Raw genomic sequence first — 115,343 nt, 5'->3', positions numbered from 1 at the left:
AAAGTCCCAATTCACATCGTTTTTATACCACAATTGTCCTTGAGAAACTTCAAGCGGACAATCAAAATTATTGGTATAAAGCGCTCCAGTTCCTAATCCTTGTGGCATCGAATTGTGTTGTAAAAATGTCCATTGTGCAATCGCATTTAAACCAATATTACTTTCTAAAGCGGAAGTAATCCACCAACCAATTTGGTGCTTTTCAGCAATAGAAATCCATTCTTTTGTACCTCGAAAACCACCAATAAAACTGGGTTTTAAAATGATGTATTGCGGTCGTATTTTTTGTAATAATTCCTCTTTTTCTTGTATTGAAAACACACCTATCAACTCTTCGTCAAGAGCGATAGGAATTGGAGTGATTTTACACAGCTCTGACATAGTGTCAGTATTGTTTTTTTGAACGGGTTGCTCGATACTATGTATTTTAAATTCAGATAATTGTGAAATTTTATCTAAAGCTAAACTTAACCCAAAAGCACCATTAGCATCTACTCTAATCTCCATTTGTTCTGGTGTGAAATGTTGCCTAATAAAACGGAGTAATTGCAGTTCCGCATCAAAATCTATTGCGCCAATTTTGAGCTTGATGCAATGAAACCCATCTGCTATTTTTTCTTCGATTTGTTGCTTCATGAATGCTTCATTTCCCATCCAAACTAAACCATTTATTGGAATTGATTTTATGCCAGCTGTAAAGTGAGATGGAAAGAGCAAAAAGGGGTTTTCGCTAGCCAAAGATTGGAACGCCATTTCGACCCCAAATTGTATCGATGGAAACTCGATTAAGCTTTCCCAAAGTACTGTTTTGCCAAGATGAATATTAGCACAAGTCCATTGTAATTTTTGCTCATAATCCGGTTTGTCATCAATACTCAAACCACGAAGAATTCCGCACTCGCCTATTCCTTTTTTTCCGTCTTGTTCCAAAACAAGAAACCAAGTTTCCTTCTCTGTCATCACACCACGAGAGGTTCCAGAAGGTTGTTTGAAGTTGAGGATGTATTTGTAATAGGTTGCTTTCAAGTAGAAGTTGGGAGTTGGAAGTTAGAAGTTGGAAGTTAATCCCAATGTTTCTTTCCTCGCAATGATTTACAATTCAATACTTTCGCCAATTGCTAATAACATAAGGTCTTTTCCTTTGTCAAAAAACTGGCGAATGGCTTGCTCATGATTAATTTCGATATACCCAAAAGTATCGTAATGCACACCTAGAATTTTATCACAATCCACAAAATCCGAAGCGATAATAGCTTCGTCAATATTCATTGTATATGTATTGCCAATAGGCAGAATTGCTACATCGAGTTTGGTAAACATAGGAATTAATTTCATGTCCATTGTGAGCGCGGTATCACCAGCAATATAAATATTTTTATGTTCACCTTCAATAACAAAACCGCCTGGATTTCCTCCGTAAGTACCATCAGGAAAGGAACTAGAATGTACTGCATTAACGAATTTTACTTTCCCAAAATCAAATTGCCAACTTCCACCGTGATTCATTTGGTGGTATTGAAATCCTTTTTTACCGTAATGCGATGCTATTTCCCAATTGGAAACAATAACTGCATTGGTGTTTTTGGCTATAGCTTCAACATCATGAATATGATCAAAATGTGCGTGTGTAATCAGAATGTAATCGGCTTTTAAAGTTGAAATGTCAATATGCGAAGCTTTCTCGTTACCAGTAATAAAAGGATCTACAAGCAAATGCTTTCTGCCAATTTCGATTCCTAATGTGGAGTGACCGTAAAAAGTGATTTTCATAAATTTTAATTTTAAAAATTATTAAAAAAAATATCCGATATGAAGAAAATCAAACACAACGAAAGTAATATTGATAGCAGAAAAGTACTTAGCGCTAATTTTTTTAATTCAGGATCTAATGTTCTGGAATCTTTGTTTTTATAAACTGTAATTAAATGACTGGTTAAAGGAAAATAGGCTACTACAAAAATATATTGGTCAAAATGAAACTGGTTTAGAAAAGCAAACAACAGTACTAAAATCATTGCTGAAATCACTAAAAAGTAATGATATATTTTAGCTTTCTCGCCACCTATTTTTACCACAATAGTATTCTTTCCCGCTTTACTATCAGAGATTTCGTCACGCATATTGTTTAGATTCAAAACACCCACACTCAAAAACCCAATAGCTGTCGCTGGCAATAGTAGTAAATAACCGTTTTCGAGCGTTTTAGCAAACATAAAATAAATACCCATTGTACTTACTAATCCAAAAAAAATAAACACAAATAAATCGCCGTAACCGCGATAACCATAAGCTAAATTACCAACAGTATACCGAATTGCAGATGCAATTGCTAAAAACCCGAGTAGTAAGAAGAATAAAGAAAAACCCAAGTTATCTTCTTTGAAAGAAAAATAAATCAGCAAAACAGCCGATAACATAGTTAATACCGATGTAAGTATCATGGCGCGTTTCATTTCTTGCGGAGAAATAACACCGCTTTGTATGGCGCGTTTTGGACCAACTCTATCGTCGTTATCTGTTCCTTTTACTCCATCGCCATAATCGTTCGCAAAATTCGAAAGTATTTGTAATCCTAATGTTGTTGAAAGTGCAAAAATTACAATCTTCCAATTGAACAGTGATTGCGACATAGCGTAAAAACTTCCGAGTATAATTCCTGATACCGAAAGTGGTAAAGTGCGCAATCGTGCGGCTTGTATCCAATGTTTCATTTTTGTTGGTTTATTTGGCTATGTGTTTATTCGGTTATTTGATTATTCGAATAACCAAATTACCGAATCCACAAATTTAGGGCAACCATTTATTTTCTCCAAAGTTGGGTTTTCGTTTCTCCAGGAATGCATTCCTACCTTCTTTAGCTTCTTCGGTCATATAGGCTAATCGTGTGGCTTCACCAGCAAAAACTTGTTGACCAACCATGCCATCATCGGTAAGATTCATGGCGAATTTTAGCATTTTAATAGACGTTGGTGATTTTTGCAAAATTTCTTGTGCCCATTCAAAAGCAGTATTTTCTAGAGCTTCGTGTGGAATAACAGCATTGACCATTCCCATATCCATGGCTTCTTGAGCCGAATAATTTCGACCAAGGAAGAAAATTTCTCGCGCTTTTTTCTGTCCTACCATTTTAGCCAAATAAGCCGATCCATAACCGCCATCAAAACTGGTTACATCGGCATCGGTTTGTTTAAAAATTGCGTGTTCTTTACTTGCCAATGTCAAATCGCAAACTACATGCAAACTGTGTCCACCACCAACTGCCCAACCTGGGACAACAGCAATTACAACTTTTGGCATAAATCGGATTAGACGTTGCACTTCGAGAATATTTAAACGATGTTGCCCGTCTTCGCCCACATAACCTTGATGACCACGAGCATTTTGATCGCCACCAGAACAGAAAGAATAAATTCCGTCTTTAGAACTTGGTCCTTCTGCCGAAAGTAAAACGACACCAATAGAAGTGTCTTCTTGCGCATCATAAAACGCCTGGTACAACTCTGATGTGGTTTTTGGACGAAAAGCATTGCGCACATCTGGGCGATTAAAAGCAATTCTGGCAACGCCATTGCATTTTTTATACGTTATATCTTCGTATTCTTTGACGGTAATCCAATTCATTAGATTTGGTTTAAAATTATAATAGTGTAAAAATAAATCATTTTTCACACATTATACTAATCTATTTTGGCTAAGCCAAAAGTAATTGGCTTTATTTTAATTTCATAAAAAAAGGAAAGCTAAATGCCTTCCTTAATTTATATATTTTTTAAAAAATTAAACTGTGAACTAATAAATAAATTCTTTTTTTAAGCCAAAGATTTATAAGATTTTCACAGATTTAAAAAAAACAGAAAGTTCAAATCCTTTTAATCTTTTTAATCTGTGGCAAAACATCTAACTAGTCTTTTACTCTTTTACCAAATAAATTCCGTCTTCCTTTATTTCGATTAGTTTTTCACGATACAAAGCACCAATAGCTTTCTTGAAGGTTTTTTTACTCATTTTTAAGACTGTTTTTATGTCTTCGGGATGCGAATTATCAGTCAATCGCAAGAAACCACGACTGGCTCTTAATTCGTCTAGAATTTTATCCGCATTGGGCTCAATGCTTTGATAGCCTTGAATTTGTAACGCAACATCAATTTTATTATCAGGACGAATGGTTTTGATATAACCACGCATTCTATCGCCTGTTCGAATCGAATCATCATAAACCTCATCTTTGTACAACAATCCTTTGTGTTGCTCGTTGATAATGACATTGATTCCCAGTTCCGTAATATGCGAAACGATTAAGTCCACTTCTTCTCCTTTTTCGACGGTTAGAGTATCATTTTTCAAAAACTGATTGGTTTTACTCGAAGCTACTAAACGATTGGTTTTTTCGTCCATATAAAGATACACCAAGTAACGCTTGCCTTTTTCCATTGGTCTCGCTTGTTCTTTGAACGGAACGAGAATGTCTTTCTCCATTCCCCAATCCATAAAAGCACCAACTTGGTTGACATAATTCACACGCAAAAGCGCAAATTCATTCAACAAAATATACGGTTCGAGTGTTGTAGCAACTGGACGTTCTTCGTGGTCTAGATAGACAAAAACAATAACTTCCTCTCCTATTTCCCATTCGTTTGGAACGTATTTATTGGGCAACAGTATATCGTGAATTCCTTCGGGATCTTTCTCGGGATTTCCCAAAAACAAACCTACTTTAGTATCACGTAATATGGTAAGTGTATTGTATTTTCCTATTTCAATCATTAGTTCTTGTATTTTCTAAAGCGCAAAGGTACGAAGATTGAAAATAGGAAATTAGGAAACAATTTAGAAAATACAAAGTACTAAAATAGCTTTAAGAATCACTAACGGCTATTTCTAAATTAAATATAATTCAAAAAAAACGTGCCTATTTGTAATCTTTTTATTATTTTTTAAATAAAACACATACTTTTGTACTTTAAATAAATGAATTACATTATATGAGGAAGATTATTTTTCTTACCACAACTTTTTTATTTATAATTACGACTTCAGTTTATGGATTAAGCAATAAAAGCAATCATACTAAACAAATAATCACTGATTCTAAAACCCTTGTTTTACCGCTCACCGTTGACTTTAATTTCAATAATGATGGAACTTGTTCAGGAACATCCATGACTTTTACACCTATTGTAACTGGCGATGCTCCTTTTACTTATCAATGGAATTTTGGAGATGGAAACGCTTCAACAAGTAGTAATCCAACTCATACTTTTACTGCGGTTGGCTGTGGTTTTCAAAGTTTTAGTGTAAAATTAACCATAACTGATACAAATGGAGTAATAAACTCTATAACAAAAATAATTTCGGTACAACAAAAACCAGATTTAAAATTTGTAAACCTAAATGCACCTTCAGGTTCAAGTAGTCCTTTTGAAAAATGCGGTGACAATAATTCTGATCTTATTTACACCATTAAAGTAGGCAATAGTTCTAATTCAGCAGCTTGTATCACATCTTATAACATCGATTGGGGAGATGGCACTATAGAAACAAACATCACATTTCCTAAAACGCATAGCTATTTGAAATTAGGTTCTTTTAATATGGTTGTAACAGGAATAGGAAATAGTGGCTGTAATAATGCAATAACCTATGTAGTTAAGAATTCTAATAATCCAATTGGCGCTCTTATTTCTCCAGGTAACACAACAAATTTTTGCGTTCCAGTTGCTCCTATGAATTTTGCAATTGGATCATGGGCACTCAATCCATCGGATACAAATTATCAAGTTAGTTATGGTGATGGGACAGTTCAAAACTATACCCAAGCTCAATTAGAAAGTTCCCCATTTTATAATGCTACAAATCCACCAGCTTCCTTAAATTTTCCTATACCCCATACTTTTACAAGATTTAACTGTCCTTCGGGCAATACTGTGAGCTTAACGATAAGCACATCGTGTGGGAGCACTTTTCTTACGGCCGGTCCAATTGTTATTTTAGATATACCTATTGTAAGTTTTTATGTAAATAGTATAGTATGTGCAAATACAAATACTTATTTCAACAATACAACTATTGCTGGTTACACTAATGATTGTAGCACTTTTAATGTATATACTTGGGATTTTGGTGACGGAAGTCCAGTTTCAAGAGCCGTTAGTCCAAGTCATGTCTATACATTACCCGGCACTTATAAAATTACATTAAATGCACAAACACCATGCGGAATTGGGAATACTTTTACTAGGACGATTTGTGTTGAACCCATATTGCAACCCAAATTTACTTATGGAAATGCCTGTGCTTCAACAAATTTTCAAATTACAAATACTACAGATACGAGTTTGGGTTGTGGTGCGGAAAGCTATTTTTGGGAAGTGCTGAATTATTTTGATGGATTTTGTGGAAAAGGACCAGCGCAATGGAATTTTGCAAACGGCACAAATTCATCATCTAAAAATCCAGTTTTTAATTTTATAACTCCCGGCACTTATTATATTAGATTAAGAACACGAAATTCATGTGACATATACAATTACTCGAATGTAGAAGCAATTCAAGTAAAAAAACCTCCAGTTACAACTTTAAGTCCCATTTCGGATTTTTGCAAATCAGCGACAATAAACCCAGTAGGAACTGTGGTGGAAAGTTGTTCACCAAGTACAGAAATTTCTTATCTATGGAGTTTTCCCGGAGGTACGCCTTCAACGTCAACATTACTTAACCCAGGTTCGATCAATTATACAACGAGTGGGAATTATCAAGCAATATTTAGTGTTACTAATAGTTGTGAAACAACTACAAAAACAGCTAATTTTTCGGTTGATGTTGTTCTTTCACCTATAATAACCTCTAAATTATTAAAAATTTGTAGCGGTGATACTTTTCAAGTTACGCCAATAAACAACGGAATAGACAATGTACCCGCAGGAACAACTTACATCTGGTCAACACCAACCGTTATCCCCGCAGGAGCATTGAGTGGTGCAACGGCTCAAACAACGCCTAGAACATCCATTAGCCAAACATTAACAAATAATACTACAAGCCCAGCTACTGTAATTTATACTGTTTCTCCTATTTCAAGTGTTTGCCCTGGCCCAAATTTTACAATTACCGTAGTAGTTAACCCATTGATAAATGCTATTGATATCATAAAGAATAGCACTTGTTTTGGTTCCAATGATGGTTCGATTAACCTAACTGTAACTGGTGGAATTCCTTTTGCAACCGGAAAACCATATACATTCACTTGGACTGGTCCAAACGGATTTACGAGTACTAATGAAGATATTTCTAATCTAGAACCCGGAAATTATAATTTAATAATTAACGATAATGGGGATTGCCCTTTTTCGAGAAACTATTATGTTGGCGAACCGGGTTTGTTTCAATTTTCAGGATACAAAAATGACATATCTTGTTTTGGGTTAAATGATGGAAAAGTTACATTAAACATTTCTGGAGGAACATTACCGTATAATTATGTTTGGACAAAAAATGGAAATCCCTATGCAACTTCCGGAAATATTGCTAATTTATTACCCGGAGTTTATGAAGTGACCATTACCGAAGCTAACAACTGTAATACCCTTAAAGAAACGTTCACAATTATAGAGCCGCCTTTATTAGAAGTGAATCTCATAAATCAAGTTGATATTCTTTGCTACGGATATTATACAGGACAGATTTTTATAAGTACCATTGGTGGTAGAGCCACTGAAATTTCACCGGGTGTTTTTAATTATAATTATAATTGGACAGGACCAAATGGATTCAATAGTTCTAGTAAAAATCTAACAAATGTAGCCGCGGGAATTTATAATTTGACAGTTACCGATAATTCTGGCTGTACTGCTACATTGGAAGTGGAGCTTTATCAAAATGACGAAATAAAATTAGAGTATTCCAAAACGGAAATTTCATGTTATAACTATGCAAGTGCTTCTATTATTATAAATAAAATTACTGGTGGAATACCTTTTGCAACAGGCAATCCTTATATTGTAGAATGGAGCAATCTAGGTACAGGTCTTGTTCAGAATAACTTATCTACTGGAACTTATAAAATCACAATCACAGATTCATTGGGTTGTCCAAAAGAATTTACCATAATCATAGATAACGCTCCTGTTTTTACTATAAATCCAGATGTAAAACAGATTTCCTGTTTTGGTGAAAAAGATGGCTATATTCGATTAAACCTTGTAGGTGGTAAATCGCCTGTAACTTTAGTTTGGGACGATAACTCAACTGCAGGAATTGAAAGAAATAATTTAGGTCCAGGAAAATATTCCGTAACAATTACAGATGCAAAGTTGTGCAAAATAAAAGAAACTTTCATCATTGTTGAACCAATACTTTTAGAATTACGTGCAGATGTCACAAACCTTTTAAGTTGTTTTAATGCTAATACTGGAGTTATCAATTTAGTTGTAACAGGCGGAACTGCTCCGTTTAAATACGCTTGGTCAAACGGTGCGATAACCGAAGATTTAAGTAACCTTACACCCGATAATTACACCGTAACAGTAACCGATGCTAATGGGTGTAAAAAATCAGAAACATGGAAAATAACACGTTTTGATCAACTTACACCTACTGTTAAGGTTCTAACTGATTTTAATTGTAGTACTAAATATGTGCGTCAAACATTTGTTGGAAATGTCAAAGGTGGCATTCCACCCTATACTTTAAGCTGGTCAGATGGAGTCATCAGTGGAGTTAATAATGAGTTTATGAATACCGAAAATAACGGATTAATTATTTTTAGCGTAACAGACAGTTTTGGTTGTAAAGCAGATTATTCCTTTAATGTCAAAACACCTGTTTTAGGCAAAGCCAATTTTACAACAAGTTCTTATGGGAATGACGTTTACGGACTATATTCAATTTACGACCCCATTTTATTTACAAATTTAGCCACAGGAGATTTTACAACAATCTCTTGGGATTTTGGAGATGGAAATTTTTCAGATGAAGAAAACCCAAAACATATTTATTCAAAACCAGGTACGTATACAATTAAACAAATAGTTAAATATCCTTTTGCATGCCAATATGAATATACGGTTACATTAATTATAGAAAAAGGATATAGCTTAATGATGCCAAATGCGTTTACACCAAATGATGATGGCATCAATGATACATTTGCACCCGTATTCTTGGGACTTACAAAAATGACTTTAGACGTTTTCGACACTTGGGGAAGTTTAGTTTATAGCGAAACAGGAGAAACCATAAGTGGATGGAATGGAAAAGTAAAGGATTTAGAAGCCGAAAATGGCAATTATCATTTTAAACTTACTTCCAAAACATTTTATAACCAGACCATAGTTGAAGATGGTGCATTCACATTAATTAAATAAAAGTAACCTCTAACTAATGAGAATTAAACTATTTATTACAATTATTTTCTGTTTCTTTTATTCAAAAATAAGGGCTCAAGATCCTGTTTTTACACAATATTTTTTAATTCCAGAAACCCTAAATCCAGGTTTTTCTGGCTTTATGGAAACCACATATACTGGAGTCATACACAGAGAACAATGGCCCGATTTAGATTTAAAAATTGATACTGACTACGTTTTTGTAAACACTTGGAACGAAAACATGAATAGTGGTTTTGGAGTTAGTATTTTAAACCAAAGAGAGAATATAACCAACTATAATTATTCACAAATCAATGCAAATTATACTTACAAGGTAAGGATTAGTGATAATTGGGATTTTAGACCCGCTATAGAAGCTGGTTTTGGATTAAAATCATTCGCGTTTCAAAATTTATTATTAGAAGATCAAATTAATATTAGAACTGGCATCATCAACACAAGTTCGATTGATCCGCTGTTGAGAAACGATAAAATAAGTTTTTTTGATGTATCCGCAGGCATGGTTTTTAATACCGAAAATATGTGGATTGGTTTATCTATGAAACACCTTAATAAACCTAACATTGCTTTTACCCAAAACGGAAATGTACCTTTAAACACCTTCTTTTCCTTAAGTGCAGGTTATGAATTTCTTTTGGCAGACTATATAGATGTTACATTATTTCCGTATGAGACCAAAATGTTTATTACCTCAAATTATATGCAACAAGGACGTTATAACCGTCTAGATATTGGTGCTTCGATTTTATTCGAGAAAATGTTTTTTGGAGCAACTGCGATTACAAATCCTTCAAAAAACGGAAATAACGGTCATTTACTCACTTCTGTTAATCTTTTTACAGGATTGCAATATGACAATTTACGCTTCGGACTTTCGTATGATTTAAACACCTCAAAAATTGGAAAAACAGGAGGCATATATGAATTGTCACTAACGTATCAATTCAATTTAGATGTTAAATGCTTTGGTTGTCCTAATTATACTGGACGATAAATCAATATAACTCCTTAAAATACTGTAACAAAACCCTATCATTCTCCCTCGTAGGCGTGAAAATTTCTAGAATACTAGGTTTGTCGTTTTGCGCATACAAAGCAGTTAAATTTTTTGTTAAACTTATTTCATCACTAGCTGTACTATATTCAAAACCAAACATCTTTGCCAATTGTTCGGCAGTGTAACAATGTGAAGTTTCGAAAAATTTATTAAAAACTGGCGTTTCTTCATGTCCAGGCAAAATCCTAAAAATACCGCCGCCGCCATTATTGATTAAGATAATTTTGAAATTCTTTGGTATATATTCGTTCCACAAGGCATTACAATCATACAAAAATCCTATATCACCTGTAATTAAAATTGTTGGTTTTTGACTCGCAACAGCCGCACCAATAGCAGTAGAAGTACTTCCATCAATTCCGCTGGTTCCTCGATTACAAAAAACTTCTATAGAAGAATTTATGTCAAATAATTGTGCGTATCTAATGGCCGAACTATTACTAATTTGCAACTGACTATTTTCTGGTAAACGCTGAAGAATCGTTTCGAAAGCTTTGAAATCTGAAAAAGGAATTTTGGTTAAATATTTCTGGTGTTTTTTTTCTCTTAAATCTGCAATTTCCTGAAAAACAGAACGATAATCACTTTGTATTGCAATAGTAAAACGCAAAAATTGATTGAAAAATTGATTGGGATGGACTTTAAAATGTTTAGTCAAACTGCCAAAAGTATCATACGCTCTCAAAGTATCAATGTGCCAATGATGTTTCGGTTTATAATTACGTAAGTTCGCTTTTATTCTTTTGGAAACCACCATTCCGCCAAAAGTAATCAGTATATCCGGTTGAAAACTCTTAAATTCTTTGTTTGAAAATGGGGTGATTATAGTGTCAATATGATTCAAAAACGAAGGATGATGCAGGTTTGAGGTAGTTTCTGTCATTACTACGACTGAATCATCATTAGCCAAAAATTCTATGATTTCATTGTCTATTTCGTTGGGTTTATTTTCACCAATTAGAATTAATTTCTTTTTGGATTGATTCCAAATATTGGTAAACTCAATGATTTCATCGATTGCTATTTTCTTGTTAGGCGCTTTGGCCAAAGCCAAAATCATTGCATCAACTGATTGTTTAGAAACCGTTTGGTACAAAGGCTCTTCGAATGGAGCGTTGATGTGAACTGGCCCTTTTTTTGTAATCGCTTTATGGATTGCTTTATTTATTTTAATATCATTTTCGACCGAAGTTGCTTCGGATAAATTAGCGTTATAAAGCGAATGATTTTTAAACACATTTTCTTGACGTATGGTTTGCCCATCGCCAATATCAATCTTGCTTTGAGGTCTATCCGCAGAAATCACGATTAGTGGAATCTGGCTATAAAAAGCTTCGGCAAAAGCAGGATAATAATTCAACAAAGCAGAACCCGAAGTACAAACAACTGCTACTGGTTTCTGGGTTTGTTGTGCAATTCCAAGTGCAAAAAAAGCAGCACAACGCTCATCTGCAATGCTGTAGCATCTGAATTCAGGATTGTTCACAAAACCTATGGTCAAAGGCGCATTTCTAGAACCCGGAGAAATTACAATGTTTTTGATTCCTTTGGCTAAACAAATTTGAATGATGCTTTGCGCTAAAGGTATTTTGGGGTAAACCATTATTTAAAGTTAGAGGTTAGAGGTTACCTGCCTACCGGCAGGCAGGGAAGTTAGAAGTTAGAAGTTTATGCAACTCCAAACTTGTAGCAAAGTTACAAACTTGCAAGTCGAATTCATTCTATTTGAAGAACTTTTTCTTACTTTTGAGAAGAAATATTTTATTAAATGGAAATCAAAATTAGACCCTACAAAATCGATGACACTCAAGAAATATTGGCTATTATCAATCACAATATTTTGCATTCGACTGCTTTATATGATTACAACATTAGAAGCTACGAACAACAAAAAAATATTTTAAAAGAGAAAATAAACAAAAATTTTCCAGTCATTGTTGCAACACTAGATGACAAAGTAGTAGGTTTTGGAATGTATAGCGAGTTTCGTTTTCGGGAAGCGTATAAATTCACAGTGGAACATTCAGTTTATGTGAACGAAGATTTGCAAGGAAAAGGTATCGGAAAATTATTACTCGAAGAATTAATTGATTTAGCCCAAAAACAAAAACTCCACACTATGATTGCCGTTATCGATGCCGAGAATCAAAGTAGTATTGAATTTCACGAAAAATTTGGTTTCAAAACCGTAGGAATCATCAAGGAATCGGGTTATAAATTTGACCGTTGGTTGCACTCGGTATTTATGCAATTGATTTTAGAGTAAAGAAATCTATGCCAATAAAGAATCCTATATTTGCAGCTTTACAACTAGTATGAGTTTTACACTGCTTTCTTCTCCTTTGCAAGGTTTTACCGATTTTCGTTTTCGAAATGCCCAAAATAAACTTTTTGGTGGAATCGACACCTTCTATTCTCCCTACATACGGCTGAACGGAAAACTTGCCATTAAACCTTCGTACGAAAGGGATTTGCTTCCTGAAAACAATATGGATTTAGAAGTGATTCCGCAAGTAATTACAAATGATGCCAACGAGTTTTTATTTGTAGCCAAATATGTTCAACAATTAGGGTACAAAGAATTGAATTGGAATTTAGGTTGTCCGTATCCAATGGTCACTAAATCTGGAATGGGTTCTGGTTTGATTAAAAACACAGCGCAAATCAATCATATTCTAGATCGAGCACATTCCGAAACTGATATAATTGTGTCAATGAAAATGCGTTTGGGCTACGAAACTACCAAAGAAATTCTGGATGTTTTACCCATTTTAGATACTTATCCTATTAAAAACATTGCTATTCACGCTCGCATTGGTAAACAATTGTACAAAGGCGGAGTCAATCTGGATGCTTTTCAACTTTGCGTCGACAATACAAAGCACAAACTATATTATAACGGCGATATAACTTCGGTGGCTAAATTTCACGAAATGCAAGAACGATTTCCTTCTATTGACCATTGGATGATTGGGAGAGGATTGATTTCGGATCCATTTTTGCCTAGTATGATAAAAAACAATTCGAATGAATATCCTATAAACAAAATGGATTTATTCCATGATTTTCACGACACTTTATATGCAATCTACAGTGAGTCATTATCAGGTCAAACTCATATTCTATTGAAGATGTATCATTTATGGGAGTATTTTTCGGCAACATTTTCTAACCCGCACAAAGTGTTGAAACAAATTAAAAAAGCACAGAGTATCCGAAATTATGAAGCAGCAGTTACAAGTATTTTCAAAAACGAAAAATAAAATTAACCATATAAGTCATATAAGTTTATTTAAGAGTAACACTTAAATAAACTTATATGACTTATATGGTAAAAAAATTATACTAAAGCAACTAACCTTTAATCCAATTTACAACCTCAGGGTCAGTTGGCAAAGTTCTTGGCGAAATCACTTTTTCTAATTCCCCTTTTTCATTCAAAAGATATTTCTGGAAATTCCATCCTACTTCGCTGTCTTCCAATCCATTTTTGGATTTTTGAGTCAAAAATTGGTAAACCGCACACATATCATCTCCTTTTACTGAAACTTTATCCATCATAGGAAACGTTACTCCATAATTTAATTGACAAAAAGTAGCAATTTCTGCATTTGTTCCTGGCTCTTGCGACATAAAATTATTAGCTGGAAAGCCTACAATCACAAAATTTGAATCTTTATATTGTTTGTAAATTGCTTCTAAATCCTTGTATTGTGGCGTTAATCCACATTTTGAAGCCGTGTTTACAATCATGATTTTCTTGCCTTTTAAGGTCGAGAAATCAAATGTTTTCCCTGATAAATCTTCGACTTTAAATTGATAAATGCTTTGCTTTTCCATAACTACTTCGGTTTTACTTTGCTTGTTTTGACCTTGACAACTCCATAGAAGGAATATTCCAAAAGTACAAATAAATAGATTTTTCATAATAATTAATTTTTTATAAAATTAATAAAAATGGCTTTTGAACTACTACTACAAATACTAAAGTTTTATTAATGTTTAACCCATTGGGTGTAATTCAATTAATAATTTTTTAACACATAGAAACATAGTTTTTAATTCATTTTATTGAGACGTTTCACTTTTTGATAGTGAAACATAGCTTTGTTAAATCAAGACCCGAGCGATAGCGAACTGGCGAAGCAATTGGTCTATCAAACTCTTTTTTCTATATTTCTGTGCGTTTAAATTTTTATATTTTGTTAATAATTGAGTTTTCTATTAATTACACCCAACGGGTTAATATTTAAAAAAAAGAAGCCCAATGATATAAAACCATTGAGCTTCACAACAAAAACAATAGTTACATCAACTATCAAATGATGCATCTATCATCGAACAAAACAAACAAACCAAACTGTATTAAAACCTGTAGGTTACTTTTCCTTTTATATAAAATGGAATACCGGGTGTAAAATGAATTTCATCAACACTATTTGTTTCATTTTGTAATCGAGATTGGGTAGCAAATTGCGTTTCATTCCATTTTGTATTAAAAATATTTTCAGCGGTAATGCCAAATGTGGTGTTTTTATATTCATAATTAAGGTTCACATCCGAAACCATATAACCATTTGCAACTATCGAATTGTCCTCGTTTGCAGGACGTGATTTTAAATAACGGTAATGAAATCCACCCGAAAATCCTTTGTATTTACTACTATTTAAACCCGCTTTTGCAGTCAAATCTGGTGCTAGCGGAATATAATCTTGTCCTTTTGCTGCATCAATGCTTCTGGCATAAGTATAATTTACATCGGTGTCAAAAAAGACATAATCAGACAGTTGATAGCGTAATCCAAAATCAAAACCCAAACGTTTAGTTCTACCCGAAATTTCTACCGTTGCAGCATCGCCTACATAAACTAGCTCTTCTTGTAAATTCAAAATCCAAAGCGCACTGTTAATCAATAATTTAGGGAATGGTTTGACAATTATCCCTAAATCTGTTCCAAACGCGGTTGGTAAAACTTTCTTTCCATCGCTTGCAACCACTACTCTAGTATCGTTAGAATGAAATCCAAAACCCGATTTTAGATAAAATTGTAAATTGTTATTTTGAGTAAAAATAAAATTCAATTTTGGCGAAAATTTTGCTTTATTTTCAGTTTGTGTTTTATAATTTGCTGCTAATTTATCTTGATATTCAAACTTAAAATAATCAAATCGCAGCGCAGGATTTATTTTTAATTTCCCTAAATCGAATTCCCCATTGGCATACAAAAAAATATTAGTTTGATCTATATTCCCTAATTTCAAAGTATTTAATGTAGTATAACGCTGCAATGTATGAGACAATTCGGTATTTTGTGTGGCATCATTTCGCAAACCAAAACCCAATTGAAAATTAGCATTTGTTGCTTTTTTATTCCATTCTGTATTTAATCCAAAAATACCACGTCTTTCTCTCTGAAGGATTTGATCCCCATTTATTGGGTCTTCCAGAAAAAAAGTGAAATTGGAATACAACTCAAAATCATAGTTAGAATAAAAAGCATTTGCTTTCATAAAAGTGGATTCGTTTATTGGTTTAACCAATGAAACATTTACATTCGACCTCGATGTTTTTCCGCCTTCGGTATCATCAACAGCACCAAATCTTGAAATCATTCCACTGTCAATTAATCGTTGCGGAACTTGACCCGAAGCATCCCATTTGCTTGTAAAATGAGAAATATTTACCGAAAATTTTGTGTTATCAGCTGAAACATTCGTGTATTTTCCGAATAAGTTGATGCGTTTAAAATTTTGTGGTGAATCAAATGGTCCATCTGTCAATATGTATTCTGTTGCAAAATAGGCGTTTTGATTTTTTGGTTTATCTAATAAATTAAAAAGCCCAACGGTTTTGAATGTATTGAATTGTCCCATTTCAACACTGATATAATTGTTGTCTAATTTATCTTTTGTAATAAAGGAAACATAACCTGCAGTGGCAAAATCACCTTTGTTAGCATAATATGTTCCTTTACCAAAATCAATTTTTTGTATCGTTTCTGGAATCACAAAATGCAAATCGGCGTAGCCTTGACCATGTGCGTGAGAGACGATATTTACTGGCATTCCGTCAACAGAAACGGCTAAATCTGTTCCGTGATCGATATCAAATCCACGCAAAAAGAGTTGCTCTGCTTTGCCTCCACCAGCATGTTGACCTATGAATAATCCCGGTACTTTTCGCAAAATTTCTTGTGATGAATTTACAGGTGCTGTTAGTAAATCAATTTTGGCGATAACATTCATTGCACTTAATTTTGGCTGGATCACAACTTGGTCCAAGCTATAAACTTCTTCTTCTAAAACAATTTTGAAGTCATTAAATTCAAAAATAAAATTTGCTTTTTTATAACCTAAAGAGGCTATTTTTAACACATCATTTTTGTTGGTTTTGTCAATAGTAAAAACTCCAAACTCATTAGTGTGAGCGTGACTTTGCGAATTGGTATTAATAATGTAGGCGTTTTCTATTGGATTTCCAATATAATCTTTGACCACGCCTTTTTGAATTTGGCTTTGCGCAAACACGAAGAAAAGTAATCCAAAAAGTGAATATAGATTCTTCATTATAAATTGATTATTTTTTTCTCCAAATTTGGACCTAACTCGAACGTGCTTTTTAAGAGTTCCTCTTTTATTGGAGCAACTTTTTTAATCCTATTATTGGCTTTATATATCGTTGCTAAATGATAATTTAATTTAGGTTCAAACGATTTACCAACTACAAATTTCTCTGCAATTTCTAATGCTTTTTTGCTCTCGCCCAAATTATAATACGACCAAGACAATAAATCGTATGAATCAGGAGTTGGTCTTTGTTCAACTTCTATTTTGGCAATTTCCAATGCTTTAGTAGCTGTATTTTTATCATCAGCATAAATCAAAGTATTGTATTTGTTGTACATAGCTCCGTAATTTATGGTGCTTAACATATTAAAATAGGCTGCTAAATTTTCGTTTTTTAAAGCTTGATTATTTTCATATTCAGCAATTTGTGCTTTAAGCAAATAAAAATCGGGAGTGTTGTGTGTTTTTGAAATAATGTCAATAATTCGGGTTGCTTCAATGGTGTTTTTTTCGTGCGAAAACGCAATCCAAGCAATTCCTTTTAAAGCGTATGAATTATTAGGTTCCAATTCTAAGGTTTTCAGATAATAATCATAGGATTTTTGAATATTCCCTGCGTGACCATTCATATCACCAAGATTAGAATAACTCCAGACTTTGAGGTATTTACTATCATTTACTATTGCAATATCCTTCGCTTTTTCCATAAATGAAATCGCTGTATTGATATCGCCTAGATGATCGTTCCATTTTGAAACCCGAATCAAATAATCAAAATCATTTTTATCTGTAATTGCCTTTAAATTTTTATTGGCTGTAGCATAGTTTCCTAATTCCATATTGACATCAAAAAGTAATTTTTGGGTTTCTTTCATTCCTTCACCAATAGCCAAAGCCTTGTTTGCTAGGACTAAAGCTTCTTTAAAACGGTGTTGCGAAATATAATTTCTCGCCAATGAGCGAATTGGACCAACCTCATTATGATTATATTCTTGATTGACTTGCAATAATAATTCCTCCACTTTATACAAGTATTTTACATTTCCTGTGTTTTCAAAAAGGTTCGAATAATTAGAAGCTAATAAGCTTAAAAAAGAAGTTTGATTGGGTGCTTTGTCGTATTTTTTTTGCCAAAAATTGATTTCATTTAGCGTAAAATCTTTCGATTTATTATCTTTAATTTCTAGATATTTATTGTAATCATTTGGAGCAATAATCTTGTTAGTTTTTTGATTGCAACTTAGCATTAGCAAAGCTGTAAAAAATATGATTGATAGTGTTTTTGTTGTTTTCATTTTGTTGTTGATTAAAAACAGAGCGCATTAAACAACACGCTCTGTATTATTACTTTTACCAGGCAGTTGCCAAGTATGGAAATGAAGCAGTAAAGGGTTTGTCATTTGCATTAACATGATCCGAAGTTAATGCCGCATTTGAAGTTCCGGCTGGTCCACCAAAAATCAAGAGTAATTCAACATCAATAACATCATCGGCAAGAGCACGACCTGTTAAAATATTTGTGCCGTCAAAAAAAGTGGTTGTTCCAGTTTTCTTTACATTCAAAACATCGGTTGCTAACAAACCGGTAAGTTGAGCTGCGGTTTGACCCAATGCATTTGTTGTATAACCTGCATTTAAAGCTAACAATCTTGATTGAAAAACAGATTGATATGCAGTTCCCATTGCCGATGGTATTGCAGTGTTAAAAGCGTCTTTTGGTGCGCCTGAGCCAATAAAAACAGTATTTATTGCAGGTCGAGCCATTTGATCTTGTTGCACATAACTACCCACAAAATCAGGTGATTTAGAAGAATTATCATTATCATCACAACTTGCAAATAGCGCTGTTGCAAAAACAAATGACATGGTTATTATTTTATATTTATTCATTTTTATAGTGTTATATTATTTATAAAGAATTAAATCAGAGCGCAGTAAACCAACGCTCTGATTACTTTTTTTTACCAAGCCGAAGCTAAATAGGGAAATGATGTCATAAATGTTTTGTCATTTGAATTGACATGATCCGATGTTAGAGCAGCATTTGAAGCTCCTGTTGGTCCACCAAAAATCAATAACAATTCCACATCAATTACATCATCGGCAAGAGCACGACCTGTAAGTACATTGGTTCCATCAAAGAAAGTTGTTGGTGCAGTTTTACTCACATTCAATACGTCTGTTGCTAATACTCCTGTAAATTGTGAAGCAGTTAATCCAAGTGCATTAGTGGTATAACCTGGGTTTAATGCTAACAATCGCGATTGAAAAATACCTTGATAAGTTGCACCCATTGCAGACGGAATTGCTGTGTTAAAAGCATCTTTTGGTGCTCCAGATCCAATAAAAACTGTGTTTATTGCAGGTCGAGCCATTTGATCTTGCAATACAAATGTTCCTGAAAAATTAACTCCAAATTTGTTTGCATCTAAACCACTTGTTTCATTTGTCGTGTTTTCGTCATTACTGCAGCTTACGAATAGTGCAGAAACAGTAAAGAGAGACAATACTAATATTCTAAATTTATTTGTTCTCATGATTTTAAAATTTAAAAATTAAATTATTGTTTTTGTTTTGTTTCAGCCCAAACATTAATTGAGGTAGAAGAACCTAATAATGATTTTGGAACTTCGATAATAGTTGCCAATACGTTTGTTCCAGCAAATGAATCTGTTCCAGGATTATTAAATCCAGAAGCATTTCCAGCAAGAATTGATTTAAATTGTCCTAAATCAAAAAAGAAAGGATCATCTCTTAGTCCAGCAAAAAATTTCATCCCATTTGATGTACTCACAATTGGCGCGTTTCCGTATTTAGAAATTTCAACATTTCCAGCCGTTGCAGTTGTTTTGACTGTACTAGTAACTCCTGTTGTTCCAGGAGCAACTGGTCCAAAAAAGTACATTTTGTCATTTTTTCTAATGGCTTGAATTACTAGATCTTCAACATTATCCGCATTGGTGTCAATGTTAAGTTCAATTAGTGTGTTTTCGTTAAACATAGCTGTAGCACTTGCTCCAGGTGTTAACAATCCTTGCGTATTTATTACAAATACCATATTGTTTGTGTCTTGCCCTTGAAAAGCATACACATCGGTAATGTCATTTGCATTACCTGTTACAGCTGGAGCATCTGCGTGATCCGCTGCCATAAATACTAGACCTGAAACCGCTACCAGCGATAGACCTAAAACAATTTTAATTTTTTTCATTTTTTTAAATTTTAATGGTTAAGTAAGGATTTACGAGAAAAGGTTTCATGTGGATTTAAAAAAAGTAAAGAAATTTAAAAATATTTTTTATATATTTGATTTTCAGATATTTACATCGTTATTTTTTTACAATTATTTTTATTTAGAAATTGAAATAAAATAGCTTTCAAAAAAAAATTACTTTTATAAAACCAAACATAGAATTCATACGTATATGTTAATAACAACAAAAACACAAAACAATGACACAAGAAGAATTAATTCCGTTAATCCTCAAAAAGGATGAACGTGCTTTTACGATCATGTATGACATGTATTCAAAAAGTTTATTCTCGGTAATATCGAATCTTTTAAAAGAGACTGAAGATGCCGAAGACACTTTGCAAGAAGTATTTGTGAAAATCTGGAAAAGCATTGATGGTTATTCCGAAAGCAAAGGAAGGTTTTACACTTGGATCTTAAATATTGCACGTAACACAGCAATTGATAAATTGAGATCCAAAGGATATAACAACAGTCAAAAAAACCTATCATCAGATAATTTCGTACATCTATTGGACGACAGTAACAAACTCATCAATAGAATTGATACTATTGGTATTCGAGAATTTGTAAAAAAATTAAAGCCAAAGTGCATTCAAATCATTGAATTATTATTCTTTCAAGGATACACACAACAAGAAGCTTCGGATGAACTCGCAATTCCTCTTGGTACTGTCAAAACACAAAATAGAAATTGTATTAACGATTTAAGAACTTATTTAAAAGTAGTATGAATATAGAAAACCTATTAAATTCAGGAGATTTAGAACTTTATGTTTATGGCATATTAAACGAAAGTGAAACCAATCAAATTGCGCAAATATCAAGTACAGACAGCGCAATTAAAACCGAGATTATTGCTATAGAAAATAGCATTATTAATTTATCGAGTAGTTTTTCGCCTGTAATTTCAGCAGATGTTTATGAAAAAATTAAACAGAAACTATTCTTAAAAAATAGAGACGTGATAAAAATGAAACCTAAAAATAATTGGCCACAATATATGGGTTGGGCAGCAGCAGTTCTTGTTATGATTGGCGCTGGATATCAATATACTCAATTATCCGAAACTAAAAATAGTGTTGCAATAGTCGAAAAAGAAAAAACGAATCTGCAAGAAACAGTAATTGATTTGCGTTTAAAAAACAAAGAATCTTTAACTGCTTTGACTGTAGTTCGAGATACAAAAAATACTGTAATAAACCTTGCAGGCCAAGCCGTTTCTCCAAAATCGTATTCAAAAATATATTGGAACAAAGAAACCGAAGTGGTTTATGTAGACGCAACTGGATTACCAGAACCACCAGATGGAATGGTGTATCAAATATGGTCACTAAAATTATTACCTCAACTTACACCTACTAGCATAGGTTTATTAACAGACTTTAATAGCAATAACCAAAAACTATTTAAAGTAAGCAAAACTGGTGATGCAGAAGCTTTTGGAATTACACTCGAACCAGCTGGTGGAAGCAAATCGCCAACAATGGAACAATTGTATACTTTAGGGAAAGTATAAATTTTATTTTTCAAATAATAAGAAAAGCTTCCAGCCTTCTGAAGGCTGGAAGCTTTATAAACTTACTCCTAAATGAATAAAAAAATGATTTCAACCATCAAAAGGCTGGAATCTTTTTTATTTCTTGTAATACTTTCTATATTTTGGATAAGAAATAGCACCAAATAATGTAATTCCAGCTAACGAATAATAAATCCAATCCAATGATTTTGCCTCACCACTTGCGTACGAATGCAATCCTACCAAGTGAAAATTTACTCCGTAGTACGTAAATAAAATGGAGATAAAAGCAAACATGCTCATTAAATTAAAAACCCATTTTCCTCTTAAAGAAGGCACAAAACGAGCGTGAATCACGAAGGCATACACCATAATGCTTATCAATGCCCAAGTTTCTTTTGGATCCCAACCCCAATAACGACCCCAACTTTCGTTTGCCCATTGTCCGCCAAGGAAGTTTCCAATAGTTAACATTATCAATCCAATAGTCAATGCCATTTCATTGATATAAGTGATTTCTTGAATGTTTAAATCCATTTTGGCTTTGTTTTTTTCATTGGTAAACAAAATCAACAATAACGAAACTGCACCTAAAATCATTCCTAATGCAAACGGTCCATAACTGGCAACAATCACTGCTACGTGAATCATTAGCCAATACGAATTAAGTACCGGTTGCAAATTTGCAATTTCTGGATCAATCCAGTTCATATAAGCTGCCATCAAAATCATTGCGGTAACAAAAGCAGATGAAGCCACAGTAAGCTTGGATTTTCTATCGAAAGCCAGCCCAAAAAACATGGTTGCCCAAGCTACATAGATAATAGATTCATAAGCATTACTCCACGGCGCATGCCCCGAAATAAACCATCGAGCGATTAATCCCAATGTGTGCAAACTAAATAACAATCCTATAATAACATGCATGAAGTTGACCAAATAATTCAATACTTTTCGTTCTTTGAAAATAGTAAGAATCGTAAACAACAACATCAAAATCGAAGCTGTAATATACCAATACGGTAATTTCTTGAACACATCGTATTTATTATAGAGAATTTCCAAAGATATTTTATCATCACTTGGGCGTACTTTACTTCCAAATTTTTTCTGAAAACCATTGATACTTTCTATTAATTCATCAGCGGTTTTGTAATCCTTAGTTTCAATTGCATTTCTTAAAGCTCCAAAATATAAAGGCAAAATGCTTTTGGTATAGGTCGAATCCATTCCTTTCATACCTGATTCGTTCAATTCTAGATACGAAATCCATTTGTTATTTGCATTATTAGGAATCGGGAAAATCTTAAGAATTCGACCACTCAATGCGGATTCCATTAAGTTCACTTTTTTGTCGGTTTCGATAAAGTCTTTTTCGAATTGATTAGGGTTTGCAGTTTTGAATGCGTCCTCAAGGTATTTTGATAATTTATAATTTCCTTCTTTATCAAAAAAGGCGATGAATGGAGCATATTTTGCTTTGGAATCTATCCCAATAATTTTACGAATACTATCGTTTCCTGATTTTATATAAATCAAAGGAACTTGTATCCAAGTATTACCATCATGCGTCATTGACAAGAATACTTGATCAGAATTCATGCCTTTGTAGGTTTCAGAATGACTTACTTTTCGCAACAATTCCGATGAAAAAGTATTAATGGGTTTCATTCTTCCGCCAGCATCTTGAATAATTAAACGTCCAAACTTTGCTGCATGCACTTCTGAAGCTTTGCTTTTATTCAACGCTACTTCTAATTCCGCTTCGGTTGGTGTAGGTCTTTCGATAATTGATTTTGCAGAATGATTTTCGCCTTCAGCATGATTATGACCATCATGGTTTTGGGCAAAACTATTAAAACTGAATAATAAAATAAGGATTGATAGCAATTTTACTTTCTTGTTTTTGACAATTTCTAATTTTCGTTTCAAATCTGCAAAGCGAGAATGTTTTGTAAACATAATAGACATCATTGCAAAAAACAACATAAAGTAACCACCATAAGTAATGCATGTTCCCCAGAAATCATGATTTACTGATAAAATAGTTCCTTTTTCGTCGGGATCAAATCCCGATTGAAAAAAACGAAACCCTTTAAAATCCAGCACATTATTCATATAAATTCTCGCATCGAACGGTTTCGTCGAATCTTGCACGGTAACTTGACTTTCAAACGAGGAATAACTTTTCTCAGTTCCTGGATATTTTGTTGCAATGAAATCGTTTAATTTAATCTTAAATGGCAAAACATACGCTTTACTACCGTAGAAAAAAGTGTAGTCCAGTTTGCCAATTTTAACCGTTTGTGATTCTCCAATTTTTCCTTCCGAACCTAAAAGTGTTACCTCTTTTTGTTGTCCTTCTGCAGTGATTTTTATGGTTACCGCATCTTCATTATTTTTAGCTTTAAAATCATTTTTAGATTCGTAAGCAACGATTCCTTTTACCGCAGGATCAGGAAATACGAACCTCATTTCGCCAATGCTGTATAACGAACGCATCATCAAAGGTTGCACATTATCTTTGGTAACCTTACCTTGGAACTTATCAGCCATGCGCATAAAATTTCCTTCAAATGGTGTTTGGATCGTATAACTTTCGCCGGTAGTGTTTATATTTATGGCTCCAGCAGTAGGTTTGTTTAAAGCAAAAAGTACATTGTGAATGTTTTGAACTTCGCCTTCTTTTAAAAAATGTTCTTCACGTCCGCCTTCTCCAGCCTCGACTAATTTTAGATACAAAATACCTTTACCATCAGCTTTGATATACTGTTTTGCGCCCATGATAAAATTGGCATAATTTACCTCAAATTGAGTATCTGCAAAATTATCAGCAATCGAAAAATTATTATTGGTAACTGGCGAAAGCAGGACTTGTTTTTCGAAAACTCTACGTTTCATTTCGCCTTTGTATTCTCCGTCAACAAATAGTGTGAGATAGGTTTTATCTGAAAAAATTTCATTTGCAGCTGCGCCTTCGCGAATGGGCATCATGCCTTCGTAACTGATATAACGGGTTACAAATGCGCCCAAGAGTATAAAAATAAAAGATAAGTGAAGTAATAAAGTAGCCCATTTTTCTCTTTTCAATAATTGATATCGCTTGATATTACCAATAAAATTCATCAAGAAAAACAAGTGAATTGCCTCAAACCACCACGCATTGTAGATCCATATTTTTGCAGTATCAGTATTGTATTTACTTTCGATAAAAGTTCCTGTAGCCATTGCAACTGCATATGCAATAAATAAAAAGGCCATTAACCGTGTAGAAAATAAAAAGGAGTAATATTTCTTATCCATTTATAAAAATTGTTGTGTAAAAAAGTGCCACAAAAATACTCAAAAATCTTGACTTGTTTCTGTGTACAATTGTTAATTTAATCTAAAATTAAGTTGACGCTATTTTAATTAAAACTTTATATTTTGCCGTTTACTTAATCCTGAAACTTCGGGATTAATAGAATTGTTTTTATGTTACTTTGTCATTCTGACGCAGGAAGAATCTCAAAAAATGAAACAACTCGAAGAGATTCTTCCTGCGACAGAATGACAAATAACAGACTATTTATAGTAGTAAATTCAAAAAAAATAAGATTTTAGGTTCTAAATTCCATTTAAAATACAAGTAGTACACTTCGTTTTTTTTATTAGTTTTGTCTCATGATTAAAGTAATTGTTATTGGTTCAGGAAATGTGGCGCAACACTTGATTTTGGCTTTCGCCAAAAGTACTACGGCAACACTCATTCAAATCTATTCCAGGCAAAAAGAAACGTTAACTCACCTACTCGATTCTAGCAAAATCACTACCAGTTTTAATGAATTACTAGAAGCTGATTTGTATATAATTGCTGTATCAGATGATGCAATTGATAGTGTTTCTGCTCAATTACCTTTCATAAATAGGTTGGTTGTGCATACGTCCGGAAGTGTCGCATTGAATGCTTTAGACAACAAAAACCGAAAAGGTGTTTTGTATCCGTTGCAAACTTTTTCGAAAGGTAAACCTATGGATTTTAGTACTGTTCCCATTTGCATTGAAAGCGAAAATTCAAATGATTTTCAGTTATTGGATAAAGCAGCAAAAAGTATTTCGGATGCTGTTTTTGCAGTCAATACTGACCAACGAAAAGCTTTGCATGTTGCCGCCGTTTTTGTGAATAATTTTGTAAATAATTTGTACCAAATAGGTAAAGAAATTTGTGAGGAACATCAAGTTCCTTTTGATATTTTAAAACCTTTAATACTAGAAACAGCAAATAAAATCATGACGCTTTCGCCAGAAGATGCTCAAACTGGTCCAGCAAAACGGAATGATTTAGAAACAATAGCATCGCATTTATCACTGCTGTCAAACAAAAATCAAGCAACTATTTATAAAATACTAACGCAATCCATACAAGATAATGGCACAAAGTTATAAAGAAATAATGAACGATATCACCACGTTTATTTTTGATGTTGATGGTGTACTTACTGATAGTTCTGTATTTGTAACCAACGAAGGTGAAATTCTTCGAACCATGAATATTCGTGATGGTTATGCCATGAAAGCTGCCGTAGAAAGTGGTTATAATGTTTGCATCATTTCGGGCGGAAGTAACGAAGGTGTTCGGGTACGATTGCGAAATCTTGGAATAACCGACATTCACCTTGGCACACCTGATAAAGTCGAAACGTATAAAGAATATATCGAATTATACAGTATAAATCCAGAACAGGTTTTGTATATGGGCGATGATATTCCAGATTATCACGTCATGCAACTCGTGGGATTACCTACTTGTCCGCAAGATGCCAGTCCAGAAATAAAAACCATTTCAAGTTATATTTCGCACAAAAATGGTGGGAAAGGTGCTGCACGTGATGTGATAGAACAAGTCATGAAAGTACAAGGAAAATGGACTACACATTTTGATGGAAAATTAGATTAATTATTATTAATGTCTGTTACTAATCCAAAAAGAAAAATTTGCATTGATTCAAGTTAAGGATAGTCATGTAAACGATTAAAAACAAATGAAATACCTAAAACTCATTCGGTATCAAAACTTATTAATGCTGGCTTTTATGCAGCTTATTTTTAGATATGGGTTCTTGAAATTACAAGATATTACTTTGGCTTTAGCCTATTGGCACTACTTGCTTTTAGTTGTATCGACTGTTAGTATTGCTGCTGGTGGTTACATTATTAATAACATTTTTGACGTAGCAACAGACCATGAAAACAAACCCCAAAATGTAATTATTGGTAAACATATTTCGGAATCTAAAGCCTATACTTTTTATTTTATTTTTACTGTTATTGGCGTATTCATAGGTTTTTATTTATCGAATGTAATTGGCAAACCTGGCTTTGCTGCATTATTTATTATTATTGCCGCAACACTTTATTTATATGCCACAAGTTTAAAACAAAGCTTACTCATAGGAAATATAATTGTAGCGTTATTGCTTTCGTTAAGTATTCTAATTATTGGATTATTTGACTTGTACCCAGTAACTAATCCCGAAAACAGATCCGTAATGGGATTACTGTTCATGATACTTTTGGATTATGCTATTTTTGCTTTTATGATTAATTTTATTCGCGAAATCGTAAAAGATTTAGAAGATATTGATGGTGATAAAAGTCAAGGAATGAATACTTTGCCTATTGTATTAGGAATTAGTAAAACTACAAAACTGGTTTTAGGATTGAGTTTGATTCCAATATTCTGTATCCTGCATTATTTAAATTCTTATTTATTTGCCAATGATTTACAAATAAGTACACTTTATGGAATCGTTTTTATACTAGCACCACTTATTTATTTCACAACAAAAATAGGTTTTGCAAAAAGTCAAAATGATTTTCATCATTTGAGTATTGTGCTCAAATGGATACTTTTTTTCGGGATAATTTCAATAACAATCATCACATTCAACATGAAAAATCATGCTTAAAAATAAATTACAACAATACAATATTATACTGGCTTCGGGTTCGCCAAGACGGCAACAGTTTTTTAAAGATTTAGATCTGGATTTCGAAATTAGATTAAAAGATACCGAAGAAATTTATCCTTCTGAACTGAAAGCGATCGAAATCACCAATTTTCTTGCAGCATTGAAAGCCAACGCTTTTGAAGGTGAATTGCAAACCAATGATATTCTCATAACAAGTGATACCATCGTTTGGCATAACAATAAAGCTTTGGGTAAGCCAAAAGATAAGCAAGATGCGTTCGAAATTTTGAAATCTCTATCGAATACTACTCATGATGTGATAACATCGGTTTGTTTTAAAACCATTTCTAAAACAACACTTATTCACGAAATCACCAAAGTAACTTTCAACGAATTAAGCGATGAAGCCATTTATTATTACCTAGAAAATTACAAACCTTACGACAAAGCTGGTGCTTATGGCATTCAGGAATGGATAGGATTCATTGGCGTTTCAAAAATTGAAGGTTCGTATGCCAACGTCATGGGAATGCCCACTGATAAGGTTTATGACTATTTGTTAAATTTATAATATTATTTGTCTTCAAATATTTGTGGCACAGTTGTTGGTTTTTGATAAAAGAGATAATCTTTTAAGAATAAAAAACAATTAAATTCCAGAAATCATGAAAAACTTACAAATTATTTTAGCAGCGTTTATCATAATTTTCACTTTAGAAAGTAACGCACAAATTTCGGTAAGTGTTAATTTAGGTTCACGACCACAATATCACGATCGATATGAAAACCAAGTGAGGTATTATTTTCTTCCTGAAATTGAGGCCTATTTCGATATTCAAGCTGGAATCTATATTTTTAATGGTTCAAGAGGATGGGTTCGTTCCAGTTACTTACCTGAATATTGCAGTAATTATGACGTAAATAGAGGCTACAGAGTGGCTTTGACGTACATTGGAAACACACCTTATTCAGATTTTAATTTTCACAAACAAAAATACTATCGTGAAAATCATAGAAATTATAGAGAAGAGTATTACCATCCTAGAAATAATTATGCATCAATTTCTAATCAAAAATATCATAAAAACAAAGGAAATCGAGGAAACAAATACGGCAACAAACACCATAAATACAATGATTGTGACTAATTAAATAGTTTAAATAAATTTAAAGAGGAGAGAACTTATTGAGTTTCTCTCCTTTTTTTGTTAAAGAAAATAAAAAAGAAATTTCAAAAATAAATTTATGCTTACATTTGAAGTTGTACCAAATTCAAATCCAAAATGCATATAAAATTCCAAAAATACTTATTTTTATTCTTTTTTATATCCCAAATTCTTAACGCTCAACAACCTGCAAAACATAATACTGTAGAGATTTACAACCAAATTCAGAAATTAAATTTTCTGGGTTCTGTACTCTACATTGCGGCACATCCTGATGATGAAAACACACGGTTAATATCGTATTTATCAAATGAAACCAAAGCTAGAACGGGCTATTTATCTCTGACTCGTGGCGATGGTGGTCAAAATTTGATTGGTCCTCAATTGCGTGAATTATTAGGCGTAATAAGAACTCAAGAACTAATTGAAGCTAGAAAAATCGATGGTGGTGAACAGTTTTTTTCACGTGCCAATGATTTTGGATATTCTAAAAATCCAACCGAAACATTAGAAATTTGGAATAAAGAAAAAGTTTTAGCCGATGTAGTCTGGGCAATACGAAAATTTCAGCCCGATGTAATCATCAATCGATTTGATCATCGTTCGCCAGGGACAACTCACGGACATCACACTTCCTCGGCAATGTTGAGTGTCGAAAGCTTTGATTTAACAAATAGTCCAACCGTTTATCCGGAGCAATTAAAATTAGTTCAACCATGGCAAGCCAAAAGACAGTTTTTCAATACTTCGTGGTGGTTTTATGGTAGTAGAGAAAAATTTGACGCAGCGGATAAAACCAATTTAATTTCGTTACAAACTGGTGTTTATTATCAATCTACAGGTAAATCAAATCAGGAAATAGCAGCTTTGAGTCGCAGTCGTCATCAATCTCAAGGATTTGGCAGCACCGGAAATCGTGGTCTAGAAACGGAATATTTGGAGTTTATAAATGGTGTAAAACCACAAAACAACACTACAATTTTTGACGGAATTGACACTTCATGGAACCGCGTAAAAGACGGAAAACCTATTGGAGAATTCATTTCAACTGTACTTTCGCAATTTGATTTTAAAAACCCGTCGGCGAGTATACCAAATTTAGTGAAAGCCTATTCCATGATCCAAGCATTGGATGAAAATCATTGGAAAACCATAAAATCCGATGAACTCAAAAAAATTATTGCAGCCTGTTCTGGATTGTATCTTGAAGCTGTAGCTCAAAATCAAGAAGCAAATCCTGGTAGTTTAATAAAACTGAAGCTTGAAGCCATAAATAGAAGCCCAATTGCAATGCAACTACTAAGTGTTACTGCTTTACCAGAACAAAAAAATACAGTGCAAAACTTTGATTTAAAAAATAATATTGTTCAAAATATAACTCTCGATTTACAGTTGCCACAAACCATAGAATACACCCAGCCTTATTGGCTTAAAGAAAACGGAACAATAGGAATGTATACTGTAAACGAACAAAAAAATAGAGGCATACCTGATGTAATTCGGGAAGTAAAAGTAGTTTTTAATGTTAAAATTGAAGGTATTGAAATCCCTTTTGAGCGAACCGTAATTTATAAATACACCGATGATGTTAAAGGCGAAATGTATAATTATCTTGACATTGTTCCAGTAGTTACTTCAACAATTTTAGACAAAGTTATCTTGTTTAGTAGCAAAAAAAGTAACTATGTTGGAATTAAAATAAAATCAGGAAAGGATGCCATCAAAGGGGATTTACAACTTGAAATACCTAATAACTGGAAAGTTATTCCTAAAAGTATTCCTTTTAATTTAGAAAAAAAAGGTACTGAACAAACGGTCTATTTTGAAGTAACACCACCCAATAATCCAGAAGAAGTTACTGTAAAAAGTAGTATCTTAATTGACGGCGAAAAATATGAAAGCAACCAAATCATAGTCGATTACAGTCACATTACGAAACAACAAGTTTTAAAACCAGCCGAATCAAAATTCATACGGCTTGATTTAAATACAAATGGAGAAAAAATAGGTTATATAATGGGAGCTGGAGATGAAGTTCCTAACAGTTTGACACAAATGGGTTATAAAGTTACGCTACTCAAACCCGAAGAAATAAGTCCCGAAAAACTCGCTACCTTTGATGTAGTAATGACTGGCGTTCGAGCATACAATACTTTACAAACAATCGTAAATAAACAAAACCTACTTTTTGATTTTGTAAAAGAAGGAAAAACCATGATTGTGCAATACAACACTGATGATGTTTTAACTCAAAATATTGCACCCTATCCTTTAAAAATTTCAAGAGATCGTGTAACCGAAGAAAATGCCGAAGTTCGGTTTCTAGTACCAAATCATCCCATACTAAATTACCCTAACAAAATTACTTCAAAAGATTTTGAAGGTTGGAAACAAGAACAAGGATTGTATTATCCTAATGAATTTGACAAAGCTTTCACACCTATTTTATCTTCAAATGACAAAGGAGAAACGCCAAAAAACGGAGCTTTATTAGTTGCACCATTTGGAAAAGGGCAATATATTTACACGGGATTAAGTCTTTTTAGAGAATTGCCAGAAGGTGTTTCGGGAGCTTTTAAACTTATTGCCAATATGATTTCATTAAAATCAACGGTAACGATTCCTGTTAAAACATTAAAACAATAAATCAACCCTATGGAAACAAAAAAAGGGAATACTTGGAAAAAAAGCTATACGTTGGTGCTAGTTGCAAATGCAATTTACATTTTGTTTTTTTACATAATAATGAAATTATACTCTTAAGTTATGCAGTTATTTGATTGGATTGTACTTATCGTAACCCTATTGTTTATAGTAATATATGGTGTTTGGAAAACCAAAGGAAGCAAAAATGTAGAAGAATACATTCTTGGCAATAACGAAACGCCTTGGTTCACTGTAGGACTTTCGGTTATGGCGACTCAAGCTAGTGCCATAACTTTTCTTTCTACTCCGGGACAAGCGTATCATGACGGAATGGGGTTTTTACAGTTCTACTTTGGATTACCTATAGCAATGGTAGTTATTTGCCTGACTTTTATACCCATATACCACAAGTATAAAGTTTTTACAGCTTATGAATATCTAGAGAAACGATTTGATTTACAAACACGTTCTCTTGCAGCAATTCTGTTTTTGGTACAAAGAGGATTAGGAACCGGCATCACAATTTATGCTCCAGCAATAATCTTGTCGGCTTTACTTGGTTGGAATCTAACTGCAACGATAATTGCAATAGGTGTACTAGTTATTGCTTATACTTTTTCTGGTGGAACAAAAGCCGTAAATGTTACACAAAAACAACAAATGTTTGTAATAATTTCAGGAATGGTTATTACTTTTTTACTCATTTTACACTACTTGCCTAATGATATGACCTTTGCAAATGCCATACATATTGCAGGAGCAAATGACAAAATGGATATTGTAGATTTCTCCTTTAATCCCGAGGAAAAATACACTTTTTGGAGCGGAATCACAGGTGGTTTTTTCCTTGCATTAGCTTATTTTGGTACGGACCAATCACAAGTTGGCCGTTATTTATCTGGAAAATCGGTAAAAGAAAGCCAAATGGGATTGATCATGAATGGGCTTTTAAAAGTGCCAATGCAATTCCTAATATTACTTACAGGAGTTATGGTTTTTGTGTTTTTCCAATTCAACCCAGTTCCTTTGAATTTTAATCCAAATAATAAAATATTAATAGAAAAATCAGAGTACAAAAATGAATATCTCGCTTTAGAAAAAAAGCTAAACGCTTTGTCCGAAGATAAAAAAGTAATTAATCTATTATATATAGATCAATTGAATCAGGATTATGATAATCCTATTTTAAGAAAAGAGTTGGTTGCATTATCAAATAAAGAAAAAGATTTAAGAGACAGCGCCAAAGAAATTATTCTGAAAGCGGATTCAAATAGTGAAACAAATGATAAAGATTACGTGTTTTTTCATTTCATATTGCACTATTTACCCAAAGGACTTATAGGTTTGTTGCTTGCTGTAATTTTATCAGCGGCTATGTCTTCAACTGCATCTGGACTCAACGCATTAGCCTCCACAACTGCCATCGATATCTATAAACGGAATCTAAAAGTAGAAAAATCAGAAAAGCATTATGTAAATGCTACTAAATTTTTCACGCTATTCTGGGGAATTATTGCCATACTTTTTGCCAGTATTGGAACGCTGTTTGAGAACTTAATCCAACTTGTAAATATCGTTGGATCGATTTTTTATGGAACTGTTTTAGGGATTTTCTTAGTAGGTTTTTATATCAAACAAGTTCAGGCAAAAGCTATTTTTTATAGTGCAATCATAAGCCAAATAACTATTTTTATTATTTATTACTATGCCATTTTCATTTATCCAAGCGGTGAAGAAAAATTAGGCTATTTGTGGCTGAATTTCATTGGAGCGATGTTAACGATTGTACTTTCAATCTTTTTTCAGGCGAGTATTTTTAGAAAAAAACTAGTAGCTTAAAACAAAAAAGCTGCCCGAAAAATATTTTGGACAGCTTTTAATAATATTCAAAAAAAGAATTATTTCTTACTCCACTCCGCTATACTGTCCTTATTCATTTTTACATAATCTTGATTTTTAGCAATTTCAGCGGAAGCGAGAGATAACTTGGCAGTTTCGATTGCTCCTGTTTTATCTCCTTGTTTTGCTTGAATCAATGATTTTAAACGGTTGTACCAGAATGGTTTGTCCTTGTTCATATCTAAAGCTTTGTTGATATAAGTCATCGCTTTTGTCATATCACCATTGGATTGGAAATAATATTGAGCTGATGAAAAATAGTCTCCCGCAGTTGGTCCCGCCAATGCTTTATCAATGCTTGCCATTGCAGCTTTTTGGGTTGGAACTTCAAATTTTATAGCTACAAGCGTTTTTTCCCATGACAATTCTAAATGAGCATAATTATTATCTATGTTATTAATTCCTATAGTAAAACTTTCTACGTTTCGGTTCAAATTTTCTGGTTTAACATTAGTTTTTAGAGCCACTTTAGTTTCGTCCCAAGTTTCTGGAGTTCCCCAATTATCAGTATCTGAATAGAAAACTACTTCCCAAGTATCAGCTCTTGGAGTTGTGAAAATTGCATATTTCCCTTTTGCTAATTTTTTCCCGTCAATAATAACATCCTCGCTAAAGGAAACTGTTGAATTTGCATTGGCTCCAGTTCTCCATAATTTACCATAAGGAACTAGATTATTAAAAACATCTCTTCCTTTTGAACTTGGTCTAGAGTAAACGATTTCAACATCGGTTAAACCAACAACTTGAGTTACTGTTGACTTTGGACTTGGAGCTGGTGTTTTTACTTGAGCTTCAATAGCATAATTTGCAATCATCATTGCAAAAACAAAGATTATTTTTTTCATGTTTTTAAAATTTAGTTTATTCAAAATTAGTAATTCAAGTTTCTAAAAATGTTAATTATAACTTAATTTGAGGAAGCCTATTGGAAATTTTTTCAAAACTCAATTCATCAAAATGATTTATTAATAAATCTGCGGTGGACAAATCTTGATCTTTCGAATGAAAACTTTGGTAACCAATACAAAAAATTCCAGCTGCATTTGCCGCTTTCACTCCATTGCAACTGTCTTCAATAACGATGCAGTTTTCATTTGGAGTGCCAGATAAAAACACTGCATGCTCAAAAATTGCGGGATGTGGTTTTGAATTTGGGAAATCTTCACCGCTAACAATGTGTGAAAAATAGTGATGCAAATTAAATCGGGTAAAAACACGGTCAATCGTAACTTTTGAGGCCGATGATGCCACTATAAGCTGCATTCCGTTATGATGTAAATCCTTTATTAATTTAGCAACGCCTTCTAATAGTTCCAAATCCTTTTTTGTATCGAAAGCATCATTAAAAATAGTCCGTTTTCGTTGAATTAAATCTTCAACATCATCTTCAATAATTGGAAATAATTTCTTTAACTTTTGAAATGTATTTCGAGTAGAATTTCCGGTAAACGAAGTGTACATTTCTTCGGTAACAGCAATGTTTAATTCCTTAAATTGTTGATAATAAGCAAATCGATGTACGGGTTCTGTATCAACAATTACGCCATCCATGTCGAAAATTACGGTTTGTATCATTAATGGTTATGGGTTATGGGTTATGAATTACTTAAATTCAAGTAATAAAACTTTGAAATAAAGCATAAAATCAGTCGTAATTTTTAGCTTTTAATTAATTTCAAAAGATACCGAATCACGGTTTCTGCAGCGTATAAACCAAACAATCCAGGCATATAGCTATTTGTTCCATAAAATGATTTTTTAAAATTAGAACCATCGGTCATTTTTAAACTGGATTCGTCCTGAATTTCTGATGATGAAACCACTTTTAGCTTATCAATTTTTTCGGCTTTCAATCGCTTGCGAATGGTTTTTGCCAACATGCAATTGGTAGCTTTTGAAATACAAGAAACATGCACTTTTGCAGCTTCCATTTTTCCTCCTGCACCCATACTGCTTATGATTTTTACTCTTTTTCGTTTGGCCGCAATAATCAAATTTAGTTTTGGGGTAACACTATCAATACAATCTAAAACATAATCGTATTCGCTGGAAACAATTTCGAAAGCACGTTCTGGAGATAAAAACTCTTGCACTCGAGTGAGTTTCAATTCTGGATTTATATCCATTAATCGATCGCCAACGACTGTGATTTTTGGTTTTCCTACAGTAGAATGCAAAGCTGGCAATTGTCGGTTTATGTTTGTAATATCCACAACATCGCCATCTACAATTGTCATTTTGCCTACACCAGCTCTGGCTAAAAATTCTGCAGCAAAAGAGCCTACACCGCCAAGTCCAACGACTAAAACTGTAGCGTTTTTTAAATTTGTCAATCCTTCGGTTTTAAATAAAAGTTCCGCTCTTTCGGTCCATTCTGCCATGATTAAAGTGTATTCGTTAATTTGGTTGTTTGTTTAAAAACAGCATTAAAATTACTATTTACCTGTTTTTGAATTGCTTCAATCGTAATTCCTTTATAATTTGCTGCTAGCGCATAAACAGCTTGAATTCCTTCTTCAACCGTATCTGTTTCCAAGAAAAATTTATCATTTGGCATGTTTTTAAAAACAGTTTCTAATTCGGGATTTTGCAACAAATATTTTCCAAACGAAATGTAAAATCCATTTCTGATTAATTGATTTGCTATTTGCTCATTTTTTGAAAATCCATGAAGAATCATTGGAACTGTTATTTTTAATTTTTTCTTGATTGCAATAACTTCCTGAAAAGCGCCAACGCAATGTATCACAACTGGTTTTTGATATTTTTGGGCTAAAGCCAATTGCTTTTCAAAAACGTTTTGCTGTAAATCAAATGCAATTGCAATGCGTTTATCTAATCCACATTCTCAAACGGCAAGACAATTTTTTTCTTGTAATTTACTTTCAATACTTTGTAAATCTAATGTCAACCTGTTTTCATCGATATACCAAGGATGAATTCCTATGGAGTAAAACGGAATGGAATCATCAAATTCGTGCGGATATTGATTGACTAATTCCAATACATCCAATTGATTTGTAGCATTATGTGTATGTAAATTGAAAAAATCCATTAGTCGTGAAATTTCATAACTCCTGCTTTTATTGCTATATTCAAATCGTTTTCCAAAGGTACTTTTGGACAGGAAAACTTATGATTATAAGCACAATACGGATTGTATGATGTGTTGAAATCTATGCAAATCGAATCACCTTTTGGGATTCTTAAATCAATATATTTTCCGCCAATATAACTTTCTTTACCAGATGTTAAATCAGAAAAAGGTAAAAACAAATAGTCTTTGTACTCGTTATTTTTAGAAAGTTCAATGTTCCGATAAATATTTAATTTGAACTTTAAACCATCAATCATAAAATGAGCTTCGCCATATTTTACATACAGTGGTTTTCTATCTGTAGAGGTTTTCATCTCGAAAGGCTTTTCCTTTTTTGTCCTTACAAATTTAGCTGTAACAAAGAATTTTTCACTTATTGGATAAAAATCTAACGCTTTAAAAGTAGCCAAATCTTCTGGAGTCAAAGGACTTGATTTAGAATCTGCATATTCAGTATTCAATTCTTTTTGAAATTTTTCGACAACAGCAACATCAAATTTTTCTTGGCTAAAGCCAAAATTAAATAAGCCGAAAATTGCTAAAAACAGAATATTTTTCATTTTAAAATTTTATACAAAAATAGCTTAAAGTTATAACGTCACAAGGTACGGACCAATAAAATTTTTACCTTTGTACAAACATAATTACACTACATGTTCCAAACGGCACTTCGACGCTACATCAATAATTTTAGAGGGTTTAGGCGCGAAGTATGGATTCTGACTCTGATTACTTTTATCAATAGAGCAGGCACTATGGTTTTGCCATTTTTATCTAAATATTTAAAAGAAAATCTTCATTTTACATACACCCAAGTGGGTTGGATTATGGTTGCATTCGGAATTGGTTCCATGCTGGGTTCGTGGTTGGGTGGCAAATTATCCGATAAAATTGGATTTTATAGGATAATGGTTTTTAGCCTTTTTACTAGTGGAATTTTGTTTTTTGTGTTGCAATTTATCACCACTTTTTGGGGTTTATGTTTTGGAATGTTTTTACTAATGACCATTGCCGATATGTTCAGACCTGCAATGTTTGTTTCATTGAGCGTGTATGCAAAACCCGAGAATAGAGTTCGAGCATTGTCTTTAGTACGATTAGCAATAAATCTTGGATTCGCTGCAGGACCAATGCTTGGCGGATTAATTATATTGGGAATTGGCTACCAAGGCTTGTTTTGGGTCGATGGTAGTACGTGTATAATTGCCATTTTAATCTTTGCGTTTTTTGTAAAAGAAAAGAAAAAAATACCGGAACTTCTTGATGAACAAAATCTTGTCCTAGAAAAAAAATCGGTTTTTAAGGACAAATCTTTTTGGGTTTTCTTATTTATAAGTTTTACAACTGCCATGCTCTTTTTTCAAATTTTCACTACTTTACCCCTATTTCATCATGAACAATTTGGATTATCTGAATTTGAAACAGGATTGATAATCTCATTAAATGGACTTTTGATTTTTATGTTTGAGATGCCTATTGTAAGTTTATTCGAAAGAAAAAAAATCAACAGAATTAAAAGTATTCTTTTGGGAACGGTTCTTATGGCTATAAGTTTCTATATTTTATTGTTTGATGCTTGGGTAGGAATTTTAATAATTAGTATCATTATAATAACTTTTGGCGAAATTTTTATTTTTCCGTTTGCCAATGGATTTGCTATGAGTAGAGCTCCAAAAGATCAGGTTGGCAGATACATGGCTTTGTACACCATGAGTTTTAGCCTAGCACATATTATAAGTTCTAAACTAGGTCTCGAAATTATTTCCCGTTTTGGTTATACTACAAACTGGATTGTTATGGGAAGTTTTGGAATTGCAGCCATGCTTTTTTGTCTAAAACTAAAACAAATGATAAAAAATAATCCTAGTTAAACCAACTAATTTTATTTTAAAACTTAAATTTTAGTTAAATAACTGTTATTATAGTTTTATAACTACAAATATAGTTGTAAGTTTGTTCAACTCTTTATTGAGTTTACAAAATTTATACAACTATGCAAAAACTCACCAACAAAGAAGAAGAAATAATGCAAATTTTATGGAAGCTTAAAAAAGCTTTTGTAAAAGAAGTAATGGCAGAAATCACTGAAGATCAACCTCATTACAACACGCTTTCAACGATTATTAGAAACCTAGAAGAAAAAGGTTTTGTATCCTATAATGCGTATGGAAACACCCATCAATATTATCCAATTGTAAAAATAGAAGACTATAGAAAGCGTTTTATGACAACTGCAATTGATACTTATTTTGACAGTTCGTATAAAAATATGGTGTCCTTTTTTGCCAAAGAAGAAAAAATTTCTGCCGAAGAGTTACGTGAAATACTAGCCATGATTGAAAAAAAACAATAGTATGGAAACACTATTTATATACTTCATCAAATCCAGTGGATTAATAGCCCTATTTTATTTATCCTATTATTTTATGCTGCGAAAAGAAACATTTTTCAATAGCAATCGTTCGTTTTTAGTATCAGGATTACTAATTTCGGTAGTGTTACCGTTTGTGACATTTACCAAAACCATTTGGGTAAAACCAAGTACAGAAAATATAGATTGGTCAAAATTTCCTGCTTCAACTCCAATCGAAAACGAGGTTTTTGAAATCAATTGGTATTTGGTTTTTGGAATTATTTACGCCACAGGAATGGTTTTATTTCTAATGAAATTTGCTTTCGATTTTTTCAGTTTATCCAAAGTTTTAAAAGGCAAAACTATACAGCAACAAGCTGATTTTAAATTTGTTGATGTAACCGAAAACATTTCACCTTTCTCTTATTTTAATTATATAGTTTACAATTCTAGATTATACACCACAACCGAATTAGAAAACATCTTGGAACACGAAAAAGTCCACAGCGCTCAAAATCATACTATTGATGTGCTGATTTCCAGATTATTTTGCATTCTGTTTTGGTACAATCCCTTTGTTTGGTTGTACAAAAAAGCAATTATTCAAAACCTCGAATACATTGCTGACAACGAAGCATCAAAAAACATATCCGACAAAAAAGCTTATCAATTCACGCTTTTAAAAATAACAACACAGGAAAATTGTGTTGAAATTACCAATCATTTTTATCAATCATTAATCAAAAAACGAATCGTTATGTTAAACAAAAATCAATCAAACAAAAGAAATTCTTGGAAGTACGCAACAGTAATTCCTGCATTAATTGCCTTTGTCTTTTTATTTCAAGTAAAAATTGTTGCACAAGAGAAAGAAACAACAGTGATACAAGAAAAAAATTCAAATATTACAGCAGTTTTCATTGACAAAAATGCTACTGAAGCAGAAATGAAAAATGATGCAAAAACCTTAAAGGAACAGCACGGAATTACACTTAAATTTTCGAATGTAAAGAGAAACAATAGTGGAGAAATTACTGGAATTAAAGTCCAATATAAAGATAAAGAAGGAAACTCAGGTGTGAATCAATTTAATGGAAAAGATCCTATAAAACCAATACACTTTTATAAAACCAACACTACTATTGGATTTGGCGAACCAAATGAAGTTAGTATGATTTCGGTAAACAAAAATTCAAATGGTTCAAACGAATACTCCTATTCTATTCACAATGATAATGAAAATGGAGAAGAAATAAAGGTAGAAGTTAATGCACCTGAAGCTCCAGAACGTCCAGAATTTAATGAAAATCAAGAAGTTCCTGAAGCACCAGAATTTCCTGGTCATAAAATAGATAAAAAAATTATTGTTAAACGTATCACAAACGGTAACGCAAAACCCATAATTATACTCAATGGAAAAAGAGTTGACAGTGATGTTGACATTTCAGACATTGATCCAGAAGATATAAGTTCCGTAGATGTTTTGAAAGGAAATCATGCTATAAAAAGGTATGGCTCAAATGGTAAAAACGGAGCCATAGTAATTACTACGAAAGAAATCAATAAAATAAGAAATGAAGCGATGAAAAACGCTCATAAAGATATGGAAATGGCCCGAGTTGAAATGGAGAAAGCAAGACCTGAAATGGAATTAGCTAAAATCGAAATGGAGAAAGCGATGCAAAACATGCGCCCAGAAATGGAGAAAGCAAGAGCCGAAATGCTTCAAATGAAAGAGGAGATGATCAAGGCAAAAGCCGAGATGGAGAAAGCAAAAGCAGAATTAGAAAAAGAAAGAGCAAAGATCAAAAAAGAATAAAAAATCAATTAGTTTATAAAAAGACGGTTCCTAATCAAGACCGTCTTTTTTTATATCTTTGATAAAAAATAGAAATGTACAAAATTCTAGCCCAAATAAATAAACTTATTCTGCCGAGTTTCACAAAAAAAAGATTGGATTTGGCCAAAGCCAAGAAATGGCAAATGGCAATCATTGGTTATCGCTATTATGTAACTACAAGAGCACTAGATTGTTGATTTCAAATTTTTGATTGTAGTTCAGTAAGCTTTCGGGTAGATTTAAAAAAATGATTTAATTTTGATTTTCAGTTTGTAAGATTGTCAAAATAACCTATATTTGCACCCACAAAATAGGCCTTGTGGCGCAACTGAATAGCGCACTTGATTACGGCTCAAGAGGTTACTGGTTTGAATCCAGTCAAGGTCACGAATAAAAAGAAATAGTCTAAAAATAATCAAGCTCGCTTGAAATTATTTTTAGACTATTTCTTTTTTCAAAGCGGAGCTTTGTTGGATGTTGCGAAGCAAAATCCATTACAAGAACCATTATTAAGTCTACAATGCTCGCTTGAGCGTTTTTTTGTTAATAGTATTATCAAAGCGGAGTTTTGTTGGATGTTGCGAAGCAAAATCCTTTTCAAAAAAAGTTGTTATACCTTTTTATTTTAGTCCGGAAGCGTCGGGATTAATGGAATAACTTTGTCATTCTGACGCAGGAATAATCTCAACAAACTTGAGTATAAAGATGAGATTCTTCCTGCGTCAGAATGACAAAACGCCGACTAATTTTTGTCGGTAAATTCAAAATTAAGCTGGTATTAATCAACAAAACGCGCTGGAGCGTTTTGTTGTTAATAGCATTTTCAATCCCGATACTTTGGGCATGGTTTTTTAGATATTGCGAAGCAAAACCCTTTTAAAATAAATGAGATTGATTATTTTATTTTGAAGTTCTAAATTTAATGATTCTATTATTTGGATTAAATAAGTCTTTTCCAATAAATATAAATCATTCGCAATTTTACTATAATTTTACACCATCAAACAAAACTTATGCTACCTGATTACATCATCGACACCGAATTCAAAAATGTTATTTTTAATGAAAATGAAATTAAATTTAAAGATTTCGAAAACTGTACTTTCCTAAATTGTGATTTTAGAAACTGCGAATTTAAAACCGTTACTTTTATTGACAGTAATTTTGTTGATTGTAATTTTCAAGACACCAAAATAAATTATGTTTCTTTACGTGGCGTATTTTTTACGAAATGCAATTTCACAAGCGTTAATTTTGCCATGACAGATCAGGTAATTTATGAATTTAATTTTACGGATTGCTTATTGGATTATGCCCAGTTTTATGCATTAAAACTCAAAAAAATGCAGTTCATTAATTGCAGCATGATTGCTGTAGATTTTATGGCAAGCGATCTTACCGAAGTGGTTTTTGATAATTGCAACCTAAGAAGAGCCGTATTTATTGATACTATTGCAAACAAGGCTAACTTTACAACCAGTTACGATTATATTATTGATCCTGAAAAAAATAAATTAAAAAAAGCACAATTTTCTGTCGAAGGTTTAAAAGGACTTTTGATGAAATATGATATTGTAGTTCGCTAATTATTTAATTCCATTTACGAAATACATTTTCAACATTCCTCTGTTTTTTACTTCGATTTCTCCTCGATAATCACATTTAATAATATCCTTTACCAGATGATACGTGTTTTCGGAAATATTTATTTTACCAGGTTCAGAGTTGGATTCCATTCGTGATGCAATATTCACCGTATCGCCCCAAATGTCGTAGGCAAATTTCTTTGTACCTACTACTCCTGCTACAACTGGACCGGTATTTATCCCGATGCGTATGTTAAAACGGGTTTGGTTTTCGGTAGCATTATTTTTGGAATCCTGAACAAATTGAGCAATTTCAATAGCTGCAAGTGCCATTTTACTAGCATGATCTTCAGTCTCAAAAGGCAAACCTCCAGCACACATATAGGAATCACCCACTGTTTTAATTTTTTCTAAATCATATTTTTCAATTATTGAGTCAAATTTCGAAAAATAAAAATCCACACTTTCTACTAACTGTTCTGGAGATAACTTCTCGGCATAGTTAGTAAATCCTTCAAAATCTGTAAATAATACGGTAACTGATTCAAATTTTTTGGCTCGAACTTTACCACTTTGCTTTAATTCGCGAGCAGTTTCTTCAGGCAAAATATTTAGCAATAAACGGTCTGATCGATTTCTTTCTTCTTCAATAATGGCTTTGGTTTTTTGAATGAATTTGTTGCGTCTGTACAATCCAAAAGCTACTATTATGATAAATAAGAGTGTACTTATAGTGGCATATATTAGATTGCGTTGTCTTTTGACTTTGAGCTGTTGAATTTCTTTGTCTTTCTTTAATAAATTGACTTGAATTTGTTTTTGCGAAACTTCGTAATTGGTTCGTAAATCTGCAATTTGCTGAACAGATTTGAGGTTTGTAACACTATCTCTATACGCAATGTGATCTTTGTAATGTTGTAGAGATTTTGCTTGATTTCCCGCTTTTTCATACAATTGAAACAACTTGCGATTTGATCTGCTGGCTTGCTCTTTTAGACCATATTTTTCGGCTAGGTTCAAACTTCTTTTGGCATAACTCAAAGCGGTTTCCCAATCGTTTTGTTTCAAATAAATATCCGACATGTGAATGAGATAATCTGAAATGGCATAATAATCCTTTAGTTCTTCGAGAATGGCAACTGCTTTTTTAATATATTCCATTGCCAAAACATCTTTTTCTTGCTCGGCATAAACCATACCTATATTACCCAAATTATAAGCTGTACCAATTAAATAATTAGACTTCTTGAAAAGGATGCCTGATTCTTCAAAATATTTTAAAGCAATTCCGTATTTTTTATTTTTATAATATTCCTCACCTACATTTAATAATACAGAGGCCAAGCCAATAACATTATCCGTTTTTCTTAATATTGCGATTGCTTTATTATAATAAACTTCAGCGTTTTTTGAATTGCCCATGACAGAATAGACATCAGCAATAGACGAATAGGCTGTTCCTTGACCTACAAGATAGTGTCCGGTTATCGCTGCTTCTTCACTTTTGATAAAAGCGTCTAATGCTTTATCTAAATCTCCAGAAAGCCTGTGTTTATTCCCTTTTTGAAAGTATCCTCGGTGAAGATATAAATAGTTTTTTTCTAATTTTGAAAGCGCAATAAGCTCTTCGGCATATTGCAATCCTAATGCAGAATTGTTTACTTCATTAAAAGATAAATTTCTAAGCAATTCTAATTGCTCAGAACTGCTTAGAGTTTTACCATTTTTATAGATTTTTGCCAAACTATCTGCCACTTTTTGCTCTTGAGTAAAAGCGGTCGTATTCAGAAAAAACAAAAAACCTATAGTAGTAGAGACTTTAAAATAATATTTTAAAAATCTCAATTCCATTTATTGATTTATCGCTAGTTTTGGATCAATACTATAAGTTTTAAAATCTGTGCCAGAACTATAAACTCTGAAAAAAATAGTATACACATCATGCTGATTAAGCAAGTTATTATCATTTCTAACATTTGCGTTTACATTTCCAGATCTTCCGCCAGAACCGTTAAGTGTTTGCCAATCAAAAAAATTAACGTCCGTAGAATCTGGTTCATAAACAATACTTGTAATTGCAACAGTGTATCCGCTATCATTAGTAGCACCAACCCACTTAACATTATTATTGATATACACTATAGAAGTGAAACTTTCGATAGTTCCATTGGGAGAATTGCCATTATTGTCATCATTTAGCGAACAACAATTATCAACATCCGATTGAGTCGGATTTTGAATACCATAAAGCCTATTGGCTTGTACATTCAAAGTAATTACTACAGGTTTTGCCATAATTAAAATATTTAAAGGTTAATAAATACATATTTATAAAGACCATTTATATAATTTGGCGGGGCAACCAATGAGGTTAATTTACTTGTAATGAAATAATTGGGACATCAAATATAGATAATTTATTTACAATTAACAGAATTTATTTACTAAATTAGTACTTTATTGGACGTCTAAATCTAAATATACAATTATGCACACAAACCATAACTCTATAAATTGGAAAGAAATATTTCATCTAAAAAATGTTTTACTTAATCTAATAGGCGTTGCATTTATAACTCTAGCTTTGAAGGGTTTTATGCTACCAAATAATTTTCTAGATGGTGGAGTAATTGGAATTTCTATTCTAATTCATGAAATTACACATTTACCATTTGGCATTTTAGTTCTTGTTCTAAACCTTCCGTTTTTGTTTTTAGGAAATAAATTACTCGGTAAAACTTTTGCTTTGCAAAGCTTACTCACTTTTTTATTAATTGCTGCCAGTATGACTTTTATTCATATTGATGCTGTTACATCGGACCGGCTTTTAATTGCTTTATTTGGTGGTTGTCTCATTGGTATTGGAATGGGATTTTGCATTAGAAGTGGCGCTGCAGCAGATGGTTTCGAAATTTTGGCATTATTAACTACACGCAAAATTGGTCTCAATGTATCCGAAGTAATTTTTGCAATGAATACCTTACTGTTTCTTGCTGCTGCATGTTTTTTTGGAATATCGACTGCTTTATATTCAATTGTAACTTATTTTTCGGCAATTAAATCGCTAGATTATGTTGTTCATGGATTGGAACAGTACACCGCTTTACACATCATTTCCTCTCAAAGTGAATTGATTAAGGCATTGATTGTAAAAAAATTCAAAAAAGGAATAACAGTAATTAAAGGAGAACGTGGCTATTTACCAGATAATTTCGATTTAAAATCAGATTGTGACATCATTGTAACAGTGGTAACCAGACTCGAATTACTAAAAATTAAAGAGGCAATTAGTCTAATCGATCCCGATGCATTTACTTACATTCAATACATAAAGGAAGCTAAAGGTGGAATTTTAAGAAATAGAAGCAAACATTAGACTCGCATGAATTACAGCTTTTTCTCCATTTTATAATCATCCATTATATAACCCTTCCCAATTTCTATAACTTCGTCAGCTACAATTTCAAAACCATTTTTTTGATAAAAAGCGACTGCGTTATTGTATTTATTTACGTTCAAGGACAATGTTTTTAAGTTATTTTCGATAGCTAATGATGCCGCTTTATCCAATAATAATTTACCAACGCCTTTGCCTTGAGCTTCGGGCAAAATATAAATTTTATGAATTTTGGTCCATAATTCATTTTTATAATAATGCTCAATGGCTATAAATCCTAATGCATGAGTTCCTTCTGAAGCAATAAAAAATTGCTGTTGATTTTGAAACTGCTCTAACAATGCATTTTCGGAATACATTAACTTTAACATATAATCCAGTTGCTCTTGTGATATAATTTCTCCGTAAGCAACAGGCCAAGTTTGGTGTGCAATTTCTTGTATTATAGCAATATCCGTTGTTGTTGCTTGGGTAATTGTAATCATTTTGTGGTTAGAAGTTATTCGTTAAAAGTTAGAGGTTAGAAGTTAACACAGAACCGAGTATTCTGAACTGAACACTAAATAACTGAACACTGATCACTTAAATTATCCATGAATAGTTTCGCCTTTGCCATAATTAGCAATGACTGATTCTTCGAATTCTAACCATTCTCTCCACCGTTTTTCTACATCTATTCCTTGTCCATATTTTCGAGCATAGGTAATAAAAGTGGTGTAATGTCCAGCTTCGCTTTCCATTAATTCGCGATAAAATTGCGATAATTCTTCGTCTTGAATATTTTCTGAAAGGACTTTAAATCGTTCGCAACTTCTGGCTTCAATCATTGCTGAAAACAACAATCGTTCTACAAAACCAGAAACTCGACTTCCGGTATTGCTCCGCTTCATATATTGTGCTAATTCGCCAACATATTCGTCCTTGCGTTCTCTACCCAATGTCAAACCACGTTTTCTGATAATGTCATGCACCATCTGAAAATGTTCTATTTCTTCTTTGGCCAAAGCCAACATATCACTCACTAAATCAGGATATTCAGAATTGATGGTAATAATTGTAATCGCATTCGAAGCTGCTTTTTGTTCACACCAAGCGTGATCAGTCAAGATTTCTTCGATGTTTTTTTCTACAATATTTACCCAACGTGGATCAGTTGGTAATTTTAATCTGAATGTGGACATGAGTTGGGAGTTAGAAGTTGGGAGTTGGGAGTTGGGAGTTATAAGTTATGCGTTTAAACGTAAAACCCATAACCCATAACTCATAACATTTTTTTTAATAAACAAACATGGCGCGTTCGCTCATCATTTCGTTTACTTCATTGGCTACTTCTTCGATAATGGCTTCATCTGTGTGATTCATCAACACTTTATCGATTAAAGCAACAATAGTTTCCATATCTTCTTCGAGCAAACCACGAGTAGTAATTGCTGGTGTTCCTACACGAATTCCTGATGTTACAAATGGGGATTTATCATCAAATGGAACCATGTTTTTGTTTACAGTAATTTCTGCTTTTACCAAAGCGTTTTCGGCATCTTTACCCGAAATATTTTTGTTTCTCAAATCAATCAACATCATGTGATTGTCAGTTCCGCCAGAAATAATATTGTACCCTCTTTTTACAAAAGCATCAGCCATAGCGTTTGCGTTTTTTTGCAATTGCATCGCATACGTAAAAAATTCATCTTTTAATGCTTCACCAAAAGCGACTGCTTTGGCAGCAATAATATGCATCAAAGGTCCACCTTGATTTCCTGGAAAAACAGCTAAATCTAATAAGGAAGACATCATTCTAATTTCTCCTTTTGGAGTCGTTAATCCCCATGGATTTTCGAAATCTTTTCCCATCAAAATCAATCCACCACGCGGACCACGCAAGGTTTTGTGCGTAGTTGTTGAAACAATATGACAATGCGGAATTGGGTCATTCAACAAACCTTTAGCAATTAATCCTGCAGGATGTGAAATATCAGCAAATAAAATGGCACCAACTGAATCTGCAATGACTCTAAAACGCTCAAAATCCATATCTCGAGAATAAGCCGAAGCGCCAGCGATGATTAATTTTGGTTGTTCTCTTGTGGCAATTTCTTGAATTTGGTCGTAATCCAATCGTCCTGTTGCTGCGTCTACACCATAAAAAACTGGCGTATATAATTTACCCGAAAAGTTTACTGGTGAACCATGCGTTAAATGTCCGCCATGTGATAAATCAAAACCTAAAATTTTGTCTCCAGGTTTCAAACAAGCGTGATAAACCGCTGTATTTGCTTGTGAACCCGAGTGTGGTTGCACATTGGCGTATGCGGCACCAAATAATTCTTTGGCTCTATCAATAGCAATTTGCTCCACAACATCAACCACTTCGCAACCGCCATAATATCTTTTTCCAGGATATCCTTCAGCATATTTATTGGTCAAACACGAACCTGCAGCTTCCATGACTTCATCGCTTACAAAATTCTCCGAAGCTATAAGTTCTAATCCGTGTATTTGTCTGTCTTGTTCTTCTAAAATAAGGTCGAAAATTTGTGAGTCGCGTAGCATTTGTGTGTTTTTAGTTAATTTGTGGCAAAAATACAAAAAAACGTTTGGTAAATTGTCAGATTATAATATATTTGATGAGTAATTTTCAACAAAATAATTAACAAAAATATGCCAATATCTGCCAATAATACTAATAGAAAATCATGGTTAGAAGTTCCTGTTAACAGCGATTTTCCGATTCAGAATATTCCGTTTGGCGTTTTTTTAACCAAAGAAAATGTAGTAACAGTAGGAACTCGAATTGGTGATTTCGCCATCGATTTAGGCGCTTTGCAACAATTAAATTACTTTGAAGGTATCGAATTGACTGATGATATGTTCATGCAAGATACTTTGAATGATTTCATTTCTGATGGAAAAAAAACATGGCGATTGGTACGAAATAGAATTGCCGAAATTTTCGATGCTGTAAATCCACTTTTGCGGGATAATGCAAAAGATAAAGACATTGTAATCTTTAGAATGGAAGATGTAGAAATGCAATTGCCTGTTTTAATTGGTGATTACACTGATTTTTATTCCAGTAAAGAACATGCTACGAATGTAGGAAAAATGTTTCGTGATCCCGAAAATGCCTTGTTGCCCAATTGGCTACACATTCCGGTAGGCTATCATGGACGCAGTTCTACTATTGTTCCATCGGGAATTCCGGTGCATCGCCCAATGGGACAAACTTTGCCTAACGGCGAAACATCTCCTGTTTTTGGGCCATCACGATTAGTAGATTTCGAATTAGAAACCGCTTTTATCACAACCGATGTTAATATTATGGGCGAAAATATTCCTGTAAACGAAGCCGAAGATTATATTTTCGGGATGGTTTTATTGAATGATTGGAGCGCACGCGATATTCAAAAATGGGAATATGTGCCACTTGGACCTTTTTTGGCAAAAAACTTTGCTTCGTCAATTTCGCCTTGGATTGTTACCATGGATGCTTTGGAACCTTTTAGAACCAAAGGACCAAAACAAGAACCAACACCTTTACCCTATTTGCAACAAAAAGGAAAACATTCGTTTGACATTAATTTAGAAGTTGCCATTCAGCCCGAAAATGCGAATGCAACAGTAATTTCTCGTTCTAATTTTAAGTACATGTATTGGACAATGAGCCAGCAATTAGCGCACCACACTTCGAACGGTTGTCGAGTAAATTCTGGCGACATGATGGGTTCAGGTACTATTTCTGGACCAACAGCGGACAGCTTTGGATCTATGCTAGAATTAACTTGGGGCGGAAAAAATCCAATTGTATTAAATGATGGTTCAACCCGAAAATTTATCAATGATAATGATACGGTTATCATGAAAGGTTTTTGTCAAAACGGACAAGTTCGACTAGGTTTTGGCGAAGTTTCGAGTAAACTTTTACCCACTTTTGTAAGGAAATAAAAGAGCAAGTTATGAGAAAATTTTTCTTTTTTTTGAGTATGCTATTGGTGAGCAATTCCATTTTTGGACAAAAACCATGTGATAAAAACCCAAAATATGCTGAATTTGATTTCTGGGTTGGCGAGTGGGAAGTCTATGATTTAAAAGGAAAAATTGCTGGACACAGTACCATTACTAAAATCTTAGACAATTGTGTAATTCTCGAAGAATGGACATCAGCAAGTGTGCAACAAGGGCTAACTTATAGTGGCAAAAGTTATAATTCGTACAATGCCGCTACCCAACAATGGCAACAAAACTGGGTCGATAATACTGGCGGAAGCAACGAATATCTCACTGGGCGTTTTGAAAATGATGCCATGCAATTTTTGAGTAGACCTTTTGCGCTCGACAAAAATACAACTGCCATACGAAGACTTACTTTTTATAAACTGAAAGAGAATAAAGTACGCCAATTTGGAGAAATTTCTAAAGATGATGGCAAAACTTGGACAAGTGAATACGACTTAGAATACCGCCCAAAACAAAAATAATTAAAAACCAACATTAAACTAACTCGGGGCAGAACCCTAGAGGTTTTGAAGAAGTTAACACAAATTTACAAACAAAAAAATCTGTGAAAATCAGTGTAATCTGTGGAAAAAAACAAATCGAAGCAGAGCTTCAAGGAATTTAACCTAAAGTGATTCAATATTTACTATGAAAAAAATTATTCTTTTTTTGACTTTTATCGCTCTAAGTTCTTGCGGTGTAAAACAAACGCAAAATTTATTAAGCTCTGGAAACTATGACGAAGCTATTGCTAATGCCGTTGCTAATTTGCAAAACAACAAAGACAAAAAAGGGAAACAAGATTATATTTATCTCCTCGAAGAAGCGTTTACAAAAGCGAAGGAACGTGATTTAAATACTTTAAATCTTTTGGCCAAAGACGCTAATCCTGCACAATTAGAACAAATGTACAACACCTATCTGCAGTTGAACAACCGTCAAGAAAAAATAAAACCATTGCTTCCATTAAAACTATTAAACGAAAATCGCAATGCCCAGTTCCCTTTTGATGATTATAATGAGCAAATCGTATCAAGCAAAAACGCATTAGCAAGTTATTTATATACCAACACCAAAAATTTAATGCGCACTGCCAATAAAATGGATTTCCGAAAAGCGTATGATGATTTGACTTATCTCAATCAAATAAACCCCAATTATAAAGATGTTTTAAAGCTAATGGATGAAGCGCAATTCAAAGGAACCGATTTTGTAAACGTCTATACTAAAAACGAAACCCGAATGATTATTCCAGCTCGTTTACAAAATGATTTACTCGATTTCAGCACGTATGGATTGAATGACAAATGGACTGTTTATCACAGTTCTAAACAAAAAGATATCGATTATGAATATGGATTAATGGTTAATTTTAGAGAAATCTACATTTCGCCAGAGCAAATAAAAGAAAGAGAGTTTATAAAAGAGCGATTAGTAAAAGATGGGGTGAAAAAACTTATTGATGCCAACGGGAAAGTGGTTGTAGACGATAAAGGAAAAGAAGTTTATGTTGATAATCTCGTATCTGCAACTGTAAAGATTTATGAATTCAGACAGTTTAAATCCTGCCAAATTATAGCCAAAGTAGATTATGTAAATCTTAAAACCAATCAATTAATACAATCCTTTCCGGTAACAAGCGATTATATTTTCGAGAATATTTACGCCACTTATAAAGGTGATCGTCGTGCTTCTGACGATAATTATTATTCCTATTTTGATCGTAGAGCTGTTGCTTTTCCTTCAAGTGAGCAAATGATTTACGACACAGGCGAAGATTTAAAAAAGAAACTCAAAGACATCATCAGCCGAAATAGATTTAGAAATTAATCCAATTCATAACTCCTTGAAAATTTACTTTTAAGGAGTTTTTTTTTAATAATAAAAAAAACATTACGCTCCAATTTTGTTACAAATCAAAGAATTTCTTTTATGTTTCAAAATTTATTGTATTATTGCACCCATGAATAAATCAAGTTTACATATAACTTCAACCTCACGGACAAACCGACCTGTAACTTCTCCCGAAGTACGGATGCTATTAGTATAGTTTCCACAGCGAGTTTCGTTTTATTTTTATTCATTTTTCATTTTTACGTTTTGAAATTACCAACCCATTTTATTGGATTATCATATCCTAAAAACACTATTCTATTTTCATTGTTCTCAATTAATTTTTTTGAGATTTTAATGAAGAATAAAAACAGTATTGGCATTTCAAAACAAATACATTTCTCTTTTTTTAATTTAAAATTTAGCTTTTAAAATGAAGATTACTATAGTCATAACACAAGAAGAGCATTATAAATATTCGCAAGAAATATGCGACACAATTGAGTTGTCTGCCCAATTAAGAGGCACAGGAATTGCAAAAAGAACGCCTGCTTACATTCAGAAAAAAATGGAAAATAAAGATGCCGTTATCGCATTAGACAATGGCAAATTTGCAGGGTTTTGTTATATCGAAAGTTGGCAACACCATAAATTTGTAGCACATTCTGGTTTAATTGTTCATCCCGATTATAGAAATCACGGTTTAGCCAAAAAAATAAAATCATTTGTCTTTGATTATTCCTTAAAAAAATATCCAGATGCCAAAGTTTTCGGGATCACCACAGGATTAGCAGTAATGAAAATCAATTCGGATTTGGGCTACAAACCAGTTCCGTTTTCAGAGCTCACAACAGATCCAAGCTTTTGGTCAGGTTGCAAAACCTGCACCAATTATGAAATTCTAAAGAGCAAAGACAACAAGATGTGCCTTTGTACAGGAATGTTATACGACCCAAAAGAAAAACAAAAAGAACCACCAAAACATCCCTTTAATGTCCGGATTTGGAACAGATTGAAAGAAATAAAACAAGCACTGTTCTTAAAAAAATAAACAAAAATGAAAAAAGTAGTATTAGCATACAGCGGCGGATTAGACACATCGTATTGTCTAAAATATTTAAAAAACGAACAAGGATACGAAGTTCATACTGTATTAATCAACACAGGAGGATTTGACGATGCTGAACTAAAAGCTATCGAAGACAGAGCTTATGAATTAGGTTCTGCAAAACACGCAAACCTAACTATTGTTGATAAATATTACGACAAAGCCATCAAGTATTTGATTTTTGGAAATGTGTTAAAAAACAATACCTATCCATTATCAGTAAGTGCAGAGCGTGTTTTTCAAGCCATTGAAGCGATTAAATACGCCAAATCTGTTGGTGCAACTGCCATCGCTCACGGAAGTACTGGTGCAGGAAACGACCAAATTCGTTTTGATTTGATTTTCCAAACCATCGCTCCCGAAATCGAAATCATCACTCCTATTCGAGACTTGAAATTATCCCGTCAAGAAGAAGTCGATTATTTAGCTAAAAATGGCGTGAATTATTCTTGGGAAAAAGCGCAATATTCTATCAACAAAGGACTTTGGGGAACTAGTGTTGGAGGAAAAGAAACCTTGACTTCAAGCAAACCACTTCCTAGCGAAGCGTATCCTTCTCAATTGACAAAAGAAGGTGAAGAGAAAGTAACTTTAGAATTCTTGAAAGGAGAATTAGTTGCTGTAAATGGTGTAGCTGACAAACCTTCAAACAACATTGTAGTTCTTGAAAAACTGGCTAATGCTTATGCTATTGGTAGAGATATTCACGTTGGAGATACGATTATCGGAATCAAAGGAAGAGTTGGTTTTGAAGCTGCTGCACCTTTAATTATCATCAAAGCGCACCATTTGTTAGAGAAACATACTCTCGGCAAATGGCAACAATACTGGAAAGAACAACTAGGAAACTGGTACGGAATGTTGTTTCACGAAGGGCAGTTTTTGGATCCTGTGATGCGAAACATCGAAACTTTCCTGGAATCAACTCAAGAAACGGTAAATGGAACCGTAACCGTTTCTTTGAAACCGTATCACTTTTCGCTTGACGGAATCGAATCTAAAAATGATTTGATGAATACCGGTTTTGGACAATATGGCGAAATGAACAACGCTTGGACATCCGACGATGCCAAAGGATTTATCAAGATTTTAGGAAATGCGCAGAATATATTTTCATCGGTAAACGACTTGAAATACGATTAAAAATATTTTACCACAAAGTTCACAAAGAAGGCACAAAGTATACGAAGCTTTCTGAACTTCGCGCCTTCTTTGTGAACTTTGTGGTTAATTTTGAATTTACTATCTAAGGGAATTTCTAAAAAGTTTTTTAAAAAATTAAATTATGATTACTATCGGAATAATTGGCGGTTCAGGTTACACGGCTGGAGAACTCTTCAGAATATTGATGTTTCACCCCAACGCAAAATTGGATTTTGTTTACAGCACAACCAATGCAGGAAAACCTCTTGCTGTAGCGCACCACGATTTGCTGGGCGACATCGATATGAATTTTACCAACACCGTAAATCCTAATGTAGATGTCGTTTTCTTGTGTTTAGGACACGGAAAATCAATTTCTTTTTTAGAAAGCAATCAGTTTTCAAACCAAACCAAAATCATCGATTTAGGAAATGATTTCCGTTTAATAGAAGACAACAATTTCAATGGAAAATCTTTTGTTTACGGGTTACCTGAGTTGAACAAAACGGCTATCAAAAGTGCACAATATATCGCCAATCCGGGTTGTTTTGCAACAGCAATTCAATTAGCATTATTGCCATTAGCATCCCACGGATTATTGAATGATGATGTGCATATCAACGCCACAACCGGAAGTACCGGAGCAGGAGTTACACCTTCGGAAACGACGCATTTCAGTTGGAGAAACAACAATATGTCACATTACAAAGCGTTCAATCACCAACATTTGGGCGAAATAAACCAAAGCGTGAATCAATTGCAATCGGCTTATAAAAACGAATTGATTTTTGTTCCGAACAGAGGTGATTTTGCAAGAGGAATTTTTGCTACACTTTACACAACAATCGAAGAAAGTTTGGAAGATGTACTGGCAAAATATCAAGATTTTTATAAAGATCAACCCTTCGTAACCGTTACTACTACAGACATCAATATGAAACAAGTGGTGCAAACGAACAAATGCATCATCAGTTTAATGAAAAAAGGAAACCGGATTTTGATAACTTCGGTAATCGATAATTTAACAAAAGGCGCTTCGGGACAAGCCATTCAGAATATGAATTTAATGTTTGGTTTGGACGAAAGCACGGGATTACATTTGAAACCAAGCGGATTTTAGTTTCTCAACAACCCTTTCAGGGTTTAAAACCCTGAAAGGGTTAAATAATTTAAAATAAATATTATGAACTTATTTGACGTTTATCCATTATACAACATCACGCCTGTAAAAGCATTAGGTTGCAAAATTATAGACAACAACGGTGTGGAATACTTAGATTTATACTCTGGTCACGGCGTAATTTCTATTGGTCATACTCAACCGGATTATGTAACCAAATTAAAAAATCAATTGGACAACATTGGATTCTATTCTAATGCAATTCAAAACCCATTGCAGGTGGAATTAGCTGAAAAACTAGGTAAACTTTCTAGATATGAAGATTACACCTTATTCTTATGCAGTTCTGGTGCCGAAGCCAATGAAAATGCTTTGAAATTGGCCTCTTTTCACAACGGAAAATCTCGTGTTATTTCGTTTGAAAATGCATTTCACGGAAGAACATCAGCGGCAGTTGCAACAACCGATAACAAGAAAATTGTTGCGCCAATTAACGCCCAACAAATCGTTACTTTCTTGCCTTTGAATCAAATCGATTTGGTAGAAGCCGAATTAAAAAAAGGCGATGTTTGTACTGTAATTATCGAAGGAATTCAAGGTGTTGGCGGATTAGACGAAGGTACAACTGAATTTTTTCAGGCTTTAGAAATAGTTTGCAAACAATACGAAGTAGTTTTGATACTCGACGAAGTACAATCAGGTTATGGTAGAAGCGGAAAGTTTTTCGCTCATCAATATCATAACATTAAAGCCGATATCATTTGTCTTGCCAAAGGAATGGGGAATGGTTTCCCGATAGGTGGAATTATGATTTCACCAAAATTCAAAGCCAGTTACGGATTATTAGGCACCACTTTTGGCGGAAGCCATCTCGCTTGTGCCGCAGGAATTGCAGTTTTGGATGTTATTGAAGATCAAAAATTAATGGACAACGTGAATGACGTTTATACTTATTTCTTGGAAGCTATCAAACAAGTTCCCGAAGTGATTAAAGTAAAAGGTAAAGGATTGATGTTGGGGGTTGAATTTGATTTTGATGTCTCGGAATTGCGCAAAAAAATGATTATCGACAAACATATTTTTACAGGAAATGCCAATAATAAGAATTTGTTAAGAATCTTACCTCCATTGACTATTAAAAAGGCTGATATTGATACCTTTATAGTCGCTTTGAAAGAAACATTGACAGAATTAAAATTATAATTAAAACATTTACAATATAAGTTTTTTAACCATATAAGGTATTTAAGGACATATAAATTCTTATTCCAATTTGCTTAAATGAAATTATATACCTTACATGGTTGAAATTTTAAATTTATATTTTTACCCATAATTAAATCCTAAAAATGAACACATTATTATCCATAGAAAAAAGAAATGCTGTTTTAAGCCGAATGGCAGAACTTTTGGAACAGGAACGAGCCAATCTTAAAAGTATCAATCAACAGGATATGAGCAATTATTCTGGTGATGATTTGGCTATGGAAAAGCGTCTGTTAGTTGATGATTCCAAAATCGACGGAATGATTTTGTCAATGCATCAATTGGCAAGTCAGAATGATCCTGTTGGACAAGTTCGTTTTAATTTTACTCACGACAACGGAATGAAAGTCATCAATAAAACAGCAGCTTTTGGAACAATAATGATTATTTATGAATCACGTCCTGACGTAACGGTGGAGGCTGGAGGAATTGCTTTCAAGTCTGGAAACAAAATTTTGCTGAAAGGCGGAAAAGAATCTTTGCTGTCCAATTTGAAAATTGTTTCTCTTTGGCATCAATCCTTGGAAGAGAATAAAATTTCTAAAGATTGTGTTGAATATTTGAATTACAACCGCGAAGAAACGCAAGCTTTCCTGGAAAATCCAACACAAAAAGTTGATTTAATCGTACCTCGTGGTGGCGAACAATTGATTGCTTTTACCAAGAAACACGCGACTTGCCCAGTAATCGTTAGTGGTCGCGGGAATAATTTTGTGTATGTAAACCAAGAAGCCGATTTAAAAAAAGCCCTTGATATTATCATCAACGGAAAAACAACAAATATTGGCGTTTGTAATGCTTTGGATAAGGTTTTGATTGATTCAAAATTGCCAAATTGGGAAGTTTTTGCAAAACAATTAGTTGATGAATTGAAAAAATACAAGGTTGAAATTTTAGGCGATACTGCTTTCGCAAATGCAACTCAAGTGCCTACTATTACAAACGAGGAAATTTGGTACGAAGAGTTTTTGAATTACAAAATTGTTGTTGGAATCGTAAATTCGGATGAAGAAGCGATTGCTAAAATTAATCAATATTCCGGAGGACATTCGGCTTCGATTATTACAGAAAACAACGCTATCGCCCAACAATTTATGGAAAAAGTAGATTGCGCTGCGGTGTATCAAAATGCTTCAACACGTTTTACCGATGGCGGACAATTTGGTCTTGGAGGAGAATTGGCGATAAGCACAGATAAATTGCACCAACGCGGCCCAATAGGATTACAACATTTGGTTACTAATAAATGGTATATTTACGGAGAAGGACAGGTTAGATGACAGATTTTATATTACAGATTAACGATTTTTGATTTCAGATTGGAAAAATAAGTAAAACAAAACGCTTTGTGAACTTTGTGTTTTAAGCGTTTCAATTATAAAAAACTTTGTGCCCTTTGTGGTTAAAATTATGGCAAAAAAAAGAATCTTATTAAAACTCGGAAGCAACACACTTACCAAGGAAACTAATCATATTTCGAGAGGAAAGATTGAGGATATTGGTATGCAAATCGCGGCTTTGAAAGATGATTACGAGTTTATAATTGTAAGTTCAGGGGCAATTGCTGCAGCAAAACAATTTGTAAAACTAGACAATCAAGACGAAGATGTTTTTATGAAACAAGCTCTAGCTTCCATAGGTCAGCCGCATTTGATGCGAATTTACCAAGAAAATTTTAGTGATTTAGGATTATTCACTTCCCAATGTTTACTCTCTTATTCTGATTTCGAAAAAAAGCAAACCAAACTCAATATCGTAAACACAATAAATGTGTTGGTCAAAAACAATTACATTCCAATCATCAACGAAAATGACACGGTTGCCACGGACGAAATCCAGTTTGGCGATAATGATAAATTAGCTGCATTAACAGCTGTTTTGTTAAACGTTGATATTCTGATTATAGCTACTAATACCAATGGAATTTATACTAAAGCTTCAATCAAAGATGAATTTCCAAAGACTATCGAATTAGTTACTGATTTAGAGCTTTTACAAAAAGAAATTGGCGATTCAAAATCGTCTCACGGAACAGGTGGAATGCAGTCCAAAATTGATTCGGCGGCAATTGCCAAAGCGGCGAACATCGAAACCTGGATTATCAATGGTTTGGAAGACAACTTTATTTTGAAAGCCTTAAAAAAAGAAATTGCGTTTACGAAGATTGTATAAATTGAGACACGGATGACACGGATTCGCTATCGCGAAGACACAGATGAAAACGGATTTTTTAAAGTTATTAAAGAAATAAGATAATTTTAATGAAGTTATAAATGGAATTATTACACGAAGAATTAACAAACGCAATTATTAAAACTTTTTACGAAGTTTATAATGAGTTGGGTTATGGTTTTTTAGAAAAAGTGTATCAAAATTCTTTGTATTTAGAATTAAAAAATAAAGGTTACAAAGTTGAAGCCCAAAAGAAAATATCGGTTTATTATAAAGAAACTGAAGTTGGAGAATATTATGCAGATTTGCTAGTTGAAGATTTAATTATACTTGAATTGAAAGCCGCCGAATGTATTGTGAAAGATTTTGAAAATCAAATTCTAAATTATTTAAGAGGAACCGATTGTGAAGTGGGTTTACTACTCAACTTTGGGAAGAAACCCGAATTTAAAAGAAAAATATTTGAAAATTACAGAAAATAAAAAATTGAACGCAGATAATACTGATGCTTCGCAAACACAGATAAAAACTGATTTTTTTATTGATATTAAAATTAATTAGAAAAAATTCGCTTGTATAAGCGTACAAATAATAAAACAAAAAACACAAGTGAAAATCCGTTCTTATCCGTGTCTTCGCTTTAGCGAATCCGTTTAATCAGCGTACAAATAGCAAATAACAAAACAACAAAAATCCGCTCTTATCCGCGTTTTCGCTTTAGCGAATCCGTTTAATCAGTGTACAAATTATTTACAACTATGAACTTTATATCTATACAAAACATAGATTCACTCGATAAATGGGTGAAACAAGCGTTAAAAATCAAAAAAAATCCGCTCAAGAATAAAAAACTGGGGAAGAACAAAACCTTAGGAATGTTGTTTTTCAACTCTAGTTTAAGAACTCGTTTGAGTACGCAAAAAGCAGCCTTGAATTTGGGGATGAACGTCATAGTAATGAATTTTAACAGCGAAGGCTGGACACTCGAGTTCGAAGATGGAGCTATTATGAATCAAGGTGCTTCGGAACACATCAAAGAAGCGGCAGCAGTGGTTTCGCAATATTGCGATATCATTGCCATCAGAGCTTTTGCAGAATTAATTGATAAAGAAAAAGATAATGCCGAAACCGTAATTTCTGGCTTTTTGAAATATGCTACTGTTCCAATAGTGAATATGGAAAGTGCTACTGGACATCCAATGCAATCTCTTGCCGATGCGATTACAATAGAAGAACACAAAACTCCTCACAGAGCCAAAGTGGTGCTGACTTGGGCGCCACATCCAAGAGCTTTGCCTCAAGCAGTTCCCAATTCCTTCGTGGAAATGATGCAAAAACAACCAACTATGGACTTTGTGATTACACATCCAGAAGGTTACGAATTGAATCCTGAAATCACCAAAGATTCCAAAATCGAATACGATCAAAACAAGGCTTTCGAAAATGCCGATTTTATTTATGCCAAAAACTGGAGCAATTACAAGGAATACGGAAAAATTACGAATTCTGACCCGAATTGGACAGTAACTGCCGATAAAATGAAACTAACTAACAATGCCAAATTTATGCATTGCTTGCCTGTTCGTAGAAATATGATTGTAAGCGATGAGGTGATTGACAGCGAAAATTCAGTGGTTATCGAACAAGCCAATAACAGAACTTATTCAGCTCAATTAGTGTTGCAGAAGATTTTAGAAAATAGGAAATAGAAGATTTGACAACTTTCTAAAGAAGATTTGACAACTTTCTAAAAGTTGTCAAATCTAAACTTTTCAAAACTATCAAATCTAAAAAAATAAAAATGTCAAATAAGAAACCCTTATCCATCATAAAAATTGGTGGCAACATCATCGATAACCCAACGGAATTGTCGCAATTCTTGGAAGATTTTTCCAAGATTGAAGGCAACAAGATTCTCGTTCACGGTGGCGGAAAATCGGCTACCAGAATGGCACAAAGTATTGGCTTGATTCCTCAAATGATCGACGGAAGACGAATTACCGATAAACCAATGCTGGATGTAGTCGTGATGATTTATGCCGGCGAAATCAACAAAAATATCGTGGCCCAATTGCAAGCCAACAACACGAATGCAATGGGTTTTTCTGGTGCTGATGGAAATTTGATTCAATCCACCAAAAGAAACCATCCAACCATTGATTACGGTTTTGTGGGCGATGTTCAAAAAGTGAATACACCATTATTGGAAACTTTAATCAATAGCGGAATTGTCCCCGTTTTCTGTGCGATTACACACGATAAAAACGGGCAATTATTAAATACGAATGCGGATACAATCGCCAGTGAATTGGCCATTGCCGCATCGGAAGTTTATGAAGTAACCTTGAATTATTGCTTCGAAAAAGCGGGAGTTCTTACTGATGTTGATGACGAAAATTCGGTAATCGAACAAATCAATTCGGCTCTTTATTCTAAATTAAAAGAAGAAGGAGCGATTCATTCCGGAATGATTCCGAAATTGGACAACTGTTTCAATAGTTTGTCCAAAGGAGTCCAAAAAATAAAAATTGGTCATCATAACATGTTGAAAAACAACAAGACTATTTGTACGAGCATAGAATTATAAATACTAACAACTCTGACAGGGTTTTGAACCCTGTCAGAGTTAAATCGATAATTTTGAAAAACATAGAAACCCTTATACAAGAAGCCATTGCGCTATTAAAATCGCTAATTGAAACGCCTTCCTATTCGAGTGAAGAAGATCTAACAGCACTTTTAATCGAAAATTGGTTTACCCAGAACAACATTCCTTTCGAAAGAGAAAACAATAACATTTGGGCTTTCAATAAACATTTTGAGAAATCCAAACCCACGCTTTTACTCAATTCGCATCACGATACCGTAAAACCGAATCAAGGTTACACGAAAAATCCATTTGAGGCGATTGTCGAGGATGGCAAATTATTTGGTCTGGGAAGTAATGATGCAGGCGGATGTTTAGTTTCATTAATAGCAACATTTACTCATTTTTATGCCGTTGAAAACCTGCCATACAATATAGTAATCGTGGCTTCGGCAGAAGAAGAAAGCAGCGGGAAAAACGGATTAAACAGCGTTTTGAAACATCTTCCAGAATTGGATTGTGCCATCGTTGGCGAACCAACATTAATGCAATTGGCTGTAGCCGAAAAAGGATTATTGGTATTGGATATTGTGGTAAAAGGCACTGCAAGTCACGCTGCACATAACAATCCAGACAATCCAATTTACAATGCAATGGCCGTGATTGAATGGTTCAAAACCTATCAATTCGAGAAAATATCCGAGGTTTTAGGTCCGGTAAAAATGACCGTAACTCAAATTTCCGCAGGAAAACAACACAATGTAGTTCCAGCCGAATGCCATTTGGTTATTGATATTCGGGTGAATGATTGCTACAACAATACCGATATTTTGGAAACGGTAAGAGCAAACGTGAACGCGGAAGTAACGCCACGTTCGATGCACTTAAACGCATCGGCAATTCCTGTGAATCATGGATTAGTTCAAGCAGGAATCGCTTTGGGAAGAACGACTTACGGCTCGCCTACCCTTTCGGATCAATCAGTTTTGTATTGCAAATCTTTGAAGTTGGGACCAGGAGAAAGCTTGCGGTCACACTCGGCGGACGAATTTATATATATCAACGAAATAGAAGAAGGAATCGATTTATATATCAAAATACTGACTGATTTTTTCAAAATTAAATAGTACGGACAGGTCGCGAGCTGTCCCAACAAAATAAAAAATACGCTTATGAAACTTTGGGAAAAAGGAATACCAACAGATAAACAAATAGAACATTTCACCGTTGGAAACGACCGAGAATTAGATTTGATTTTGGCCAAATACGATGCTTTGGGTTCTATTGCTCACGCCAAAATGTTGTTCAAAATAGGACTTTTAACGGAAGAAGAAACGGATTCTTTGGTTTTGGCTTTAGAAGACATAATTATCGAAATTAAAAAAGGCGAATTCGAAATCGAAGACAGTTTTGAAGACGTACATTCCAAAATCGAATACCTTCTAACCATAAAATTAGGCGATGCCGGAAAGAAAATACACACGGCTCGTTCTCGTAACGATCAGGTTTTAGTTGACGTAAATTTGTATTTAAAAGATGTCGTAACCGAGTTCAAATCTCAAGTTAAAACGCTTTTTGACTTGTTAATGGAATCGGCAGAAAAACACCAAAACGTGTTGTTGCCGGGTTACACCCATTTGCAGATAGCGATGCCTTCCTCTTTCGGTCTGTGGTTTTCTGCTTATGCCGAAACCTTGATTGACGACATCACGATGTTGAATGCAGCCTTGAAAATCGTAGATCAAAATCCATTGGGTTCAGCTGCGGGTTACGGAAGTTCATTTCCTATCAATAGAACTTTCACAACCAAAGAATTAGGTTTTGAAACTTTGAAATACAACTCGATTGCCGCGCAAATGAGCAGAGGAAAATCAGAGAAAACCGTTGCTTTCGCAATGAGTAGCGTTGCTGCGACTTTGGCAAAATTCTCTATGGACGTTTGTTTGTATATGAGCCAAAATTTTGATTTTATCAGTTTGCCAGCTCATTTGACGACAGGTTCCAGTATTATGCCGCACAAGAAAAATCCAGATGTTTTCGAGTTGATTCGTGGAAAATGCAACAAGATTCAAGCCTTGCCTTATGAAATTACCTTAATCACCAACAACTTGCCAAGCGGTTATCACAGGGATTTACAATTGTTGAAAGAAGGGTTGTTTCCTGCGATTCAAAACTTGAAAGCCTGTTTGGATATTGCCATTTTCTCTATTAAGGACATCAAAGTGAAAGACAATATTCTTGCCGATAAAAAATACGATTACCTGTTCACCGTGGATACTTTAAACGAAATGGTAGTAGCAGGAATGCCATTTAGAGATGCCTATAAAGCCGTTGCGGAACAATTGGAAAATGGGACTTTTCAATCTCCAAAAGAAACCAAACACACCCACGAAGGAAGCATCAACAACCTTTGTTTAGAGGAGATTAAAAAGAAAATGAAATTGGCTTTTTAAGCTAGTTAAAAATAAATTAAAGCCACGAATTCACGAATTAAACTAATATAATTCGTGAATTCGTGGCTTTTTATAAATTCAAAAATCCGTTTGAATCCGAGGCCTAAAAATTTACAACTTCCCCTTCAATTCCTCAGCATCAATATCGCTGTGGGAAACATCATAAACCGATTTCCCTTCCTTGATCAACAACAATTGTGGCGATTGATGATGCACTCCAAAACGATTTGCAATTTCATTTGAAATATCTCGATGCTCTAATAAATCCAAAAAATACATAGAGACGTTGCAATCCAACGTCGCTACATCGAATTCGTTTTCAAATTGTTTCAACACCATTCTGCTCACACTGCAACGAGTACTGTGTTTAAAAATTACTACAGGCTTCTCGGCAGAACGTGATACCATTTCATCCAATTGTCCCAAATTTGTTAGCGAAATCCAATTGATTTTACTCACTATTTCATTTTGATTATCGGAACTCCCAAATATATTTTTTAAAAAACTCATTTTATCTTGTTTAAACTATTTTGAGGTATTTAATTCCGCTATAGAATCTTCTACAAAGTTAACTATTAAACGTAAAACTACCAACCATAAAAAACTCGAAAAATGAATCTATAAATGTATTGATATTCAAATTGTTACCTTAAAAAATATTAAAAACGCCCTATTCTTTTAGAAATTTAGAAATAGATTCTTTACCATCAATAATCGTTTTAACAATATAAACGCCTTTTTGAAGTCCGTTAGTTTGAAGAGTTGCCGTATTGCTACTTGGACTTTTTGTTAAAAATTCTTGACCTATCAGGTTGTAAATCGATACTTTTTGAATTACTCCTATTGCTTCAATCGACAATTGGTTTAATACAGGGTTTGGATACAAAGTAATCTCAGGTTTTGCAAAAGTTGGAGTTGATAAATTACCCGTAGAGAAAGCAATATCGTCAAAATAATACGTAGAATTCAAACCTCCATCACCTTGTGTACCGAAGTCGAAGAAAAAAACAATTTTATTATCATTATTATTTACTGGAGGAAATAAGGTAGGAGAATTATAATCGAAAGTTAATTCTTCCCATTCATTTGCTTTTGTAATGATTGCATCGGTTTCAAAAGCACCATAATCGTAATCAGTTGGACTTCCCTCAAATTTCAATAAAAGTTTCTTTCCTGCAACAGGCGACCAAACTTTTACTTTTACTATTTTATTTGTCGAAAAATCAATTGGACCAGCCATTTGAATAACACTACCACCATAGGTTTCACCTGGATTTTTTATCATCCTTACCACCTTAGAACTTGTGTTAATTCCAGATGGGAATGGGTTAGCTAATAATGTAGTTGCTCCACCAGCAAAATCAAGAAATGGATATGCCAAAGTGGTAGATTCGAAATTTAAAGGCAAAACGGGTAACTCTAAAATAGGTCCTGGTCCAACTGATAGCGATACATCGTCAAATAAATAGGTTGAATTTGGACCACCATCGCCTTGTGTACCATTATCAAAAATAAATACAATTTGATTGTTTAAATTATTTACAGCATCTGCCGAAAAATCAAAAGATAATTCCTCCCAAACATTTGCTGTTACTATAGGTACGGATAGTTTTTGAAAAGTAAAACCGGCACCTTCAAACTTTAACAAAAGCCTTTTTCCTGCTACTGGCGAAAATACTTTGACTTTAAATAACCTTTGAGTTGTTAAATTAATTGGGGAAGCCATTGTAATTTTACTTCCTGCCCAAACTGCTCCTGCTCCTTTAACCATTTGCATTACAGTAGCACTATTATTAATACCTGAGATTTGTTGATTTGCAATTTTTGTGGCAACACCACCATCAAAATTTATAAATGGGTAAGGTGTTGTTGTAGATTCAAAATCTAAAGGTAAACTTTGTGCAAACGAAAACGAATAAATAATCAAAAATGCAGTTGTAACACTATTTTTCATAAACTATTTTTTTCCAAATTTACTTCTGATTAATTTAAATAAAATAAAATGGAAGTATATAAAAACTATACATAATCGAGATTGATTAAACTATTTTGTGTTTTAAAAAGCCAAATTATTGAAATTCTTAATTAAATTTGAAATCAGAGTGAGTTGGCAAACCAAATATTTGATTATTTTTAGAGTACTAAAACAAAAACAAACACTATGAAGCCTAAATACTTTGGAGAAAAATAGTTCCAATAATAATCTGCACCCATTATAATATGAATTAAAAATATCCTATGTCAAAACAAGACGAACTACATCAATTGCCCTTGTATCAAAAGGCAGAACAAATTTTTAAAATCACACAAGGATTAGTCGAAATTATTCCTGTCGACAATGAATTTCTTCAAGAAACAACCGTTCGGTTTATGTTAGAAAATGCAATGATAATACCTGCTAAAATTTCAGGAGCCCAAGCAGTTGAGTTGTATGATTTAAAAATGGAAAATGCTACTATTATTAGGAAATCAGCCCGTGAACTTAGTGTTTATGCGGGCAGTTTGCGCTTTGAAGAAGAAATTAAAGACCATGATTACATCCTTTTATTGCGAAAAGAAATTGATGAATTCCGACTTTTATTTATTGATTGGGTCGCTGGTTTTGATGAGTGGAATTATATCAAAGATGATTGGGGATTGTTCAATCCTCCTGGTGTCAATGCTCACGATAAAGATCCCGATGACGACATTCCTTTCAATCCTGACGATTTTTTTGATTTTGAGAATGAAGATGAGGATTAATAATTTTATAAATAAAATTCAACCAAAAATTAGTAGATTCGCATTCATAAATAATCAAAAACTCGTTGATTCAATTTGGAAAATTAATTCTAAAATCAAACTAGTTCTAAAAAAATAAAAATGGCATCAGGTTTTTTCGCACTATTAGATGATATCGCAGCAATTATGGATGATGTTGCTGTAATGAGTAAAGTTGCTGCCAAAAAAACAGCTGGAATATTGGGTGATGATTTGGCGGTTAATGCCGAAAAAGCATCTGGATTCATTTCTTCAAGAGAACTCCCTGTTTTATGGGCTATTGCTAAAGGTTCTTTTATCAATAAAGTAATTATTTTACCAGTAGCGTTTTTGTTAAGTGCCCTTTATCCATTGGCAATTATTATCATATTGGTTCTTGGCGGACTTTTTTTAGCTTACGAAGGTGCAGAAAAAATTTACGAGTACTTCTTTCCTCATAAACACACTAAAACTGAAATTACCCTTCAAGAATTTTCCGAAGCCGAAATTTTGGCTTTTGAAAAAGACAAAATAAAATCAGCCATCGTAACCGACTTTATTCTATCGGTTGAGATTGTAATCATTGCACTAGGCACCGTAATTAAGGAGTCACTTACATCACAAATTATTGTTGTTTCTATAATTGCAATAATAGCTACAGTTGGAGTTTATGGAATTGTTGCCTTGATTGTACGAATGGACGAACTGGGTTACAAACTTATTGGGTTGAGTTCTAATGACAATAGTTTTTCCAAAACAGTTGGAAATATACTCGTAAAAGCTTTGCCAAAAGTGATCAAAAGTTTATCCGTTATTGGTACAATCGCTTTGATCCTTGTGGCTGGGGGAATTTTTGTACATAATATTAATTTTCTACATCATATATTACCACAATTGCCTTCTATTTTGAAAGAATTTTGTATTGGACTCATCATTGGATTATTGGTTTTAGGAATAGTTAACATATTCAAAAAGGGGATTAAAAAAAAGTAAATTTTTAATAAATACTTGCTATAAATCGTCTGAATCCAGCTGTGTGAAGTCTCCCAACTTTCATCTACTAAAATATGCCGTTAAAACCCAAATTTTAATTATTATAAATTCGCTAAAATTAAAAAAAAGTTTTTTCACACAATTCAAAACCAGACAACGGCATAAATAATTCATTATCTTTGAATTACAAATCAAAAAACTATAATTATGAAAAATAGTATCCTTAAAAACGGAATTTTTGGCGGAATAATCGTAAGCATTGTTATGATTGCGATGACCCTTTATATGAAAACTTACCCCGATCGTGAACCCAGTATGATCATTGGTTTTGGCAGTATGATTCTTGCTTTTATCTTTGTAATTCTTGGGATAAAACAAGAGCGTGAAACCCATATTGGCGTAATTACTTTTGGAAAAGCATTCCTAACTGGCTTGAGTATTTCATTAGTAATTTCAACCATTTACGTTATTGTTTGGCTTATTATTTATTATAATTTTTTTCCAAATTTTATGGAACAATACAGTGAAATGATACTTAAGAAAACCAATCCAGAAGAACTTGCTGCAAAAACTGCCGAAATGAATCAAATGAAGGAATGGTATAAAAATCCAATAATGATAATTTTACTCACACTTATGGAAGTTTTACCAATTGGGATTGTCGTTTCGTTGATTGGAGCATTAATTTTAAAGAAAAAATAGCCTTCTTTTCAAAGTTAAAAAGGGATAAATAACTATTTTTGCACTCTAAATTTTTGTTTTATGCCAAATAAGAAATACAAAATAGCGGTTATTCAATTGAATCTGAATGATGTTGCCGAAAACAACTTAAAAAAATGTTTGAGCTGGGTTCGTGATGCTGCCAATCAAGGTGCCGAAGTGATTTCGTTACCCGAATTATACAGCTGCCATTATTTTTGTCAGAGTGAAGATGTAGCTAATTTTGCTTTGGCAGAACCATTGTACAGCACTTCTTTTGTAGCTTTTAGCGCGTTGGCAAAAGAACTTGGAGTGGTAATTATCGTTCCTTTCTTCGAAAAAAGAATGACAGGAATTTACCATAACAGTGCTTACATTATTGACACCGATGGTTCCGAAGCAGGTTTATACCGCAAAATGCACATTCCGGATGATCCGCATTTTTACGAAAAATTCTATTTTACTCCTGGTGATTTAGGTTTCAAAACCATTCCGACTCAAAAAGGAAAAATAGGAACATTAATTTGTTGGGATCAATGGTTTCCAGAAGCAGCTCGTTTGACTGCTTTGCAAGGTGCGGAAGTTTTGTTTTATCCAACTGCAATTGGTTGGCATCCTCAAGAGAAAGAGCAATATGGCGAGAACCAACACAACGCTTGGATGAGCGTAATGAAAGGCCATGCAGTGGCAAATGGTGTTTATGTTGCAGCCGCAAACAGAATTGGATTAGAACAATATATTGAAGGAACTGCAGGAATTCAGTTTTGGGGATCTTCGTTTATTGCTGGACCACAAGGCGAAATTTTGGCGCAAGCCTCGCACGACAAAGAAGAAATTTTGATAGCCGATGTTGACCTTGATTTACAAGAAAATGTACGTCAAAACTGGCCTTTCTTCAGAGATAGAAGAATTGATGCTTTTGGTGGTATTACTAAAAGAGCAATAGATTAGTTTTTGTGAAATCAATTGTGAATTAAAGCTTAAATAAAAAATCTACCAATAGTATCAAATTACTTTTGGTAGATTTTTTTTCTTTAAAAAATAAAATTTTTAATTCAAATCCGGTTGAAATATTTTAACCGTTCCGTCTCCTTCGCTACTCACCACAACTAAACTTCTTTTTGTAGGACTTTTATATGCAGGTATAAATAGCAATCCTTCTGGCGCATCTCCAGTTTTTAAAATTTGCAAAAATTTTGGAGCCGATGGATTACTTACATCATATATCATTAAAGCATCTGCTCTTTCTAATCCAACAAATAGAATACTTTTATCGCCCATTTTAGCCACAACTACAGATTCAGGCTCTACGGATTTATCATCACTTCGATTGTCATCATATACTCCAAATTCTAGTGCCTTACTATCTAATTCATTTTTACTATCAAAAACGATTTGACCCGTATTTCCGTTCCATATAGAAAAAGATCTGGCTCCAAATGAAACTAATTCGTCAAAGTCACCATCGCCATCAGTATCTCCCATCTTTGTATTAATATTCAATCTTCCCATGCTGGTCTCTGCTTTTAAAATAGCAGCATTAGGAAATATTAGTGGATCAAGAATAACCGATGAACTACTTATCCTTTTTACATCCACAAAACCAGAATATTCTCTGGCATCACCTTCATTTGCGGTAACAAAATAAGGAATATTGTTTATTTTAAAATTACTGATTGCATCCGGTTGAAACATTCCTTTTAAGTTCCATGTATTCTTAGAAATTCCTCCATCTTTATCGCTGATATCAATAGCGTTTTCGGTTAGACTATAATCTTTAAATCCCAATGGAAAAAGATTGGTAATAGTTTTTGATGCCAAATCAATTTTAGCCACTCCATTATTTTCCTGTAATGTTACCCAAGCTGTTTTAGAATCCGAAGAAATTGTAATGTATTCTGGCTCTATATCTGCAGTAAAATTGTTTGTTGGACTTGCAATTCTAAATCCTTTGGCTCTTAAACCACTAATCTGATTACTAAACGCAGCAAAATTTATAGTCGAAACGGTATAGTCGCTATTAACATCAATAATCGAAACTGAACCATCGGGATCAATAGAATAATCATCGTTAGGTTCTCCTTCGTTTGCAGTTAATATATATTTTCCGTTTGGTGAAAAAGCAATCATATCCGGCAAAGCTCCAACGGTAATTTGCTTAATTACTTCATAATTTGAGGTGCTAAAAATCACTACTTTCCCAGCATCTTGTTTATTGGGTTTTGATTCTAAAGCAACAGCTAACTTACCATCATAAGTTGCTACACTATTTGAAGAACCATTAAATGGTGTTAAATCGATACTTGCAATTAGAACTGGAAGTGAAGGATTAGATAAATCAATAACATCAATCCTATTCGTACTGTTGTTATTAACGGTAAATAATTTTTTAGAAACTTCATCATAAGCACTTATTTCTGCAGCGCCAGTACCACCAATCTTGATAGTACTAATTTCTTTAAAAGAACTAGGGTTTTCGTTTTTACCGATTTTTGAATTTTCATCTTCTAAATTAATTTCATTTTCACAAGCTGATAGTAAAAATAAAACGCCTAACAATAAACCAAACTTTTTCATAATTTATATTTTTTTTCCAAAAATAATTATCAAAAAGTAAGATTGTATTAATTAAATATTATTTAATGTTTAAGATAACTATTAGTGCTGAGTTAAATATTTTATGAAAAATTGGACTAGTCTATACCATTTGTAAATCCACCTGAATGTTTATATTTGTACTTTTTCTAATTAGAAACGCTGAATGACTACAAATAATAGAAGATTTCCTGCCGAATGGGAAAAACAACAAGGAATTTTACTTTGTTTTCCGCATAATGGAAAAGATTGGCCCGGAAAATACGAAGCCATTCAATGGGCTTTTGTAGAATTTATAAAAAAAGTATCCGCTTTCGAAACTGTTTTTTTGATTGTTACCAATGATAAATTAAAGGAAAAAGTTACAGAAATGCTGGAAACTGGCGCGGTTCAAATGAATAATATTTCTTTCCTAATTTATAAAACCAACCGCAGTTGGATGCGTGATTCGGGTCCGATTATTGTTAAAAACGGAAATCAAAGAGAAGCTTTGAACTTCAATTTTAATGGCTGGGCAAAATATAAAAACATTCAACTCGACAAATTAGTTCCTGCAAAAGTGGGCGAATTTTTGAACATTCCAATAACCCAAGTTTTATACAAAGGAAAACCCGTAATTGTTGAAGGTGGAGCGATTGACACCAATGGCAAAGGCACTTTACTAACTTCCGAAGAATGTTTATTGCATCCTGACATTCAGGTTAGAAATCCAAATTTTACCAAATCAGATTATGAAGCGGTTTTTAAAGAATATCTCGGAATTACAAACGTAATTTGGTTAGGAAACGGAATCGAAGGCGACGATACGCACGGACATATTGATGATTTGTGCCGATTTGTAACCGAAGATACCATTGTTACCATTATTGAATCTGACTCAAAAGACAACAATTACAAACCGTTGCAAGACAATTTAAAACGATTGCAAAATGCAAAGCTTGAAAACGGAAAATCTCCCAAAATAATTACATTGCCAATGACTAAACGCATTGATTTTGATGGTGTCCGATTGCCAAGCAGTTATGCAAATTTCTTGATTTTGAATAAATGCGTTTTAGTTCCTACTTTTAACGATTCTAACGACAGAATTGCCCTGAATATTCTAGCAGATTGTTTCCCTGATAGAGAAATTATTGGAATTAGTGCGATAGATTTAATATGGGGTTTTGGTACTTTACACTGTTTGAGTCAACAAATTCCTGAATAAAATTTCGTTTTAAATTATTTAGTCGGTGTCCAAGTATTATTCGCTTCATTTGAATCTGGAAAGACATGATCCGGGTCCAAAGTAACACTTTCAATTTCTTCAATTGTATTTAATTTAAAAGTCCAATCAACATTTCTTTGCCAAATTTCTACCGGTAATTTAATTCTTGAAACTGTACCGCTTTTTGTTTTTACGTCTAAAATAACCGGCAAAACCATTTTTTCAAAGTTCTCAATTGTAATTAAAGCTCCTAATTTTGGATTATCATCTACATATTTAACTTTATTGATACCTTGATCTAATTTCCAATTATTTAATATCCAACCTCTCCAAAACCAATTTAAATTTTCGCCAGCAACATTCTCAATTGTTCTAAAAAAATCATCAGGTTCAGGATGCTTAAAAGCCCAGCGGTCAATGTAGGATTTGAATGCAAAATCAAACCTTTGTGGACCTAATATGTGTTCTCTTAAAATAATTAATGCTCTACTCGGTTTTGAATAATTTAATTTTCCTGTATTTCGCTCTTTCATATTATCCGAAGAACTCATTACAGGTTCAAGAATAGGATTTGTAAAAGAATCTACATTTTTATGAAGATCAACATCGGCTTTTTTAAATTCACCTTTATTAAATTCATTAGTACTCAAAGTGTTGATAAAAGTATTGAATCCTTCATCCATCCATGCAAAAAGACGCTCATTAGAACCAACTATCATCGGGAACCAATTATGACCAAACTCATGGTCAACAACATTCCATAAACGCAGTCCTTTGCTTTTGTAATTGCAAAAAACAATTCCAGGATATTCCATTCCGCCTACTATTCCTGCAACACTTGTTGCTGTAGCATACGGATATTCAAACCATTTATTTGAATAATTCTCGACACTAGCTTTTGTAAATTCTGTAGCCCGACTCCAAGCATCAATCCCTTCACTTTCAATTGGATATGCAGATAGAGCCATTGCTTTTTTTCCACTTGGCAAATTAATTTTTGCAGCATCTAAAATAAAGGCTGCAGAAGATGCCCAAGAAAAATCACGCGAATTCTTAATTTTAAAATGCCATGTTTTATTCGTTTTTGAAACAGCAGTTGCAGTTGCAGCAACTTCATTACTCGTTCTAATAAAAACTGTTTTATCACTCAGTTTTGCTTGAATTAAACGATTTTGTTGTTCTCTCGAATATACCTCAGCCGTATTAATTAATTCACCTGAACTCACTACAAAATGATTAGAAGGAACTGAAATACTTACATCAAAATCTCCGTACTCAAAATAAAATTCTGATGCGCCTAAATACGGAATGGTATTCCATCCGTTTAAATCATCGTAAACACACATCGTAGGATACCATTGGGCAATTGTGAAAATTTTTCCGTTTTTGGTTTCTAAAACTCCCATTCTATCAGATCCTTTTGTTGGAGATATGAATGAAAATTCAATCTTTACTTTCACTTTTCCGCCTTTTGATTTTAGAGTTTGTGGCAAAAAAACTTGCATTCTAGTATCATTAATTATGAATTTTACCTCAGTCGCAATAGATTTGGATTTTGATACCGAAATTACTTTTACTGATTTTATTTTATGTCCGCCATCAAAAACCTGACCTTGAGCACCATTTCTACTTCCAGTAATTGGAACAACAGCGTTACCTCTTGAATCTGATTTAAATAAATTTTGATCTAAATTCATCCATAAAAAACTCATTTGATCTGGACTATTATTAGTATAAGTTATAATTTCCGTTCCAGATATTTCGTTTGTTACATCGTTAAGTTTTAATTTTAATTTATAATCAGCTCTATTTTGCCAATATTCAGCACCAGGTTGACCACTAACTGAACGTGTACTTGAACTGTTTTTTTTGTAAAAAAATGGTGCAAAAGCATCGTGATAATCGTATTTCGATATTTGAGAAATTGGTGCAACAGTCTCATTATTTTGGGCACATAATGATGAAAACCCTATTAATAATGTGAAACGAAGCATGCATAGGAACTTAGTATTTTTCATTAATAAATTATTAAATTTTTGCAAATAAAATGTAAATAATCAACATAAAAATAAAACAAATGTTAAAAAAAAATCAAAACAAATTATTAAGTGATAGTGGCACAAAACAAATTTTATAAATACATTTACGTTTAAATCTAATTCATTAATAATCAGAACAATTTTGACAATAACAATTTCTAACGGCAATTTAACAGCACAAATAAATCCTGTAGGAGCTGAATTACAATCCTTGAAAAGCAACACGAATGTTGAATATATATGGGAAGGAAATCCTGAATTTTGGGGCAAACACAGTCCTGTTTTATTCCCAATTGTTGGCACTTTAAAAAAAAATACCTATCAATACAATGCAATTGATTATCATTTGACTCGCCATGGTTTTGCTCGAGATTTGAGTTTTGAAATTATGGAACTAAAGGAAGACTGTGTTATTTTTTCTTTACAAGCATCAAAAGAAACTTTAAAAAATTATCCGTTTGATTTTGAATTACAACTAATTTATACTCTTGTAGAAAATAGTTTAAACATTCAATACAAAGTTTTAAATAATGGAATAAATCAAATGCCCTTTTCTATTGGAGCACATCCTGCATTTGCTTTATCAAGGGATTTTGAAAATTATGCGATTGAATTTGAACAAGACGAAACGTTAAACTATTTTTTATTAGAAAATGATTTGATTTCTAACAAAACAAAGAATATAACTTTGGTAGACAAAAAAATTCCTTTGACTTATCGATTATTCGAAAACGACGCTTTGATTTTCAAAAAGTTGCAATCAAATACATTGACTATAATCCATAATTTAAAGCCTTTTTTAAGAGTAAATTTTCATGATTTTCCAAATCTAGGAATTTGGACAAAAATAAATGCTCCTTTTGTATGCATTGAACCATGGCATGGTTACTCTGATGTTTTAAATAGTAATGGGAACCTTTTTGAAAAAGAAGGAATGCAAATTTTAAATCCTAATGAAGTTTTTTTAACACAATATTCTATTGATGTTTTGTAATATTGTCCTAAATATTTTATAATGTTAAAAATCAATTTTGAACCCTTTCCAATACTCGAAACTACACGATTAATTTTACGTCGTATAACCATTGATGATGTAAATGAAGTTTTTGAATTACGCAGTAATCCAGAAACTATGAAATATATCCCAAGACCACTGGTAAAAAAAAATGAAGAAGCTCTCAACCATATTGCATTAATAGATTCTAAAATAGTAAATAACGAAGGAATAAACTGGGCAATTACCTTGAAAGGAAGCCCGAAATTTATAGGTATAATAGGGCATTATTGTATAAAACCAGAACATTTTAGAGCAGAAATAGGTTATATGATACTTCCTCAATATCACGGAAAAGGAATTGCTACTGAAGCAATTAAATGTGCTGTTGATTATGGTTTCAACCAAATGGGATTGCATTCGATTGAAGCAGTTATTGACCCGAGAAATTTTGCGTCAGAAAAAGTATTACAAAAAAATGGTTTTAGAAAGGAAGCCCATTTAATAGAAAACGAATATTATGAGGGTACTTTTTTAGACACTGCAATCTATTCGCTTTTAAAAATAAATTTTAAGAAATAAAAGTTATAATGAAATTTTTAATCACTGTATTGGTCCAATTTATATTTTTTTATGGTTTTTCTCAAACTCAAATTGATTCCACAAAATCAATAATTTTAGATGAAATAGTAGTAAGCTCACAACGATTTGCAAAATCTAAAAGAAAAATAACCCAACAAGTCGAAAGCATTTCTAAAAAAGAAATCGAGCTACAAAATTTTCAAAACAGTGCTGATGCGCTTGCAAACACAGGTACTTTATCCGTACAAAAATCACAACAAGGTGGCGGAAGTCCCGTAATTAGAGGGTTTGAGTCCAGTAGAATACTATTACTCGTAGATGGGATTAGAATGAATAATTTAATTTATAGATCCGGACATTTGCAAAATATTGTTACCGTTGATAAAAACATGCTTGAAAAAATAGATGTTCTTTTTGGTCCATCATCCACAATTTATGGAAGTGATGCGCTTGGAGGTGCTATTTATTTACAAACTAAAAATGCCAAATTACTTTCGGAAACAGAGAATAGGTTTCTTACTGGCAACATTATTTCAAATTACAATTCTATAAACAACGGCAAATCTACACATCTTGATTTTAATCTAGCAGGACAAAAATGGGCTTCGCTAACATCGATTTCGTTTAATGATTATGGTGATTTAAAAATGGGCAAACAAAAAAATGGTTCAAATGATTTTTTTGGTGAAAGACCATTTTATAGTGTAACTGTAAATGGAATTGATACTCGGGTTGCAAATGACAATAAATATATACAAAAATTTTCTGGATACAAGCAATATGATTTTATGCAAAAAATTGTTTATCAACAAAATAGTGATACCAAACACAGTTTAAATCTGCAGTATTCGACTTCCTCAGATATTCCTCGTTATGACAGATTAACTGACCTAAATTCTGATGGAGAATTAAAATCGGCAGTATGGAATTATGGTCCTCAAAAACGCTTGCTTACGGCTTATAAAGTATCAAAAGAAAAAGTATTTTTTGATAGTAATATGAACTTGGTTTTAAGTTATCAAAATATAGAGGAAAGTAGAATTACTCGAAATTTTGGAAGTAACAATCTAACTTCAAGAATCGAAAAAGTAACTATTTTTGGGATTAATACTGATTTTAAAACTAAAATAGGAAACGGTGATTTAATTTATGGTGCAGATATTTATTATGATAATCTAAACTCAACTGGAATCAAAAAAAACATACTTACAAATATAGAATCAACAACAGATTCACGATATCCAGACGGAAAAAATAATACTCTAAGAGCTGAAGGCTTTCTTGCTTTTAACAATAATTTAAGCAGGACAATTTCGTATAATGCTAGTGCAAGAGCTGGTTACACATCATTAAATAGTGAAATTGCTACTAATTTTTTAAGCTTACCCTATTCAACTGTCCAACAAAAAAACTTTACTTATAGTGGAGCAATTGGAATTGTAAATAATGCAAGCGAGAAAACAAAAGTTGCATTCAATTTAGCCTCTGCGTTTCGAGTACCTAACATTGATGATTTATCCAAAATATTTGAATCTGCAGCTGGAAGACTTATTGTTCCTAATAAAAATTTAAAACCAGAAAAATCATTAACTGCTGATGTAAGTATTATTTTTTGGGAAGGAAAACACTTTCAATTTGAAAATACTTTCTATTACACGAGACTTTTTGATGCCATTGTAACTAACACATTTACACTAAATGGACAATCAAGTATTATTTACGAAGGAGAAAACAGTCAAATTTTTGCGAATCAAAATCAAGGAAGCGCAAACATAATTGGTGTGTTTTCAAGTTTAAAAACATACCTAACAAAATCATTATTATTTTACGGTACATTCAATTTTACACATGGTCGAGTACAAAACACATCCGGAGAATTTCCTCTAGATCATATCGCACCAATTTACGGAAAAACAGGTTTTAAATATGAAAGCAAACTAATAAATCTTGATTTTAATATGCTTTATAACAGCAAAAAAGAATTACGAAATTACGCTCCAAGTGGTGAAGATAATTTGCAATATGCACCAAAAAATGGTTCGCCAGCTTGGAAAACTTATAATTTAAAAGGCTCATTGAGTGTGTTAAATTCCTTAACCGTTTTTATGGGTATTGAAAACATTCTTGATACACAATACAGAACATTTGCTTCTGGAATAAACGCAGGAGGAAGAAATTTTTATCTAGGCGGGAAATATAATTTTTAAGTCTAAAAGAGCTTGAAAAGGAATTGAAAAGCAATTTTTATTGTAATCTAGGAAGCGTTTTAAGATACAATTCTTCAACTTTTTTTCTTGCCCAATCTGTTTTTCTTAAAAAAATAAGGCTGGATTTTATACTCGGATTATCCGTAAAACATTTAATCTTAATTAACGCTCCTAAAGTATCAAATCCATAATAAGTCACGAGTTGTTCCATAATATTTTGAAGCGTTAATCCGTGAAGTGGGTCTTTTGATTTATTATTTTCCATACTGTAAAGATACAAAAACTGAAATTACTTATTTTTGAATAAATTAATACAAATGAAAAGCCACATAACACTATTCGTTCTCTTATTCACTCTTTTTTCATTTTCGCAAAATAAAATTACAACGTACTATTTTATAAGACATGCGGAAAAAGTAGATGATTCAAAAAACCCAGATTTATCTTCAAAAGGGTTAGAAAGAGCATTACTTTGGAGTAAAATATTTTCTGATATTAATTTTGATGCAATTTACAGTACTGATTTTAAAAGAACACTCCAAACTGCAACTCCAATTGCAGCAAATAGGAATTTAGAAATTATAAAATACGACCCTAAAATAGTTGATATTCAAGAATTTAAAACAAAAACTCTTGGACAAACGGTTTTAATTGTTGGGCATAGCAACACAACTCCAGAATTTGTAAATAAAATTATTGATAAAATAATTTATGCAAGTATAGAGGATTCCATTTTTGGAAATTTATACATTGTAACTCTGAATGGTACTTTAATTTCATACCAATTATTGAAATTACCATAGAGAGTTGCCTATTACTCAATTTGTACATACATTTGCAATCCAATGCTAAAAACAATCAACATACTTAATAAAAGAGCCCGTTTTGATTACGAAATCATCGAAAAATTTACGGCAGGTATTGTTTTGGCTGGAACCGAAATAAAATCCATCCGATTAGGGAAAGCAAATATTACCGAAAGTTTTTGCGAATTTAGTGGGACTGAGCTTTTTGCAATTAACACTTATATAGAAGAATATGCTTTTGGAAACCAATTCAACCATAAAGCAAGAAGCGAACGCAAACTTTTGTTGAACAAACGAGAATTAAAAGGTTTGGCAAAAAGTGTCCAAGCCAAAGGATTGACTATTGTCCCTTTAAAATTATTTACTAATGAAAAAGGAATGGCAAAACTTGAAATCGGACTGTGCAAAGGGAAAAAGACCTACGATAAGCGAGAATCTCTCAAAGAACAAGACACTAAGCGCGAACTTGACAGAATAAAAAAATCATTTTAATTTAAAAATATTCAAAAAGACAGAATAGTTTTTATTATTAAAAAATTATGACTAAATTTGTCAAGACAATTTAAAACATAAAAAGTTGAAAACACTACTTAAAAATGCAAGAGAACTAAAAGGGTTAAAAACCAGAGAAGTGGCACAAACTTTAGGAATCGATCAAGCCCTAATCAGTAAGTTCGAAAATGGATTAAGAAAACCCACCAAAGAGCAAGTTGCAAAACTAGCTTCATTATTAGAAATAGATTTTGAAACACTAATGGTTGCGTGGCTTAAAGAAAAAATTCTATATGAAATAGGTCAGGATGAATTTGCCATGAAAGCAATGAATATGGTACGTGAAGAAATGGAGAACAGCTATGTTACTCTCAAAAAATCACTTTCTAAAAACTTATTGTCTATTCTTAATGAAATTGATGGTTTGAAATCAAAACTAGATAAATTTCGCAAGTTTGATAGCTTTAGAATTGCTCAAGCATTAGAGCTCGAATATACATTTGAAAGCAACCGCATCGAAGGCAACACGCTCACTCTTCGCGAAACTGATTTAGTAATCAATGAAGGTTTGACTGTTTCGGGAAAAAGTATGCGAGAACATCTTGAAGCAATCAATCATCAAGAAGCCATTGGTTATATCAAGAATTTGATAGAGAAAAACACCTCCTTAAACGAGCGAGAAGTTTTATCCATTCACAACTTAATTTTGCGCGGAATTATTCCCGAAGATGCGGGTCGCTATCGTAGAGTTCAAGTAATGATAAAAGGCAGCTCACACATGCCACCGCAACCTTTTATGGTTAGTAAGGAAATGGAAGATTTTTTCATTTGGTATGAAACCAATAAAAATGCCATACACCCAATAGTTTTGGCAGCAGAGCTTCACGAACGTTTGGTTACTATCCATCCTTTTATAGATGGTAATGGTAGAACTTCTCGTTTGGTGATGAATCTAATTTTATTACAAAACGGTTATGTAATTGCTAACATAAAAGGTGATTATGATACACGAATGCAATATTACAATGCACTTGAAACTGCTCAAACAAAAAACAACAAAGAAGATTTTCTATTGTTTATTGCTCAAACCGAGAAAGAAAGTTTAGAGCGTTATCTTGAAATTATTGGACAATAAAAAATCCTGTCTAGTCAAAAAAGCTAGACGGGATTATAATTTAATTCTTATTTTCCAACAACGGCACGAATTTAAAATCACCAAACTCGTGTTTCTCAAACTGGGTTTCATTTTTTCGAATTAACAAAGTCATGATTTGATTTTCTTCTCCAAGCGGTATGACTAGCTTTCCCCCTATTTTTAGTTGTGCCATCAAAGCTTGTGGGATTATTGGCGCACCAGCTGTAACAATAATACTATCAAAAGGAGCGTGATTTGGCAATCCTTTGTAACCATCTCCAAACGATAAATGTTTTGGACGAATACCTAATTTTGGCAATAAAGCTGATGTTTGTTTGAAGAGCTCATTTTGCCTTTCGATACTATAAACTTTTGCTCCCATCAAACACAAAACTGCGGTTTGATAACCTGAACCAGTTCCTATTTCGAGAATTTTATCCTCTTTTTTTACTTCTAATAATTGTGTTTGAAAAGCCACCGTATAAGGTTGAGAGATAGTTTGTCCTGCACCTATTGGGAAAGCTTTGTCCTGATAAGCATAATCTGCAAAACTTGAATTCAAAAAAAGATGTCTTGGAATTTTCTTAATGGCTTCCAAAACATTCTTATCCGTAATTCCTTTATCTTTCAAAAGGGCAGCTAATTGATTGCGAAGTCCTTGATGTTTAGAAGTGTCTTTCAAAATTTGGGTAAATTTATTTTGGTAAAAATAAACTTTAAAATCCCAAAAATCAAATAACAATTTCCAAAACTTTAAACGCCATTCTTTAGACAATAAACAAATAAATTATACATTTGTTAAAAATCATTTTTATGTTAAAAGTAGGCGTTTTAGGTGCGGGTCATCTCGGAAAAATACATTTACGATTATTACAGCAATCAGAAAAATATGAATTGGTTGGTTTTTATGACGAAAACCAAGAAAACGGTGAGAAAGTTGCCAATGAATTTGGATACAAACAATTTCATACTATTGCAACACTCATTCATGCTGTAGATGTTATCGATATTGTAACGCCCACACTTTCGCATTATAAATGTGCTAAAGTTTCCATCAAATCCGGAAAACATGTTTTTATCGAAAAACCCATTTCTAATACTGTTGCCGAAGCCGAAGAAATCATCGCTTTAGCCAATGAATACAATGTAAAAGGACAAGTTGGCCATGTCGAAAGATTCAATCCTGCGTTCATCGCTACCAAAGATATGATTGAAAATCCTATGTTTATTGAAACCCATCGTTTGGCCGAATTCAATCCTCGTGGCACTGATGTTCCGGTGGTTCTTGACTTGATGATTCATGATATTGACGCAATTTTAAGCGTGGTGAATTCGAAAGTAAAATTGATTAATGCCAGTGGAGTTTCGGTGATTAGTGACACGCCAGATATTGCCAATGCTCGAATTGAGTTCGAAAATGGTTGTGTTGCTAATTTAACTGCTAGTAGAATTTCAATGAAAAATATGCGTAAATCTCGCTTTTTTCAGAAAGACGCTTATATCTCTGTTGACTTTTTGGAGAAAAAATGTGAGGTCGTAAAAATGAAAGATGCTCCAGAAATCCCTGGAGATTTTGATATTATTCTACAAAATGCCGAAGGCGTAAAAAAACAAATCTACTTTTCGAATCCTGATGTGGAGCAAAACAATGCCATCTTGGACGAATTAGAATCCTTTGCTGATGCTATTAACAACGACACAACTCCTGTTGTAACATTGGAACAAGCGACAGAAGCTTTAAGAGTGGCGTACCAAATTATTGATTGTTTTAAGAAGTAATTCCGTTAATGAAAAACAAATTAGAAATAAAATTAAAAAATCAAAAACAATCATTTGAGATTTTAGAAGATTCTTTATTCGTTTATTTGAATACATTAAAGCATCAATTAGAATATAAAATTCCATTTGAAGAAATTAAGAACGACATTTATACTATCCGAAGTAAAAGCGATAAGAAAGAAGCTTTTCTTTATGCTTCTATCTTTTTTAATATAGTTCTATCATTATTTATTCTTCTTGAAAATTATAAAATTGATTTGATTTATGTTTATTCATTAATATTTCCATTAACACTGGTTTTAACATTTGTCTTTAATGAAATCAACAAAGGATTTGAAGAAAAACATATTGAATCCAGCAAAATTTTATATTTTATTTGTACCAAGAAAAACACAAATGAGGTAGATGTTTTCATTAAATTTCTTTTTGAAAAAAGAAATGCTTATTTTAAAAATAAATACTTTTTGATTGATCCAGTCTTACCATACAATGTTCAATATGAAAGATATATTTGGCTTTATACCAACAAATATATCAGCGAAAATGAATATGAAGTAATAAAAGAAGATTTGGATAAATACTTCAATTTTAATCCAAACAATATAGTATGAAAACAATAGCCGTAATCGGAGCAGGAACAATGGGCAACGGGATTGCGCATACTTTTGCTCAAAGTGGTTTTACTGTAAAACTTATCGATGTTTCCGAAAAATCATTGGACAAAGGAATGGCGACTATTGCAGCAAATCTGGACCGAATGGTTGCAAAAGGAACCATTACAATCGAAGATAAAGCAAGAACAATTACCAACATTATCGCTTACACTGAAATTAAAGATGGAGTTGTTGGAGTTGATTTAGTTGTTGAAGCCGCCACTGAAAATGTAGATTTAAAACTCAATATTTTCAAGCAATTGAACGAAGCTTGTTCGCATAATACAATTTTAGCAACGAATACTTCTTCTATTTCTATTACGCAAATTGGTGCTGTTGTAGCTCATCCAGAACGAGTTATCGGAATGCACTTTATGAATCCGGTACCCATTATGAAATTGGTAGAAATCATTCGGGGTTACAATACGAGTGATGAAGTGACGAAAACCATTATGACTTTATCCGAAAAACTGGGTAAAACTCCCGTTGAAGTCAATGATTATCCTGGTTTTGTAGCTAATAGAATTTTGATGCCAATGATAAACGAAGCGATCGAAACGCTTTACAACAAAGTAGCTGGAGTTTATGAAATAGACACTGTGATGAAACTCGGAATGGGACATCCAATGGGACCTTTACAATTAGCTGATTTTATTGGACTTGATGTATGTTTAGCAATTCTTAACGTAATGTACGACGGTTTCAAAAATCCAAAATATGCACCTTGTCCATTATTAGTCAATATGGTCCGCGCCGGAAAACTAGGCGTGAAATCGGGCGAAGGCTTTTATGATTATAGCGAAAGTAAGAAAGCAGAAAAAATCTCGAAACAGTTTATTTAATAATTAAAAATAGATAATTGATAATTGATAATTTTTTTTAATTGTTAATTATCAATTGTTAATTATCAATTGAAATATGTCAATCTCACAAAACCTCCTCAAAATAAAATCATCATTACCTTCAACCGTAACCCTTGTTGCCGTTTCTAAAACCAAACCCATTCCTGATTTAATGAAAGCTTATGATGCGGGTCAACGCATTTTTGGCGAAAACAAAATCCAGGAAATGACCGAGAAATGGGAAGCAATGCCAAAAGATATCGAATGGCACATGATTGGTCATGTTCAAACGAACAAAGTCAAATTTATGGCGCCATTTGTGAGCTTGATTCACGGCGTAGACAGCTTGAAATTACTAGAAGAAATCAACAAACAGGCACAAAAAAACAATAGAATTATTGATTGTTTATTGCAAATGTATATCGCCGAAGAGGAAACCAAGTTTGGTCTTGATAAGAAAGAACTCAACAAGATTCTTCACTTCGTTCAGAATGACAAAGAAGGAATGAAAAACATTCGAATTGTTGGGTTAATGGGAATGGCTACTTTTACGGAGAAGCAAACCCAAATCAAGAAAGAATTCACGCATTTGAAATCCATTTTTGATAAACTACAACCTCTAAAAACTAAAAACTGCCAACTGAACACTATTTCTATGGGCATGTCTGGCGATTATCAACTCGCAATTGAATCAGGAAGTACCATGGTTCGAATAGGAAGTAGTATCTTTGGAGGACGATAAATACAAACTCGTCATTGCGAGGAACGAAGCAATCTCACTTGCTTGATTTGATTGCTTCGTTCCTCGCAATGACACTGAACACCGAACACTTATTTTGTACGCAATACTCGACATAGAAACTACCGGAGGACAATTCAACGAAGAAGGAATTACCGAAATTGCTATCTACAAATTTGACGGTCACGAAATCGTGGATCAATTCATCAGTTTAGTCAATCCCGAAATCCCAATTCAGCCTTTTGTAGTTAAACTTACTGGCATAAATAACGAAATGTTAAGAGCTGCGCCAAAATTTTTTGAAGTGGCTAAACGCATTATCGAAATGACAAATGATGCCGTTATTGTAGCACATAACGCCTCTTTCGATTATCGGATTTTGAGAACTGAATTTAGAAGATTAGGCTATGATTTTCAAGCAAAAACGCTTTGCACTGTCGAATTAGCTAAAAAACTGATGCCTGAACAACCTTCCCATAGTTTAGGAAAACTGGTTCGCGCACTAGGAATTCCCATGGCTGACAGACACAGAGCAAATGGAGATGCAATGGCCACAGTAAAGTTATTCAAAATGCTTTTGGATAAAGACTTAGAAAAAACAATTGTCAAAGATTTTATAAAACTTGAAGTCGAAAAAGGAATTGCTCCAAAATTACTAGGCATCATACAAAGTTTGCCCTCAAGAACGGGCGTTTATTACATTCATAACGAAAAAGGGAAACTCATTTATATTGGCAAAAGTAGAAACATAAAAAAACGACTCAATCAGCATTTTACAGGAACAACAAACAAATGCAAAAAAATTCAAACCGAAGTTTTTACGGTAACTTATGATGAAACTGGTAGCGAACTCGTTGCCTTACTAAAAGAAAGTGAGGCAATAAAAATCAACAAACCAATGTATAATCGTGCGCAAAGAAAAAGTATTTTTCAGTTTGCGCTGTATGATGAGAAAGATGAAAATGGCTATTTGAATTTAAAATTACAAAAAGCCGATGGTCGAAAAAAAGAAATTACTTCCTTTGCTTCCACCCAAGAGGCCAAAAATGCCTTGTTCAGAATCACTGCACACTATCAATTATGCCAAAAATATACGGGATTGTATCAGACAAAAAAAGAGTGCTTTCAATATAAAATAAAAGAATGTGATGGTGCTTGTATTGGCAAAATTTTACCGGAAGAATACAACAAAAGAGTTCACGAATTTATCACTAAAAACAGCTTCGAAAACCACAACATGATTCTTATTGACAGAGGCAGAAACAGCGGCGAACACAGTGCTGTTTTGATAGAAAACGGGATTTACAAAGGTTTCGCTTTTTATGATTTGAATTATCAAATTACCAATATCGAAATCCTAAAAAACATTCTTATTCCGATGCAAAACAATCGCGATACTCGAAATATTATTCAAGCTTATATCCGAAAAAGCAAAACGTTGAAAGTACTAAAATTTTGATTTTTTTGAAACAAAAAAAACTCATAGTAATTGTTGGTCCAACAGCCATAGGGAAAACTTCCTTGAGTATCGCATTGGCACAACACTTCAAATGTGATATTCTTTCTTGTGACAGCCGACAATTTTTTAAAGAAATGACTGTTGGAACTGCAGTTCCCAATCAAGAAGAATTAGCTCAAGCCACACATCATTTTATCCAAAACAAATCTATTTTTGAGAATTATACTGTGGGCGATTTCGAAAAAGAAGCCATTTCAAAACTCGATGAATTGTATTTGACAAATGATTTTGTGATTCTCGTTGGCGGTTCCGGTTTGTATGTAGATGCCATTCTAAAAGGCTTTGACGAATTTCCAGAAATTGATGCTTCGGTTCGTGAGGAAGTAAATTCTAATTATAAAAAATCAGGAATCGATTATTTGCAACGACAATTAGAAACCTTAGATTTAGAATATTATAACGAATTAACATTAAGAAATCCACAAACTTTGCAAAACCCGCAGCGCATGATGCGGTTTGTGGAAGTTTGCATTGGAACCAGAAAACCGTATTCTTCTTTTTTGAATTTAAAGAAAAACAACCGCAACTTCACTCCTATTCTCATTGGATTGGAAGCCGAAAGAAGCGTAATTTACGAACGAATAAACCAGCGGGTTGAGATCATGATAACCGAAGGTTTATTGGCAGAAGCCGCAGCATTGTTTCCTAATAAAAATTTAAACGCTTTGCAAACTGTGGGTTACAGAGAATTGTTTAGCTACTTTGATGGTGAGTTTACTTTAGCATTTGCTATTGAAGAAATCAAGAAAAACACAAGACGATTTGCCAAAAGACAACTCACTTGGTTCAAAAGAAACGAAGAAACAAAGTGGTTTGATTATTTGACGAATAGAAAAGAAATCATTAAAAATATCAATGGCAATGGCAATGGCAATATCATAATCTAAAAGTTAAAAGTAAAACTCATATAAATAATTCACAAGTATAACTTTTAACATCTAACTTATAACAACTAACTTCAACTATGCCAATATCTAAAGACTTCACATCAATATTCAGTAAAGATTGGGAAATCAATTTTACGCAGTGTATGCCAAACGGATTTTTAAAACACACGGATTTGTGCAATATTTTGCAATTGACTGCCGCATCTCACTCTGAAATTGGTGGAATCAGTTTTTCAGATATGCAGCAATTCCATCAAGCTTGGGTTTTGAGTAGAATGCGTGTCGAAATCTCTGAATTACCAAAATGGAAAGACATCGTAACAGTAAAAACTTGGATTAATACACTCGAAAATTCACGCTCAGTGCGCGCTTTGGAAATGTATGTCAACGGTAATAAAATAGTAGGTTGCGAGACTTTTTGGGCGGTTTTCAATACTAAAATTAGACGCCCAGAAGCCTTGGCTTTGCCGTTTGAACATTTTGAATTGTATCCAGAACATAAAGCAACCCAAACAACTTTTTCCAAAATTAACCTCAATCATGAAACCGAAATGGTCATAGAAAAAACGGTAGCTCTTTCGGATTTAGACATTGTAAATCACGTGAATAATGTGAAATACTTGGAATGGTGTTTAGATCTTGTGGATGAAGATTTGATTTTAAATCAAAAAATAGAAAGTTTTGAAATGAATTTTATGAAGGAATTATCACTAAAAGACAAAGTTGCAATTCACGAAAATTTGACTTCGGATGCAATGATATTTAGCATTACAAAAGAAGACAAAACCTGTTTTGCCTTGCAACTCAATTTAAAATAAAAAAGGTTCCAATTTCTTGGAACCTTTTCTTCTATACTAACACTTTACTTTTTACCACTAATCTAAATCCTTCTCCGTGAATGTTTAGTATTTCTACATTACTATCCGGTTTAAGGTATTTTCTTAATTTGGCAATATAAACATCCATACTTCTAGATGTAAAATAATTATCGTCCCTCCAAATTTTTGTCAAAGCTAATTCCCTTGGCATCAAATCATTTTCGTGAAGAATCAACATCTTTAATAATTCATTCTCCTTTGGAGATAATTTTACAGGTTCCTCTTTGTCAAAAGTCAAAAATCGAAGTTTTGAATTCAAATGGAATTTTCCAATATTAAATTCAAACTGAATAGGTTCCGCTTTTGTTGTTGAAGATTTTCTTAAAATAATAGCTCTAATTTTCATCAGTAAAACTTCTGAATCAAAGGGTTTATTAAGGTAATCATCAGCACCAGCTTTGTATCCTTTCAACACATCTTCTTTCATAGATTTTGCAGTTAGAAAAATAATTGGCACTTCTTGATTTTTCTCTCGAATCTCTTTGGCTAATGTATACCCATCTTTATAAGGCATCATTACATCAAGAATGCATAAGTCATAAGTGTCCTTTTTGAATTTTTCAAAACCCTCCATACCGTTTTTGGCTAAAGTAACATCGAAGTCATTTAGCATTAAATAATCTTTTAGCACTGCACCAAAATTCAGGTCGTCTTCTACTAAAAGGATTCTTTTGTTTACATTTTCCATATCTTAATTTATTAATGGTAATTTTATTATGAAGGTACTTCCTTTTCCCTTTTCACTTTCAACATATACTTGACCATTGTGGTCGTCAACGATTCTTTTTACATAGGCTAATCCTAAACCGTGCCCTTTTACATTATGCAAATCTCCTGTATGCTCTCTATAGAATTTTTCGAATACTCGCTTTTGAGCTACTTTACTCATTCCTATTCCGTTATCTTTAATTTTAATGATAATAATATCCTTAATATTTTCTGTAAAAACTTCAATTACAGGAATATCAGGCGAATATTTTATTGCATTCTCCAAAATATTTACAACTACATTAGTAAAATAAACTTCATTTAATAAAACCGATGTTCTGTTTGCTTGAAAGTGAGTTGTTATTGTTCCCTGTCTATCTTCTAAAATTAAATTTACATGTTCAATTGCATCGTTTATAATTCCCTGAACATCAGTAGATTCCTTACTAATGTTTAATTCTTTTTTTTCTAATTTAGAAATACGCAAAACGTTTTCTACTTGAGCGTGCATGCGTTTATTTTCGTCTTTAATCATTTGAAGATAACGAAATACTTTTTCTTTATCTTCTATAATTTTTGGGTTTTTTATGGCATCCAACGCTAAATTTATGGTAGCAATAGGTGTTTTAAACTCATGTGTCATATTGTTAATAAAATCTGTTTTTATTTCAGAAATATGACGTTGACGTATTAATTGATTCAATGCACTCGAATATGCTATAATAATTATCAGTGTAAAAATGATGGATAAAACTGTAATTCCAATAAGTTCTGACAATAAAAATTTCTTTTTATGAGGAAATGTAACTAACAATTGATATTTATTATTTCCGTCATTATCCGTAAATACAGGAATGGAATACGTTACGTTTTTATCGTATCTAAAACCATCCGATTTTATTTTTGTCGCCAATCCATTGCTATAAATACCAAACTCAAAACGTGTTTTTACACCGTATTCTTCTAATTCCTCTTTCAAAAATTTTCTTAATATTTCTACAGAAACTCTTTCGTCTAAAGGCATAGCAGATGAAATATCTTTGTAGAAAATTTCGAATTGTGCGTTATCTAAAACATCTAAATTTCCAGATTTTTCAATCTTAACATCAGGCATAGAACTTTGTTGTACACTCGAATTATCAATATTGTTATTGTTATAAACTTCGGTTACTCGTTTAGAATTAAAATTCTTAAACTTTACACTATCTAATTTTTTATCAAGGAACGTAGAAGATATATCGTAATCTTCGGATATTATGCTGTTAGAATATATTATTGTCTTATTAGTTCTAGCATTTTTTTGAACATAGTAAAATTCTAATAAATCATTTTTTTGAGGAATTTTACCGGTACTGTCTTTGATATGATTGTATTTATCATAAAAACCATACGCTTCTCGTTTCTGAAGTTTATCAGCCACATTGCCTATAACTTGTTTTACGTGAAACTTAAATTGCTCATCATTGTTTTTGAACGAAGTATTAAACCAATAAACTTGGACTAATATTATCCCTATTAAGGACAAACTCATAAGTAACACCAGCAATTTAAAAAACAATTTATTCATCGAAGCAAAATTAATATTTTAACACTATATTTGATAATACATTAACCAAATATTAACACCAACGACTCAAATTATTGAATCTATAATTTTTTAAGAATTTTATCGATTTCTAATTTTGCTTTTTCTACTGAACTATTCTCAATTATATAATCACTTAATGGGATGCGACGATTATCGTTCCATTGCATACTCATGCGCTGCAAAACAAGTTCTCTAGTGGTTTTGTCTCTTTGAATTACTCTTTGAATCCTATCTTCAATTGGCGCGGTTATGGTAATTATTTTATCACAATCTTTATAACTCCCACTTTCGAATAAAATTGCGGCTTCATAAATAATAAAGGGTGCGTTTTTAAGTTTTGAAATCCAAATCTTAAAATGATTTTTAACAGCCGGATGAATAATAGTATTCAATTGTTTCAGTTTATTTGAATCATTAAAAACAATTTTGGATAATCGTTCTCGATTCAGAATTTCATTATCAAATATTGCTTCGCCAAATGATTTTTTGATTTGAGCAATAATCTCTTCAGATTGCATTATTTTTTTTGCTGCTTCATCAGCTATATAAATGGGAATCCCTTTGGATTGAAAATAATTGGCAATTGTAGTTTTGCCGCTACCAATTCCGCCTGTTAATCCAATGATTTTTGTCATATTATTTTTTGAAAAATAATTCAGGAAAAGCTTCTTGTGGTTTTTGTTTTAAAATTGAAATTTTTATAAACGATTCTAAAAATCCAATTCCATACCCAAAAAACTGTTTCCAAACTGCTATTATTGAAAAATAGCCAATTTTTATACTTTTATTTTGGTAGCTAGACCACAAAAACAATACCAAAAAATAGACAAAATACAATTGCAGTAACAGATCAAAATTAAAAATTAACAATAATAACCCTAAACCAAATCCTATTATAAAAAAAGTGGGGAAAAAGAAAGTCAATTTATTGTGTTCAGGATACCAACAGTTAAGAATTGGTCGTGCTTTGCCAAATTTATTGACTTGCAAAGAAAACTTGTCCCAGTCAATTCTTCGTTTATGATATACAAAAGCATCCGGAAAAAGTTTCGTATCAAAACCCAAATTCCATAATCGTATTGACAAATCTGGATCTTCACCAGGATGAATGTTTCCAAAACCATTTGATGCTTCAAATGCTTTTCGAGATAATCCCATATTAAAACTTCGGGGTTGAAACTTACCTATTTTTTCAGAACCACCACGAATTCCTCCAGTAGTAAGAAACGAAGTCATTGCAAAATTGATGGCTTTCTGAATATCCGAAAAACTGTCTAGCGCTTTGTCTGGACCACCAAAACAATCTACATAATTTAGAGACAAGGCTTTTTTAACTTCTGACAAATAGCTTTTTGGAATAATACAATCCGAATCAAAAATGATAAAATAATCGCCTTTGGCTTTTTTCATTCCGTAATTTCTAGAATCTCCAGGTCCAGAATTTTCTTTAAAATAATAGGAAACACTTAATTTTCCTGCATATTTTTCAACTATCTCATCGCATTTTAATGTAGAACCGTCTTCTACAATTACGATTTCAAAAGTTTCGTTATAATCGGATTGGGACAAACTTTCTAAAAGTTCATCAATTTCATCTGGGCGATTGTAAACAGGTATAATTAAGGAAAATAGCATACTCGTAAATAAAATAGTAAGACATTATTTTTTTGCACAATAATTTTAACAAAGATAAACTTTATCTATAAAAGCAAAGCAACTAATACTATTGTAAAACATGCAATTTAAAAAAATTAAACCATTAAGAAATTAAGTGAATTAAGCATAAATCTTAATGAAACTTAATTCTTTAATGGTTTAAAAAATATTTAGTTTTAAAAAAAAACTAACTAATACTAGAAATTTGTACAAGTTCGTTTGTATCCAAATTGTAATCCACACCTTCAAATCCAAAACCAAAGAGGTTATAAAAATCTTTTCTATAGCCTTCTAAATCACCAATTTCAGATAAATTTTCGGTGGTAGCTTCAAGCCATAACTTAGCCACTTGCGCTTGAACATTGGCATCCATTTCCCAATCATCAACACGAATTCGTCCTTGCTCATCAACAGGAACTGCTCCATTTGTATACAATCGTTCTTGGAACAAACGCTGCATTTGCTCAATACAACCTTCGTGAGATCCTTCGGCTTTCATGATTTTATACAACAACGAAATGTATAAAGGGATTACAGGAATTGCAGAACTTGCTTGCGTTACCAATGCTTTATTTACTGAAACATAGGCTTTCCCGCTAATAGCTTTTAAACTATCTGTAATTTTGAAAGCCGTTGCTTCCATATCATCTTTGGCTCTACCAATTGTTCCTTTTCTGTAAACTGCTTCGGTTAATGAAGAACCAATGTAAGAATACGAAACCGTTGTTGCACCTGGCGCTAATAAATCTGCATTTTTCAAAGCAGTCATCCACATTTCCCAATCTTCGCCACCCATTACGATAACCGTATTTTCGATATCGTCGCCACTGCATGGTTCAATAGAAATTTCGGAAACTTTGCCTGAATGAAAATCTACCGTGTTGTTTGTGAAGGTTTTACCAATAGGTTTCAAAACCGAACGGTGTGTAATTCCTGTAACAGGATGTGTTCTAACTGGCGAAGCCAAACTGTAAATTACCAAATCAATTTGCCCCAAATCAGCTTTTATCAAGTCTAAAGTTTGTTGTTTGATTTCATTAGAGAAAGCATCTCCATTGATACTTTTTGCATATAAACCTGCTTTATTTGCTTCGTTTTCGAAAGCGGCAGAATTGTACCAACCCGGCGAAGCCGTTTTACCTTCGGATGGTGGTTTTTCGAAAAACACACCTATAGTTGCGGCATCGCATCCAAAAGCACTTGTGATTCTAGAAGCCAAACCAAATCCGGTCGATGCGCCAATGACTAAAACTTTTTTGGCACCTTCGATTTTGCCTTTTGATGTAACGTATGCTATTTGGTTTTTTACGTTTTGCTCACATCCTTTTGGGTGAGCTGTCGTACAAATAAATCCTCGCATTCTTGGTTCTATGATCATATTCGGTTATTATTATATTTAGTTATTTGGAGAATATTTTACTTTTTATAAGCAACAAATATAATTCAAAATATTAGTTCAGCAAGGCTTTTGCGTGGTTTAATGCGGAGTCAGAAACCACAATTCCGGACAGCATTTGAGCGATTTCGATTACTCGTTCTTCACTGTTTAATAATTTCAATTCGGATTGTGTATCGTTTCCATTAGTTGTTTTAAAGACTTTGAAATGAGCAGTTCCTCTTGCGGCAATTTGTGGTAAATGAGTGATGGCAAAAATTTGCATTTCTTGACTCATTTCTTTCATGATTTCACCCATTTTTATAGCAATTTCTCCTGAAACTCCGGTATCTATTTCATCAAAAATTAATGTTGGTAATTTTGAGTATTGTGCCAAAATTGCTTTAACGGCTAGCATTATCCTGGACATTTCGCCACCAGAAGCAACTTTTTTCAACAACCCAAAATCAGTTCCTTTGTTTGCGGAAAACAAAAACTGCAGCTCGTCTTTTCCGTTAGAGAAATAAGTTTCAGTTCCTGTAATATTTATTTTGAAACGTACATTTGGCATTCCTAAAGTTTCCAAAATAGATATCAGTTTTTGGGATAAAACTGGAATAGCTTCTATTCTTCGCTGGTGAATAGCATTTGAAAGTAGATCTAATTTTAAAGTTTTTTCTTGAATTGCATCGGTCAAAGCCAAAATCTCTTCCCCAAGATTTCCTATTTCTAAAACTCCCTGTTCTAATTTGGTTTGAATAGCTATTAATTCATCAACGGTCGAAACTTGGTGTTTCTTTTGCAAATTGTATATAACTTGCAGTTTCTGACTAATGAAATCCAATTGTTCTGGGTCATTAATTAGCTTTTCAGCACAACGGTTCAACTCATCGGAAATATCATCAAACTCAATTGTTAAGCTCGTAATTCTCTCAAATAAAGTGTGATAATCCAGTGAAAAGGAAATAATTTTTTGTAAAGACGCTTTGATTTCATTCAAATTATGTAAAACACCTATTTGTTCTTCATTGGCTACAGCCAAAGATTTATCTATCGCCTCTTTGATGACTTCAACATTATTTAAATTTTCAAAATCAGACTCTAAAGTTTCTTGCTCACCAGATTTTAATTGCGCATTGACTAATTCGTCTAATAAAAAAGTGTAGTAATCTTGCTCTTTTGCGGCTTCGCTTTGTTTATTTAGAAGTGAATTCAAGTTTGATTTGTCCTGTTTATAACTTTTCAAGAGTGCTTGATATTCCAGAATAGCGGCTTGATTGGTAGCAATGGCATCAATAATTTGAAACTGAACCTGCTCATCCGAAAGTTCTTGGGTCTGATGTTGCGAATGAATATCGATTAAATACAAACTCAATTCCTGCAATTCCTGAAGGTTTACTGGGCTATCGTTTATAAATGCTCTCGATTTTCCAGAAGGTAGAATTTCGCGACGAATTATGGTTTCGTCTTCGTAATCTAAATCATTTGTTTCGAAAAAAGGGCGTAATTTGTATTTTGATATTTCAAAATAAGCTTCGATTACACATTTTTCTTCCTTGTTTTTAAGCGAAGTCAAATCGGCTCTTTTTCCTAAAACCAAGCCCAAAGCACCTAAAATTATTGATTTTCCTGCACCTGTTTCTCCTGTAATTATTGAAAATCCTTTCGAGAAATCGATAGACAATTTTTCAATCAGTGCATAATTTTTTATTGTAAGTGAAGTAATCATTTATAATAGTTTTTATAAATAAAAATAATTAAGAATTGAAAATAGGATCAATTTTTAATCGAAGCCCATTTACTGGCGTTTAATGGGGAAATTTTATTCAAACTATCAACTAAATCTGAAATAGTAATACTTGGTCCACCCGAAAAAACAGAAACAATTTCATCAGATTTAGCATCAAAAAACACGCGTGCTAAAAAAGCATTTGGTCTGGAGGCACTTAATTTACTGAGATTTATTAATGCTGTTTTTACTTTCTCTTTTGATTTTTTTAAATCAACGTTCATAGTATCTAAACCTTCGTGGTAACTAAATAATGCTTGTCTCATATTTATAAAAATTGGCGAAAGTAAATCGTTAATTAAAAAGTACCTGTTTTGATTTCCATCTGCTTGTCCCCATCCTTTATTTCCACTTTGCTGGGCTAAATTAGCTATATTCTGTGCAGTTTGGTAGTAATCGTTACCCGATTCGTTCTCAAAACTATCGGCATCCATTCCTAAAATAATATAACTGTAAAATGAAATCACCGAAACTAAATTTGATTCAAAATTTGTTGGATTAAAATTCAAAGCTTCAAACTCTGTGTACGAAAAATTAAAATCCTTATCATTGAAATTTAAAACCGGTGAGGAATAGGAAGAGTTAAAAATAGGTCTTGAGGATTGCACTTGAATTGTAGCCGTAAATTGATTTGAATTATTTGCGGTAACATTTATAAACATGGAGCAATTTATTTTTTCGTTTTGCTTGTATACTTGCCCTGTCCAATCCGTTTTGTTTATGAACTCTGAAAGTGATGTTTCTAGTGTTTTGAATATTTGGAGGTTTGCATTACTTAATTGTTTTGCATTAACCGTTACTGTACAATTTAACTCTTGAGCTTGAGTAAAACTGAAAAATAAAACTAAAAATAAACTAAAGATGTTACGCATAATGTGCTACTATTTTGTTTAATATATCATCGGCAACGGCTTCTTTTGATTTTAATTCCATAGGTTCAACCTTGAAATTTTTATCAATAAAAGTAACTTTATTTGTTGGTTTTCCAAAACCTGCTCCTTCATCTTGCAAAGAATTTAGGACAATCAAATCTAGGTTTTTTTTCTGAATTTTCAGCTTAGCATTTTCAATTTCATTTTCGGTTTCTAAAGCAAAGCCAATTAAAAATTGGTTTTTTTTAATTTCTCCCAATGAGGCTAAGATATCTTTCGTTTTTTCGAGTTCAATTACAAAATTAGTTGCTGTTTTTTTTATTTTTTGAACTGCTATATTTGTAGGTTTATAATCTGCCACTGCTGCTGCTGCAATTGCAACATCAACATTGTCAAAATAATGATGACAAGCATCGTACATTTCTTGCGCCGAAATCACTCGAATCAGTTTGACCAAATTATTTTCGATAGAAAAATTTGTAGGTCCAGAAATTAAAATAACTGTAGCACCAAGATTTGCTGCGCATTTTGCAATATCAAACCCCATTTTCCCTGAGGAATGATTTCCTATAAAACGCACAGGATCTATAGATTCGTATGTTGGTCCTGCGGTAATTAATATTTTTTTTCCTTTGAGTGGCAATTTACTTTCTAAATCAGCTTCAAGAAAAGCTACAATATTCTCGGGTTCTGCCATTCTACCTTCGCCAGAAAGACCGCTTGCTAGTTCCCCGTTTTCAGCAGGAATTATACTATTTCCAAAATGATGTAATGCTTTAAAACTGGCTACTGTTGAATGATGTTGGTACATATCTAAATCCATTGCGGGTGCAAAATACACAGGACACTTAGCAGATAAATAAGCTGCAATAAGTAAGTTATCACAATTGCCGTTTACCATTTTTGACATCGTATTAGCAGTTGCGGGTGCAATAACCATTAAATCTGCCCAAAGTGCTAATTCGACATGATTATTCCATTTCTGGTTGACATCATCTTCGTTGAAAAATGAAGAATGAACAGGATTTTTAGATAAGGTAGATAAAGTAAGCGGAGTTATAAAATCCTTAGAAGCAGGTGTCATTATCACTTGGACATGTGCACCTGCTTTTATAAAGAGACGAACTAATGAAGCGGTTTTATAGGCTGCTATTCCACCAGATATTCCTAGCAAAATTTTTTTTCCGTTTAAAACTGACATTATAAAATATTATTTAGTTCCTTCGCTATGGTAGATTTTTCCATCTAGCCATTCTTGAACTGCTAATGCGTGTGGTTTAGGCAATTTTTCGTAAAATTTAGAAACCTCAATTTGCTCCTTATTTTCAAAAACCTCTTCAAGGCTATCGTTATATGTTGCAAATTCTTCAAGCTTTTCGGTCAATTCCTTTTTTATTTCAGAGTTGATTTGATTTGCTCTTTTAGCCATAATTGTTATCGCTTCATATACATTACCAGTTGGTTCTTCAATAATACTTTTGTTGTAAGTAATTGTGTTTACTGGTGCATTCGTCTTTTTTAAATCCATGACTTTTATTTATTTGGAAATTGTTCTAATTTTTTTTCTACTTCAGCATTCATTTCGTTTGCTTTTGTTTTGTATTGATTTTCAGCATTAAACTTAACTAAATTTGCATAAGCAACTTTAGCAATATTTAATCGCTCTTCCATTTTTGCAGGAATACTATTTATTGCCAATTTGTAGGCCGAATCAAATTTATAAAATAACGCATTTTCCTTGAAAGGTGTTCCAGGATAATCAGCGATAAAGTTATCAAAAGCAACTAAAGCTGATTTATAATCTGATATTGTATTATATCCTTTGGCGTTTTCATATACTTTCTTTTCGATTTTTTCACGTAACACTTTTACGGTTGAATTTGCTTCTGACAAATATTCAGAATTTGGATATGCATCAATAAAAGCTTGCAATTTATCGATTGCTTTGAAAGTATCTGTTTGATCTAAACTGAATGATGGCGAAAGCATTGAAAAACTTTTAGCCCCTAAATAGGCTGCTTCTTCTAATTTTTCGCTTTTTGGATACCCTGAAACAAAACTTTCAAACTGATATCCAGCGAGGTAATATTGTTTTGTTTTATAGTACGATTGAGCAAACATATAAAATAATTTTTCTGCTTGCGGTTTGCCTCTGTATGATGTTGCTATTTGTTCAAAAAGGCGAATTGATTTTGAATATTTTCCAGCATCATAGAGTTGAGTTGCCATATTAAATTTTATTGCAACATCTTCATTTTTTAATGCCTTTTGATATTCATTACAGGAATAAAAAAGAGTAACCACAAGTAATAGTAATGCTATTTTTTTAATCACAATTATTATGTTTTCTTTGAGTTAGTTAATCTTAAATTTGATTTTTTTGCTATTGTAACTGAAATATTATTATCAGGCGTTAAAAACCCAACAACATATAGTTGGCAAATTTAGTCATTAATTTAGGGAATACAAAATGTTTTTTTGTTAAAAAGAATCCTTGTTTTTTATGATAATTTATTGCTTTTTTTAACAAATTCATCGATTCTTAGTGCTAATGATTCGTCCACTTTTACTAGCGGTAAACGAACTGTATTTTGTGCTATTCCTAAGGAATGGAATACGTGTTTTATTCCAGCTGGATTTCCTTGCTCAAAAATCATTTCGATGCAATCCATAAAAAAATAATGAATTTTGTTTGCAGCATCTACTTTTCGATTTAGTCCAAGGCGAATCATTTCTGAAAATTCTTTGGGAAAACCTTGTCCAATTACAGAAATAACTCCAGAACCTCCAGCAAAAACCATTGGTAAAGCTATCATATCATCTCCTGAAATTACATGAAAATTTTTAGGTTTATCTTTTATTATTTTCATTGCTTGTTCTAAATCACCCGCTGCTTCTTTGATTGCAACTATATTATTGAATTCGTTAGCTAAACGCAAAACCGTTTTTGGCAATACATTGCTACCCGTTCGACTAGGAACGTTGTACAAAATTATAGGAATTGGAGATGCTAATGAAATTGCTTTAAAATGTTGGTAAATTCCTTCTTGTGTGGGTTTGTTGTAATAAGGTGAAATTGAAAGTATGGCAGCAAAATCTAACAAATTTCTGGTCTTTAACTCATTTACAACTTCTTGAGTGTTGTTTCCGCCCACACCAAGAACTAGTGGCAATCTACCGTTATTTGCACCAATTACGGTTTGTATGACTAATTCTTTTTCATCATGGGTCATCGTTGCATTCTCTGCGGTTGTACCAAGTATTACAAGATATTCAACTCCGCCATCTATCGAGAAATTCACCACCCGTATTAATGCTTCGATATCTACCGAAAGGTCATTTTTAAATGGGGTTGCAAGGGCAACTCCTGTTCCAATTAATGCTTGCATAGTTGATTATAATTTGTTTAATATTTTTAAATATCTGAATAATTCATGAATAAAAACTTTAAAATTTTCGGCATTTGTATTGATCATCAAATGGTTTAATCTCTTGTCAATGGAAGAAAAACCAACTTTAAAATGTGCTTTTGAATTGTGAGTAATCGTTAATAAAATAGCCTTTTCGGTATCGTAATAATTGATCAGTAAATCAAATTTTTCGTTAACAAAGTCTTCGACAATTGGACTCGTTATTTCTGCTCGCCAATTGAGATCTTTAGCACTAAAAGTGGGGTGAGAATAAAACTCATTTTTCTTTAATTTATCTCTGTAAACAATAATTTTTATATTATTTTGCAAAATTCCATTTGCAACTAATTCCTTTATTAATGGCTCTTTTTCAAAAAAATAACTTTCATCTATAAGCAAACCAACTGTTTGAATCGAATAAATTGAAGCACTACTCTTTACATTATGCAAACTGTTTTTTAAAATTTTTTTCGCAAAGAAATCCTTTATATAATTTAAAAACATTTTGATTTTACTTGATTACAAATTTAACTAATTAAGTCACATTAGCGATGGTAAATTTAAAAAAGTAAAATGACGTTTTAAAACTTTTTGTTATATCCTTAACACTTTTAGTGGTTTTGTTCTAAACAAAAAAACGAATGGTTTAAATATCCACTCGCTTTTTCTATTACTAATTTATATTTTATTTAATAAATCATTAAAATTCTTTATTGGTTTCTAATCCAAAAAGTTTTCCTTTTTGCCAAAGTTTCAAATCTTGTTTTAAACATTTAGAATTTCGCTTGGTTAATTCTTTTGAATCTATACTCTCAAGATTTGGTTTTCCTGCATTTACCCATGCGGTGTACCAAAAATTAGAGGTTGTTACAATTGCCTTTTTCATTTGGTTTTCAACCATACTATTCAAAGCTTCATGTAATTTTGCTTTATATTCTGATGAAAAAATTAAATCTCCGTACATACCTTTAGCAATAGTACCTTTTTCATCCATTACAAATATTTTATCTTGGGTAGATGATTCTCTTAATTTTTTATCGGTAGTTAATAAAGGCTGAACTAAACTGTGAGAATCTTGAATCATTGCCCATGTTGCCATTTCGATATTATCAACATATTGCGCTTGTGGTGTATAAAAATTATAATTTTTACCAAACATTTCTGGAATACTTGACTCCCATAAAGCATGAATTCCGGGTTGATTGGTAAGTTGACCTGCATGGTTTGCAGAAGTGTGCAAAGGCATGTTTGCATCAGCAATATAATGCCCCAAATCTGCGGCCAAAAACAAAATTTCTGCTTTGCGCTTTTCCTTAAAAGCCTTGGTTAACTTTGTCATCACATCTTGAATATACCAAGGTAATATTCCATTTTTATCTAAAAATTTGTCGTCGTATTTTTTCTTTGCAACATCAAAAGAACGCGGAATGGAGTCTAAAACTCCAAAATTTTCGACATCAATAAAATGACGTGGATGTTCTGCTTTATCTCGTAAAGCATATTTCCTGGTATCTGGAATAGTAGATTCTTGGGTAATAAAATCAATATGATTATAGAAAAAAACTTGCAAAGGTTTTGGAAGTGCCATAACGGCCGCATTATTAATATGGTTGTGTCCGAAAATCCCCCATGATAGGGTGAAAAAAGCAATACAAATTATAGAAAATGTAATAAATAGCGGTTTAATTTTTATGTTTCTCATTGATATTTTATTATTGAAGTACAAATGTATCTCAATAAATTAGAAATAAAAAATCTAAAATACGTTTTTGACAATGACTAATCAAAATCTCTAAATTGCAACTTTATCGTTGCTTAATTTTCAGAATTTTGAAGTTCTGTTTCAATTACAAATCTATAAAAAACATAGTAAACTGTTGCGTTCAACATCATAGCAATAGGTCGAAAGATAACTGGTGACAAATTGCCGAGATAATATTTTTCAATAAAAACAATAAAGTAAAGCATCACCGTAAGTAAACCAAATATTAGCAATAAGGTGTATTTTTTATTGTCATTCATTATATAATCTGACAAAGAAATTCCTCCAATAATAGACACTAATACATTTTGAAGGATTAAGATGTAAAAACTATTTTTAGGTATCTCAGAAGAAATTGTCATCAAATAGAAAAAAACAAATAGAAACGGAATCGTTGCAATTAATAAAGGAATATAATCCTTAAATTTCGTCAATTTGGCTATGTAATATATAATTAGAAATCTATGAATCAATAAGCTAAGAATTCCTAAAAACAGCATTTTTTCAGTATTGGGTATAAAAAACATATTAGTGAGTAGTGAAAAAAATATCGTTAGAAAAAAAAGCACATTTCTTTGATTTGAGGAATTCCAGTAAAGCACCATTAACACCACTGAAATTGAAGGTTTGAAAACAAATAAAAAGGGTTTATAAGCAAACAACTCTGCAGTAACCTCAACAATTGCAATAGCAAAGTAAAAAGTTGTAATTAGTTTTATTACATTTTTGTTATTGAAATCATTCATTCTTTAAATGTATTTAATTTACATTAATCAACTCCATAAAATCGCTTTCGGTAATAATTAAAATGTTTAGTTTAACCGCTTTTTCGAGTTTTGCTGGTCCCATATTTGCTCCTGCAACCACATAATCAGTTTTTGCAGAAATAGAACTACCCACTTTTCCGCCATTATCTTCGATGGCTTTCTTTAAATCATCTCTCGAAAACTGTTCAAAAACACCTGAAACCACGAAGGTTTTTCCCGAGAGTTTGTTAGTAGCATTTGGGTTTATTTTTTCGATAATTTCAAATTGAACTCCAAACCTTTTTAATCGATCAATTATAGTTTTATTTTCTTGACTTTCAAAAAATTCAATAACGCTATTTGCAATTCTATCTCCTATTTCGTCAACTAAAACTAAATCCAAAATTGATGCTTGACTTAATGCGTCGATGTTTTTGTAATGTTTGGCTAGTTTTTTCGCAACTGTTTCTCCTACAAACCGAATTCCAAGTGCAAATAGGACACTTTCGAAAGGGATGTTTTTAGAATTTTGAACGCCTTTTATTAAATTTTCGGCTGATTTTTGAGCCATTCGCTCCAGTGGTAAAATTTGTTCTACGCTTAACTCATACAAATCGGCATAATTATGTACCAATCCATTATTAAAAAGTAATGCTACCGTTTCGCCACCAAGACCTTCAATATCCATGGCTTTTCTGGAAATATAATGCTGAATTCTGCCAATAATTTGCGGCGGACAACCATAAAAATTAGGACAATAATGATTGGCTTCGCCTTCATTTCGAACCAACAAGGTTTGACATTCTGGACAATGTGAAATATAATGTGTTAGCAAAGTATTCGCTGGTCTTTTGCTCAAATCAACGGCAATGATTTTTGGGATAATTTCGCCTCCTTTTTCAACAAAAACGGTATCATTTATCCTAATATCTAATTTTTCTATTTGGTCCGCATTGTGCAAAGATGCTCTCTTTACAATAGTTCCAGCGAGTTGCACTGGTTCTAAATTAGCAACTGGCGTTATCGCTCCAGTTCGTCCTACTTGATAGGAAATCGAATTTAATAGTGTCGAAACTTGCTCTGATTTAAATTTATAAGCCATTGCCCATCGAGGAGATTTAGCAGTATAACCTAACTCTTCTTGATGGCGAAATGAGTTTACTTTTACCACAACACCATCGGTTTCATAAGGCAAATTGTGTCTGTGAACATCCCAATAATCTATAAACTCGAAAACTTTTTCTAAACTACGGGCTAACTTTGCTTCACTTGGCACTTTGAAACCCCAATCACGAGCAGTTTCTAAACCATTGAATTGCGAATCAAAAGGTAAAGAGTTTCCAATCAAAAAATACAACAAACAATCCAATGGTCTTTTAGCAACCTCGGCACTATCTTGCAATTTCAAACTTCCAGAAGCCGTATTTCTGGGGTTGGAATAGGGTGTTTCGCCAATTTCAATTAAATCTTGATTCATTTTTTCGAAACCCGCAAAAGGTAAAATAATTTCGCCACGAATATCAAATTTATCAGGAAAATTTCCTTTTAATTCAAGTGGAATGGATTTTATGGTTTTAATATTATTAGTCACATCATCTCCTTGAAAACCATCGCCACGAGTAACAGCGCGCTTTAATTTTCCGTTTTCGTAGGTTATAGAAATAGAGGCACCGTCGTATTTTAATTCGCACGAATATTCTAAAATCACATTGCCTAAAACTTTTTGAATTCGGTTTTCCCAATCCCTTAAATCGTCTTTGGAATAGGAATTATCCAGAGAATACATTCTGTAATCGTGAGCTACAGTCTTAAAGTTTTTAGTAATAGTTCCACCAACTCGTTGTGTTGGAGAATTTTCGTCAAAATATTCTGGATGATTGTTTTCTAAATCTTGAAGTTGCTTTAATTTCAAGTCAAATTCAAAATCAGAAATAGTAGCTTTATCCAATACATAATAATTATGATTGTGATTATTTAGTTCTTCTCTTAAATCTTGAATTGTATTATGAATATCCATATTAAATATATTGGCACTTGGAGCATTTTAAATCGTTTACTAAAATAACCTATTTAATGGAAATAGAAGTTAAATTAGGCCTCAATAATTGAATTAATTTGTTTGTATAATTGACCGTCGCTCAAAAATGCGCCTTGCTGAATTAATCCAAAAATGGAACTATTACGTTCCTCAGTAAATTCTTTTGTACCTGTTTTCATTTCTATAGTTTCTGTAAACATATTGTCACTGAGCCATTGCAATCCTTCTTTAGTCAGAAAATCGGTTTCAGTAACTAGTGATTTTAGAACTATGGATTGCACATGTGTATCAAAACACTGAAAAAGAAAAATATGATTTTTAGAAAAATGCTCTAAATATTCAGCTCTTGTGAGTACACCTTCCCAAACTAAATCAGAGAATATGTCTAATTCCTGTTCTGCAACTTCAGGTTTTTCGACTTTTATTGTATCCCATTCTGCTTTATCAATTGCTTGTGTGGCTAAAAATTTACTGAATTCTTGATTTAATTCTTCAAATTGTTCTTTGGTTAATCTGTTGTATTTCATTTTTATGCTAAATTTAAATTCTCTGAATTCATTACAGAGTTTTGGCATCTTGAAACTGCCAAGATGCTCTTATATTATACTTAATTTAAAGAATCTGAAACAAGTTCAGATAAAAAAAAAGCCTTCTCGAATGAGAAGGCTAATTTAAAACTTTTTGGGCAATTAGAAAATATATCTAATACCAAATTGTGCTTGCCATCTTGAAGCTAAACTTGCATCATAACTAAATGTTTTAGTTTGTGCGCCGGTAAAAGTATAAGTTGGTACATTACCAGCAACCGAAACACCAATAGGCTGAACGCTATTAGGAACTTGGACTAATCCCCAATCTGAATTCAATAAATTTCCAACATTTAAAACATCAATACTAAATTGGATTGTGTTAGTTTTATTTGAAGCCGATGATACTTTAAAGTTATAATCTTGCATGATTTTCACATCCCATTTTCCTCTCCAAGGTGATAATGCGCCATATCGCTCAGAATATTGTCCTCTAATATCGCTCAAATAATCATCTTGTTTGATGAACTCATTGTAAGCTGCTGCTTGACCTGGTCCTGAAAAATTCATTAAAAGAACTTGCGCTTCTGTAGGAACATAAATTAAATCATTCACGCCTGAACCATCATTGTTGATATCTCCACCATAAGTATAATTAAATCGTCCACCTTGTGCATACTCAAAGAAAGTAGAGAAAGTAGTTGCCCACTTGTCATTACCATATTTCCATTTTTTTGAAGCTACACCTATAAAACGGTGTTTGTCTCCATACTTAGAATTTGATAATTGATCATTATTTACATTACCTAAAGAAGGATTAAATGCAAATGCATCACCCGTTATTTCGGCTTCGATTGAATTTACATCTAACGATTCCAAATAGTTATAAGCTAAACTAGCGAATAATCCACTTTCAAAAGTTTTTTGCAATTTAACAGAGGAATTAAATGTACTTCCTTTACCAGAATTTGTCATTACATAAGCATTATTAGCTCCTTTATTTGAAGCTAAATAAATCACTCTTGAATCAGCACCGGCTAATGTTGCTGTTGGAGTTTTCAATCCCCAGTTTTGAACATGTACACCGTTTATGTCTTTATTGTAGGACATGTCAAATGTAAAAATATAATCACTTTTAAATTTATGATCAAAACCTAAACTTGTTCTAAATACTTGTGGCCATTTAAAATCTTTGTCCATAATTTGCAAAAATCCATCATCAGCACCACTTACTTGATTTCCTAACCATACAAAAGGAAGTCTTCCTGTAAAAATACCTGTACCACCACGAAGCTGAGAAATTTTAGCACCGTTTATATCCCAATTGAAACCAAATCTTGGCGACCAAAGTAAATCATTACTTGGAAGCGTAGTCGAAATTAATTGTGTGTTTCCGCCTGTTTTTGGATCAAAATATAATTTAGTTATGTCTCTACTGAAAAATGGATCACTTGCTTTATTGACATCAATGTATTTTTGAATTAAATCAGAAGTATTAAAATACAAAGGTTTATCTGCTCTTAATCCTAGCGTCCATTTAAAATTGTCATTTATACTAAATTCGTCCTGAATATAAAATGCTAATTGACCTACATTTAATTCCGATAATTTCCAACCTTTAGCTGCTCCTACTCCAAATGAATTATATCCATCAAACTTATTTTTAGCATTTAATAAATTTTGAGCTACTATACTTGTTGCAAATGGTTGTGCAGCATCAGCTAAAAAGGCTGCAACATTAGAATATGGTGAAAAAAACAATCCTGCATACCCATTAGGATTTCCGAAATTTTCATAAGCTGTTAAATTAAATGAATTTTTAAATTCAAATTTTTCGAATGAAGCTCCAAAAGTTAAATTGTGTTTTCCAACAATATAATTCAAGTTATTAGTAACCTGATACACTTTTTGGTCTAATTTGTTATGAATTGAAAAAGGCTCGTGTCCAGCTATAATGTATGGAGAACCATCTTTTAGAATATTAATTATTGGTGCTGGTGTAGAAAACGGGTTTCTAAAATCGTCAAAATGAGTATAACCAGCTTGCAATTTATTAGAAACTGATTCACTGAATTTTGAATTAATCTCCATCAAAAAGGAATCCAATTTATTATTAATTTCATAACCAGAATTTGCAAATTGTAAAGTATTAACATCTGGTCCACGACGACCTAGAGCTGTTGGGTGAGCTGGTTTTTGTTTTGATGCATCAAGAAAATTATAAATAAAAGCTAATTTATGATTGTCGCTAATATTCCAATCTAGTTTGATAATTCCTTTTCTAGAATCAGATTTATGAGTGTATCCTTGATAAGCACCCGTTTGATAACCTAATGTATTTAAAGCATTTGAAACTGCCATTAAATCCGTCTCTAAAACTCTAGATTCGTTTACACCTGTGGTTGCATTTCCGTCATTTGCAACAACACTAGATCCTAAATCACTTCTGTTGTCCATTTCATAATTACCAAAAAAGAACAATTTGTTTTTAATAATTGGACCTCCAATACTGAAACCAGCTTGTGTTTGTTCTAAAGCAGGAACGAATATTTTTTCTCCTTTTACTTTGCTACCTGTAAAGTCTTGATTTCTAAAAAATCCGTATGCTGTTCCATGAATTTCATTAGTTCCAGATTTTGTAACCGCATTTACTGAAGCACCGGTAAAACCAGAAAGTGTAACATCATAAGGCGCTGTTGCAACTTGAATTTGATCAATCGCATCAAGTGAAATAGGCTGTGCACTGGTTTGTCCTCCGGGAGTTGCAGCATCTAACCCAAAAGGGTTATTAAAAATCGCTCCGTTCAATGAGTAATTGTTGTATTGATCGTTTCTACCTCCAAAAGATCCTCCACTTGCAGATGGCTCTAATCTTGTAAAATCTTCGGCTGATCTAGAAATAGTTGGCAATGCAGATAATTCTCTTCGTCCTATAGTGGTTTCGGCACCGGTTCTTCCACTGCTAAAAACTTTACCTTTTGTAGCAACAACAGTTACTTCGGATAGTTTTTGACTTTCATCTATCAAAACGATGTCTTGACTAAAAACTTTACCTAAATCCAGATAAACATCATTAAATTCTTGAGTTTGATAGCCTACAAAAGTTACTGCAATTTTGTAAGGACCACCAATTCTCATGTTTAGAATACTAAATCTTCCGTCTTCGTTTGATAACGCAGAATATTTAGATCCAGTTGGAGTATGAACTGCCTGAATTGTTGCTCCAGGAAGCGTTTCAGCAGCAGCACTTTTTACAGTTCCTTTGATGCTGGAAGTTGTTGTTTGTCCGATCATGGTATACATACCAAAAACAAAAAACAACAATGTAATTGTCTTTTTCATTTTAAATTATTTTAAAGTTAGTTGTACAAATTTAGCCATAAAAAAAATCACTCCGAAGAGTGATTTATAAATTTTATAAACAAACAATTAACAAAATGTTACTTTTCTGCTATAATTTCATAAGGCAATTCAACTACTACATCTCTGTGTAATCTTATGCTTGCAGCATATTTACCGGTACGTTTTACAATTCCTGAAGTGATGAATTTTCTTTCGATTGCATTTCCAGATTTTTCCAAAGCTTCGGCAATATCAATATTAGTGATTGAACCAAAAAGTTTTTCTCCACCCGCTTTTGCAAAGATTTTAATTTCAAGTGCTTTTAATGTTTCAGCTAAAGCTGTTGCATCATTGACTACTTTTGCTTCTTTGTGCGCTCTTTGTTTAAGATTTTCGGCTAATACTTTCTTTGCAGAAGAAGTTGCTAATTGTCCGTGTCCTTGTGGGATTAAAAAGTTACGACCGTAACCGTTTTTTACAGATACGATATCATCTTTAAATCCTAGATTCTGAACGTCTTTTTTTAATATAATTTCCATGTTGTTGTCCTTAGTATAAAAGTTAGGTTCTCATTAGGAGAGAAACCAACAAATGTTTGTTTTTTATTATTTTAGTAAATCGGCCACGTAAGGCATTAACGCTAAATGTCTTGCTCTTTTAACGGCTACTGACACTTTTCGTTGGTACTTTAATGAAGTTCCTGTTAAACGACGAGGAAGAATTTTTCCTTGTTCGTTTACGAATTTCAATAAGAAATCAGCATCTTTATAATCAATATATTTGATACCTGATTTTTTGAAACGACAATACTTTTTAGTTTTGTTAGTTTCTATGTTCAAAGGCGTAAGATATCTAATATCACCGTCTTTTTTTCCTGAAGCAGATTGTTGTAATGTTGCCATAATGATTACGCTTTTGTAGATTTTAATTTAGTTCTTCTTCTTTCGGCCCAAGAGATAGCGTGTTTATCAAGACTTACAGTCAAGAAACGCATTACTCTTTCGTCACGTCTAAATTCTGTTTCAAAAGCAATAAGAACTTCTCCTGCTACTTTGAATTCGAATAAGTGGTAAAAACCAGATTTTTTGTTTTGGATTTCGTAAGCCATTTTTTTCAAGCCCCAATCCTCTTTCGATACCATTTCTGCTCCTCTAGATGTAAGAAAATCTTCAAATTTGCTTACTGTTTCCTTTACCTGAACTTCAGATAAAACGGGATTTAAAATGAAAACAGTTTCATAATGATTCATAAATATTTTATTTATTTGTTAATTTTTGCAAAAATAGTCTTTTAATTTAAATAAACTAGGAAAAAGTATTTTTATTCGTTTAAACGCAAAAAAAACCGATATAAATTAGTTTCATTAAAAAATAAGTGGTACTTTTACTATCCCGAATCTTAAATAATAATATTATGAAACTAAATTGTGTTGTAGTGGATGACAGTTCCATACAAAGAATGATAATTGCAAAGTTAGTAAATAATCACCCCAATCTACACTTAATTGGTGATTTTTCTAATGCAATTGAAGCAAAAGGTTGCATGTCTATACATAATGTAGACTTAATCTTTCTCGATATTGAGATGCCCGTTATAAGTGGATTTGATTTTCTTGATGGTTTAAAAACAAAACCGCAAATCATTTTTATAACTTCAAAGGCAGATTACGCTATGAAAGCGTTTGATTATGACGCTACGGATTACCTTCAAAAACCTATTGCCATTGATCGATTTAACGCTTCTGTAAAAAGAGCAGTTGATTTGCAATTACTCAGATCCGAAGTTCATGAAGAAGATGGCGAGCACATATTCATTAAGAGCAATCTTAAAAAACTAAAAGTATTTACCTCTAAAATTAAGTGGATTGAAGCTTTTGGTGATTATGTAAAAGTGGTTACCGAGGAGGATAGTAATTTAGTTCTATCTACGATGAAGTCTTTTGAAAAGGATTTATCGAAAGATAAATTCATAAGAGTTCACAAATCCTATATTATAAATATTGACAAAGTAGAACGTTTCAATAGTAGGTTTGCCGAAATAGGAATTACAAAAATTCCGTTGAGCAGACATAAAAAAGAAGATTTAGTTAGAGCATTGTCTTTGACCTAAGATTCAATAAAAATCTACATTCACTGTCACTTTTATTGCTCTAAATTGAGCAACTGCATCAAAACTATTCAGTATTTTCTGAATAGTTTTTTTTGTGCCTTTCAACGACTTGTCTAGCGGGATTTTTATCATTATAGTTCTAATGTATTCGTTTCTAATTCTAGAAATTGCAGGTTCTTCTGGACCAAGAACTGGCATAAATAAGTTTTGTTGCATGACTTGATACAACCAAAATGAGCCTTCTTTGAGTTTGTCAAAATCTTTGTGTTTTAAAGTCAGCTTTATGAGTTTAAAATAAGGCGGATATTTATAAATTTGCCTTTCATATAATTGCTCGATATACATTGCACTATAATTATTATTTATAACTTGCTGAATTGTGTTGTGATTTGGGTTATAGGTTTGTATGATTACCTTTCCTTGTTTTTTTGTTCGACCGGAACGACCTGAAACCTGAGTCATCATTTGGAAACTTCGTTCAAAAGCTCTGAAATCTGGATGATATAACATATTATCCGCATTCATAATTCCTACTAAGGTTACGTTTTCAAAGTCTAAGCCTTTAGCGAGCATTTGTGTTCCTACTAACACCTCTATTTCTTGGTTTTTAAAACTATCAATAATTTTCTCAAAGCCAAATTTTCCTCGTGTAGTGTCTTGATCCATTCGCCCTATTTTTGCATTGGGAAATAAATTTACTAATTCTAACTGTATTTGTTCGGTTCCAAAACCTTTTGTTGTCAAATGAACACTGGAGCAACTATGACAATTTGTAGGATTTGAAATAGCATATCCACAATAATGACAACGCAGCTGGTTTTTGTGTTTATGATAGGTCAAACTCACATCACATTGCTGGCATTGTGGAACATGACCACAAGTCATACATTCTACAACTGGCGAAAACCCCCTACGATTTTGAAATAAAATCACTTGCTCACCTAATGACAAAGCAGTTGCAACTTCCTCGATAAGTGTATCGCTAAAATGACCTGTCATTCTCTTTCGAAAGTATTTGTCTTTCAAATCCACTAATTCGATTTCGGGCATTTTGACATTGCCAAATCGTTCCGCAATTTCGACCAAACCATATTTATTAGATTGAGCATTAAAATAGGTTTCAATACTTGGCGTAGCCGAACCTAAAATCACTTTTGCTTTGTGGCTGTTTGCCAAAACTATTGCTGCATCTCGTGCATGATATCGCGGTGAAGGATCCGTTTGCTTGAAAGTTTGCTCGTGTTCTTCGTCTACAATTACCAATCCTAAATTTGAAAAAGGCAAAAACAAAGCGGACCTTGCTCCTATTACAATTTGTGATTTTGGAGATTGTTCGAGTACTTGTCTCCATACTTCTACTCGTTCGTTGTTGCTGTATTTTGAATGGAAAACGGCTACTTTATTACCAAAATAGTTGCGCAATCTTCCTACTAGCTGTGTTGTTAATGCAATTTCTGGTAATAAATACAATACTTGTTTTCCTGTAGCAATAAATTCTTCAATGAGTTTAGTATAAATTTCGGTTTTGCCACTAGAGGTTACGCCATGCAAAAGGCAAACCTCTTTTTTAAGAAAATTATGTTTTATTTCGTCAAACGCAGTTTGTTGAGCTGCGCTTAGTTGTAGTTTGAACTCTATTCCGTTTTCTTCATAATTTACTCTATCGTGCTGAACATAATATTCTTCGAAAATTTCTTTTTCGATTAAAGCTTTTATGATTGCTGTTGATGATCTTGCTGTTTCAACAAGTTTTTTTACGGTTATTGGATTTTTGTCAACTGCACTTAATTGAAAATAGGTTAGCAAAACTTCTTTTTGTTTGTGAGCGCTTTTGAGGGTTTCGAGTAATTCACTTAATCCTTCATCCGATTCATATTTAGAATTCAAACGAACGTAACGCACCAATTTAGGCTTATAACTGTCTTGTATTTCCTCTTGAAGTACAACTATGTTTTTGTCTATTAAAGTATTAATTATAGGGAAAATATTTTTCTTGTTGAGAATAGCCATTATGTCCTGCACTTTCAGCGAACTTTGCTGTTGTAAGGCTTGATATACTAGAAATTCTTCGTCTGTAAGCTTGTTTTCATCTACAAACGAACCTTGTTTTTGAGCAATCATGGTTTCGCTTTCCAGCAAAAGTGCACTTGGCATTGCCCCACGATACACATCACCAATGGCGCACATATAATAGGACGCAATCCAAAACCAATGGTCGATTTGAATTTGGTTTACAATAGGTTTTTCGTCAAGAATTTGTTCAATTTCTTTGGCTTCGTATAAACTGGGTTTGTTTTGATGTGTTTCTATTGCTAAAGCTGTGAATATTTTATTTTTACCAAAAGGCACTGCGAGACGCATTCCATTTTTGATGAAATCAAATTCACTTTCAGATACACTGTACGTGAACGTTTTTGATAATGATAAAGGTAAAATTACTTCGACGAAATGCATTTTTTGTTAGAAGTTAGGGGTTGGAAGTTAGAAGTTGGAAGTTAGAAGTTAGAAGTTTTGAATATTGCTATTGAAATTGTTATTGCTATTGTTATTGCTATTGTTATTTTACTTTACCCTGTACCAATATTGTGTTCGACCGAAAAGTGAAATTCCAATGTATCCGCGCACTTTTAATTTGTCTTTTGTTTCTAAAGTAATGTAACATTTGTATAGTTTGCCGTTTTTAGGATCTAATATTTTACCCGCACTGTATTCGGTTTTGTCTTTGATTAAGCCTTTGATAATTGTCATGCCCAGTATGGGTTTGTTTTTATCATCGCCAGAACAATTGCTACAGACTTTGTTTTTATGTTCTAGTTCGATTATTTCGATTACTTTCCCATAGATTTTACCTTTAATTTCGTAGATTTCTACTATTGATTTTGGTTGGTTGGTTTCGTCGTCAATGGTTTTCCATTTACCTATTACGGTTTGAGAATGTATTGTTATTGAGAACAATAAAAGTAGTATAAAAATGATAATCTTGTTCATAACTCTATTGTGTTTTAGCCCTGATGGCAGCGGCATCCCACGACATTGCGCGGCACGAAGCAATGTCGTGGATATAGCGTACAGCAGGAAATAGCTCCTGAAAAAATTAATTGACATTATTTATGCCGCAATTTATTGATTGTAGCGTTCAAATCAAATCCTAATAACAATACCATGCAGTTGATCCAGATGTAAAACATGAGTATCAAAAGCGTTCCAATGGAACCATAAAGCTCGTTGTATTTTGAAAATTTAATGACCCAAATTCCAAAAAAGTAGGACGAAATTATGATTAATATTGTAGTAAATACGGAACCTATAGTGATAAATGCTGGTTTATGAGCATGCTTGGTTCCAAACCTAAAAAGGATTGAGGTTGTAAATAATATCATTAAGATTATAAATGCATAACGACCTAATTGTATCAATGGAATACTGTCGCTTAATATGTCTTGTATTTTTGTTTTTTGCAAGAAAACCTCAAAAACTACGATGGTTGCTACGGTTATGATTAACAATAACGAAAGTACTAACGACATACCTAATGAGATGAAATATTGATGAAAAAATCCGCGTTTTATAAGGATGTGTTTTGAGTTCTCGAAGCCACCAAGTATTGCATTTACACCATTTGCCATCAAGAAAATAGACAATATAAATCCTGTTGAGAGCAACCCTGAGTGGCTGTTGTGTAAAATATCGTTTATGATGTTTGAAATGGCATCATAAGTATTTGGCGGCACTCCATCTCTAACAAATTGCAGAAAATCTTCCTGAAACCCATTGATAGGAATAAATGGAATAAGGTTTAAAATAAATAGTGCAAAGGGAAATAAAGCCATGAAAAAACTAAAAGCAATAGCTGCAGCTCGATAGGATAATGCGCCTTCGAATATACCTATGATGTATATTTCTAATAGGTCGTAAAATGATAACCCAGACAGCCATTTCCATTTGATGCTTTTTAAGAAACGTACAAATAGGTTGATTACTGGGATTTTTTCTAAAGAATTTTCTATTTCTGCTGACATTTTTTAAAAAGCTTTTAAACTCAAATCCATGTTGTGAATTGAATGTGTTAATGCCCCGGATGAGATGTAATTTACGCCACAGTTTGCATAGTGCAATAGGGTGTTTTCGTTGATGTTTCCCGAGGATTCTGTGAGGCATTTGTTTTTAATGATGGTCACTGCTTTTCTAGTAGTTTCATAATCAAAGTTATCTAATAAAATTCTATAAACACCTTCACTTTCTAGTATTTCTTTGACTTCGTCGAGGTTTCTGGCTTCGACTATGATTTTTAAGTCGAGGTTGTTTTCAATAAGATACGCTTTAGTTTTGGCTATTGCCAATGTGATTCCGCCAGCAAAATCATTGTGATTGTCCTTGAGCATAATCATGTCGTATAAGGCAAAACGGTGGTTTTCGCCACCACCTATTTTTACGGCCCATTTCTCACAAGCTCTAAAACCTGGCGTAGTTTTGCGAGTATCCAAAATTTTTGTGTTTGTTCCCGCTAATAATTGAACGTATTGATTCGTTTTGGTCGCTATTGCAGACATACGTTGCATGGAATTTAGGACCAATCTTTCGGCTTTTAGAATGGATTGTGAACTTCCTGAAACGTTAAAAACGACATCACCGTTTTTTACAGTTTCGCCATCGTTTATAACTATTTTTAGTTCTAAAGTTGGATCTACTTTTTCGAAAATCATTTTGGCAAAAGCCACACCAGCAATAATTCCGTTGTCTTTTACTAATAATTTTGCTTTTCCTTGAGCAGATTCAGGAATACAAGCTAAGGAACTATAATCACCTGGCCCAATGTCTTCTCGGATTCCGTTTTGTATAATGGTATCGAGTTCGATTAGGAATTGTTGTTCTGAAATCATAAATGCTCAATTTATTGAAGGCTAAAGTAGCATTTTATTTGATGATTTAAAAATTTTATAAAGTATCAATAAGGTTTAACGCTCTTGTTTCAAAAATAAAAAAACAGTCTCTTATCCATATAAAAAAAAATTAAAAAAATTCTAATCCGTTTGAATTAATTATGTAAAAGGGAAGTGTTATTTAGTTATATTAGTCCTACTAATACTCGAAAAAAAATGTTGTGGAACTCTAAAATTGTAAAACACCGAAAGGAAAGCCGAATTGCTGTTTATTTCGAAAAAGATCCCGAAATGATTGCTCGTATAAAAGTGATTGATGGGGCAAGATGGAGTCAATCACTCGTAGCTTGGCATTTGCCTGACACGTTTGAGAACCGAATCCGGTTTAGGATTGAAGCAACTTTGGTTAGAAAACCATCACAAGAAGGAATCTTACAAATAGAGCGGTTCAAACAATGGTTGAGATCCAAGCGCTATAGCGCTAGTACGATTATAACTTATTCTGATGCATTAAAATCATTTTTGGTTTTTTATAAAGAGAAACTGATCGCTGATATCACAAATGAAGATGTGATTGTTTACAATAACGAATACATATTGAAGCATAATTTATCGGCTTCGTATCAAAACCAAATTGTTAATGCTATTAAATTATTCTTTAAAACCATTCGAGAAACTAAAATTGAAATCGATAAAATACATCGGCCAAAACGTGCAAAAGTGCTACCGAATGTTTTGAGTAAAGAGGAAGTAAAAGCAATTTTAGAAGCTCATGGAAATGTGAAACACAAAGCTATGCTGTCTATGATTTATAGTTGCGGTTTGCGGCGTAGTGAACTTTTGCATTTAAAATTTTCAGACATTGATTCTAAGAGAGGTATTGTGATTATCAGGCAAAGTAAGGGAAAGAAAGACAGAATTGTTCCATTGTCATTAAAGATATTGACTATTTTGCGAGATTATTACACAGCCTTCAAGCCAAAAGTATGGCTTTTTGAAGGGCACTATTCTGGAGAGCAATATTCTGAAAAAAGTTTACAAAGTGTTTTAAAGCAAGCTTTGAAAAAGGCTGGGATTATCAAGCCCGTTTCATTACACTGGCTGCGACACAGTTATGCTACTCATTTACTTGAAAGCGGAACTGATTTGCGTTACATACAAGAACTTTTGGGCCATAGTAGTAGTAAGACAACCGAGATATACACACATGTAAGCACCAAAAGTTTGCAACAAATAAAAAGTCCTTTTGATGATTTGTAATAAAATATTTATATATTTGAAAAGTGATAAGACTGATTTTTATCAGACCAAGCCACCAAATTTGGTGTGATAGGGATGATTTTATCAGACCTATATACGAGTTG

General features: G+C 33.0%; 105 protein-coding genes, 1 tRNA gene and 1 pseudogene (1 of these 107 running past the window's edge). 54 read left to right on the top strand and 53 right to left on the bottom strand.

The window, feature by feature from the left end:
* The 5 genes from RMO53_RS01830 to RMO53_RS01810 form a co-directional block, all read right to left on the bottom strand.
* Positions 1-1,026 carry the 5' portion of an o-succinylbenzoate synthase gene (locus RMO53_RS01830; protein WP_310377644.1) on the bottom strand. The gene continues 18 nt to the left of window position 1, outside the view, so only the first 1,026 of its 1,044 coding nucleotides appear in the window; the start codon lies at positions 1,024-1,026; the stop codon falls past the left edge of the window.
* 66 nt (positions 1,027-1,092) lie between these two features.
* Positions 1,093-1,770, bottom strand: a complete 678-nt coding sequence (locus RMO53_RS01825) for a metal-dependent hydrolase (RefSeq protein ID WP_310377643.1) — start codon at positions 1,768-1,770, stop codon at positions 1,093-1,095.
* Positions 1,771-1,781: 11 nt separating this feature from the next.
* The gene (menA, locus tag RMO53_RS01820) at positions 1,782-2,711 is read right to left on the bottom strand and encodes a 1,4-dihydroxy-2-naphthoate octaprenyltransferase (RefSeq protein ID WP_310377642.1); all 930 of its coding nucleotides are present in this window, start codon (positions 2,709-2,711) and stop codon (positions 1,782-1,784) included.
* 76 nt (positions 2,712-2,787) lie between these two features.
* The gene (locus RMO53_RS01815) at positions 2,788-3,669 is read right to left on the bottom strand and encodes a 1,4-dihydroxy-2-naphthoyl-CoA synthase (protein ID WP_310377641.1); all 882 of its coding nucleotides are present in this window, start codon (positions 3,667-3,669) and stop codon (positions 2,788-2,790) included.
* 240 nt (positions 3,670-3,909) lie between these two features.
* The gene (locus RMO53_RS01810; protein WP_310377640.1) at positions 3,910-4,764 is read right to left on the bottom strand and encodes a S1-like domain-containing RNA-binding protein; all 855 of its coding nucleotides are present in this window, start codon (positions 4,762-4,764) and stop codon (positions 3,910-3,912) included.
* 218 nt (positions 4,765-4,982) lie between these two features.
* Between RMO53_RS01810 and RMO53_RS01805 the strand changes: the two genes are divergently transcribed.
* Both RMO53_RS01805 and RMO53_RS01800 read left to right on the top strand, forming a co-directional pair.
* A complete protein-coding gene (locus tag RMO53_RS01805) occupies positions 4,983-9,362 on the top strand; it encodes a PKD domain-containing protein (protein ID WP_310377639.1) in 4,380 nt (1,459 codons plus the stop codon).
* 16 nt (positions 9,363-9,378) lie between these two features.
* Positions 9,379-10,380 carry a PorP/SprF family type IX secretion system membrane protein gene (locus RMO53_RS01800; RefSeq protein ID WP_310377638.1) on the top strand — a complete coding sequence of 334 codons (1,002 nt, stop codon included), beginning with the start codon at positions 9,379-9,381 and terminating at the stop codon, positions 10,378-10,380.
* A gap of 1 nt (position 10,381) precedes the next feature.
* Here RMO53_RS01800 and menD read toward each other — a convergent pair whose 3' ends face one another.
* Positions 10,382-12,046 (bottom strand): 2-succinyl-5-enolpyruvyl-6-hydroxy-3-cyclohexene-1-carboxylic-acid synthase, encoded by a 1,665-nt coding sequence (menD, locus tag RMO53_RS01795; protein WP_310377637.1) that lies wholly within the window; start codon positions 12,044-12,046, stop codon positions 10,382-10,384.
* A 165-nt stretch (positions 12,047-12,211) separates the two neighbouring features.
* Here menD and RMO53_RS01790 point away from each other — a divergent pair, with 165 nt between their 5' ends.
* Both RMO53_RS01790 and RMO53_RS01785 read left to right on the top strand, forming a co-directional pair.
* Complete coding sequence (locus RMO53_RS01790; RefSeq protein WP_310377636.1) at positions 12,212-12,709, top strand: N-acetyltransferase family protein; 498 nt, start codon at positions 12,212-12,214, stop codon at positions 12,707-12,709.
* Between the two features lie 49 nt (positions 12,710-12,758).
* The gene (locus RMO53_RS01785) at positions 12,759-13,706 is read left to right on the top strand and encodes a tRNA-dihydrouridine synthase family protein (protein ID WP_310377635.1); all 948 of its coding nucleotides are present in this window, start codon (positions 12,759-12,761) and stop codon (positions 13,704-13,706) included.
* A 91-nt stretch (positions 13,707-13,797) separates the two neighbouring features.
* On the opposite strand, the gene RMO53_RS01780 is transcribed toward RMO53_RS01785, so the two are convergent.
* From RMO53_RS01780 to RMO53_RS01755, 6 genes are all read right to left on the bottom strand, one after another.
* Positions 13,798-14,370 (bottom strand): glutathione peroxidase, encoded by a 573-nt coding sequence (locus RMO53_RS01780; protein ID WP_310377634.1) that lies wholly within the window; start codon positions 14,368-14,370, stop codon positions 13,798-13,800.
* A 438-nt stretch (positions 14,371-14,808) separates the two neighbouring features.
* Positions 14,809-17,010, bottom strand: a complete 2,202-nt coding sequence (locus RMO53_RS01775) for a TonB-dependent receptor plug domain-containing protein (RefSeq protein ID WP_310377633.1) — start codon at positions 17,008-17,010, stop codon at positions 14,809-14,811.
* The gene (locus tag RMO53_RS01770) at positions 17,010-18,305 is read right to left on the bottom strand and encodes a hypothetical protein (protein WP_310377632.1); all 1,296 of its coding nucleotides are present in this window, start codon (positions 18,303-18,305) and stop codon (positions 17,010-17,012) included. The genes RMO53_RS01775 and RMO53_RS01770 overlap by 1 nt, the downstream gene beginning before the upstream one ends.
* A 55-nt stretch (positions 18,306-18,360) precedes the next feature.
* Complete coding sequence (locus RMO53_RS01765) at positions 18,361-18,900, bottom strand: DUF4331 family protein (protein ID WP_310377631.1); 540 nt, start codon at positions 18,898-18,900, stop codon at positions 18,361-18,363.
* A 71-nt stretch (positions 18,901-18,971) separates the two neighbouring features.
* Positions 18,972-19,547 carry a DUF4331 family protein gene (locus RMO53_RS01760; RefSeq protein ID WP_310377630.1) on the bottom strand — a complete coding sequence of 192 codons (576 nt, stop codon included), beginning with the start codon at positions 19,545-19,547 and terminating at the stop codon, positions 18,972-18,974.
* Between the two features lie 23 nt (positions 19,548-19,570).
* Positions 19,571-20,221 (bottom strand): DUF4331 family protein, encoded by a 651-nt coding sequence (locus tag RMO53_RS01755; RefSeq protein ID WP_310377629.1) that lies wholly within the window; start codon positions 20,219-20,221, stop codon positions 19,571-19,573.
* Positions 20,222-20,463: 242 nt separating this feature from the next.
* Here RMO53_RS01755 and RMO53_RS01750 point away from each other — a divergent pair, with 242 nt between their 5' ends.
* Positions 20,464-20,997 (top strand): sigma-70 family RNA polymerase sigma factor, encoded by a 534-nt coding sequence (locus tag RMO53_RS01750; RefSeq protein WP_310377628.1) that lies wholly within the window; start codon positions 20,464-20,466, stop codon positions 20,995-20,997.
* Entirely contained in the window at positions 20,994-21,782 is a 789-nt protein-coding gene (locus RMO53_RS01745) for an anti-sigma factor (protein ID WP_310377627.1), read from the top strand. The genes RMO53_RS01750 and RMO53_RS01745 overlap by 4 nt, the downstream gene beginning before the upstream one ends.
* 117 nt (positions 21,783-21,899) lie before the next feature.
* Here the strand turns inward: RMO53_RS01745 and ccsA are convergent, their stop codons facing one another.
* On the bottom strand, positions 21,900-25,085 hold the full coding sequence (gene ccsA / locus RMO53_RS01740; protein ID WP_310377626.1) for a cytochrome c biogenesis protein CcsA: 3,186 nt from the start codon (positions 25,083-25,085) through the stop codon (positions 21,900-21,902).
* Between the two features lie 360 nt (positions 25,086-25,445).
* Here ccsA and RMO53_RS01735 point away from each other — a divergent pair, with 360 nt between their 5' ends.
* The 7 genes from RMO53_RS01735 (at position 25,446) to RMO53_RS01705 (ending at position 33,384) form a co-directional block, all read left to right on the top strand.
* Entirely contained in the window at positions 25,446-26,207 is a 762-nt protein-coding gene (locus RMO53_RS01735; protein WP_310377625.1) for a DUF2520 domain-containing protein, read from the top strand.
* The gene (locus RMO53_RS01730) at positions 26,191-26,718 is read left to right on the top strand and encodes an HAD-IIIA family hydrolase (protein WP_310377624.1); all 528 of its coding nucleotides are present in this window, start codon (positions 26,191-26,193) and stop codon (positions 26,716-26,718) included. Before RMO53_RS01735 ends, RMO53_RS01730 begins: the two co-directional genes overlap by 17 nt.
* Positions 26,719-26,803: 85 nt before the next feature.
* Positions 26,804-27,730: a geranylgeranylglycerol-phosphate geranylgeranyltransferase gene (locus RMO53_RS01725; protein WP_310377623.1), complete on the top strand. Its 927-nt coding sequence runs from the start codon at positions 26,804-26,806 to the stop codon at positions 27,728-27,730.
* Positions 27,723-28,304, top strand: a complete 582-nt coding sequence (locus tag RMO53_RS01720) for a Maf-like protein (RefSeq protein WP_310377622.1) — start codon at positions 27,723-27,725, stop codon at positions 28,302-28,304. The genes RMO53_RS01725 and RMO53_RS01720 overlap by 8 nt, the downstream gene beginning before the upstream one ends.
* A 94-nt stretch (positions 28,305-28,398) precedes the next feature.
* A complete protein-coding gene (locus RMO53_RS01715) occupies positions 28,399-28,881 on the top strand; it encodes a hypothetical protein (RefSeq protein WP_310377621.1) in 483 nt (160 codons plus the stop codon).
* A gap of 135 nt (positions 28,882-29,016) precedes the next feature.
* Positions 29,017-31,545 (top strand): PIG-L family deacetylase, encoded by a 2,529-nt coding sequence (locus tag RMO53_RS01710; RefSeq protein WP_310377620.1) that lies wholly within the window; start codon positions 29,017-29,019, stop codon positions 31,543-31,545.
* 120 nt (positions 31,546-31,665) lie between these two features.
* Entirely contained in the window at positions 31,666-33,384 is a 1,719-nt protein-coding gene (locus tag RMO53_RS01705) for a sodium:solute symporter family transporter (RefSeq protein ID WP_310377619.1), read from the top strand.
* Positions 33,385-33,443: 59 nt separating this feature from the next.
* Here RMO53_RS01705 and RMO53_RS01700 read toward each other — a convergent pair whose 3' ends face one another.
* The 5 genes and pseudogenes from RMO53_RS01700 to RMO53_RS01680 all read right to left on the bottom strand — a co-directional run bounded on the left by RMO53_RS01700 (position 33,444) and on the right by RMO53_RS01680 (position 37,101).
* Positions 33,444-34,289, bottom strand: coding sequence for a DUF2911 domain-containing protein (locus RMO53_RS01700; RefSeq protein WP_310377618.1), 846 nt, complete (start codon positions 34,287-34,289; stop codon positions 33,444-33,446).
* Positions 34,290-34,344: 55 nt separating this feature from the next.
* Positions 34,345-35,019 carry an HAD family hydrolase gene (locus RMO53_RS01695; protein ID WP_310377617.1) on the bottom strand — a complete coding sequence of 225 codons (675 nt, stop codon included), beginning with the start codon at positions 35,017-35,019 and terminating at the stop codon, positions 34,345-34,347.
* 83 nt (positions 35,020-35,102) lie between these two features.
* The gene (locus tag RMO53_RS01690) at positions 35,103-35,825 is read right to left on the bottom strand and encodes a tRNA threonylcarbamoyladenosine dehydratase (RefSeq protein ID WP_310377616.1); all 723 of its coding nucleotides are present in this window, start codon (positions 35,823-35,825) and stop codon (positions 35,103-35,105) included.
* Positions 35,826-35,827: 2 nt separating this feature from the next.
* Positions 35,828-36,499: pseudogene (locus tag RMO53_RS01685) on the bottom strand (TatD family hydrolase).
* Complete coding sequence (locus RMO53_RS01680) at positions 36,499-37,101, bottom strand: DUF1684 domain-containing protein (protein WP_310377615.1); 603 nt, start codon at positions 37,099-37,101, stop codon at positions 36,499-36,501. Before RMO53_RS01680 ends, RMO53_RS01685 begins: the two are co-directional and overlap by 1 nt.
* A gap of 93 nt (positions 37,102-37,194) precedes the next feature.
* Here RMO53_RS01680 and RMO53_RS01675 point away from each other — a divergent pair, with 93 nt between their 5' ends.
* The 6 genes from RMO53_RS01675 to RMO53_RS01650 all read left to right on the top strand — a co-directional run bounded on the left by RMO53_RS01675 (position 37,195) and on the right by RMO53_RS01650 (position 42,320).
* Positions 37,195-38,412 carry an MFS transporter gene (locus RMO53_RS01675; protein ID WP_310377614.1) on the top strand — a complete coding sequence of 406 codons (1,218 nt, stop codon included), beginning with the start codon at positions 37,195-37,197 and terminating at the stop codon, positions 38,410-38,412.
* 122 nt (positions 38,413-38,534) lie between these two features.
* Entirely contained in the window at positions 38,535-38,894 is a 360-nt protein-coding gene (locus tag RMO53_RS01670) for a BlaI/MecI/CopY family transcriptional regulator (RefSeq protein ID WP_310377613.1), read from the top strand.
* A gap of 1 nt (position 38,895) precedes the next feature.
* Positions 38,896-40,713: a M56 family metallopeptidase gene (locus tag RMO53_RS01665; protein ID WP_310377612.1), complete on the top strand. Its 1,818-nt coding sequence runs from the start codon at positions 38,896-38,898 to the stop codon at positions 40,711-40,713.
* A gap of 74 nt (positions 40,714-40,787) precedes the next feature.
* Complete coding sequence (locus RMO53_RS01660) at positions 40,788-40,931, top strand: SsrA-binding protein (protein ID WP_310377611.1); 144 nt, start codon at positions 40,788-40,790, stop codon at positions 40,929-40,931.
* 116 nt (positions 40,932-41,047) lie between these two features.
* A tRNA-Arg gene (locus RMO53_RS01655) sits at positions 41,048-41,121 on the top strand.
* 626 nt (positions 41,122-41,747) lie between these two features.
* The gene (locus RMO53_RS01650; RefSeq protein WP_310377610.1) at positions 41,748-42,320 is read left to right on the top strand and encodes a pentapeptide repeat-containing protein; all 573 of its coding nucleotides are present in this window, start codon (positions 41,748-41,750) and stop codon (positions 42,318-42,320) included.
* On the opposite strand, the gene RMO53_RS01645 is transcribed toward RMO53_RS01650, so the two are convergent.
* Together RMO53_RS01645 and RMO53_RS01640 are read right to left on the bottom strand one after the other, a co-directional pair.
* A complete protein-coding gene (locus tag RMO53_RS01645; RefSeq protein WP_310377609.1) occupies positions 42,321-44,171 on the bottom strand; it encodes an adenylate/guanylate cyclase domain-containing protein in 1,851 nt (616 codons plus the stop codon). It abuts the gene before it with no gap.
* The gene (locus tag RMO53_RS01640; protein ID WP_310377608.1) at positions 44,172-44,615 is read right to left on the bottom strand and encodes a hypothetical protein; all 444 of its coding nucleotides are present in this window, start codon (positions 44,613-44,615) and stop codon (positions 44,172-44,174) included. It abuts the gene before it with no gap.
* 193 nt (positions 44,616-44,808) lie between these two features.
* Here RMO53_RS01640 and RMO53_RS01635 point away from each other — a divergent pair, with 193 nt between their 5' ends.
* Positions 44,809-45,696 (top strand): YitT family protein, encoded by an 888-nt coding sequence (locus RMO53_RS01635; RefSeq protein ID WP_310377607.1) that lies wholly within the window; start codon positions 44,809-44,811, stop codon positions 45,694-45,696.
* Between the two features lie 11 nt (positions 45,697-45,707).
* Here RMO53_RS01635 and RMO53_RS01630 read toward each other — a convergent pair whose 3' ends face one another.
* From RMO53_RS01630 to glyA, 3 genes are all read right to left on the bottom strand, one after another.
* Positions 45,708-46,202: a GNAT family N-acetyltransferase gene (locus RMO53_RS01630; protein ID WP_310377606.1), complete on the bottom strand. Its 495-nt coding sequence runs from the start codon at positions 46,200-46,202 to the stop codon at positions 45,708-45,710.
* A gap of 102 nt (positions 46,203-46,304) precedes the next feature.
* Positions 46,305-46,898 carry a tRNA-(ms[2]io[6]A)-hydroxylase gene (locus RMO53_RS01625; RefSeq protein ID WP_310377605.1) on the bottom strand — a complete coding sequence of 198 codons (594 nt, stop codon included), beginning with the start codon at positions 46,896-46,898 and terminating at the stop codon, positions 46,305-46,307.
* A 94-nt stretch (positions 46,899-46,992) separates the two neighbouring features.
* The gene (gene glyA / locus RMO53_RS01620; protein WP_310377604.1) at positions 46,993-48,267 is read right to left on the bottom strand and encodes a serine hydroxymethyltransferase; all 1,275 of its coding nucleotides are present in this window, start codon (positions 48,265-48,267) and stop codon (positions 46,993-46,995) included.
* Between the two features lie 108 nt (positions 48,268-48,375).
* Here glyA and fahA point away from each other — a divergent pair, with 108 nt between their 5' ends.
* From fahA to argH, 14 genes are all read left to right on the top strand, one after another.
* Positions 48,376-49,659: a fumarylacetoacetase gene (gene fahA, locus RMO53_RS01615; RefSeq protein ID WP_310377603.1), complete on the top strand. Its 1,284-nt coding sequence runs from the start codon at positions 48,376-48,378 to the stop codon at positions 49,657-49,659.
* Positions 49,660-49,670: 11 nt separating this feature from the next.
* Positions 49,671-50,192: a hypothetical protein gene (locus RMO53_RS01610; protein ID WP_310377602.1), complete on the top strand. Its 522-nt coding sequence runs from the start codon at positions 49,671-49,673 to the stop codon at positions 50,190-50,192.
* 166 nt (positions 50,193-50,358) lie between these two features.
* Positions 50,359-51,540, top strand: coding sequence for a hypothetical protein (locus RMO53_RS01605; protein WP_310377601.1), 1,182 nt, complete (start codon positions 50,359-50,361; stop codon positions 51,538-51,540).
* A 436-nt stretch (positions 51,541-51,976) separates the two neighbouring features.
* Positions 51,977-52,594: a GNAT family N-acetyltransferase gene (locus RMO53_RS01600; RefSeq protein ID WP_310377600.1), complete on the top strand. Its 618-nt coding sequence runs from the start codon at positions 51,977-51,979 to the stop codon at positions 52,592-52,594.
* 6 nt (positions 52,595-52,600) lie between these two features.
* A complete protein-coding gene (locus RMO53_RS01595; RefSeq protein ID WP_310377599.1) occupies positions 52,601-53,794 on the top strand; it encodes an argininosuccinate synthase domain-containing protein in 1,194 nt (397 codons plus the stop codon).
* 142 nt (positions 53,795-53,936) lie between these two features.
* Positions 53,937-54,914 (top strand): N-acetyl-gamma-glutamyl-phosphate reductase, encoded by a 978-nt coding sequence (gene argC / locus RMO53_RS01590; RefSeq protein ID WP_310377598.1) that lies wholly within the window; start codon positions 53,937-53,939, stop codon positions 54,912-54,914.
* Between the two features lie 63 nt (positions 54,915-54,977).
* Positions 54,978-56,117, top strand: coding sequence for an aminotransferase class III-fold pyridoxal phosphate-dependent enzyme (locus tag RMO53_RS01585; protein WP_310377597.1), 1,140 nt, complete (start codon positions 54,978-54,980; stop codon positions 56,115-56,117).
* A 146-nt stretch (positions 56,118-56,263) separates the two neighbouring features.
* Entirely contained in the window at positions 56,264-57,460 is a 1,197-nt protein-coding gene (locus tag RMO53_RS01580) for a glutamate-5-semialdehyde dehydrogenase (protein ID WP_310377596.1), read from the top strand.
* Positions 57,461-57,590: 130 nt separating this feature from the next.
* Positions 57,591-58,352, top strand: coding sequence for a glutamate 5-kinase (proB, locus tag RMO53_RS01575; RefSeq protein ID WP_310377595.1), 762 nt, complete (start codon positions 57,591-57,593; stop codon positions 58,350-58,352).
* Between the two features lie 101 nt (positions 58,353-58,453).
* Entirely contained in the window at positions 58,454-58,834 is a 381-nt protein-coding gene (locus RMO53_RS01570) for a GxxExxY protein (protein WP_310377594.1), read from the top strand.
* Between the two features lie 276 nt (positions 58,835-59,110).
* A complete protein-coding gene (locus RMO53_RS01565) occupies positions 59,111-60,061 on the top strand; it encodes an N-acetylornithine carbamoyltransferase (protein ID WP_310377593.1) in 951 nt (316 codons plus the stop codon).
* Between the two features lie 92 nt (positions 60,062-60,153).
* Positions 60,154-60,939 (top strand): acetylglutamate kinase, encoded by a 786-nt coding sequence (gene argB, locus RMO53_RS01560; protein ID WP_310377592.1) that lies wholly within the window; start codon positions 60,154-60,156, stop codon positions 60,937-60,939.
* Positions 60,940-60,992: 53 nt separating this feature from the next.
* Complete coding sequence (locus RMO53_RS01555) at positions 60,993-62,066, top strand: M20 family metallo-hydrolase (RefSeq protein WP_310377591.1); 1,074 nt, start codon at positions 60,993-60,995, stop codon at positions 62,064-62,066.
* A 45-nt stretch (positions 62,067-62,111) separates the two neighbouring features.
* Complete coding sequence (gene argH, locus RMO53_RS01550; protein ID WP_310377590.1) at positions 62,112-63,392, top strand: argininosuccinate lyase; 1,281 nt, start codon at positions 62,112-62,114, stop codon at positions 63,390-63,392.
* Between the two features lie 111 nt (positions 63,393-63,503).
* On the opposite strand, the gene ytxJ is transcribed toward argH, so the two are convergent.
* Together ytxJ and RMO53_RS01540 are read right to left on the bottom strand one after the other, a co-directional pair.
* Positions 63,504-63,902 carry a bacillithiol system redox-active protein YtxJ gene (gene ytxJ, locus RMO53_RS01545; protein WP_310377589.1) on the bottom strand — a complete coding sequence of 133 codons (399 nt, stop codon included), beginning with the start codon at positions 63,900-63,902 and terminating at the stop codon, positions 63,504-63,506.
* Positions 63,903-64,062: 160 nt separating this feature from the next.
* Positions 64,063-65,346, bottom strand: coding sequence for a T9SS type A sorting domain-containing protein (locus RMO53_RS01540; RefSeq protein WP_310377588.1), 1,284 nt, complete (start codon positions 65,344-65,346; stop codon positions 64,063-64,065).
* 284 nt (positions 65,347-65,630) lie between these two features.
* Between RMO53_RS01540 and RMO53_RS01535 the strand changes: the two genes are divergently transcribed.
* The 4 genes from RMO53_RS01535 (at position 65,631) to RMO53_RS01520 (ending at position 68,774) form a co-directional block, all read left to right on the top strand.
* Positions 65,631-66,134, top strand: a complete 504-nt coding sequence (locus RMO53_RS01535; protein ID WP_310377587.1) for a hypothetical protein — start codon at positions 65,631-65,633, stop codon at positions 66,132-66,134.
* 120 nt (positions 66,135-66,254) lie between these two features.
* On the top strand, positions 66,255-67,124 hold the full coding sequence (locus RMO53_RS01530; RefSeq protein ID WP_310377586.1) for a DUF808 domain-containing protein: 870 nt from the start codon (positions 66,255-66,257) through the stop codon (positions 67,122-67,124).
* Between the two features lie 207 nt (positions 67,125-67,331).
* Positions 67,332-67,826: a DUF4199 domain-containing protein gene (locus RMO53_RS01525; protein WP_310377585.1), complete on the top strand. Its 495-nt coding sequence runs from the start codon at positions 67,332-67,334 to the stop codon at positions 67,824-67,826.
* A gap of 60 nt (positions 67,827-67,886) precedes the next feature.
* On the top strand, positions 67,887-68,774 hold the full coding sequence (locus tag RMO53_RS01520) for a carbon-nitrogen hydrolase (RefSeq protein WP_310377584.1): 888 nt from the start codon (positions 67,887-67,889) through the stop codon (positions 68,772-68,774).
* Between the two features lie 99 nt (positions 68,775-68,873).
* On the opposite strand, the gene RMO53_RS01515 is transcribed toward RMO53_RS01520, so the two are convergent.
* Positions 68,874-70,400 (bottom strand): choice-of-anchor I family protein, encoded by a 1,527-nt coding sequence (locus RMO53_RS01515; RefSeq protein ID WP_310377583.1) that lies wholly within the window; start codon positions 70,398-70,400, stop codon positions 68,874-68,876.
* A gap of 184 nt (positions 70,401-70,584) precedes the next feature.
* Between RMO53_RS01515 and RMO53_RS01510 the strand changes: the two genes are divergently transcribed.
* The gene (locus tag RMO53_RS01510; protein ID WP_310377582.1) at positions 70,585-71,625 is read left to right on the top strand and encodes an agmatine deiminase family protein; all 1,041 of its coding nucleotides are present in this window, start codon (positions 70,585-70,587) and stop codon (positions 71,623-71,625) included.
* Positions 71,626-71,639: 14 nt separating this feature from the next.
* On the opposite strand, the gene RMO53_RS01505 is transcribed toward RMO53_RS01510, so the two are convergent.
* Positions 71,640-73,643, bottom strand: a complete 2,004-nt coding sequence (locus RMO53_RS01505; protein ID WP_310377581.1) for a M1 family metallopeptidase — start codon at positions 73,641-73,643, stop codon at positions 71,640-71,642.
* 163 nt (positions 73,644-73,806) lie between these two features.
* Between RMO53_RS01505 and RMO53_RS01500 the strand changes: the two genes are divergently transcribed.
* Genes RMO53_RS01500 through RMO53_RS01490 form a run of 3 tightly spaced genes read left to right on the top strand, consistent with a single transcriptional unit; the run spans position 73,807 to position 77,447 of the window.
* Positions 73,807-74,658, top strand: a complete 852-nt coding sequence (locus RMO53_RS01500) for an aldose 1-epimerase family protein (RefSeq protein ID WP_310377580.1) — start codon at positions 73,807-73,809, stop codon at positions 74,656-74,658.
* Between the two features lie 21 nt (positions 74,659-74,679).
* Positions 74,680-75,240, top strand: a complete 561-nt coding sequence (locus RMO53_RS01495; RefSeq protein ID WP_310377579.1) for a GNAT family N-acetyltransferase — start codon at positions 74,680-74,682, stop codon at positions 75,238-75,240.
* An 8-nt stretch (positions 75,241-75,248) separates the two neighbouring features.
* Positions 75,249-77,447, top strand: coding sequence for a TonB-dependent receptor domain-containing protein (locus RMO53_RS01490; protein ID WP_310377578.1), 2,199 nt, complete (start codon positions 75,249-75,251; stop codon positions 77,445-77,447).
* 37 nt (positions 77,448-77,484) lie between these two features.
* Here RMO53_RS01490 and RMO53_RS01485 read toward each other — a convergent pair whose 3' ends face one another.
* Positions 77,485-77,712, bottom strand: a complete 228-nt coding sequence (locus tag RMO53_RS01485; protein WP_310377577.1) for a VF530 family protein — start codon at positions 77,710-77,712, stop codon at positions 77,485-77,487.
* A gap of 52 nt (positions 77,713-77,764) precedes the next feature.
* Between RMO53_RS01485 and RMO53_RS01480 the strand changes: the two genes are divergently transcribed.
* The 3 genes from RMO53_RS01480 (at position 77,765) to RMO53_RS01470 (ending at position 79,880) form a co-directional block, all read left to right on the top strand.
* A complete protein-coding gene (locus tag RMO53_RS01480; protein WP_310377576.1) occupies positions 77,765-78,250 on the top strand; it encodes a phosphoglycerate mutase family protein in 486 nt (161 codons plus the stop codon).
* Positions 78,251-78,292: 42 nt separating this feature from the next.
* Entirely contained in the window at positions 78,293-78,745 is a 453-nt protein-coding gene (gene smpB, locus RMO53_RS01475) for an SsrA-binding protein SmpB (protein ID WP_310377575.1), read from the top strand.
* Positions 78,746-78,830: 85 nt separating this feature from the next.
* Positions 78,831-79,880 (top strand): Fic family protein, encoded by a 1,050-nt coding sequence (locus RMO53_RS01470; RefSeq protein ID WP_310377574.1) that lies wholly within the window; start codon positions 78,831-78,833, stop codon positions 79,878-79,880.
* Between the two features lie 40 nt (positions 79,881-79,920).
* Here the strand turns inward: RMO53_RS01470 and RMO53_RS01465 are convergent, their stop codons facing one another.
* Positions 79,921-80,562: a protein-L-isoaspartate(D-aspartate) O-methyltransferase gene (locus RMO53_RS01465; RefSeq protein ID WP_310377573.1), complete on the bottom strand. Its 642-nt coding sequence runs from the start codon at positions 80,560-80,562 to the stop codon at positions 79,921-79,923.
* Between the two features lie 131 nt (positions 80,563-80,693).
* On the opposite strand from RMO53_RS01465, the gene RMO53_RS01460 reads away from it, so the two are divergent.
* The 7 genes from RMO53_RS01460 (at position 80,694) to RMO53_RS01430 (ending at position 87,117) form a co-directional block, all read left to right on the top strand.
* On the top strand, positions 80,694-81,659 hold the full coding sequence (locus RMO53_RS01460; protein WP_310377572.1) for a Gfo/Idh/MocA family oxidoreductase: 966 nt from the start codon (positions 80,694-80,696) through the stop codon (positions 81,657-81,659).
* An 8-nt stretch (positions 81,660-81,667) separates the two neighbouring features.
* Positions 81,668-82,270 carry a hypothetical protein gene (locus tag RMO53_RS01455; protein ID WP_310377571.1) on the top strand — a complete coding sequence of 201 codons (603 nt, stop codon included), beginning with the start codon at positions 81,668-81,670 and terminating at the stop codon, positions 82,268-82,270.
* Positions 82,267-83,154 carry a 3-hydroxybutyryl-CoA dehydrogenase gene (locus RMO53_RS01450; RefSeq protein WP_310377570.1) on the top strand — a complete coding sequence of 296 codons (888 nt, stop codon included), beginning with the start codon at positions 82,267-82,269 and terminating at the stop codon, positions 83,152-83,154. Before RMO53_RS01455 ends, RMO53_RS01450 begins: the two co-directional genes overlap by 4 nt.
* A gap of 76 nt (positions 83,155-83,230) precedes the next feature.
* Positions 83,231-83,896 carry a YggS family pyridoxal phosphate-dependent enzyme gene (locus RMO53_RS01445; RefSeq protein ID WP_310377569.1) on the top strand — a complete coding sequence of 222 codons (666 nt, stop codon included), beginning with the start codon at positions 83,231-83,233 and terminating at the stop codon, positions 83,894-83,896.
* Between the two features lie 94 nt (positions 83,897-83,990).
* Positions 83,991-85,352: an exonuclease domain-containing protein gene (locus tag RMO53_RS01440; protein WP_310377568.1), complete on the top strand. Its 1,362-nt coding sequence runs from the start codon at positions 83,991-83,993 to the stop codon at positions 85,350-85,352.
* Entirely contained in the window at positions 85,349-86,299 is a 951-nt protein-coding gene (miaA, locus tag RMO53_RS01435) for a tRNA (adenosine(37)-N6)-dimethylallyltransferase MiaA (protein WP_409024820.1), read from the top strand. The genes RMO53_RS01440 and miaA overlap by 4 nt, the downstream gene beginning before the upstream one ends.
* A gap of 77 nt (positions 86,300-86,376) precedes the next feature.
* Positions 86,377-87,117, top strand: a complete 741-nt coding sequence (locus tag RMO53_RS01430) for an acyl-ACP thioesterase domain-containing protein (RefSeq protein WP_310377567.1) — start codon at positions 86,377-86,379, stop codon at positions 87,115-87,117.
* Between the two features lie 31 nt (positions 87,118-87,148).
* Here the strand turns inward: RMO53_RS01430 and RMO53_RS01425 are convergent, their stop codons facing one another.
* From RMO53_RS01425 to rpsF, 20 genes are all read right to left on the bottom strand, one after another.
* Entirely contained in the window at positions 87,149-87,865 is a 717-nt protein-coding gene (locus RMO53_RS01425; RefSeq protein ID WP_310377566.1) for a response regulator transcription factor, read from the bottom strand.
* Positions 87,866-87,868: 3 nt separating this feature from the next.
* On the bottom strand, positions 87,869-89,452 hold the full coding sequence (locus tag RMO53_RS01420; protein WP_310377565.1) for a HAMP domain-containing sensor histidine kinase: 1,584 nt from the start codon (positions 89,450-89,452) through the stop codon (positions 87,869-87,871).
* 80 nt (positions 89,453-89,532) lie between these two features.
* The gene (gene coaE, locus RMO53_RS01415; RefSeq protein ID WP_310377564.1) at positions 89,533-90,108 is read right to left on the bottom strand and encodes a dephospho-CoA kinase; all 576 of its coding nucleotides are present in this window, start codon (positions 90,106-90,108) and stop codon (positions 89,533-89,535) included.
* 1 nt (position 90,109) lies between these two features.
* Positions 90,110-91,108 carry a glycosyltransferase gene (locus RMO53_RS01410; RefSeq protein WP_310377563.1) on the bottom strand — a complete coding sequence of 333 codons (999 nt, stop codon included), beginning with the start codon at positions 91,106-91,108 and terminating at the stop codon, positions 90,110-90,112.
* Positions 91,109-91,316: 208 nt separating this feature from the next.
* Positions 91,317-92,507 (bottom strand): enoyl-ACP reductase FabV, encoded by a 1,191-nt coding sequence (gene fabV / locus RMO53_RS01405; RefSeq protein WP_310377562.1) that lies wholly within the window; start codon positions 92,505-92,507, stop codon positions 91,317-91,319.
* 73 nt (positions 92,508-92,580) lie between these two features.
* A complete protein-coding gene (gene recN / locus RMO53_RS01400; RefSeq protein ID WP_310377561.1) occupies positions 92,581-94,233 on the bottom strand; it encodes a DNA repair protein RecN in 1,653 nt (550 codons plus the stop codon).
* 47 nt (positions 94,234-94,280) lie between these two features.
* Positions 94,281-95,165 (bottom strand): DUF4835 family protein, encoded by an 885-nt coding sequence (locus tag RMO53_RS01395; protein ID WP_310377560.1) that lies wholly within the window; start codon positions 95,163-95,165, stop codon positions 94,281-94,283.
* The gene (coaBC, locus tag RMO53_RS01390; protein ID WP_310377559.1) at positions 95,158-96,366 is read right to left on the bottom strand and encodes a bifunctional phosphopantothenoylcysteine decarboxylase/phosphopantothenate--cysteine ligase CoaBC; all 1,209 of its coding nucleotides are present in this window, start codon (positions 96,364-96,366) and stop codon (positions 95,158-95,160) included. The genes RMO53_RS01395 and coaBC overlap by 8 nt, the downstream gene beginning before the upstream one ends.
* A 9-nt stretch (positions 96,367-96,375) precedes the next feature.
* Positions 96,376-96,693, bottom strand: coding sequence for a DNA-directed RNA polymerase subunit omega (locus RMO53_RS01385; RefSeq protein WP_310377558.1), 318 nt, complete (start codon positions 96,691-96,693; stop codon positions 96,376-96,378).
* Between the two features lie 5 nt (positions 96,694-96,698).
* Positions 96,699-97,496 (bottom strand): outer membrane protein assembly factor BamD, encoded by a 798-nt coding sequence (locus RMO53_RS01380; protein ID WP_310377692.1) that lies wholly within the window; start codon positions 97,494-97,496, stop codon positions 96,699-96,701.
* Positions 97,497-97,666: 170 nt separating this feature from the next.
* The gene (dapA, locus tag RMO53_RS01375) at positions 97,667-98,554 is read right to left on the bottom strand and encodes a 4-hydroxy-tetrahydrodipicolinate synthase (protein WP_310377557.1); all 888 of its coding nucleotides are present in this window, start codon (positions 98,552-98,554) and stop codon (positions 97,667-97,669) included.
* A gap of 6 nt (positions 98,555-98,560) precedes the next feature.
* Entirely contained in the window at positions 98,561-99,079 is a 519-nt protein-coding gene (locus RMO53_RS01370; RefSeq protein ID WP_310377556.1) for a DUF6913 domain-containing protein, read from the bottom strand.
* 196 nt (positions 99,080-99,275) lie between these two features.
* Positions 99,276-100,277 carry a zinc dependent phospholipase C family protein gene (locus RMO53_RS01365; RefSeq protein ID WP_310377555.1) on the bottom strand — a complete coding sequence of 334 codons (1,002 nt, stop codon included), beginning with the start codon at positions 100,275-100,277 and terminating at the stop codon, positions 99,276-99,278.
* A gap of 113 nt (positions 100,278-100,390) precedes the next feature.
* Complete coding sequence (locus RMO53_RS01360) at positions 100,391-101,083, bottom strand: hypothetical protein (RefSeq protein ID WP_310377554.1); 693 nt, start codon at positions 101,081-101,083, stop codon at positions 100,391-100,393.
* 13 nt (positions 101,084-101,096) lie between these two features.
* Entirely contained in the window at positions 101,097-103,100 is a 2,004-nt protein-coding gene (gene ligA / locus RMO53_RS01355; RefSeq protein ID WP_310377553.1) for an NAD-dependent DNA ligase LigA, read from the bottom strand.
* Between the two features lie 74 nt (positions 103,101-103,174).
* A complete protein-coding gene (locus tag RMO53_RS01350) occupies positions 103,175-103,648 on the bottom strand; it encodes a DUF6495 family protein (protein WP_310377552.1) in 474 nt (157 codons plus the stop codon).
* Positions 103,649-103,810: 162 nt separating this feature from the next.
* Complete coding sequence (locus tag RMO53_RS01345) at positions 103,811-106,990, bottom strand: TonB-dependent receptor (RefSeq protein WP_310377551.1); 3,180 nt, start codon at positions 106,988-106,990, stop codon at positions 103,811-103,813.
* Between the two features lie 98 nt (positions 106,991-107,088).
* Positions 107,089-107,529, bottom strand: coding sequence for a 50S ribosomal protein L9 (gene rplI / locus RMO53_RS01340; protein ID WP_310377550.1), 441 nt, complete (start codon positions 107,527-107,529; stop codon positions 107,089-107,091).
* Positions 107,530-107,595: 66 nt separating this feature from the next.
* Complete coding sequence (rpsR, locus tag RMO53_RS01335) at positions 107,596-107,892, bottom strand: 30S ribosomal protein S18 (RefSeq protein WP_007138295.1); 297 nt, start codon at positions 107,890-107,892, stop codon at positions 107,596-107,598.
* A 5-nt stretch (positions 107,893-107,897) separates the two neighbouring features.
* A complete protein-coding gene (rpsF, locus tag RMO53_RS01330; protein WP_035671622.1) occupies positions 107,898-108,239 on the bottom strand; it encodes a 30S ribosomal protein S6 in 342 nt (113 codons plus the stop codon).
* Between the two features lie 164 nt (positions 108,240-108,403).
* On the opposite strand from rpsF, the gene RMO53_RS01325 reads away from it, so the two are divergent.
* Positions 108,404-109,099: a LytTR family DNA-binding domain-containing protein gene (locus tag RMO53_RS01325; RefSeq protein WP_310377549.1), complete on the top strand. Its 696-nt coding sequence runs from the start codon at positions 108,404-108,406 to the stop codon at positions 109,097-109,099.
* Between the two features lie 3 nt (positions 109,100-109,102).
* Here the strand turns inward: RMO53_RS01325 and priA are convergent, their stop codons facing one another.
* The 4 genes from priA to nadC all read right to left on the bottom strand — a co-directional run bounded on the left by priA (position 109,103) and on the right by nadC (position 113,979).
* On the bottom strand, positions 109,103-111,553 hold the full coding sequence (gene priA / locus RMO53_RS01320; RefSeq protein WP_310377548.1) for a primosomal protein N': 2,451 nt from the start codon (positions 111,551-111,553) through the stop codon (positions 109,103-109,105).
* A gap of 108 nt (positions 111,554-111,661) precedes the next feature.
* Positions 111,662-112,087 (bottom strand): DUF2147 domain-containing protein, encoded by a 426-nt coding sequence (locus tag RMO53_RS01315; protein WP_310377547.1) that lies wholly within the window; start codon positions 112,085-112,087, stop codon positions 111,662-111,664.
* Positions 112,088-112,203: 116 nt separating this feature from the next.
* Positions 112,204-113,118, bottom strand: coding sequence for a YihY/virulence factor BrkB family protein (locus RMO53_RS01310; protein ID WP_310377546.1), 915 nt, complete (start codon positions 113,116-113,118; stop codon positions 112,204-112,206).
* A gap of 3 nt (positions 113,119-113,121) precedes the next feature.
* Positions 113,122-113,979, bottom strand: coding sequence for a carboxylating nicotinate-nucleotide diphosphorylase (gene nadC, locus RMO53_RS01305; RefSeq protein WP_310377545.1), 858 nt, complete (start codon positions 113,977-113,979; stop codon positions 113,122-113,124).
* Positions 113,980-114,195: 216 nt separating this feature from the next.
* Between nadC and RMO53_RS01300 the strand changes: the two genes are divergently transcribed.
* A complete protein-coding gene (locus tag RMO53_RS01300) occupies positions 114,196-115,239 on the top strand; it encodes a site-specific integrase (protein ID WP_310377544.1) in 1,044 nt (347 codons plus the stop codon).
* Positions 115,240-115,343: the final 104 nt, after the last annotated feature.

This window comes from Flavobacterium sp., from assembly GCF_031409475.1.
GTDB lineage: Bacteria > Bacteroidota > Bacteroidia > Flavobacteriales > Flavobacteriaceae > Flavobacterium.
Note: the sequence above shows the minus strand (reverse complement) of the source record. Positions and strands in the feature narration are given on the sequence as shown.

Excerpts from the sequence above, each read along its gene's own strand:
- RMO53_RS01825 (WP_310377643.1), bottom strand. The coding sequence starts at position 1,770 with ATGAAAATCACTTTTTACGGTCACTCCACATTAGGAATCGAAATTGGC.
- menA (WP_310377642.1), bottom strand. The coding sequence starts at position 2,711 with ATGAAACATTGGATACAAGCCGCACGATTGCGCACTTTACCACTTTCG.
- RMO53_RS01810 (WP_310377640.1), bottom strand. The coding sequence starts at position 4,764 with ATGATTGAAATAGGAAAATACAATACACTTACCATATTACGTGATACT.
- RMO53_RS01805 (WP_310377639.1), top strand. The coding sequence starts at position 4,983 with ATGAGGAAGATTATTTTTCTTACCACAACTTTTTTATTTATAATTACG.
- RMO53_RS01800 (WP_310377638.1), top strand. The coding sequence starts at position 9,379 with ATGAGAATTAAACTATTTATTACAATTATTTTCTGTTTCTTTTATTCA.
- menD (WP_310377637.1), bottom strand. The coding sequence starts at position 12,046 with ATGGTTTACCCCAAAATACCTTTAGCGCAAAGCATCATTCAAATTTGT.
- RMO53_RS01790 (WP_310377636.1), top strand. The coding sequence starts at position 12,212 with ATGGAAATCAAAATTAGACCCTACAAAATCGATGACACTCAAGAAATA.
- RMO53_RS01785 (WP_310377635.1), top strand. The coding sequence starts at position 12,759 with ATGAGTTTTACACTGCTTTCTTCTCCTTTGCAAGGTTTTACCGATTTT.
- RMO53_RS01780 (WP_310377634.1), bottom strand. The coding sequence starts at position 14,370 with ATGAAAAATCTATTTATTTGTACTTTTGGAATATTCCTTCTATGGAGT.
- RMO53_RS01775 (WP_310377633.1), bottom strand. The coding sequence starts at position 17,010 with ATGAAGAATCTATATTCACTTTTTGGATTACTTTTCTTCGTGTTTGCG.
- RMO53_RS01770 (WP_310377632.1), bottom strand. The coding sequence starts at position 18,305 with ATGAAAACAACAAAAACACTATCAATCATATTTTTTACAGCTTTGCTA.
- RMO53_RS01765 (WP_310377631.1), bottom strand. The coding sequence starts at position 18,900 with ATGAATAAATATAAAATAATAACCATGTCATTTGTTTTTGCAACAGCG.
- RMO53_RS01760 (WP_310377630.1), bottom strand. The coding sequence starts at position 19,547 with ATGAGAACAAATAAATTTAGAATATTAGTATTGTCTCTCTTTACTGTT.
- RMO53_RS01755 (WP_310377629.1), bottom strand. The coding sequence starts at position 20,221 with ATGAAAAAAATTAAAATTGTTTTAGGTCTATCGCTGGTAGCGGTTTCA.
- RMO53_RS01750 (WP_310377628.1), top strand. The coding sequence starts at position 20,464 with ATGACACAAGAAGAATTAATTCCGTTAATCCTCAAAAAGGATGAACGT.
- RMO53_RS01745 (WP_310377627.1), top strand. The coding sequence starts at position 20,994 with ATGAATATAGAAAACCTATTAAATTCAGGAGATTTAGAACTTTATGTT.
- ccsA (WP_310377626.1), bottom strand. The coding sequence starts at position 25,085 with ATGGATAAGAAATATTACTCCTTTTTATTTTCTACACGGTTAATGGCC.
- RMO53_RS01735 (WP_310377625.1), top strand. The coding sequence starts at position 25,446 with ATGATTAAAGTAATTGTTATTGGTTCAGGAAATGTGGCGCAACACTTG.
- RMO53_RS01730 (WP_310377624.1), top strand. The coding sequence starts at position 26,191 with ATGGCACAAAGTTATAAAGAAATAATGAACGATATCACCACGTTTATT.
- RMO53_RS01725 (WP_310377623.1), top strand. The coding sequence starts at position 26,804 with ATGAAATACCTAAAACTCATTCGGTATCAAAACTTATTAATGCTGGCT.
- RMO53_RS01720 (WP_310377622.1), top strand. The coding sequence starts at position 27,723 with ATGCTTAAAAATAAATTACAACAATACAATATTATACTGGCTTCGGGT.
- RMO53_RS01715 (WP_310377621.1), top strand. The coding sequence starts at position 28,399 with ATGAAAAACTTACAAATTATTTTAGCAGCGTTTATCATAATTTTCACT.
- RMO53_RS01710 (WP_310377620.1), top strand. The coding sequence starts at position 29,017 with ATGCATATAAAATTCCAAAAATACTTATTTTTATTCTTTTTTATATCC.
- RMO53_RS01705 (WP_310377619.1), top strand. The coding sequence starts at position 31,666 with ATGCAGTTATTTGATTGGATTGTACTTATCGTAACCCTATTGTTTATA.
- RMO53_RS01700 (WP_310377618.1), bottom strand. The coding sequence starts at position 34,289 with ATGAAAAAAATAATCTTTGTTTTTGCAATGATGATTGCAAATTATGCT.
- RMO53_RS01695 (WP_310377617.1), bottom strand. The coding sequence starts at position 35,019 with ATGATACAAACCGTAATTTTCGACATGGATGGCGTAATTGTTGATACA.
- RMO53_RS01690 (WP_310377616.1), bottom strand. The coding sequence starts at position 35,825 with ATGGCAGAATGGACCGAAAGAGCGGAACTTTTATTTAAAACCGAAGGA.
- RMO53_RS01680 (WP_310377615.1), bottom strand. The coding sequence starts at position 37,101 with ATGAAAAATATTCTGTTTTTAGCAATTTTCGGCTTATTTAATTTTGGC.
- RMO53_RS01675 (WP_310377614.1), top strand. The coding sequence starts at position 37,195 with ATGTTCCAAACGGCACTTCGACGCTACATCAATAATTTTAGAGGGTTT.
- RMO53_RS01670 (WP_310377613.1), top strand. The coding sequence starts at position 38,535 with ATGCAAAAACTCACCAACAAAGAAGAAGAAATAATGCAAATTTTATGG.
- RMO53_RS01665 (WP_310377612.1), top strand. The coding sequence starts at position 38,896 with ATGGAAACACTATTTATATACTTCATCAAATCCAGTGGATTAATAGCC.
- RMO53_RS01660 (WP_310377611.1), top strand. The coding sequence starts at position 40,788 with ATGTACAAAATTCTAGCCCAAATAAATAAACTTATTCTGCCGAGTTTC.
- RMO53_RS01650 (WP_310377610.1), top strand. The coding sequence starts at position 41,748 with ATGCTACCTGATTACATCATCGACACCGAATTCAAAAATGTTATTTTT.
- RMO53_RS01645 (WP_310377609.1), bottom strand. The coding sequence starts at position 44,171 with ATGGAATTGAGATTTTTAAAATATTATTTTAAAGTCTCTACTACTATA.
- RMO53_RS01640 (WP_310377608.1), bottom strand. The coding sequence starts at position 44,615 with ATGGCAAAACCTGTAGTAATTACTTTGAATGTACAAGCCAATAGGCTT.
- RMO53_RS01635 (WP_310377607.1), top strand. The coding sequence starts at position 44,809 with ATGCACACAAACCATAACTCTATAAATTGGAAAGAAATATTTCATCTA.
- RMO53_RS01630 (WP_310377606.1), bottom strand. The coding sequence starts at position 46,202 with ATGATTACAATTACCCAAGCAACAACAACGGATATTGCTATAATACAA.
- RMO53_RS01625 (WP_310377605.1), bottom strand. The coding sequence starts at position 46,898 with ATGTCCACATTCAGATTAAAATTACCAACTGATCCACGTTGGGTAAAT.
- glyA (WP_310377604.1), bottom strand. The coding sequence starts at position 48,267 with ATGCTACGCGACTCACAAATTTTCGACCTTATTTTAGAAGAACAAGAC.
- fahA (WP_310377603.1), top strand. The coding sequence starts at position 48,376 with ATGCCAATATCTGCCAATAATACTAATAGAAAATCATGGTTAGAAGTT.
- RMO53_RS01610 (WP_310377602.1), top strand. The coding sequence starts at position 49,671 with ATGAGAAAATTTTTCTTTTTTTTGAGTATGCTATTGGTGAGCAATTCC.
- RMO53_RS01605 (WP_310377601.1), top strand. The coding sequence starts at position 50,359 with ATGAAAAAAATTATTCTTTTTTTGACTTTTATCGCTCTAAGTTCTTGC.
- RMO53_RS01600 (WP_310377600.1), top strand. The coding sequence starts at position 51,977 with ATGAAGATTACTATAGTCATAACACAAGAAGAGCATTATAAATATTCG.
- RMO53_RS01595 (WP_310377599.1), top strand. The coding sequence starts at position 52,601 with ATGAAAAAAGTAGTATTAGCATACAGCGGCGGATTAGACACATCGTAT.
- argC (WP_310377598.1), top strand. The coding sequence starts at position 53,937 with ATGATTACTATCGGAATAATTGGCGGTTCAGGTTACACGGCTGGAGAA.
- RMO53_RS01585 (WP_310377597.1), top strand. The coding sequence starts at position 54,978 with ATGAACTTATTTGACGTTTATCCATTATACAACATCACGCCTGTAAAA.
- RMO53_RS01580 (WP_310377596.1), top strand. The coding sequence starts at position 56,264 with ATGAACACATTATTATCCATAGAAAAAAGAAATGCTGTTTTAAGCCGA.
- proB (WP_310377595.1), top strand. The coding sequence starts at position 57,591 with ATGGCAAAAAAAAGAATCTTATTAAAACTCGGAAGCAACACACTTACC.
- RMO53_RS01570 (WP_310377594.1), top strand. The coding sequence starts at position 58,454 with ATGGAATTATTACACGAAGAATTAACAAACGCAATTATTAAAACTTTT.
- RMO53_RS01565 (WP_310377593.1), top strand. The coding sequence starts at position 59,111 with ATGAACTTTATATCTATACAAAACATAGATTCACTCGATAAATGGGTG.
- argB (WP_310377592.1), top strand. The coding sequence starts at position 60,154 with ATGTCAAATAAGAAACCCTTATCCATCATAAAAATTGGTGGCAACATC.
- argH (WP_310377590.1), top strand. The coding sequence starts at position 62,112 with ATGAAACTTTGGGAAAAAGGAATACCAACAGATAAACAAATAGAACAT.
- ytxJ (WP_310377589.1), bottom strand. The coding sequence starts at position 63,902 with ATGAGTTTTTTAAAAAATATATTTGGGAGTTCCGATAATCAAAATGAA.
- RMO53_RS01540 (WP_310377588.1), bottom strand. The coding sequence starts at position 65,346 with ATGAAAAATAGTGTTACAACTGCATTTTTGATTATTTATTCGTTTTCG.
- RMO53_RS01535 (WP_310377587.1), top strand. The coding sequence starts at position 65,631 with ATGTCAAAACAAGACGAACTACATCAATTGCCCTTGTATCAAAAGGCA.
- RMO53_RS01530 (WP_310377586.1), top strand. The coding sequence starts at position 66,255 with ATGGCATCAGGTTTTTTCGCACTATTAGATGATATCGCAGCAATTATG.
- RMO53_RS01525 (WP_310377585.1), top strand. The coding sequence starts at position 67,332 with ATGAAAAATAGTATCCTTAAAAACGGAATTTTTGGCGGAATAATCGTA.
- RMO53_RS01520 (WP_310377584.1), top strand. The coding sequence starts at position 67,887 with ATGCCAAATAAGAAATACAAAATAGCGGTTATTCAATTGAATCTGAAT.
- RMO53_RS01515 (WP_310377583.1), bottom strand. The coding sequence starts at position 70,400 with ATGAAAAAGTTTGGTTTATTGTTAGGCGTTTTATTTTTACTATCAGCT.
- RMO53_RS01510 (WP_310377582.1), top strand. The coding sequence starts at position 70,585 with ATGACTACAAATAATAGAAGATTTCCTGCCGAATGGGAAAAACAACAA.
- RMO53_RS01505 (WP_310377581.1), bottom strand. The coding sequence starts at position 73,643 with ATGAAAAATACTAAGTTCCTATGCATGCTTCGTTTCACATTATTAATA.
- RMO53_RS01495 (WP_310377579.1), top strand. The coding sequence starts at position 74,680 with ATGTTAAAAATCAATTTTGAACCCTTTCCAATACTCGAAACTACACGA.
- RMO53_RS01490 (WP_310377578.1), top strand. The coding sequence starts at position 75,249 with ATGAAATTTTTAATCACTGTATTGGTCCAATTTATATTTTTTTATGGT.
- RMO53_RS01485 (WP_310377577.1), bottom strand. The coding sequence starts at position 77,712 with ATGGAAAATAATAAATCAAAAGACCCACTTCACGGATTAACGCTTCAA.
- RMO53_RS01480 (WP_310377576.1), top strand. The coding sequence starts at position 77,765 with ATGAAAAGCCACATAACACTATTCGTTCTCTTATTCACTCTTTTTTCA.
- smpB (WP_310377575.1), top strand. The coding sequence starts at position 78,293 with ATGCTAAAAACAATCAACATACTTAATAAAAGAGCCCGTTTTGATTAC.
- RMO53_RS01460 (WP_310377572.1), top strand. The coding sequence starts at position 80,694 with ATGTTAAAAGTAGGCGTTTTAGGTGCGGGTCATCTCGGAAAAATACAT.
- RMO53_RS01455 (WP_310377571.1), top strand. The coding sequence starts at position 81,668 with ATGAAAAACAAATTAGAAATAAAATTAAAAAATCAAAAACAATCATTT.
- RMO53_RS01450 (WP_310377570.1), top strand. The coding sequence starts at position 82,267 with ATGAAAACAATAGCCGTAATCGGAGCAGGAACAATGGGCAACGGGATT.
- RMO53_RS01445 (WP_310377569.1), top strand. The coding sequence starts at position 83,231 with ATGTCAATCTCACAAAACCTCCTCAAAATAAAATCATCATTACCTTCA.
- RMO53_RS01430 (WP_310377567.1), top strand. The coding sequence starts at position 86,377 with ATGCCAATATCTAAAGACTTCACATCAATATTCAGTAAAGATTGGGAA.
- RMO53_RS01425 (WP_310377566.1), bottom strand. The coding sequence starts at position 87,865 with ATGGAAAATGTAAACAAAAGAATCCTTTTAGTAGAAGACGACCTGAAT.
- RMO53_RS01420 (WP_310377565.1), bottom strand. The coding sequence starts at position 89,452 with ATGAATAAATTGTTTTTTAAATTGCTGGTGTTACTTATGAGTTTGTCC.
- coaE (WP_310377564.1), bottom strand. The coding sequence starts at position 90,108 with ATGACAAAAATCATTGGATTAACAGGCGGAATTGGTAGCGGCAAAACT.
- RMO53_RS01410 (WP_310377563.1), bottom strand. The coding sequence starts at position 91,108 with ATGCTATTTTCCTTAATTATACCTGTTTACAATCGCCCAGATGAAATT.
- fabV (WP_310377562.1), bottom strand. The coding sequence starts at position 92,507 with ATGATCATAGAACCAAGAATGCGAGGATTTATTTGTACGACAGCTCAC.
- recN (WP_310377561.1), bottom strand. The coding sequence starts at position 94,233 with ATGATTACTTCACTTACAATAAAAAATTATGCACTGATTGAAAAATTG.
- RMO53_RS01395 (WP_310377560.1), bottom strand. The coding sequence starts at position 95,165 with ATGCGTAACATCTTTAGTTTATTTTTAGTTTTATTTTTCAGTTTTACT.
- coaBC (WP_310377559.1), bottom strand. The coding sequence starts at position 96,366 with ATGTCAGTTTTAAACGGAAAAAAAATTTTGCTAGGAATATCTGGTGGA.
- RMO53_RS01385 (WP_310377558.1), bottom strand. The coding sequence starts at position 96,693 with ATGGATTTAAAAAAGACGAATGCACCAGTAAACACAATTACTTACAAC.
- dapA (WP_310377557.1), bottom strand. The coding sequence starts at position 98,554 with ATGCAAGCATTAATTGGAACAGGAGTTGCCCTTGCAACCCCATTTAAA.
- RMO53_RS01370 (WP_310377556.1), bottom strand. The coding sequence starts at position 99,079 with ATGTTTTTAAATTATATAAAGGATTTCTTTGCGAAAAAAATTTTAAAA.
- RMO53_RS01365 (WP_310377555.1), bottom strand. The coding sequence starts at position 100,277 with ATGAGAAACATAAAAATTAAACCGCTATTTATTACATTTTCTATAATT.
- RMO53_RS01360 (WP_310377554.1), bottom strand. The coding sequence starts at position 101,083 with ATGAATGATTTCAATAACAAAAATGTAATAAAACTAATTACAACTTTT.
- ligA (WP_310377553.1), bottom strand. The coding sequence starts at position 103,100 with ATGGATATTCATAATACAATTCAAGATTTAAGAGAAGAACTAAATAAT.
- RMO53_RS01350 (WP_310377552.1), bottom strand. The coding sequence starts at position 103,648 with ATGAAATACAACAGATTAACCAAAGAACAATTTGAAGAATTAAATCAA.
- RMO53_RS01345 (WP_310377551.1), bottom strand. The coding sequence starts at position 106,990 with ATGAAAAAGACAATTACATTGTTGTTTTTTGTTTTTGGTATGTATACC.
- rplI (WP_310377550.1), bottom strand. The coding sequence starts at position 107,529 with ATGGAAATTATATTAAAAAAAGACGTTCAGAATCTAGGATTTAAAGAT.
- rpsR (WP_007138295.1), bottom strand. The coding sequence starts at position 107,892 with ATGGCAACATTACAACAATCTGCTTCAGGAAAAAAAGACGGTGATATT.
- rpsF (WP_035671622.1), bottom strand. The coding sequence starts at position 108,239 with ATGAATCATTATGAAACTGTTTTCATTTTAAATCCCGTTTTATCTGAA.
- RMO53_RS01325 (WP_310377549.1), top strand. The coding sequence starts at position 108,404 with ATGAAACTAAATTGTGTTGTAGTGGATGACAGTTCCATACAAAGAATG.
- priA (WP_310377548.1), bottom strand. The coding sequence starts at position 111,553 with ATGCATTTCGTCGAAGTAATTTTACCTTTATCATTATCAAAAACGTTC.
- RMO53_RS01315 (WP_310377547.1), bottom strand. The coding sequence starts at position 112,087 with ATGAACAAGATTATCATTTTTATACTACTTTTATTGTTCTCAATAACA.
- RMO53_RS01310 (WP_310377546.1), bottom strand. The coding sequence starts at position 113,118 with ATGTCAGCAGAAATAGAAAATTCTTTAGAAAAAATCCCAGTAATCAAC.
- nadC (WP_310377545.1), bottom strand. The coding sequence starts at position 113,979 with ATGATTTCAGAACAACAATTCCTAATCGAACTCGATACCATTATACAA.
- RMO53_RS01300 (WP_310377544.1), top strand. The coding sequence starts at position 114,196 with ATGTTGTGGAACTCTAAAATTGTAAAACACCGAAAGGAAAGCCGAATT.